The 113,515-nt window shown below is 72.5% G+C and carries 102 protein-coding genes and 1 riboswitch (1 of these 103 cut by a window edge); of the genes, 33 read left to right on the forward strand and 69 right to left on the reverse strand.

The window, feature by feature from the left end; all coding sequences use genetic code 11:
• Positions 1–308: 308 nt before the first annotated feature.
• The 4 genes from AB0C59_RS22910 to hisI form a co-directional block, all read right to left on the reverse strand.
• Positions 309–536: an HGxxPAAW family protein gene (locus AB0C59_RS22910; protein ID WP_363007389.1), complete on the reverse strand. Its 228-nt coding sequence runs from the start codon at positions 534–536 to the stop codon at positions 309–311.
• 115 nt (positions 537–651) lie between these two features.
• Complete coding sequence (locus AB0C59_RS22915) at positions 652–1,290, reverse strand: TIGR02234 family membrane protein (protein ID WP_363007391.1); 639 nt, start codon at positions 1,288–1,290, stop codon at positions 652–654.
• A gap of 52 nt (positions 1,291–1,342) precedes the next feature.
• On the reverse strand, positions 1,343–2,821 hold the full coding sequence (locus tag AB0C59_RS22920; RefSeq protein ID WP_363007393.1) for an anthranilate synthase component I: 1,479 nt from the start codon (positions 2,819–2,821) through the stop codon (positions 1,343–1,345).
• A gap of 11 nt (positions 2,822–2,832) precedes the next feature.
• Positions 2,833–3,252 (reverse strand): phosphoribosyl-AMP cyclohydrolase, encoded by a 420-nt coding sequence (gene hisI, locus AB0C59_RS22925; protein ID WP_363007395.1) that lies wholly within the window; start codon positions 3,250–3,252, stop codon positions 2,833–2,835.
• An 82-nt stretch (positions 3,253–3,334) separates the two neighbouring features.
• Here hisI and AB0C59_RS22930 point away from each other — a divergent pair, with 82 nt between their 5' ends.
• A complete protein-coding gene (locus tag AB0C59_RS22930) occupies positions 3,335–3,970 on the forward strand; it encodes a TIGR03085 family metal-binding protein (RefSeq protein WP_363007397.1) in 636 nt (211 codons plus the stop codon).
• Positions 3,971–4,021: 51 nt separating this feature from the next.
• On the opposite strand, the gene AB0C59_RS22935 is transcribed toward AB0C59_RS22930, so the two are convergent.
• The 10 genes from AB0C59_RS22935 to hisD form a co-directional block, all read right to left on the reverse strand.
• Positions 4,022–5,278 (reverse strand): MFS transporter, encoded by a 1,257-nt coding sequence (locus AB0C59_RS22935; protein ID WP_363007399.1) that lies wholly within the window; start codon positions 5,276–5,278, stop codon positions 4,022–4,024.
• A gap of 47 nt (positions 5,279–5,325) precedes the next feature.
• On the reverse strand, positions 5,326–5,913 hold the full coding sequence (locus AB0C59_RS22940) for a helix-turn-helix domain-containing protein (protein WP_363007401.1): 588 nt from the start codon (positions 5,911–5,913) through the stop codon (positions 5,326–5,328).
• A gap of 125 nt (positions 5,914–6,038) precedes the next feature.
• Entirely contained in the window at positions 6,039–6,794 is a 756-nt protein-coding gene (hisF, locus tag AB0C59_RS22945) for an imidazole glycerol phosphate synthase subunit HisF (protein ID WP_363007403.1), read from the reverse strand.
• Positions 6,791–7,195, reverse strand: coding sequence for a RidA family protein (locus AB0C59_RS22950; protein WP_363007405.1), 405 nt, complete (start codon positions 7,193–7,195; stop codon positions 6,791–6,793). Before AB0C59_RS22950 ends, hisF begins: the two co-directional genes overlap by 4 nt.
• Positions 7,192–7,917 carry a bifunctional 1-(5-phosphoribosyl)-5-((5-phosphoribosylamino)methylideneamino)imidazole-4-carboxamide isomerase/phosphoribosylanthranilate isomerase PriA gene (gene priA, locus AB0C59_RS22955; RefSeq protein ID WP_363007407.1) on the reverse strand — a complete coding sequence of 242 codons (726 nt, stop codon included), beginning with the start codon at positions 7,915–7,917 and terminating at the stop codon, positions 7,192–7,194. Before priA ends, AB0C59_RS22950 begins: the two co-directional genes overlap by 4 nt.
• A gap of 3 nt (positions 7,918–7,920) precedes the next feature.
• The gene (gene hisH, locus AB0C59_RS22960; RefSeq protein ID WP_363007614.1) at positions 7,921–8,562 is read right to left on the reverse strand and encodes an imidazole glycerol phosphate synthase subunit HisH; all 642 of its coding nucleotides are present in this window, start codon (positions 8,560–8,562) and stop codon (positions 7,921–7,923) included.
• A gap of 2 nt (positions 8,563–8,564) precedes the next feature.
• Positions 8,565–8,729, reverse strand: coding sequence for a hypothetical protein (locus AB0C59_RS22965; protein WP_363007409.1), 165 nt, complete (start codon positions 8,727–8,729; stop codon positions 8,565–8,567).
• A gap of 3 nt (positions 8,730–8,732) precedes the next feature.
• Positions 8,733–9,326 (reverse strand): imidazoleglycerol-phosphate dehydratase HisB, encoded by a 594-nt coding sequence (gene hisB, locus AB0C59_RS22970; RefSeq protein WP_363007411.1) that lies wholly within the window; start codon positions 9,324–9,326, stop codon positions 8,733–8,735.
• Positions 9,323–10,429, reverse strand: coding sequence for a histidinol-phosphate transaminase (locus AB0C59_RS22975; protein WP_363007413.1), 1,107 nt, complete (start codon positions 10,427–10,429; stop codon positions 9,323–9,325). Before AB0C59_RS22975 ends, hisB begins: the two co-directional genes overlap by 4 nt.
• Positions 10,426–11,751, reverse strand: coding sequence for a histidinol dehydrogenase (gene hisD, locus AB0C59_RS22980; RefSeq protein ID WP_363007415.1), 1,326 nt, complete (start codon positions 11,749–11,751; stop codon positions 10,426–10,428). Before hisD ends, AB0C59_RS22975 begins: the two co-directional genes overlap by 4 nt.
• A 656-nt stretch (positions 11,752–12,407) precedes the next feature.
• On the opposite strand from hisD, the gene AB0C59_RS22985 reads away from it, so the two are divergent.
• The 4 genes from AB0C59_RS22985 to ybaK all read left to right on the forward strand — a co-directional run bounded on the left by AB0C59_RS22985 (position 12,408) and on the right by ybaK (position 16,431).
• Entirely contained in the window at positions 12,408–13,988 is a 1,581-nt protein-coding gene (locus AB0C59_RS22985) for an oxidoreductase (protein ID WP_363007417.1), read from the forward strand.
• Between the two features lie 105 nt (positions 13,989–14,093).
• Positions 14,094–15,155, forward strand: a complete 1,062-nt coding sequence (locus tag AB0C59_RS22990; protein ID WP_363007419.1) for a hypothetical protein — start codon at positions 14,094–14,096, stop codon at positions 15,153–15,155.
• Between the two features lie 11 nt (positions 15,156–15,166).
• Positions 15,167–15,907, forward strand: a complete 741-nt coding sequence (locus AB0C59_RS22995; RefSeq protein ID WP_363007421.1) for an LON peptidase substrate-binding domain-containing protein — start codon at positions 15,167–15,169, stop codon at positions 15,905–15,907.
• A gap of 26 nt (positions 15,908–15,933) precedes the next feature.
• A complete protein-coding gene (gene ybaK / locus AB0C59_RS23000) occupies positions 15,934–16,431 on the forward strand; it encodes a Cys-tRNA(Pro) deacylase (RefSeq protein ID WP_363007423.1) in 498 nt (165 codons plus the stop codon).
• Positions 16,432–16,673: 242 nt separating this feature from the next.
• On the opposite strand, the gene AB0C59_RS23005 is transcribed toward ybaK, so the two are convergent.
• The 4 genes from AB0C59_RS23005 to AB0C59_RS23020 all read right to left on the reverse strand — a co-directional run bounded on the left by AB0C59_RS23005 (position 16,674) and on the right by AB0C59_RS23020 (position 20,595).
• Entirely contained in the window at positions 16,674–17,363 is a 690-nt protein-coding gene (locus AB0C59_RS23005) for an AAA family ATPase (RefSeq protein ID WP_363007425.1), read from the reverse strand.
• Positions 17,364–17,397: 34 nt separating this feature from the next.
• Complete coding sequence (locus AB0C59_RS23010; protein ID WP_363007427.1) at positions 17,398–18,219, reverse strand: ABC transporter permease; 822 nt, start codon at positions 18,217–18,219, stop codon at positions 17,398–17,400.
• 64 nt (positions 18,220–18,283) lie between these two features.
• A complete protein-coding gene (locus AB0C59_RS23015) occupies positions 18,284–19,255 on the reverse strand; it encodes an ABC transporter ATP-binding protein (RefSeq protein ID WP_363007617.1) in 972 nt (323 codons plus the stop codon).
• A 125-nt stretch (positions 19,256–19,380) separates the two neighbouring features.
• Positions 19,381–20,595 (reverse strand): NYN domain-containing protein, encoded by a 1,215-nt coding sequence (locus AB0C59_RS23020; protein ID WP_363007429.1) that lies wholly within the window; start codon positions 20,593–20,595, stop codon positions 19,381–19,383.
• A 224-nt stretch (positions 20,596–20,819) separates the two neighbouring features.
• Here AB0C59_RS23020 and AB0C59_RS23025 point away from each other — a divergent pair, with 224 nt between their 5' ends.
• A complete protein-coding gene (locus AB0C59_RS23025; RefSeq protein WP_363007431.1) occupies positions 20,820–20,999 on the forward strand; it encodes a hypothetical protein in 180 nt (59 codons plus the stop codon).
• A gap of 94 nt (positions 21,000–21,093) precedes the next feature.
• On the opposite strand, the gene dnaE is transcribed toward AB0C59_RS23025, so the two are convergent.
• Positions 21,094–24,633: a DNA polymerase III subunit alpha gene (dnaE, locus tag AB0C59_RS23030; RefSeq protein WP_363007433.1), complete on the reverse strand. Its 3,540-nt coding sequence runs from the start codon at positions 24,631–24,633 to the stop codon at positions 21,094–21,096.
• Positions 24,634–24,919: 286 nt separating this feature from the next.
• Between dnaE and AB0C59_RS23035 the strand changes: the two genes are divergently transcribed.
• From AB0C59_RS23035 to AB0C59_RS23050, 4 genes are all read left to right on the forward strand, one after another.
• Complete coding sequence (locus AB0C59_RS23035) at positions 24,920–26,245, forward strand: DUF2252 domain-containing protein (protein WP_363007435.1); 1,326 nt, start codon at positions 24,920–24,922, stop codon at positions 26,243–26,245.
• A gap of 62 nt (positions 26,246–26,307) precedes the next feature.
• Positions 26,308–27,009: a hypothetical protein gene (locus AB0C59_RS23040; RefSeq protein ID WP_363007437.1), complete on the forward strand. Its 702-nt coding sequence runs from the start codon at positions 26,308–26,310 to the stop codon at positions 27,007–27,009.
• 129 nt (positions 27,010–27,138) lie between these two features.
• Positions 27,139–27,978 (forward strand): thioredoxin domain-containing protein, encoded by an 840-nt coding sequence (locus AB0C59_RS23045; RefSeq protein WP_363007439.1) that lies wholly within the window; start codon positions 27,139–27,141, stop codon positions 27,976–27,978.
• 113 nt (positions 27,979–28,091) lie between these two features.
• Positions 28,092–29,750 (forward strand): alkaline phosphatase D family protein, encoded by a 1,659-nt coding sequence (locus tag AB0C59_RS23050; protein ID WP_363007441.1) that lies wholly within the window; start codon positions 28,092–28,094, stop codon positions 29,748–29,750.
• A 36-nt stretch (positions 29,751–29,786) separates the two neighbouring features.
• On the opposite strand, the gene AB0C59_RS23055 is transcribed toward AB0C59_RS23050, so the two are convergent.
• The gene (locus AB0C59_RS23055) at positions 29,787–30,356 is read right to left on the reverse strand and encodes a dienelactone hydrolase family protein (protein ID WP_363007443.1); all 570 of its coding nucleotides are present in this window, start codon (positions 30,354–30,356) and stop codon (positions 29,787–29,789) included.
• Between the two features lie 104 nt (positions 30,357–30,460).
• Here AB0C59_RS23055 and AB0C59_RS23060 point away from each other — a divergent pair, with 104 nt between their 5' ends.
• Positions 30,461–31,573, forward strand: coding sequence for a mechanosensitive ion channel domain-containing protein (locus AB0C59_RS23060; RefSeq protein WP_363007445.1), 1,113 nt, complete (start codon positions 30,461–30,463; stop codon positions 31,571–31,573).
• 64 nt (positions 31,574–31,637) lie between these two features.
• Here the strand turns inward: AB0C59_RS23060 and AB0C59_RS23065 are convergent, their stop codons facing one another.
• From AB0C59_RS23065 to AB0C59_RS23090, 6 genes are all read right to left on the reverse strand, one after another.
• On the reverse strand, positions 31,638–32,378 hold the full coding sequence (locus AB0C59_RS23065) for an SDR family oxidoreductase (RefSeq protein ID WP_363007447.1): 741 nt from the start codon (positions 32,376–32,378) through the stop codon (positions 31,638–31,640).
• A 40-nt stretch (positions 32,379–32,418) separates the two neighbouring features.
• Positions 32,419–34,005, reverse strand: a complete 1,587-nt coding sequence (locus tag AB0C59_RS23070) for a Na+/H+ antiporter (RefSeq protein WP_363007449.1) — start codon at positions 34,003–34,005, stop codon at positions 32,419–32,421.
• Between the two features lie 78 nt (positions 34,006–34,083).
• Positions 34,084–34,566 (reverse strand): GNAT family N-acetyltransferase, encoded by a 483-nt coding sequence (locus AB0C59_RS23075; RefSeq protein WP_363007451.1) that lies wholly within the window; start codon positions 34,564–34,566, stop codon positions 34,084–34,086.
• Complete coding sequence (locus AB0C59_RS23080) at positions 34,563–35,507, reverse strand: RluA family pseudouridine synthase (protein ID WP_363007453.1); 945 nt, start codon at positions 35,505–35,507, stop codon at positions 34,563–34,565. The genes AB0C59_RS23075 and AB0C59_RS23080 overlap by 4 nt, the downstream gene beginning before the upstream one ends.
• A 77-nt stretch (positions 35,508–35,584) precedes the next feature.
• On the reverse strand, positions 35,585–36,208 hold the full coding sequence (gene lspA / locus AB0C59_RS23085; protein WP_363007455.1) for a signal peptidase II: 624 nt from the start codon (positions 36,206–36,208) through the stop codon (positions 35,585–35,587).
• A gap of 49 nt (positions 36,209–36,257) precedes the next feature.
• On the reverse strand, positions 36,258–37,463 hold the full coding sequence (locus AB0C59_RS23090; RefSeq protein WP_363007457.1) for a TraR/DksA family transcriptional regulator: 1,206 nt from the start codon (positions 37,461–37,463) through the stop codon (positions 36,258–36,260).
• A gap of 631 nt (positions 37,464–38,094) precedes the next feature.
• Between AB0C59_RS23090 and ileS the strand changes: the two genes are divergently transcribed.
• Positions 38,095–41,226 carry an isoleucine--tRNA ligase gene (gene ileS / locus AB0C59_RS23095; RefSeq protein ID WP_363007459.1) on the forward strand — a complete coding sequence of 1,044 codons (3,132 nt, stop codon included), beginning with the start codon at positions 38,095–38,097 and terminating at the stop codon, positions 41,224–41,226.
• Positions 41,227–41,463: 237 nt separating this feature from the next.
• Here ileS and AB0C59_RS23100 read toward each other — a convergent pair whose 3' ends face one another.
• The 16 genes from AB0C59_RS23100 to rsmH all read right to left on the reverse strand — a co-directional run bounded on the left by AB0C59_RS23100 (position 41,464) and on the right by rsmH (position 59,282).
• Positions 41,464–42,669: a DivIVA domain-containing protein gene (locus AB0C59_RS23100; RefSeq protein ID WP_363007461.1), complete on the reverse strand. Its 1,206-nt coding sequence runs from the start codon at positions 42,667–42,669 to the stop codon at positions 41,464–41,466.
• 52 nt (positions 42,670–42,721) lie between these two features.
• Positions 42,722–43,012 carry a YggT family protein gene (locus AB0C59_RS23105; RefSeq protein ID WP_363007463.1) on the reverse strand — a complete coding sequence of 97 codons (291 nt, stop codon included), beginning with the start codon at positions 43,010–43,012 and terminating at the stop codon, positions 42,722–42,724.
• A gap of 49 nt (positions 43,013–43,061) precedes the next feature.
• Entirely contained in the window at positions 43,062–43,703 is a 642-nt protein-coding gene (gene sepF / locus AB0C59_RS23110) for a cell division protein SepF (protein ID WP_363007465.1), read from the reverse strand.
• 128 nt (positions 43,704–43,831) lie between these two features.
• Positions 43,832–44,551: a YggS family pyridoxal phosphate-dependent enzyme gene (locus AB0C59_RS23115; protein ID WP_363007467.1), complete on the reverse strand. Its 720-nt coding sequence runs from the start codon at positions 44,549–44,551 to the stop codon at positions 43,832–43,834.
• A 6-nt stretch (positions 44,552–44,557) separates the two neighbouring features.
• Positions 44,558–45,286, reverse strand: a complete 729-nt coding sequence (gene pgeF / locus AB0C59_RS23120) for a peptidoglycan editing factor PgeF (protein ID WP_363007469.1) — start codon at positions 45,284–45,286, stop codon at positions 44,558–44,560.
• Positions 45,283–46,500, reverse strand: coding sequence for a cell division protein FtsZ (ftsZ, locus tag AB0C59_RS23125; protein ID WP_363007471.1), 1,218 nt, complete (start codon positions 46,498–46,500; stop codon positions 45,283–45,285). Before ftsZ ends, pgeF begins: the two co-directional genes overlap by 4 nt.
• 279 nt (positions 46,501–46,779) lie before the next feature.
• Positions 46,780–47,565, reverse strand: a complete 786-nt coding sequence (locus AB0C59_RS23130) for an FtsQ-type POTRA domain-containing protein (protein WP_363007473.1) — start codon at positions 47,563–47,565, stop codon at positions 46,780–46,782.
• 22 nt (positions 47,566–47,587) lie between these two features.
• Positions 47,588–48,682 carry an undecaprenyldiphospho-muramoylpentapeptide beta-N-acetylglucosaminyltransferase gene (murG, locus tag AB0C59_RS23135; RefSeq protein WP_363007475.1) on the reverse strand — a complete coding sequence of 365 codons (1,095 nt, stop codon included), beginning with the start codon at positions 48,680–48,682 and terminating at the stop codon, positions 47,588–47,590.
• A 6-nt stretch (positions 48,683–48,688) separates the two neighbouring features.
• On the reverse strand, positions 48,689–50,035 hold the full coding sequence (gene ftsW, locus AB0C59_RS23140) for a putative lipid II flippase FtsW (RefSeq protein ID WP_363007477.1): 1,347 nt from the start codon (positions 50,033–50,035) through the stop codon (positions 48,689–48,691).
• 123 nt (positions 50,036–50,158) lie between these two features.
• Positions 50,159–51,583, reverse strand: a complete 1,425-nt coding sequence (gene murD, locus AB0C59_RS23145) for a UDP-N-acetylmuramoyl-L-alanine--D-glutamate ligase (protein WP_363007479.1) — start codon at positions 51,581–51,583, stop codon at positions 50,159–50,161.
• Entirely contained in the window at positions 51,565–52,638 is a 1,074-nt protein-coding gene (gene mraY, locus AB0C59_RS23150) for a phospho-N-acetylmuramoyl-pentapeptide-transferase (protein ID WP_363007481.1), read from the reverse strand. The genes murD and mraY overlap by 19 nt, the downstream gene beginning before the upstream one ends.
• On the reverse strand, positions 52,635–54,050 hold the full coding sequence (gene murF, locus AB0C59_RS23155) for a UDP-N-acetylmuramoyl-tripeptide--D-alanyl-D-alanine ligase (protein WP_363007483.1): 1,416 nt from the start codon (positions 54,048–54,050) through the stop codon (positions 52,635–52,637). Before murF ends, mraY begins: the two co-directional genes overlap by 4 nt.
• A 4-nt stretch (positions 54,051–54,054) precedes the next feature.
• Entirely contained in the window at positions 54,055–55,575 is a 1,521-nt protein-coding gene (locus AB0C59_RS23160; protein ID WP_363007485.1) for a UDP-N-acetylmuramoyl-L-alanyl-D-glutamate--2,6-diaminopimelate ligase, read from the reverse strand.
• 171 nt (positions 55,576–55,746) lie between these two features.
• Entirely contained in the window at positions 55,747–57,711 is a 1,965-nt protein-coding gene (locus tag AB0C59_RS23165; protein ID WP_363007487.1) for a penicillin-binding protein 2, read from the reverse strand.
• Positions 57,708–58,283 (reverse strand): septum formation initiator family protein, encoded by a 576-nt coding sequence (locus AB0C59_RS23170; RefSeq protein ID WP_363007489.1) that lies wholly within the window; start codon positions 58,281–58,283, stop codon positions 57,708–57,710. The genes AB0C59_RS23165 and AB0C59_RS23170 overlap by 4 nt, the downstream gene beginning before the upstream one ends.
• 42 nt (positions 58,284–58,325) lie before the next feature.
• Positions 58,326–59,282 (reverse strand): 16S rRNA (cytosine(1402)-N(4))-methyltransferase RsmH, encoded by a 957-nt coding sequence (rsmH, locus tag AB0C59_RS23175; RefSeq protein ID WP_363007491.1) that lies wholly within the window; start codon positions 59,280–59,282, stop codon positions 58,326–58,328.
• 445 nt (positions 59,283–59,727) lie between these two features.
• On the opposite strand from rsmH, the gene AB0C59_RS23180 reads away from it, so the two are divergent.
• From AB0C59_RS23180 to AB0C59_RS23195, 4 genes are all read left to right on the forward strand, one after another.
• A complete protein-coding gene (locus tag AB0C59_RS23180) occupies positions 59,728–60,270 on the forward strand; it encodes a carbonic anhydrase (RefSeq protein ID WP_363007493.1) in 543 nt (180 codons plus the stop codon).
• A 238-nt stretch (positions 60,271–60,508) separates the two neighbouring features.
• Positions 60,509–61,537, forward strand: coding sequence for a MoxR family ATPase (locus AB0C59_RS23185; protein ID WP_363007495.1), 1,029 nt, complete (start codon positions 60,509–60,511; stop codon positions 61,535–61,537).
• Positions 61,537–62,895, forward strand: a complete 1,359-nt coding sequence (locus AB0C59_RS23190; RefSeq protein WP_363007497.1) for a DUF58 domain-containing protein — start codon at positions 61,537–61,539, stop codon at positions 62,893–62,895. The genes AB0C59_RS23185 and AB0C59_RS23190 overlap by 1 nt, the downstream gene beginning before the upstream one ends.
• A complete protein-coding gene (locus tag AB0C59_RS23195) occupies positions 62,892–65,384 on the forward strand; it encodes a DUF3488 and transglutaminase-like domain-containing protein (RefSeq protein WP_363007499.1) in 2,493 nt (830 codons plus the stop codon). The genes AB0C59_RS23190 and AB0C59_RS23195 overlap by 4 nt, the downstream gene beginning before the upstream one ends.
• Before the next feature lie 103 nt (positions 65,385–65,487).
• On the opposite strand, the gene AB0C59_RS23200 is transcribed toward AB0C59_RS23195, so the two are convergent.
• From AB0C59_RS23200 to AB0C59_RS23210, 3 genes are all read right to left on the reverse strand, one after another.
• Positions 65,488–65,880: a DUF3040 domain-containing protein gene (locus AB0C59_RS23200; RefSeq protein WP_363007501.1), complete on the reverse strand. Its 393-nt coding sequence runs from the start codon at positions 65,878–65,880 to the stop codon at positions 65,488–65,490.
• 273 nt (positions 65,881–66,153) lie between these two features.
• On the reverse strand, positions 66,154–66,924 hold the full coding sequence (locus tag AB0C59_RS23205; RefSeq protein ID WP_363007503.1) for a methyltransferase: 771 nt from the start codon (positions 66,922–66,924) through the stop codon (positions 66,154–66,156).
• A gap of 171 nt (positions 66,925–67,095) precedes the next feature.
• On the reverse strand, positions 67,096–67,578 hold the full coding sequence (locus AB0C59_RS23210; RefSeq protein ID WP_363007505.1) for an SAV_6107 family HEPN domain-containing protein: 483 nt from the start codon (positions 67,576–67,578) through the stop codon (positions 67,096–67,098).
• Between the two features lie 205 nt (positions 67,579–67,783).
• On the opposite strand from AB0C59_RS23210, the gene AB0C59_RS23215 reads away from it, so the two are divergent.
• The 5 genes from AB0C59_RS23215 (at position 67,784) to AB0C59_RS23235 (ending at position 75,876) form a co-directional block, all read left to right on the forward strand.
• Positions 67,784–70,174: an excinuclease ABC subunit UvrA gene (locus tag AB0C59_RS23215; RefSeq protein WP_363007507.1), complete on the forward strand. Its 2,391-nt coding sequence runs from the start codon at positions 67,784–67,786 to the stop codon at positions 70,172–70,174.
• A gap of 203 nt (positions 70,175–70,377) precedes the next feature.
• Positions 70,378–71,232 carry an ATP-binding cassette domain-containing protein gene (locus AB0C59_RS23220; RefSeq protein ID WP_363007509.1) on the forward strand — a complete coding sequence of 285 codons (855 nt, stop codon included), beginning with the start codon at positions 70,378–70,380 and terminating at the stop codon, positions 71,230–71,232.
• Positions 71,204–73,288: a YhgE/Pip domain-containing protein gene (locus AB0C59_RS23225; protein WP_363007511.1), complete on the forward strand. Its 2,085-nt coding sequence runs from the start codon at positions 71,204–71,206 to the stop codon at positions 73,286–73,288. The genes AB0C59_RS23220 and AB0C59_RS23225 overlap by 29 nt, the downstream gene beginning before the upstream one ends.
• Before the next feature lie 55 nt (positions 73,289–73,343).
• A complete protein-coding gene (locus AB0C59_RS23230; RefSeq protein WP_363007513.1) occupies positions 73,344–73,976 on the forward strand; it encodes a TetR/AcrR family transcriptional regulator in 633 nt (210 codons plus the stop codon).
• A gap of 379 nt (positions 73,977–74,355) precedes the next feature.
• Positions 74,356–75,876 carry an NAD(P)/FAD-dependent oxidoreductase gene (locus tag AB0C59_RS23235; protein WP_363007515.1) on the forward strand — a complete coding sequence of 507 codons (1,521 nt, stop codon included), beginning with the start codon at positions 74,356–74,358 and terminating at the stop codon, positions 75,874–75,876.
• 28 nt (positions 75,877–75,904) lie between these two features.
• Here the strand turns inward: AB0C59_RS23235 and AB0C59_RS23240 are convergent, their stop codons facing one another.
• From AB0C59_RS23240 to AB0C59_RS23260, 5 genes are all read right to left on the reverse strand, one after another.
• Positions 75,905–76,801: a hypothetical protein gene (locus tag AB0C59_RS23240; RefSeq protein WP_363007517.1), complete on the reverse strand. Its 897-nt coding sequence runs from the start codon at positions 76,799–76,801 to the stop codon at positions 75,905–75,907.
• A 56-nt stretch (positions 76,802–76,857) separates the two neighbouring features.
• Complete coding sequence (gene metF / locus AB0C59_RS23245) at positions 76,858–77,781, reverse strand: methylenetetrahydrofolate reductase [NAD(P)H] (RefSeq protein ID WP_363007519.1); 924 nt, start codon at positions 77,779–77,781, stop codon at positions 76,858–76,860.
• A 159-nt stretch (positions 77,782–77,940) separates the two neighbouring features.
• A complete protein-coding gene (gene thiE / locus AB0C59_RS23250) occupies positions 77,941–78,609 on the reverse strand; it encodes a thiamine phosphate synthase (RefSeq protein WP_363007521.1) in 669 nt (222 codons plus the stop codon).
• A 171-nt stretch (positions 78,610–78,780) separates the two neighbouring features.
• A complete protein-coding gene (locus AB0C59_RS23255) occupies positions 78,781–79,146 on the reverse strand; it encodes an Rv2175c family DNA-binding protein (protein ID WP_363007523.1) in 366 nt (121 codons plus the stop codon).
• A 106-nt stretch (positions 79,147–79,252) separates the two neighbouring features.
• Positions 79,253–80,521, reverse strand: coding sequence for an FAD-dependent oxidoreductase (locus AB0C59_RS23260; protein ID WP_363007525.1), 1,269 nt, complete (start codon positions 80,519–80,521; stop codon positions 79,253–79,255).
• A gap of 158 nt (positions 80,522–80,679) precedes the next feature.
• Positions 80,680–80,792, forward strand: a riboswitch (TPP riboswitch).
• Between the two features lie 22 nt (positions 80,793–80,814).
• Between AB0C59_RS23260 and thiO the strand changes: the two genes are divergently transcribed.
• The 5 genes from thiO (at position 80,815) to AB0C59_RS23285 (ending at position 86,061) form a co-directional block, all read left to right on the forward strand.
• Positions 80,815–81,996, forward strand: a complete 1,182-nt coding sequence (gene thiO / locus AB0C59_RS23265) for a glycine oxidase ThiO (RefSeq protein WP_363007619.1) — start codon at positions 80,815–80,817, stop codon at positions 81,994–81,996.
• Positions 81,993–82,193 (forward strand): sulfur carrier protein ThiS, encoded by a 201-nt coding sequence (gene thiS, locus AB0C59_RS23270; RefSeq protein ID WP_363007527.1) that lies wholly within the window; start codon positions 81,993–81,995, stop codon positions 82,191–82,193. The genes thiO and thiS overlap by 4 nt, the downstream gene beginning before the upstream one ends.
• Before the next feature lie 6 nt (positions 82,194–82,199).
• Positions 82,200–82,994: a thiazole synthase gene (locus tag AB0C59_RS23275; protein ID WP_363007529.1), complete on the forward strand. Its 795-nt coding sequence runs from the start codon at positions 82,200–82,202 to the stop codon at positions 82,992–82,994.
• A 182-nt stretch (positions 82,995–83,176) separates the two neighbouring features.
• Entirely contained in the window at positions 83,177–85,111 is a 1,935-nt protein-coding gene (gene pknB, locus AB0C59_RS23280; RefSeq protein WP_363007531.1) for a Stk1 family PASTA domain-containing Ser/Thr kinase, read from the forward strand.
• 47 nt (positions 85,112–85,158) lie between these two features.
• A complete protein-coding gene (locus AB0C59_RS23285; RefSeq protein WP_363007621.1) occupies positions 85,159–86,061 on the forward strand; it encodes a deoxyribonuclease IV in 903 nt (300 codons plus the stop codon).
• Positions 86,062–86,071: 10 nt separating this feature from the next.
• On the opposite strand, the gene AB0C59_RS23290 is transcribed toward AB0C59_RS23285, so the two are convergent.
• Positions 86,072–86,710, reverse strand: coding sequence for a sulfite oxidase-like oxidoreductase (locus AB0C59_RS23290; protein ID WP_363007533.1), 639 nt, complete (start codon positions 86,708–86,710; stop codon positions 86,072–86,074).
• Between the two features lie 152 nt (positions 86,711–86,862).
• On the opposite strand from AB0C59_RS23290, the gene bfr reads away from it, so the two are divergent.
• A complete protein-coding gene (bfr, locus tag AB0C59_RS23295; RefSeq protein ID WP_363007535.1) occupies positions 86,863–87,345 on the forward strand; it encodes a bacterioferritin in 483 nt (160 codons plus the stop codon).
• Here the strand turns inward: bfr and AB0C59_RS23300 are convergent.
• Both AB0C59_RS23300 and AB0C59_RS23305 read right to left on the reverse strand, forming a co-directional pair.
• A complete protein-coding gene (locus AB0C59_RS23300; protein WP_363007537.1) occupies positions 87,342–87,593 on the reverse strand; it encodes a (2Fe-2S)-binding protein in 252 nt (83 codons plus the stop codon). The two genes, bfr and AB0C59_RS23300, sit on opposite strands and share 4 nt — an antisense overlap.
• Before the next feature lie 166 nt (positions 87,594–87,759).
• Positions 87,760–89,112 (reverse strand): class II 3-deoxy-7-phosphoheptulonate synthase, encoded by a 1,353-nt coding sequence (locus AB0C59_RS23305; RefSeq protein ID WP_363007539.1) that lies wholly within the window; start codon positions 89,110–89,112, stop codon positions 87,760–87,762.
• Between the two features lie 132 nt (positions 89,113–89,244).
• On the opposite strand from AB0C59_RS23305, the gene AB0C59_RS23310 reads away from it, so the two are divergent.
• A complete protein-coding gene (locus AB0C59_RS23310) occupies positions 89,245–89,301 on the forward strand; it encodes a trp operon leader peptide (protein ID WP_363007623.1) in 57 nt (18 codons plus the stop codon).
• Between the two features lie 101 nt (positions 89,302–89,402).
• Positions 89,403–91,286, forward strand: a complete 1,884-nt coding sequence (locus AB0C59_RS23315) for an anthranilate synthase family protein (RefSeq protein WP_363007541.1) — start codon at positions 89,403–89,405, stop codon at positions 91,284–91,286.
• A gap of 62 nt (positions 91,287–91,348) precedes the next feature.
• Here AB0C59_RS23315 and AB0C59_RS23320 read toward each other — a convergent pair whose 3' ends face one another.
• From AB0C59_RS23320 to AB0C59_RS23335, 4 genes are all read right to left on the reverse strand, one after another.
• The gene (locus tag AB0C59_RS23320; RefSeq protein WP_363007543.1) at positions 91,349–92,377 is read right to left on the reverse strand and encodes a 6-phosphofructokinase; all 1,029 of its coding nucleotides are present in this window, start codon (positions 92,375–92,377) and stop codon (positions 91,349–91,351) included.
• Between the two features lie 154 nt (positions 92,378–92,531).
• On the reverse strand, positions 92,532–93,221 hold the full coding sequence (locus AB0C59_RS23325; RefSeq protein ID WP_363007545.1) for a response regulator transcription factor: 690 nt from the start codon (positions 93,219–93,221) through the stop codon (positions 92,532–92,534).
• Positions 93,199–94,458, reverse strand: coding sequence for a DUF5931 domain-containing protein (locus tag AB0C59_RS23330; RefSeq protein WP_363007547.1), 1,260 nt, complete (start codon positions 94,456–94,458; stop codon positions 93,199–93,201). Before AB0C59_RS23330 ends, AB0C59_RS23325 begins: the two co-directional genes overlap by 23 nt.
• A gap of 85 nt (positions 94,459–94,543) precedes the next feature.
• Entirely contained in the window at positions 94,544–95,377 is an 834-nt protein-coding gene (locus AB0C59_RS23335) for a lysophospholipid acyltransferase family protein (RefSeq protein ID WP_363007625.1), read from the reverse strand.
• Positions 95,378–95,576: 199 nt separating this feature from the next.
• On the opposite strand from AB0C59_RS23335, the gene AB0C59_RS23340 reads away from it, so the two are divergent.
• Positions 95,577–96,356, forward strand: coding sequence for an alpha/beta fold hydrolase (locus AB0C59_RS23340; protein WP_363007549.1), 780 nt, complete (start codon positions 95,577–95,579; stop codon positions 96,354–96,356).
• Positions 96,349–96,906, forward strand: a complete 558-nt coding sequence (locus AB0C59_RS23345; RefSeq protein WP_363007551.1) for a hypothetical protein — start codon at positions 96,349–96,351, stop codon at positions 96,904–96,906. Before AB0C59_RS23340 ends, AB0C59_RS23345 begins: the two co-directional genes overlap by 8 nt.
• A 13-nt stretch (positions 96,907–96,919) precedes the next feature.
• Here AB0C59_RS23345 and AB0C59_RS23350 read toward each other — a convergent pair whose 3' ends face one another.
• The 6 genes from AB0C59_RS23350 to AB0C59_RS23375 all read right to left on the reverse strand — a co-directional run bounded on the left by AB0C59_RS23350 (position 96,920) and on the right by AB0C59_RS23375 (position 101,881).
• Positions 96,920–97,675, reverse strand: a complete 756-nt coding sequence (locus tag AB0C59_RS23350; RefSeq protein ID WP_363007553.1) for an endonuclease/exonuclease/phosphatase family protein — start codon at positions 97,673–97,675, stop codon at positions 96,920–96,922.
• A 60-nt stretch (positions 97,676–97,735) separates the two neighbouring features.
• The gene (locus AB0C59_RS23355) at positions 97,736–98,689 is read right to left on the reverse strand and encodes an ROK family glucokinase (protein ID WP_363007555.1); all 954 of its coding nucleotides are present in this window, start codon (positions 98,687–98,689) and stop codon (positions 97,736–97,738) included.
• Positions 98,690–98,863: 174 nt separating this feature from the next.
• Positions 98,864–99,250 carry a DUF5304 domain-containing protein gene (locus AB0C59_RS23360; RefSeq protein ID WP_363007557.1) on the reverse strand — a complete coding sequence of 129 codons (387 nt, stop codon included), beginning with the start codon at positions 99,248–99,250 and terminating at the stop codon, positions 98,864–98,866.
• Positions 99,251–99,305: 55 nt separating this feature from the next.
• Positions 99,306–100,487 carry an ArsA-related P-loop ATPase gene (locus AB0C59_RS23365; RefSeq protein WP_363007559.1) on the reverse strand — a complete coding sequence of 394 codons (1,182 nt, stop codon included), beginning with the start codon at positions 100,485–100,487 and terminating at the stop codon, positions 99,306–99,308.
• Positions 100,488–100,557: 70 nt separating this feature from the next.
• Positions 100,558–101,001 carry an SRPBCC family protein gene (locus AB0C59_RS23370; RefSeq protein WP_363007561.1) on the reverse strand — a complete coding sequence of 148 codons (444 nt, stop codon included), beginning with the start codon at positions 100,999–101,001 and terminating at the stop codon, positions 100,558–100,560.
• A 124-nt stretch (positions 101,002–101,125) separates the two neighbouring features.
• On the reverse strand, positions 101,126–101,881 hold the full coding sequence (locus tag AB0C59_RS23375) for a metallophosphoesterase (RefSeq protein WP_363007627.1): 756 nt from the start codon (positions 101,879–101,881) through the stop codon (positions 101,126–101,128).
• A 372-nt stretch (positions 101,882–102,253) separates the two neighbouring features.
• On the opposite strand from AB0C59_RS23375, the gene AB0C59_RS23380 reads away from it, so the two are divergent.
• The gene (locus AB0C59_RS23380) at positions 102,254–104,050 is read left to right on the forward strand and encodes an AMP-binding protein (RefSeq protein WP_363007563.1); all 1,797 of its coding nucleotides are present in this window, start codon (positions 102,254–102,256) and stop codon (positions 104,048–104,050) included.
• A 16-nt stretch (positions 104,051–104,066) separates the two neighbouring features.
• Here the strand turns inward: AB0C59_RS23380 and AB0C59_RS23385 are convergent, their stop codons facing one another.
• On the reverse strand, positions 104,067–105,653 hold the full coding sequence (locus AB0C59_RS23385) for a GMC oxidoreductase (RefSeq protein WP_363007565.1): 1,587 nt from the start codon (positions 105,651–105,653) through the stop codon (positions 104,067–104,069).
• Positions 105,654–106,086: 433 nt separating this feature from the next.
• Positions 106,087–107,229 carry a glycosyltransferase family 4 protein gene (locus AB0C59_RS23390; protein ID WP_363007567.1) on the reverse strand — a complete coding sequence of 381 codons (1,143 nt, stop codon included), beginning with the start codon at positions 107,227–107,229 and terminating at the stop codon, positions 106,087–106,089.
• Between the two features lie 112 nt (positions 107,230–107,341).
• On the opposite strand from AB0C59_RS23390, the gene AB0C59_RS23395 reads away from it, so the two are divergent.
• The gene (locus tag AB0C59_RS23395; protein WP_363007569.1) at positions 107,342–108,583 is read left to right on the forward strand and encodes a glycosyltransferase family 87 protein; all 1,242 of its coding nucleotides are present in this window, start codon (positions 107,342–107,344) and stop codon (positions 108,581–108,583) included.
• A gap of 129 nt (positions 108,584–108,712) precedes the next feature.
• Here the strand turns inward: AB0C59_RS23395 and AB0C59_RS23400 are convergent, their stop codons facing one another.
• From AB0C59_RS23400 to AB0C59_RS23415, 4 genes are all read right to left on the reverse strand, one after another.
• A complete protein-coding gene (locus AB0C59_RS23400) occupies positions 108,713–109,939 on the reverse strand; it encodes a hypothetical protein (RefSeq protein ID WP_363007571.1) in 1,227 nt (408 codons plus the stop codon).
• A gap of 54 nt (positions 109,940–109,993) precedes the next feature.
• Positions 109,994–111,007 (reverse strand): NlpC/P60 family protein, encoded by a 1,014-nt coding sequence (locus AB0C59_RS23405; RefSeq protein WP_363007573.1) that lies wholly within the window; start codon positions 111,005–111,007, stop codon positions 109,994–109,996.
• A 216-nt stretch (positions 111,008–111,223) separates the two neighbouring features.
• Positions 111,224–112,258 (reverse strand): NlpC/P60 family protein, encoded by a 1,035-nt coding sequence (locus AB0C59_RS23410; protein WP_363007575.1) that lies wholly within the window; start codon positions 112,256–112,258, stop codon positions 111,224–111,226.
• Between the two features lie 305 nt (positions 112,259–112,563).
• Positions 112,564–113,515, reverse strand: the 3' portion of a protein-coding gene (locus tag AB0C59_RS23415; protein WP_363007577.1) for an NYN domain-containing protein. Its footprint extends 398 nt past the window's final position; 952 of the gene's 1,350 nt are visible here — the last part of the coding sequence; its start codon lies beyond the right edge, outside the window; it ends in the stop codon at positions 112,564–112,566.

Genomic DNA, 113,515 nt, shown 5'->3' on the forward strand with positions numbered 1-113,515 from the left:
TATAACGCCCCGGCGCCGCCGGCGCCCACGGGGGGGGGGGCGGCCGCCCGGCGCCGCCCGCCCGCGACCGGCCCGGCGGCGGGAGGCGGGGTCGCACAGGAGTTCTCGGGGTTCACCCGACGCATTCTGCCCGCCCCGCGCCCGAACCGCCCGCCGCGAACCGGGCCGCGGGGCCCCGGCACGCGCGAGGGGCGGCCCCCAGGACCCCGGGATGCCCAGGGCACCGTCCGGAACGGGGGCCGCCCCTCGAAGGCGGCTGAAGCGGCCGTGGCGGCCGCGGCGGCTCGGTGAGGAGCCTCGGCGCGAGCTCAGTGCTCCGTCACGCTCAGCGGGCCGCCCGCGCCCTTCGGCTGGCCGAGGCCCATCAGGCGCATGACGCCGCCCACGACGCCGCCGAGCACGACGATCACCAGGCCCGCCCAGAAGCCGGCGGGCTGGGCCATCACGGTGAAGGCGCCCGAGACGCAGAAACCGATGAAGGCGATGATGACACCGGTCCAGGCGGCCGGGGTGTGACCGTGGCTGCTGCCCGCCATGACTTGCTCCTCGTTAGCTGTATGTGCGTGTGTGAGCCGTACGCTCGGCGTCATTGTCCCGTACCCGTGCGTATCGCGTGCGGTCGGGGTCGTCCCCGCGCCGCTGCCGCGGCCGTCAGGCTCCCGTGGGGTCCTCGCCCCGGTCCAGGGCCTTCCACAGGTCCTCGGGGCGGTCCGGGTCGACGGGCTTGGCCTTGCGCGGGCGGGGCGTGCCGTCCCGCTCGTAGCGGCCCGAGAGCGCGGGCCACGTCCGGCCGTGGCGCAGGGCGAGCAGTCCGGCCACGAGGATGAGCAGACCGCCGAACGCCGCGACGTACGGCCACGCGGTCTGGGTGAGCGCGGTGGCGGTCGCGGAGGTGTCGCCGGCCGCCTGCGCCGCCTGCTCGTCGAGTGCGGAGCTGTCGGACGCGCCGAGCAGCGCGGCGGCGGCGATGCCCGCGCCGGACAGCGCGAGGAGCCCGGCGACGAACAGCCGGCCGGCCCTGCGGACGGCGAAGACGGCGACGAGCGCGGCGAGGCCCACTATGGCGAGGGCCGCGGGCACGCCCGTGACGTCGCTGCCCTTGGCGGCGAGCGGGAAGGCGCCGCCGGCCACCTCGACGGTGCCCGACGTCCAGCCGCGACGGGTGGAGAGCAGCACCACGGCCACGCCGAGCGCCCCGAGGAGCAGGGCCAGGGCAAGGCTGCGGCGGCCGGAACGCCCGGGTGCGGCGGCCTCGGATCGGGGGTGAGGTACGGCAGTCACGTAGTCCACTATCGCCTGAACCCCGGGCGAACGGTCACCCGGGGTTCACGTGAGAAGCGTCCTATCGGCCGAGCCGGTTCGCCGTGTGCACCGCGCGCAGGACGGCGGCGGCCTTGTTGCGGCACTCGGCGTCCTCGGCGACCGGATCGGAGTCGGCGACGACACCCGCTCCGGCCTGCACGTAGGCGGTGCCCTCGCGCAGCAGGGCGGTGCGGATGGCGATGGCGGTGTCGGAGTCGCCCGCGAAGTCGAGGTAGCCGACGCAGCCGCCGTACAGCCCGCGCCGGGACGGCTCCAGTTCGTCGATGATCTGCATCGCGCGCGGCTTGGGCGCCCCGGAGAGGGTGCCGGCCGGGAAGCAGGCGGTCAGGACGTCGAAGGCGGTGCGGCCCTCGGCGACCCGGCCGGTCACGGTCGACACGATGTGCATCACGTGCGAGTACCGCTCGATGGACATGAAGTCCACGACCTCGACGGAGCCGGGCTCGCAGACCCGTCCCAGGTCGTTGCGGCCGAGGTCGACCAGCATGAGGTGCTCGGCGCGTTCCTTGGGGTCGGCGAGCAGTTCCTCGGCGAGGGCCTGGTCCTCCTGCGGGGTGGTCCCGCGATGGCGGGTGCCCGCGATGGGGTGCACCATCGCCCGGCCGTCCTCGACCTTGACCAGTGCCTCCGGGCTGGATCCGACGACGTCGAAGCCCTCGAAGCGGAACAGGTACATGTACGGGGACGGGTTGGTGGCGCGCAGCACCCGGTACACGTCCAGCGCGCTCGCCGTGCACGGTGTCTCGAACCGCTGCGAGGGGACGACCTGGAAGGCCTCGCCCGCGCGGATGCGCTCCTTGATGTCCTCCACGGCCGCCTGGTAGTCGGGTCCGCCCCACAGCGCGGTGTACTCGGGCAGCTGCGAGGGCGACAGGACGGCGGGCGGCTGGGCGACGGCGCGGGACAGGTCGGCCTGCATGGCGTCCAGGCGGGCCACGGCGTCCGCGTAGGCCTCCTCCACGCCGGTGTCGAGGTCGTTGTGGTTGATCGCGTTGGCGATCAGCAGGACCGAGCCCTCCCAGTGGTCCATGACGGCCAGGTCGCTGGTGAGCAGCATGGTCAGCTCGGGGAGCTTCAGGTCGTCCCGCTCGCCGGGGCCGATCTTCTCCAGGCGGCGCACGATGTCGTAGCCCAGATAGCCGACCATGCCGCCGGTGAAGGGCGGCATGCCCTCCTGGCGCGGGGTGTGCAGGGTCTCGACGGCCGCCCGCAGGACGGCGAGGGGGTCGCCGTCGGCCGGGACGCCGACGGGCGGGGTGCCGAGCCAGTGGGCGGTGCCGTCGCGCTCGGTCAGGGTGGCGGCGGAGCGCACTCCGACGAAGGAGTAGCGGGACCAGGACCGGCCGTTCTCCGCGGACTCCAGCAGGAAGGTGCCCGGGCGCTCGGCGGCGAGCTTGCGGTAGAGCGCCACGGGGGTGTCGCCGTCGGCGAGGAGCTTGCGGGTGACGGGGATGACGCGGCGGTCGGTGGCCAGCTTGCGGAACGTCTCCAGATCCATGGCGGCCGGCCCTACCGATCCACCGACGCGGCGGCGCCGGGAGTGCCGGAGGCGCCGGAGGCGTCCTCGAGGAGGATGTCGGCGTCGAAGCAGGTGCGGTCGCCGGTGTGGCAGGCGGCGCCCACCTGGTCGACCCTGACCAGCACGGTGTCGGCGTCGCAGTCCAGGGCGACCGACTTCACGTGCTGCACGTGGCCGGACGTGTCGCCCTTGACCCAGTACTCCTGGCGGCTGCGCGACCAGTAGGTGCAGCGGCCGGTGGTGAGCGTGCGGTGCAGTGCCTCGTCGTCCATCCAGCCCAGCATCAGCACCTCGCCGGTGTCGTACTGCTGGGCGATGGCGGGGATCAGCCCGTCGGGGCCGCGCCGCAGGCGCGCCGCGATCTCAGGGGCCAGGCCGCTGGGCCTGCTGGGGTCAGAGGTGCTGGTCATGCCGACCATTGTGCCGCGCCACGCCGCGCCGCCCGGTCACCGTCCGGTGGGCACGGCGCCCTCGCGGTCGTAGGCTGACCGCATGTCGACCCATGCCAAGCGTGAACGCCTCCTGCTGGCGGACCTGTTGGAGGCCGTCGGCCCCGACGCCCCGACCCTGTGCGAGGGCTGGAACACACGGGACCTGGCCGCGCACGTGGTGGTGCGCGAGCGCCGTCCGGACGCCGCCGGTGGCCTTCTGATCAAGCAGCTGGCGCCGCGCCTGGAGCGGGTGATGGCGGAGTTCACGGCGAAGCCGTACGAGGAGCTGATCCAGCTCGTCCGCACGGGCCCGCCGCGCTTCTCGCCGTTCTCGCTCAAGCAGATCGACGAGATGTCGAACGTGGTCGAGTTCTACGTCCACACCGAGGACGTCCGCCGCGCGCAGCCCGACTGGACGCCGCGCGAGCTCGACCCGGTCTTCCAGGACGCGCTGTGGTCGCGGCTGGAGCGCACGGCCCGGCTGAGCGGGCGCCGGGCGCCGACGGGTCTGGTGCTGCGCCGTCCGGACGGGCAGACGGCCGTCGCGCACCGGGGCACCCCGGTGGTGACGGCGACCGGCGAGCCCTCGGAGCTGCTGATGTTCACGTTCGGCCGGCAGCGGGTGGCCGAGGTGGAGCTGGCGGGCGACAAGGAGGCGGTCGAGCGGGTGCGGGACACGAGGGAACTGGGCATCTGAGCAGGCGCCCCGCTCCGGCGGGGCGGCCCGCGCACCGCGGGCCGGGTGCCCTCAGCGGGGCAGCTCGGCGCGTCGCAGGTCCCGGAAGCACAGCAGGACGACCCCGCCGAGCCCGCACACCGCGGCGCTGACGAGGAACACGGGGCCGGTGCCCCAGGCTCCGATGGCGGCGGCGGACAGCGGCATGCTCAGCGGCGCGACGCCGAGGCTGACGAGGGAGGCGACGGCGCTGACCCGGCCGAGGTAGGCGGGGTCGGACCGGGTCTGGAGCAGGGCGCCGCACAGGCCTCCGCTGAAGCCGGTGAGCAGTCCGACGAGCAGGGCGATGCCGACGGCGGCGGGGAGGCCGGGCGCGTGGGCGAGGGCGCCGATCGCCACCGAGCCCGCCAGCACGCCGGCGGCCATGACGCGCCCGGCGTGCGGGACCCCGCCCCGTACGGCCAGCACCAGCGCCGCGGCGGCCGCCCCGGATCCGAAGCCGGCGAGCACCCAGCCGACGCCCGAGGCGCCCCAGCCGCGCTCGTCGGCGAGCAGGGTCAGACCGACGTTGAGCGGGCCGACGAAGCCGAGGTCTCCGAGGGCGATGACGACCATCAGTGGGGCGAGGACGCGGTGGCCGCGGATGTAGCGCAGGCCGTCCCTCAGCTGGCGCCGGGCCGTGGCCCTCCCGGCGCCGGGCGCGTCGTCCGGGGCGGCGTCCCGTACCCGCAGGGACGCCAGCAGCGGTACGGACACGGCGATCAGCAGGCCGGCGAGCGCGAACGCCCCGGCGGCGCCGCCGAGGGCGATGCCGAGACCGCCGAGGGGCGCCCCCGCGACGTTCGCGAACCGCGTGGCCATGCCGCGCAGGCCCTGGACGCGGGCGAGTTGGGAGTGGGTGGTGATCCGGGCGGGGAGGGCGCCCACGGCGGGCATGAACACGGCGTCGACGGTGCCGAAGACGAGGGCGAGGGCACCCAGCAGCCACAGTCCGGGCCGGGCGGCGACCAGCACGGCCGCCACGGCGAGCACGGCGGCGCAGCGGACGGCGTCGCTGCCGATGACGACCCTGCGCGGCCCGAACCGGTCGGCGATCACTCCCCCGCCGAGCAGGAGCAGGGTGCGCGGGACGGCGCTCACCGCCGTGACCAGACCCGCCTCGGCGGGCGTGCCGGACTGGACGGCCGTCCAGGACAGGGACAGGAAGTAGACGTTGTCGCCCACCATCGAGGCGGTGTAGGCGCCGAGCCACCGCAGGACGTTGCCGTCGCGGTACGCGGGGCGCTCGGGGGCGTGCGGCGCGACGGAGGACGGGGTCACGGTGGTCACGGAGGTGGCCTCTCTCGGGGGCGGCACGGGGTCGGGGCGGTGAGCGGTCAGGTGCGGAACGGGAATCCGTACATGTGCAGCGCGACGTTCTCGCGCCCCTCGGTGTCGCCGGCGGCGTCGGCGGCCAGGCCGCGCTCGCGGTACTTGCGGGCGGCCGTCTGCAACTCCTCGGTCAGCGCGGCCAGTTCGGACGCGGTCAGCCGCAGCAGCCACTCGTCGTCCACGGTGGCGGCCTTCCACTGGGCGGACCAGGCGGGACGTTCGTCCAGATACCGCCGGTAGAGGTCGGAGCGCTGGCCGTGGAAGAGCCGTGAGGCCGCCAGGTGGGCCGCGGCCTTCTCCGGTTCGCCGCGGAAGTCCTCGTCATGGATGCTCACCCCGTCCGAGGCGGGCCGCCACCAGCGCTCCCGGCCGTCCCCGCTCTGCGGCTCGGCCTCCTCGATCAGCCCGTGCTCGGCGAGTTTGCGCAGGTGGTAGCTGACCAGCGAGACGGCCTCGTCCACGTTGTCGGCCAGCTGCGAGGCGGTCGCGACACGATGGACGAAGAGCAGCCGGTAGAGGTTCGCCCGCAGCGGGTGGGCGAGCGCCTTCAGCGTGCCGACGTCGGTGATCCGGCGGTTCTCCTTGCTTGCCATGACCCCGACTCTAGATACACAGGAAAAATTGCACAACGAATTTTGCGCAACAAATCCTGCGCGGATGGGCGGAGAAAAGCCCCCGGCCTCCCTGGCGGGCGACCGGGGGCGAGCGGAGAGCCGCGTCACCTCACCGGGTGACCCGCCTCCCGCAGCGTCTCCTTGACCTGGCCGATCCGCAGATCCCCGAAGTGGAAGACGGACGCCGCCAGCACCGCGTCCGCGCCCGCCGCGACGGCCGGCGGGAAGTCGGTCAGCCGGCCCGCGCCCCCCGAGGCGATCACCGGAACGCTCACGTGCCGGCGCACGGCAGTGATCATCTCCAGGTCGTAGCCGTCCTTCGTGCCGTCCGCGTCCATGGAGTTGAGCAGGATCTCGCCCGCGCCCAGCTCGGCGGCCCGGTGCGCCCACTCCACCGCGTCGATGCCGGTGCCGCGGCGGCCGCCGTGGGTCGTCACCTCGAAGCCGCCCGACGGGGCGCGGCGCGCGTCCACGGACAGGACCAGGACCTGCCGCCCGAACCGCTCGGCGATCTCACGGATCAGCTCCGGGCGCGCGATGGCGGCCGTGTTGACGCCCACCTTGTCGGCGCCCGCCCGCAGCAGCCGGTCCACGTCCTCGGCCGTGCGGACACCGCCACCGACCGTCAGCGGGATGAACACCTGCTCGGCGGTGCGGCGCACCACGTCGTAGGTCGTCTCCCGGTCGCCCGAGGAGGCGGTGATGTCCAGGAACGTCAGTTCGTCGGCGCCCTCGGCGTCGTACACCTTGGCCATCTCGACCGGGTCGCCCGCGTCCCGCAGGTTCTGGAAGTTGACGCCCTTGACGACCCGGCCGCCGTCGACGTCGAGGCAGGGGATGACCCGGACCGCGAGGGTCATGAGCCCACCGCCCCTCGGTACGCCTCCAGTTCGACCTCGACCAGGATGCGCGGGTCCACGAAGCCCGTCACGACGACCATGGTCGTGGCCGGGCGCACGGCGTCGAAGACCTCCTTGTGGGCCCGGCCCACGGCGTCGACGTCCCGCGGATGGGTCAGGTACATCCTGCTGCGCACCACCGACTCGGGTCCGAGCCCGAACGCGGCGATCGCCTCCAGGGCGTTGGCGAACGCGACCTTCGCCTGCTCGTACGGGTCGCCCTCCCCGTACAGCACCGGTCCCTTGAAGGAGGTCGTGCCGCCGACCACCACGCGGTCGCCCGCCGCCACGGCGCGCGCGAAGCCGAAGCCGTCCTCCCAGGGGCTCCCGCTCTGCACGCGCTCCACGTCCTTGGACGTCATGACGACACCGCCTCCAATGCCTCTTCCAGGGTGAACGCCTTCGCGTACAGCGCCTTTCCGACGATCGAGCCCTCGACGCCCAGGGGCACGAGGTCGGCGATGGCCCGGAGGTCGTCGAGCGAGGAGACGCCGCCGGAGGCCACCACCGGGCGGTCGGTGACCGCGCACACGTTCCTCAGCAGCTCCAGGTTGGGGCCCTGGAGCGTGCCGTCCTTGGCGATGTCGGTGACGACGTACCGGGAGCAGCCCTCCTTGTCGAGGCGGGCCAGCGTCTCGTACAGGTCGCCGCCGTCACGGGTCCAGCCGCGCCCGCGCAGGGTGGTGCCCCGCACGTCGAGACCGACCGCGATCCGGTCGCCGTGCTCGGCGATGACCCTGGCGACCCACTCGGGGCTCTCCAGGGCGGCCGTGCCGAGGTTGACGCGTGTGCAGCCGGTGGCGAGCGCGGCGGCCAGCGTGTCGTCGTCCCGGATGCCGCCGGACAGCTCCACCTTGATGTCCATCGCCGAGGTGACCTCGGCGATCAGCGCGCGGTTGTCGCCGGTGCCGAACGCGGCGTCCAGGTCGACCAGGTGCAGCCACTCGGCGCCCGACCGCTGCCAGGCGAGGGCCGCCTCGAGCGGGGAGCCGTACGAGGTCTCCGTGCCGGACTCGCCGTGCACGAGCCGGACGGCCTGGCCGTCGCGGACGTCGACGGCGGGGAGGAGTTCGAGCTTCGCCATGGTCTACAGGGTTCCGATCCAGTTGGTGAGCAGCTGCGCTCCGGCGTCGCCGGACTTCTCGGGGTGGAACTGCGTGGCCCACAGGGCGCCGTTCTCCACGGCCGCCACGAACGGCTCGCCGTGGACCGCCCAGGTCACCCTGGGCGCGTGCAGCAGCGGGTTGTGGGTCTCCAGGTGCCAGTCGTGGACGGCGTAGGAGTGCACGAAGTAGAAGCGCGCGTCCGGGTCCAGGCCGGCGAACAGCTCCGAGTCCGCCGGCGCCTCGACGGTGTTCCAGCCCATGTGGGGGACGATGTCGGCCTTCAGCGGCTCGACCGTGCCGGGCCACTCGTCCAGGCCGTCGGCCTCGACGCCGTGCTCGATGCCGCGTGCGAACAGGATCTGCATGCCCACGCAGATGCCCATCACGGGGCGCCCGCCGGACAGCCGGCGGTCGATGATCCAGTCCCCGCGGGCCTCCTTCAGCCCCCGCATGCAGGCGGCGAAGGCGCCGACGCCCGGCACCAGCAGCCCGTCGGCGTTCATCGCCGTGTCGAAGTCCCGGGTGATCTCCACGTCGGCACCCGCGCGGGCGAGGGCGCGCTCGGCGGAGCGGACGTTGCCGAAGCCGTAGTCGAAGACGACGACGCGCTTGGCGGCCGACAGGCTCAATTCCACACCTCCAGTCGCAGGACGCCGGAGACGAGGCACATCGCCGCGCCGATCGACAGCAGCACGATCAGGCTCTTCGGCATCTGCTGCTTGGCGAAGGAGATGATCCCGCCGACCAGGAAGAGGCCGACGACGATCAGCACGGTGGACAGTCCGTTCATGGTTTACAGCGCGCCCTTCGTGGACGGGAGGATGCCCGCGGCGCGCGGGTCGCGTTCGCTCGCGTAGCGCAGAGCCCGCGCGAGAGCCTTGAACTGGCACTCCACGATGTGGTGCGCGTTGCGGCCGTACGGCACGTGCACGTGGAGGGCGATCTGTGCCTGCGCCACGAAGGACTCCAGTATGTGCCGGGTCATCGTGGTGTCGTACTCGCCGATCATCGGCGCCATCTTCTCGGGCTCGGTGTGCACGAGGTAGGGGCGGCCCGACAGGTCGACGGTGACCTGGGCGAGCGACTCGTCCAGCGGCACGGTGCAGTTGCCGAAGCGGTAGATGCCCACCTTGTCGCCGAGCGCCTGCTTGAAGGCGGCGCCGAGCGCGAGGGCCGTGTCCTCGATGGTGTGGTGGGAGTCGATGTGCAGATCGCCGTCGGTCTTCACCGTCAGGTCGAACAGACCGTGCCGGCCGAGCTGGTCGAGCATGTGGTCGTAGAAGCCGACGCCGGTCGCGATGTCGGTCTTGCCGGTGCCGTCGAGATCGATCTCGACCAGGACCGAGGTCTCCTTGGTGATGCGCTCCACGCGCCCTGTGCGGCTCATACGCTCCGCTCCTTCTTCAGTTCACGTACCGCGTCGAGGAACGCGTCGTTCTCCTGCGGGGTCCCGGCGCTGACGCGCAGCCATCCCGGGACGCCGTTGTCCCGGACCAGGACGCCCCGGTCGAGGATCCTGCGCCAGGCCTCGTGGGTGTCGGGGAACCGGCCGAACTGCACGAAGTTCGCGTCGGACTCGACGACGTCGTAGCCCGCCGCACGCAGTTCGGCGACCAGGCGGTCCCGTTCGGACTTCAGCTGCTCCACGTACTTCAGCAGCGTGTCGGTGTGCTCCAAGGCGGCCAGCGCGGTCGCCTGGGTGACCGCCGAGAGGTGGTACGGCAGCCGTACGAGCTGGACGGCGTCCACGACCGCCGGGTGGGCGGCGAGATAGCCGAGGCGCAGTCCGGCCGCCCCGAACGCCTTGGACATGGTCCGCGAGACGACGAGATTCGGCCGACCTTCGAGCAGCGGAAGCAGGGAGTCGCCGTGGCTGAACTCGATGTACGCCTCGTCCACGACGACCATCGACGGCTTGGCCCGCTGCGCGGCGTCGTGGAGGGCGAGGACGGTGGCGGCGGGGACCGCGTTGCCCGTGGGGTTGTTGGGGGTCGTGACGAAGACGACGTCGGGGCGGTGCTCGGCGATGGCCTTCTCGGCGGCGGCGAGGTCGATGGTGAAGTCCTCGCCGCGCGGGCCCGAGATCCATCCGGTGCCGGTGCCGCGGGCGATCAACGCGTGCATCGAGTACGACGGTTCGAAGCCGATCGCGGTACGGCCCGGCCCGCCGAAGGTCTGGAGCAGCTGCTGGATGACCTCGTTGGAGCCGTTGGCCGCCCAGACGTTCTCGGCGCCGACCCGGTGCCCCGCGGTCCTGGTCAGGTACTCGGCGAGCCTGGTGCGCAGTTCGACCGCGTCCCGGTCCGGGTAGCGGTTGAGGCCGCGGGCCGCCTCCCGCACCCGCTCGGCGATCCGCTCGACCAGCGGTTCGGGCAGCGGGTAGGGGTTCTCGTTGGTGTTCAGCCGTACGGGCACGTCCAGTTGCGGGGCGCCATAGGGGGACTTGCCGCGCAGTTCGTCCCGTACGGGGAGATCGTCGATGCCGGTCACTTGCTCTGGGGAACCTTCCAGCCGAACCTCGCCTTGACCGCGGCGCCGTGCGCCGGCAGGTCCTCCGCCTCGGCGAGCGTCACCACGTGGTGCGCGACCTCGGCCAGCGCGTCCCTCGTGTAGTCCACGATGTGGATGCCGCGCAGGAACGACTGGACGGACAGCCCCGAGGAGTGGCAGGCGCAGCCGCCGGTCGGCAGCACGTGGTTGGAGCCGGCCGCGTAGTCGCCCAGCGAGACCGGGGCCCAGGGGCCGACGAAGACCGCGCCCGCGTTGCGCACCCGCCCGGCGACCGCGGCGGCGTCGGCCGTCTGGATCTCCAGGTGCTCGGCGCCGTACGCGTCGACCACCCTGAGTCCCTCCTCCACGCCGTCGACCAGCACGATCGCGGACTGCCTGCCCGCCAGGGCCGGGCGGATCCGGTCGTCGACGTGCTTGGTGGCCGCGACCTGCACCTGAAGCTCCTTGTCCACCGCGTCGGCGAGGTCCGTGGAGTCGGTGACCAGGACGGCGGCGGCCAGCGGGTCGTGCTCCGCCTGGCTGATCAGGTCCGAGGCCACGTGCGCCGCGTCGGCGCCCGCGTCCGCGAGGATCGCGATCTCGGTGGGGCCGGCCTCGGTGTCGATGCCGATCTTCCCGGTGAAGTAGCGCTTGGCCGCGGCGACCCAGATGTTGCCGGGGCCGGTGACCATGTTCGCGGGCGGGCAGGACTCGGTGCCGTGGGCGAACATCGCGACCGCGGTCGCGCCGCCGGCCGCGTACACCTCGTCCACGCCCAGCAGGGCGCAGGCGGCGAGGATCGTGGGGTGCGGCAGGCCGTCGAACTCCGCCTGCGGCGGTGACGCGAGGGCGATGGACTCGACGCCCGCCTCCTGCGCCGGGACCACGTTCATGATCACGGAGGAGGGGTAGACCGAGCGGCCGCCCGGCGCGTACAGCCCGACGCGCTCCACCGGTACCCACTTCTCGGTGACCGAGCCGCCGGGCACGACCTGGGTGGTGTGCGCGGTGCGGCGCTGGGCGCGGTGGACCAGGCGGGCGCGGCGGATGGACTCCTCCAGCGCGGCGCGCACCTCCGGGTCGAGCTCGCCGAGCGCCTTGTCGAGGGCCTCGGTGGGGACGCGGACGGATTTCAGCCGTACGCCGTCGAACTTCTCCGCGAAGTCGATCAGTGCCGCGTCGCCACGATGATGCACGGCCTCGCAGATCGGACGCACCTTCTCCAGGGCGGCCGAGACGTCGAAGTCGGCTCGGGGCAGCAGGTCACGCAGGGCGGGGCCCTCGGGGAGGGCGTCGCCGCGCAGATCGATTCGGGAGATCACAGGGCCAATTCTCGCAGATGGCCTCGTCGCGCTGGACAGCCGTATCAATGGCTGATACAACGCGTCTCCCCGCCGCCTGGGGGCGCACCCCGCCCCACCACCACGAGGACCGGCCTGAGCGGGGGTGCTTTCCCCGCGGGGGGCGGGCGTGTCGCGGCCCCCTGAGGCATGGGCCCGCCGTCCCCACTCGCGCAGTTCCCCGCGCCCCTGGGTCAGGCCCGTGATCGACCGCGGGTCCGTCGTGGCCGCTCGCGCAGTTCCCCGCGCCCCTGGGCTGCGACGCTCCGCGCGCAGATCAGACGCGACGGGCCGTCCGCGCGCCCTGGGGGCGTGGGGAACTGCGCGAGATCGCCCCACGGACCCGCACCCGAGCACGCACCTGATCAGGGGGCGCGGGGAACTGCGCGAAAACCCACACGCACCCGCACCCGAGCACGCACCCGATCAAGGGGCGCGGGGAACTGCGCGAGATCCCGTGGCCGCCGGCAGGCCGTGGCTGGATCGGGTGGGGCCGGTGGGGGTGGGCCCTGGCCGGAAGCCATGGCTGATATCGGCCCCGGAAGATCACCTTCACCAATAGCGTTCGGCCTGTCACCCAGCGGGCATGAACGGTCGTACGAAACCCGCGGGGAGAAACGGGGAGAAAGGAACGTGCCGTGACCCAAGGTGCCGGCCTGCGTACCGGGGACCTGCCGGACGACCTGACCGCCGCCGAGGCCGGCATGTGGCAGGCCTTCCGCAACGGCAGCGAGTACGACCTGCGCGTCGCGGACGCCGCCGTGGACGACCCGCACGGCGGCCACCCCTGGGGCCCCGAGCGCAGCGTCCGGGCACGGATCGTGGCCTGGCTGCTCCTGGACGGGCCCCCCGCCCTCGCGGGCCGGGTCGCCTCCCTGAAGCTGACCGGTGTCCAGATCACGGACACCCTCGACCTCTCCGGCGGCACGATCGAGCCGTACCTGGAGTTGAAGGGCTGCCGGTTCGAGAAGGAGATCCTGTTCCCGGAGGCCCGCTTCACGACCGTGCGCATGGTGGACTGCGCGGTCCCGCGCCTGGAGGCGGCGCGGGTGCACACCGAGGGCGACCTCCATCTGCCACGCTGCCGCTTCCACAACGGCGTACGGCTCACCGACGCCCACATCGGCACCGACCTGCTGCTCAACCAGGCGGTCGTCTACCGGGACCGGCGCGGTCTGTCGATCACCGCGGACGGGCTGCACGTGGGCCAGGACCTCCAGGCCGAGATGCTGGAGTCGCACGGCGAGCTCACCCTGCGCAGCGCCACCGTGGGCGTCTCGCTGAGCCTGCGCGGGGCCCGGCTCGCCAACCCGTACGGCAGGCTGGCGCTCAACGCCCCCCAGCTGACCGTGGAGCGCACCCTGTATCTGACCCCGGCGGGCCTGGCCAATCCCCTGCAGACCAGCGGCACCACCCCGGCGCGCGGGACGCGGGTGCAGCGCTTCGAGTGCCGGGGCGGGGTCCGGCTGGACGACGGGCGGTTCGGGGACGCGGTGGACCTGGAGGCGGCCCGCTTCGTCCTGGACGACGACCACGAGGTGTCGCTGCGCCGGGTCCAGGCGCCGGAGCTGCGCTTCCTGAGCGAGCAGCCCGAGCGCGGCACGGTGGTCCTCTCGGGCGCGCGGATCGTGACCCTGATCGACCGCTGGACGAGCTGGCCGGGCCTCGGCCGCCTGCAGATGGGCGGCTTCGCCTACGAGTACCTCGTCCCGCACGACGCGTTCCCGCTCGCCCGGCGCCTGCTGTGGGTGGCCGCGGCGACCGCCGAGTACAAGCCGGAGCCCTACGAGCGGCTCGCGGCGGTGCTGCGCAACTCCGGGGAGGACGCGGACGCCCGCGAGGTGCTGCTGGCCAAGCAGCGCCGACGCCGCGAGACGCTGCCGGTCGCGGCCAAGGTGTGGGGCTACGCACAGGACTGGACGGTCGCCTACGGCTACCGGCCCGGCCGTGCCGCGGTGTGGATGGCCGTCCTGTGGGCGGCGGCCTCCCTCGCCTTCTCCCACGCCGACCATCCACCGGTCGACAAGGGTCAGCATCCGGCCTGGAACCCCTCCTTGTTCGCCCTCGATCTGCTGCTGCCGGTCATCGACCTCGGGCAGGTGGGCCAGTGGCAGCTCAGCGGCGCCTGGCAGTGGCTGTCGACCGTGGTGATCCTGCTGGGATGGATCCTGGCGACGACGGTCGCGGCGGGGGCGACCCGGCTCCTGCGCCGGAGCTGAGGAGCCTTCCTTTGCGGAGCCTTGACCACCTCGGGCACAACCAACCACGGATTGCACCGTGCCTCTAGCGCGGCCCCGACCTGCGGCTTTTCAATGGTCAGCACCATGGCAACGCTTCGCGCGCTCGTCCTGCGGACACGGACGGCCCGTCACTCCCCCCACCTCTCCCCCGGACTGCCGGCGGACGAGGACGTACTGCTCGACGCCCCCGACGAACGCCTGGCGCCCGCGCTGGTGGCGGCGGCCCACGGCGACCACGGCCCGGCGGCCGGGCTGCTCGCCGCCACCCGGGACGCGGCCGAGTGGGAGGAGCGCGACCGATACCTGACCCGGCTCGCCGCCTTCGCCCGCTCGCGCGACGAGTGGCTGCGCACCTGGTGCGCCACCGACCCGGACGATCCGGACGCCCTGCTGCTGAGGGCGGAACTGGCGCTGACCCGCGCCTGGGGCTCGCCGGCCCGCACCGAACTGCTCGGCCGGATGACTCCCCTGATCGTGGCGGCCACCGGGGTCGATCCACGCGATCCGGTGCCGTGGCGGCTGGCGCTGGACCACGCGCGCGGCTCCGGCGCCGGCCACCGGGACTTCGAGCGGCTGTGGGGCGAGGCGGTGAGCCGCTCCCCGCACCACTACGGGTGCCATGTGGCGGCCCTGCGCTACCTCGCCTCCCGGTGGACCGGCTCGTACGGCGCGTGTCTCGACTTCGCCGAGACGGCCGCGCAGGACGCGCGGCGGGACTCCCTGGTGCAGGCGCTGCCGCTGCGCGCCGCCTTCTCGTGCCTGGAGGCGGACGGCGGGGCGTCGGTGGCCGGTGCCCGACTGCACGCGGCGGCGGACCGGGCCATCGGCCTGTCGGCGCGGTACGCGGTGGGGGACCCGTGGCCCGCGGAGGTCCGCAACCTCCTCGCCCATGTCCTGGCCGCCCTGGAGCGCTGGGAGGACGCGCTGACCCAACTGCGCATGACCGGCCCGTACGCCACCTCCTTCCCCTGGGACCGGGAGCGGGGCCGGGATCGGGAGCGCTCCGGGCGGGATCCGCTGGGGGCGTTCCTGGAGCTGAGGGCGCGCGTGGCCGCGGCGGCGCGACCGGCTCCCGCGGTCCGTGAGGCACGCTCGTTCCTTTCCTTTGGTGGGCGCACCGGACACGTCGCCCGGTTCGACCATTAGGCTTTCTGGTCGTGACCACCGTCCGGCTTCCGCTCTTCCCGCTGAACTCAGTACTGTTCCCGGGACTCGTCCTCCCGCTGAACGTATTCGAGGAGCGCTATCGCGCCATGATGCGCGAGCTCCTGAAGACCTCCGAGGACGAACCGCGCCGCTTCGCCGTCGTCGCGATCCGCGACGGCCACGAGGTGGCTCCCAGCGCGCCCGGCATGCCCGACCCGACGGCCCTGCCCGACCAGGGGCCCGCTGCGGGATTCGGCACCGACCCGGCCACGGCGTTCCACTCCGTGGGCTGCGTCGCGGACGCGGCGACGATCCGGGAGCGGGCCGACGGCACGTTCGAGGTGCTCGCGACCGGCACCACCCGGGTCCGGGTGCTGTCGGTGGACACCTCGGGGCCGTACATGACGGCGGAGCTGGAGGAGCTGCCCGAGGAGCCGGGCGACGAGGCGGGCGCGCTCGCCGAGGGCGTGCTGCGGGCGTTCCGCCAGTACCAGAAGCGTCTGGCGGGCGCGCGGGAGAGGTCCCTGTCCTCGGGCACCGAACTGCCGGACGAACCGTCGGTGGTCTCCTATCTGGTGGCCGCGGCGGCGATGCTGGACACACCGACCAAGCAGCGGCTGCTCCAGGCCCCGGACACCGCCTCACGGCTGCGCGACGAGCTGAAACTGCTGCGCGCGGAGACGGCGATCATCCGTAGTCTGCCCTCGTTGCCGGCCGCGGACCTGACCCGCAGTCCGACGAGCCTGAACTGACGCACGACCTCGGGGGAGCAGCCGGGATGGCGAAGAAGCCGAAGAAGCAGCAGGGCGGTACTCCGGCCACGGTCGCGCTGACGGCGGCGGGGGTGGCGTTCACGGTCCACGCCTACGACCACGACCCCTCCCACCCCTCCTACGGCGAGGAGGCGGCCGAGGCGATGGGCGTCCCGCCGGACCGGGTCTTCAAGACGCTGGTGGCGGACGTGGACGGCGCGCTGGTGGTCGGGGTGGTTCCGGTGGCCGGCACGCTGGACCTGAAGGCCCTGGCGACGGCGGTGGGCGGCAAGCGGGCCGCGATGGCGGACCCCGCGCAGGCGGAGCGCACCACCGGGTACGTGCTCGGCGGCATCTCGCCGGTGGGCCAGCGCAAGCGGCTGCGCACGGTTCTGGACGCCTCGGCGAAGGACCACGCAACGATCTGCGTGTCGGCGGGCCGCCGGGGCCTCGAGGTGGAACTGGCACCCGGCGATCTGGCGGACGTCACGGGCGCCGCGTTCGCGCCGATCGTCCGCCGATAAGGCGCCGGCCGCGCCGGCGCGCACCGCACCGGTCGACGTATCCGCCGTTCTGGGTTACCACGGAGGTATGTCGAAAAGGACACGCAAGCGCAAGTGGCGCATGAAGAAGGGCCACGCGAACCACGGCCACAGGCCCGCGTGACCACGTCCCTGGGCCTTTCGTCCGGGTCGGACAGGACCGCGGAGCGGGCCTTCGCCGGACGGGAGGCCCCCGCACGCCGGGCTCCGGGGCCCGGCGCCGGTCAGGCCGTCGGCGGCGGGGTCGGCTGCTGCCCGTAGGCGTTGTCGTACGGGTCGGGGTCGCGGGGGCCGAACAGGGCCGTCAGGCCCAGGTGCACCAGCAGCGCGGACACCGGCCAGGCCAGCAGCGCCCCCTTGGTGCCCAGCTTCAGCGGCGCGGGGAAGGTGACCCCCTTGCCGACCGCCTTGGCGTGCGCGATCACGTCCTTCTCGGGGCCCAGCCAGACGCCCAGGCGCCAGGCGAGCAGCGAGGCGAGCAGTCCGCCCAGGGCGAGCCCCACCACCAGCGGGACTCCGCCCTTCCTGCGCGCCAGGAACACGGCCACCGCGCTGACCACGCCGAAGCCGACCGCGAGGAGGGTGAAGGTCCCGTCCACACCGATCGCCTGCTCGCCCTCGGTGTCCTTCAGATAGACGACCCAGTTCTTGTCGACCAGCTCACCCACCAGCGGGACGTGCGGGGTCAGCCAGGCCCACAGCAGCCCGAGCAGGGCTCCGGCGACGATGCCGGCCACGGTGATCACCGCGGCGTCCCGCAGCTCGGTCTTCAGGCCGGGTCCGTCCGCGGCGTAGGCGGACGTCGCCCCGTGCGGCCCGGGTCCGGCCTCCGCGGGCGCGGAGCGCCACACGTCCTGGGCGGAATCCGGGGACTGTTCGTGCGGCGGCGGGGGCGGAGTCAACGGAGCGGTCACCTTCACATCCTGCCAGGCGAGTCTGTCAGCGGCGTCACCGGACGGCCGCACGGCGGTACGCCCAGGTGGCCAGGGCGAGCGAGGCCACGCCGACGGCTGCGCACACGCCCAGGTCCCCGAGGACCGCCGTCCAGTCCGGGTGCCCGTCGAAGGTCCGGGCGAACGCCTGGACCCCGTACGTGGACGGCAGCAGATCCCGGACGAAGCGGATGATCTCCGGCATCCGGTGCGGGGGCAGCACGCCCAACAGCAGCGCGGCTGACATGCCCAGTTGACCCAGCAGGGTGGCCAGCTCGGGCCGGGGCGCGAGCAGTCCGAGCGCGGCGCCCAGTCCCGCGAGCGCGGCCCCGGCGAGCGGGATCACCGCGGCCAGCACCCACAGATGGGCCATCGGCAGCCCGAACAGGAAGCATCCGAAGGCCGCGGTCGCCAGGGTCCCGGGCACGGTGAAGGAGGCGTACGCCCCGGCCGCCCCGAGCACCACGGCGGCGGCCGGCACCGGCAGCGTGGCGTAGTGGTCGAGTCCGCCGCTGTCGCGCAGCCGTCCGAAGTACTGGGCGAGCAGGTTGAGTCCGACGAAGGCCACCACCAGCACGGAGGACCCCGCGACCACGAACCGCGCGTCGCTCCCGCCGGCCACGACCCCCCGCATCATGATCATGATGCCGATGGACTGGAAGGTGGCCACGAACAGCAGCGGGATCCGCGCCACCCGCGCCCGGGACATCTGCGCCCGGTACACGGCGACGAGCGACGGCCACAGCCGCGCCCGGGGGCCGAGAGCGTCCTCGTCCTGGACCTGGCGGTCCGCCGCCGCCCCGGCATGGGGCAGAACCTCGGCGGGTACGGCACTCACGTCGCGCTGCTCCTCTTCGTCACTGCCCCCGTGCCGGCCCCCGCGCGGGGGCTGTGCGCGGGCCTCATGCCTTCACCAGCCCGTCGGTGCTGCCGCCGAGCGCGAGGTAGACGTCCTCCAGGCTGGGGGTGGCGAGGGTGAAGTCGTCCAGGGCGGCGAACGCGGCACCGCCGGTCACGGTGGCGACGGCCGCCCGCGCCTCCTCCGGCGCCATCCGCAGGGACCACCGCCGCCCCGACTCGACGGCCCGCTCGCGCAGCGCGGCCACCTCGGGCACCTGGAGCGGCGCCTGCTCGCGCCACACCAGCTCGACCCGGACCTCCCCCGCGACCCGGGCCTTGAGGCCTGCCGGGGTGTCGCAGGCGATGATCCGCCCCTGGTCGAGCACGGCGACCCGGTCCAGCACGGTCTCGGCCTCGATGACGTTGTGGGTGACCAGCAGCACGGTCGCGCCGTGCCGGGCCCGGCGCCGGTCCACGGCGGCCCACACGGCCCGTCGTGCGAGGGGGTCCATCGCGGTCGTGGGCTCGTCCAGCACCAGCAGCGGGCGCTCCCCCATCAGCGCGGCGGCGAAGCAGGCGAGGCGGCGCTGACCGCCGGAGAGCTTCTTGAGCGGCCGCGCGGCGAGCGGGGTGAGACCGAGCTCCTCCAGGAGGTCGTCCCGCTCCGCCCGGGCCCGCCGCGGATCGAGGCCGCGCAGTCGCCCGGTCGTCTCGGCGGCGAGCGAGACGGTCAGCTCGTCGAGGGCGGTGGACTCCTGGCCGAGGTAGGCGAGGATGCGCGCGGCCCGTTCGGGATGGCGCACGATGTCGTGGCCGAGGATCTCGACGCGGCCGCGGTCGGGCCGCATCAGCCCGGTCAGCTGCCGTACGAGGGTGGACTTCCCGGCGCCGTTCGGGCCGAGCAGGCCGAAGATCTCTCCGCGCCGGATGTCCAGGTGGACGTCGTCGGTGGCCCGCACCTCGGGTGTGCCGGGAGCACCGCGCCGGCCGCGTACCGCCGGATAGGTCTTCGTCAGCCCGCGCACGGCGCACACGACATCGCCGTCGGCGTCCTGCCGGCCTGCCAGTGCGGTGCCCGTATTCACAAGGGACGAGGGTACGGGGTGTCGTCGACCGGGGGGTGCGGGGGGCCGCCCGGGCCGGAGCGCGGGGCTCCGGCTCACTCCCCCGCGGGCGCGTGCTCGGCGGCCGTGCGCTGGTCGATCTCGCGCCAGAATCCCGCCCGGATCGCGTACCGGTCGTGTTCGTCGATCTGGTCGTCCTTGTGGGCGAGCAGCCCGAACCGCGCCGCGTAGCGCAGCAGCTCCCCGTCGATGCGGTGCGGCACCCGCGGATACATGCCCGACAGCTTCTGCACCAGGTTCTGGTCGCCGAGCCGCTCGATCCAGCGCCGCGCGAACACCTGTCCGACCTCGTAGGGGTCACCGCCGACCGTGGTGATGTCCTCCTCCCGGTCGGCCCAGCGCTGCTCCGCGGAGGTCAGTTGCGCCAGGGTGGGCAGGGAGGCGGCCTCCGGTGTCTCGGCCGCGACGGGCCGGTCCACCCAGCCTTTGTCGGAGGACCAGCGCAGGGTCGCGCCCGCCGGCTGGTGGGGATGATGGACGCCGGGTGCCCGCAGCGCCGCCAGGTCCTTCGGCGTGGGGACGCCCTTGGCGGCGGGGACGCGCTCCTGGGTGCCGTTGTGCGCGGCGCCGGCCGGGGCGTGCTCCGGTTCCGGGGCGGGCCGCTCGGCGGCGGCGGTGAGCCCGGCCTCGGGCAGCGGCGCGGACAGGATCGCCGCGATCTCCGGGCGCGGCACGGGCGGGGGCGCGCAGACCCCGCCCAGCTCCTTGGGCCGTACCGCCTTGGTGATCCAGGCCCGGTCCAGGACGCGCCGCTCGTCCGCCTCGGCGACGAGGTCCTCGGACTGGTTGTAGTCGCCGTCCGCGGCCTGCACGGCCCACAGGTGCACGGCGACCCCGTGCTCCTTCGCGGCCATCATGCCCGGCAGCAGATCCCCGTCACCGGTGACGAGCACGACGTCCGAGCAGGCGCGGTTGCGGGCCAGCTCGGTCAGCTCCGCGTGCATCGCGGCGTCGACGCCCTTCTGCGCCCAGCGGCCGTCGCTGCGGGTCAGCGCGCCCAGGCGCACGGTGACCCGGGGCATCACCCGCAGCCTGCGGTGCTCCGGCTGGGGTACGCGGTCGGGGGCGCCGTCGAACCAGTAGATGCGCAGCAGCGGGCGCTCGGTGTCCGACTCGGCGCGTTCGCGCAGTCCCTGGATGAGGGCGGCGTGGTCGACGGTGATCCGGGACCGGGAGGACTCCCCGGCGATGAGGCTGGCGGCAGCCCCGAGCAGATACCCGGCGTCCACCAGGACGATGCAGCGGTCCACACGATCCACCCTCTTTCCGGGAGGTTTGCTTCGGGCTTCCTTCGAGTCTGCCCGACGGCGAAGAGGTTAACGGCCCGAACTCGATCTTCGGCGTGGCGGAGTTCGGCACGGCGCATCGACCACCCTTATTACGCACGGTAATTGCACGACATGCGCTCTTTGTCAGCCTATGTGAATCTGGTGCCGACCCTGGCCCACTCGATCCCCTTTAGGAGGGTGTCACCATGGCCAAGAACAAGAACCGCAAGCAGGCAGGCTCGCACAGTCGCTCCCCTCAGTCGGAGCAGGCCCAGGAGCGCACGCAGCGGCCCGCCGCGGAAGCGCACCAGTCGCCCATCGCGCAGGTGCAGGGCAGCACCGCCGATGCCGCTCGTAGGCAGCAGAAGCGGTTCGGCCACAACTGAGGCCGGTGCCAGGGTTCTTGAAGCCCGTCAGGACCCTCCGGGGTCCCGGTACACACGCAGGGGCGCACCCGCTTCGGGTGCGCCCCTGGCGCGGTCAGCCGGTGAGGCAGGCGGGGCCGAGCAGGACCTTCAGGTCGCCGTAGAGCGCGGGGTCGGGTTTCACCCGGTGCCGGTCCAGGCGCAGGACGGTGGTCTTGCGGGGGCCCAGGAGCTTGATGCGGACCTCGCTGTCGCCCTTGTGATGGCTGAGGATCTCACCGAGGCGGCTGATCATGGGCGGCGTCACCTTGAGCGCGGGGATGGTGAGGACCACGGGGGCGTTGGTGCCCGCGTTGGACAGGTCCGGGACCATCAGCTCCATCGCGACCAGTCGGGGCACGTCCTCGCGCTTGTCGAGTCGACCCTTGACGAACACCACGGCGTCCTCGACGAGTTGGGTGGACACCAGCTGGTAGGTCGCCGGGAAGAACATGCACTCGATGGAGCCCGCGAGGTCCTCGACCGTGGCGATGGCCCAGGCGTTGCCCTGCTTGGTCATCTTGCGCTGGAGACCCGAGATGATGCCGCCGATGGTGACCACCGCGCCGTCCGCGTGCTCGCCCCCGGTGAGCTGGGCGATGCCCGCGTCCGCCTTGTCGGACAGCACATGCTCCAGGCCGAAGAGCGGATGATCGGAGACATACAGACCGAGCATCTCCCGCTCCTGGGCGAGAAGATAGGTCTTGTCCCACTCCTCGTCGGTGAACTGCACGTCGAGCCCGAAGCCGGGCTCGCTGCTCTCCTGCTCGCCCATCCCACCGAAGAGGTCGAACTGCCCCTCGGCCTCCTTGCGCTTGACCGCGACCACGTTGTCGATCATCGGCTCGTACTGGGCGGTCAGCCCCTTGCGGGTGTGCCCCATGGTGTCGAAGGCGCCCGCCTTGATGAGCGACTCCGTGGTGCGCTTGTTGCACGCGACCGCCTCGACCTTGTCGAGGTAGTCGGGGAAGGAGGCGTACTTGCCCTTGGCCTTGCGGCTCCTGATGATCGACTCGACCACGTTGGTGCCGACGTTGCGCACGGCCTCGAGGCCGAAGAGGATCACGTCGTCGCCCTGGGCGGCGAAGTTGTGCACCGACTCGTTGACGTCCGGCGGGAGCACCTTGATGCCCATGCGCCGGCACTCGTTCAGGTAGACGGCCGACTTGTCCTTGTCGTCCTTGACCGAGGTGAGCAGTCCGGCCATGTACTCGGCGGGGTAGTTCGCCTTCAGGTAGGCCGTCCAGTAGGAGACCAGGCCGTACGCCGCGGAGTGGGCCTTGTTGAACGCGTAGCCGGCGAAGGGGACCAGCACGTCCCACAGGGCCTGGATGGCCTCGTCGCTGAAGCCCTTCTTCCGGGCGCCCTCCTGGAACAGGACGAAGTTCTTCGCCAGCTCCTCGGGCTTCTTCTTGCCCATCACCCGGCGCAGGATGTCGGCCTCGCCGAGCGAGTAGCCCGCGATGATCTGGGCCGCCTTCTGCACCTGCTCCTGGTAGACGATCAGGCCGTAGGTGACCGAGAGGACCTCTTCGAGGGGCTCCTCCAGCTCCTTGTGGATCGGGGTGATCTGCTGGAGGCCGTTCTTGCGCAGCGCGTAGTTCGTGTGCGAGTCCATGCCCATGGGGCCCGGACGGTAGAGCGCCGAGACGGCTGAGATGTCCTCGAAGTTGTCCGGCTTCATCAGGCGCAGCAGGGAGCGCATGGGGCCGCCGTCGAACTGGAAGACGCCGAGGGTCTCGCCGCGCTGGAGGAGCTCGAAGGTCTTGACGTCGTCGAGCGGGAGGCTCAGGAGATCGATGTCGATCCCCTTGTTGGACTGCACCATCTTGACGGCGTCGTCCATGATCGTCAGGTTGCGCAGGCCGAGGAAGTCCATCTTCAGCAGGCCGAGCGACTCGCAGCTCGGGTAGTCCCACTGCGTGATGGTCACACCGTCGGTGTGCCGGACCCAGACGGGGACGTGCTCGGTGATGGTCTCGCTGGACATGATCACGCCGGCGGCGTGCACACCCATCTGCCGCACCAGGCCCTCCACGCCTTTGGCGGTGTCGATCACCTTCTTCACGTCCGGCTCGTTCTCGTACATCCCCCGGATCTCGGCCGCCTCGCCGTACCGCGGGTGCGAGGGGTCGGTGATGCCGTTGAGATCGATGCCCTTGCCGAGGACGTCGGCGGGCATCGCCTTGGTGAGGCGGTCGCCCATCGCGTACGGGTAGCCCAACACGCGCGCGGAGTCCTTGATCGCGTTCTTGGCCTTGATCTTGCCGTAGGTGCCGATCATGGCGACCTTGTCGGCGCCGTACTTCTCCGTCACGTACCGGATGACCTCGACGCGCCTGCGCTCGTCGAAGTCGATGTCGACGTCGGGCATCGAGATGCGCTCGGGGTTGAGGAACCGCTCGAAGATCAGGCCGTGCGGGATCGGGTCGAGGTCGGTGATGCCCAGGGCGTAGGCGACGATCGAACCGGCCGCGGAGCCTCGGCCGGGGCCCACCGCGATGCCGTTGTTCTTGGCCCACATGATGAAGTCGGCGACCACGAGGAAGTAGCCCGGGAAGCCCATCGAGATGATGACGTCCATCTCGTAGTCGGCCTGCTTCTGGCGGTCATCGGGGACACCGGTCGGGAAGCGGCGGTCCATGCCGCGCCGGACCTCCTCCTTGAACCAGGTGACCTCGGTGTAGCCCTCGGGGATGTCGAACTTGGGCATGAGGTCCCGCTTCTCGAACATGCCCGTGGTGTCGACCTGCTCGGCGACCAGGAGCGTGTTGCGGCAGCCCTCCTGCCAGGCGTCCGAGGAGTCGATGGCGTACATCTCGTCCGTGGACTTCAGGTAGTAGCCGGTGCCGTCGAACTTGAAGCGGTCGGGGTCGGAGAGGTTCTTGCCGGTCTGGATGCACAGCAGGGCGTCATGGGCGCCCGCCTCGTGCGCGTACGTGTAGTGCGAGTCGTTGGTGACCAGCGGCGGGATGCCGAGCTTCCTGCCGATCTCCAGCAGTCCGTCGCGGACCCGGCGCTCGATCTCGATGCCGTGGTCCATCAGCTCCAGGAAGTAGCGGCCCTTGCCGAAGATGTCCTGGTAGTCGGCGGCGGCCTTCAGCGCCTCGTCGAAGTGGCCCAGGCGCAGCCGGGTCTGCACCTCGCCGGAGGGGCAGCCGGTCGACGCGATCAGCCCCTCGGACCACTGGGAGATGGTCTCCTTGTCCATGCGGGGCCACTTCTGCAGCCAGCCCTCGGCGTACGCGTCGGAGGACAGCCGGAAGACGTTGTGCAGCCCCGTCGCGTTCGCCGCCCAGATCGTCTTGTGGGTGTAGCCGCCCGAACCGGACACGTCGTCCCGCTTCTGGTGCGGCTGGCCCCACTGGATCTTGCGCTTGTTGCGCCGGGACTCCGGGGCCACATAGGCCTCGATGCCGATGATCGGGGTGACTCCGGCATTCTTCGCTGAGTGGAAGAAGTCGTACGCGCCGTGCAGGTTGCCGTGGTCGGACATCGCGATATGGGTCATGCCCATCTCGTTGCACGCGTTGAACATGTCCTTCAGCCGCGCGGCACCGTCCAGCAGGGAGTACTGGGTGTGGACGTGCAGGTGCGTGAACGGCGTCTTCGACACGGCTTCGGCCTCCAGGGGTGGGCTGCGGGCGGTCCGGCGGACAGCGTCGAATTCTATGCCGGACCACTGACACCCCGGGGCCCGCGTCCCGTACCTTCATCCGGGCGTGCGACCCGTGTCCGCGTACGAGTGCCCTGGGCACTCCCGCGTACCGTCGTGCGTTGGAGTCTCCTGGAACCCTCCGGACGGGTTCCGCCGGATTCCGCCCGATCCCCCTGAAAGAGGTCGGGGCACCCCGTCCCGCACCCGCACATCACGCACCACCTGCACCTGGAGGCACCCAGCGATGTCGGTCCCGCAGCTCAGCGCCGAGAGGCGCGGCGAGGAGATCCTCGCCGTCTTCGACACCGCCTTCGGCGAACTGCTCGCCGCCGACCCGGCCGCGTTCCGCGTGAAGTTCCGCAAGATGGCGGCCTCCGCCTTCGCGTTCTACCGGGGCACGGCGTGCCTCTTCTACCACGACCTGGACTCCGAGAAGCGCGGCGGACCCTACCTGGACGACCGCACCTCGCGCGTGTGGATCCACGGCGACCTGCACGCGGAGAACTTCGGCACGTACATGGACTCCACGGGCCGCCTGATCTTCAACGTCAACGACTTCGACGAGGCGTACGTCGGCCCCTTCACCTGGGACCTGAAGCGCTTCGCCGCGTCCGTGGCGCTGATCGGCTACGCGAAGGCCCTGAGCGACGCGCAGATCACCGAGCTGGTCACGGTCTACGCGGAGTCCTACCGCGAGCGCGTCCACGCCCTGGCGACCGGCGCCAAGAGCGACGAGGTGCCGCCCTTCACCCTGGACACCGCCCAGGGCCCGCTGCTCGACGCGCTGCGCGACGCCCGCTCCCTCACCCGCTTCGAGCTGCTGGACTCGATGACCGAGATCCGCGACTTCGAGCGCCGCTTCGCGCCGGGCGGCGGCTCCATCGAGCTGGACGCGGCCACCCGCTACAAGGTGCTCGCGGCGTTCGACGGCTATCTGGAGACCCTCCCGGAGTCGTCCCTGGACCGCCCGGACTCCTACCGGGTCAAGGACGTCGTCGGCCGCCGGGGCATCGGCATCGGCTCGGCCGGCCTCCCGTCGTACAACATCCTCCTGGAGGGCAACAGCGACGCCCTGGAGAACGACGTGGTGATCTACATCAAGCAGGCCCAGACCCCGGCCGTCTCCCGGCACATCACCGACCCGGCGATCAGCGGCTACTTCCAGCACGAGGGCCACCGCACGGTGATCTCCCAGCGCGCCCTGCAGGCGCACGCCGACCCGTGGCTCGGCTGGACCGAGCTCGACGGGGCGGGCCAGCTCGTCGCCGAGGTGTCGCCGTACGCGGTGGACCTGGACTGGAGCGACATCGACGACGCGGAGGAGATCGCGGCGGTGGTCGCCGACCTCGGCCGCGCCACGGCCGCGATGCACGCGGCGGCGGACGACCAGTCCGGGGAGTCCCTGGTGCCCTTCTCCACGGAGCGGGCCATCGACGCGGCGATCGCCGCCGACGAGGCGGGCTTCGCGGGAGTGCTGGTGGACTTCGCGCACGCGTACGGCGCGCGTGCCCGCGCCGACCACCAGATCTTCGTGGACCTGTTCCGCAACGGCCGGATCCCGGGCCTGTAGAAGGCTCGTAAGGCCCCCTCTTAGGGGGGCCTTACGGGAACGCATGCGACACTTTCCCCGCTATGGACATATCCGGGACCCCGCTCAGAGCCGTACGCGCGGCGCTGTTCACGGCAGTGGTCGTGACGCTCAGCGCCGCGTCGCACGTGCTGCTGTCCGAGGTCCCGCTGCCGCTGGGGACGGTGGCCGCGATCGCCGCCGCCGTCTTCGCCGCCGCCTACGCGCTGGCCGGCCGTGAGCGCGGCTTCGCGAGGATCGCCGCCGCGCTGATCCCGCTGGAGCTGGCCGCCGACACGGTGTTCACCACCGGCCAGCACACCTGCTACGGCAGCGCGGGCGGTCCCGTGACAGGGCCGCTGCGCTCGGTCGGCTGGGACCTGCTGTGCAGCGGCGACGCCGTGGGCACCTCGCTGCCCGGCGTGGCCGGCAGCGGAGGCGACCGGCTCGCCGCCCTCCTGGCCGCGCACGCCGATCCGGCCACCGCGTGGCTGCTGCTCGCCGCGCATGTGAGCGTGGGGCTCCTCGCCGCCGCCTGGCTGCGGCGCGGCGAGCGGGCCCTGGCCCAGTCGCTGCGCGCGATGGCCGCGGCCACGTTCCGGCCGCTGCTGTTCGCGGTGGGCGTCCTGGGCGCGGTGGCCACCCGTCTGACCCCGGTGCGCCGCGGCCCGCGCCGGACCCGGCGCGTCGCCTCCATGCGCGCGCGTCTTCTCACGCACTCCCTGGGGCGGCGGGGCCCCCCGCGGCCGCTCGCCCTCGTCGCCTAGGCCGACCCGGCCGCGGGCGTTCGAGGCGCGGCCGTCCGTCCACGGGCGCCCGCGAGCACTCCGAGCACCGCAAGCCCCCCGTACGTATCCCGCGTACACCGTGTACGCGCGCCCCAGGGAGAACACCACATGAGCCAGCGGAACAGCCAGGCCGCGAAGACCGCCGCCCGTGAGCGGCTGCGTCAGGAACGCGAGCGGCAGGCCAAGCGCGACAAGGCGAAGCGGCAGGTCGTCGTCGCCGTCTCGGTCGTCGGCGTCCTCGCCGTGGTCGGCGGCATCAGCTACGCCGTCATCCAGAACAACAAGCCCAGCGGCTGGGCCGCCGAGAAGAGCGCGAAGGTCGTCGCGCCGGCGAACACGACCGGCGCGAACGGCACCACGGTCGTCATAGGCAAGGCGAGCGCCAAGAAGACCCTCAAGGTCTACGAGGACCCCCGCTGCCCCGCGTGCGCCGCGTTCGAGCAGACCGTGGGCTCGACCGTGCGCAAGGACGTCGACAGCGGAAAGTACAAGCTCCAGTACATCGGCGGCACGTTCCTCGACGGCGACCAGATGCAGAACGGCACGATCGGCAGCAACGGAGTGGGCTCCAAGAACGCGTTGAGCGCCATGGGCGCCGCGCTCGACGTCAGCCCGCAGGCCTTCCTGGACTACAAGTCGGCGCTGTACTCGACGAAGTGGCACCCGGACGAGACGGTCGACACGTTCAAGGACGACAGCTACCTCATCAAGGTCGCCGACACCGTCCCCGCCCTGAAGAACAACGCCAAGTTCGACGCCGCCGTGAAGAAGGGCACGTACGACGCGTGGGCCGTGGCCATGTCCAAGACCTGGGCCACCAACAAGGACGGCATCACGGGCACCCCGGGCTTCGTCATGGACGGCAAGAAGCTCACCACCGACGGCAAGCAGCCGCCCATGTCGGTGGCGGACTTCGACCGGGTCGTGGGCGCGGCGCTCAAGGCGTGACCCTCGGCCGGCGGCGCCCGGAGCGGCCGGGCGCCGTAGCCGAGTCGTGAAGAGCGGGCGAACATTCGGTGTTCGCCCGCTCTTTCGAGTACCGATCAGTAACCTGATCGTCCGTGACCAGTCGAAACCGATCCTCCGAGAGCGCGGGCGGCCTCTCCCCGCGCCGCCGCACGGTCGTCAAGGCCGCTGCGGCCACCGCCGTCCTCGGCGTGCCCCTCGCGGCCGCTCTTCCGGCCCGTGCCGCCGAGGCCCCCGCCTTCCTGCACGGCGTCGCCTCCGGCGACCCCCTGCCCGACGGCATCCTGCTGTGGACCCGGGTGACGCCCACCGCCGCGGCGACACCCGGCTCCGGGCTCGGCCCGGCGACCGAGGTGAGCTGGGTCCTCGCCCGGGACAAGGGGCTCACCGATGTCGTCTCCCGTGGCACCGTGACCGCGACCGCGGCCTCGGACCACACCGTCAAGGCGGACGTCCGGGGCCTGCAGCCGGCCACGGACTACTGGTTCCGCTTCTCCGCCGGCGGCACCGACTCCCCCGTCGCCCGCACCCGCACGGCCCCGGCCGCCGACGCCTCCGTGTCCGGACTGCGCTTCGGCGTCGTCACCTGCGCCAACTGGGAGGCGGGCTACTTCTCCGCCTACCGCCACCTGGCCGCCCGCGGCGACCTGGACGCCTGGCTGCACCTGGGCGACTACATCTACGAGTACAAGAGCGGCGAGTACGGGACGCGCGGCAAGGTCGTCCGCCCGCACGCCCCGGCGAACGAGATCATCACCCTCACCGACTACCGCGTCCGGCACGGCCGCTACAAGACGGACGCGGACCTGCAGGCCCTGCACCACAAGGCCCCGGTCATCGCGATCTGGGACGACCACGAGTTCGCCGACAACGCCTGGTCGGGCGGCGCCGTCAACCACACGGAGGGCGCCGAGGGAACCTGGACGGCCCGCCAGGCCGCCGCGAAGCAGGCGTACTTCGAGTGGATGCCGGTCCGCCCGGCGATCGAGGGCACCACCTACCGCCGGCTGCGCTTCGGCAAGCTGGCCGACCTCTCGCTCCTGGACCTGCGGTCCTTCCGCTCCCAGCAGGTCTCCGGCACCAGCGGTTCGGTCGACGACCCCAACCGCACGATCACGGGCCGCGCGCAGCTCGACTGGCTGAAGGCCAACCTGAAGGCGTCCGACACCACCTGGCGCCTCGTCGGCAACTCGGTGATGATCGCACCCTTCGTCGTCGGCTCGCTCACCGCCGACCTGTTCAAGCCGCTGGCCAAGCTGCTGGGTCTGCCGCAGGACGGCCTCGCGGTCAACACCGACCAGTGGGACGGCTACACGGACGACCGCCGTGAGCTCCTCTCCCATCTGCGGGACAACGCGATCCGCAACACGGTCTTCCTCACCGGCGACATCCACATGTCCTGGGCCAACGACGTGCCCTACGACGCCGGCACCTACCCGGTGTCCGCCTCGGCGGCCACCGAGTTCGTGATCACCTCGATGACCTCGGACAACCTCGACGACATCGTCAAGGTGCCCGAGGGCATGGTCTCCGTGGTGGCCTCGCCGCTGATACAGGCGGCCAACCGGCACGTCCACTGGGTGGACACCGACCGGCACGGCTACGGCGTGCTCGACATCACCGCCGAGCGGGCGCAGATGGACTACTACGTCCTGTCCGACCGCACCAGGGTGGACGCCACCTCGTCCTGGGAGCGTTCCTACCGCACGCGCAGCGGCACCCAGAAGGTCGAGCGGACCTACGACCCCGTGTAGGCCCGCTCCACGGGGCTCGCGCCGGCGGCGCGAGCCCTACAGGCTGTCGAGGAAGCCGAGTGCCACCCGCCAGGTGGCCTCGGCCGCCTCCTCGTCGTAGTCCGGCAGCTCCGGGTCGGTGTACAGGTGGCCTGCCCCCGTGTAGCGGTAGACCTCCACGTCCGCGCCCGCCTGCCGCATCCGCAGATACCAGGCGCTCAGCCAGTCGTCCGTCTCGAACGGGTCCGGCTCGGCGACATGCAGCTGGACGGGCAGCTCGTCCGCCGACGCGCTCGGCGCGATGTCGGAGGTGCCGTGCAGCAGCAGGAGCCCGCGGGCCTTGCTGTCGCCCAGGGCCAGCGTCTGCGCGGTGGCGGCACCCAGGGAGAACCCCGCGTACACGAGCCCTCGCTCCGAGTACGGCGCGGCGGCCAGGACCGCCCGCTTCAGCAGCTCCTCCTTGCCGATCTCCTCCTTGAAGGCCATGCCCTCCTCGGCCGTGTCGAAGGTGCGGCCGTCGTACAGGTCGGGGGTCCACACCTCGTGTCCGGCGCCGCGGAGCCGGTCGGCGGCCGCGTGGACGGCGGGCCGCAGCCCGTACGTCGAGTGGAAGAGCATGATGTTCATGAGGCCATGGTGCCAGCCGGCGCCGGCAACGCCGTGATCAGCGTCTTCGCGAGGTGGAGATAGGTCACAGGTTCATGATGGCTCTGGCCGGTTACGTTCGAAGGATGGAGAACGTACTGCGCCCGGTCATCGTCGTCGGCGGCTCGGTCGTGCTCACGCTGCTCGTCGGGTGGGCCACGGACGTGCTGCTGCGCAAGGCGAACGGCCGGCACCCCGAGACGCCGCTGTGGGACCTTCTGCGCCGCGGCCGAGTCCCCTACCAGCTGGTGATCTGCGCGGCCCTGCTCAGAGGCTCCTACGCCGAGGCGCAGCTCCTGGAGGCCCACAGGACCGGTGTGGGGCGCACCCTGACGCTGGTCCTGATCGGTGCCGCCGCCTGGCTGGTGATCCGTATCGCCTCGGCGATCGTCGAGACGTCCTACAGCCGCTACGCCCGCGTCCACCACGACGCGGCCCGGGTGCGCCGGGTACGCACCCAGGTGACGCTGATCATGCGGGTGGTGGCGGCGGTCGTCGGGGTGGTGGCGTCGGCCTCCATGCTGCTGACGTTCCCGGAGATGCGGGCGGCCGGCGCCTCCCTGCTGGCCTCGGCCGGCATCCTCGGCATAGTCGCCGGTGTCGCCGCGCAGTCCACGCTCGCCAACCTGTTCGCGGGGCTCCAGATCGCCTTCGGCGACATGGTGCGCATCGGCGACACGGTCGTGGTGGACGGGGAGTGGGGCACCGTCGACGAGATCACGCTGACGTTCCTGACGGTACGGACCTGGGACGAGCGCCGGATCACCATGCCGGTGTCGTACTTCACCTCGAAGCCGTTCGAGAACTGGTCGCGCGGCGGCGCCCAGATGACCGGCATCGTCTTCTTCCACCTCGACCACTCGGCCCCGGTGGAGGCGATGCGCACCAAGCTGCGCGACCTGCTGCGCGAGTGCCCTGCCTGGGACGGCCGGGACTACGCGCTCGCGGTCACCGACTCCACGCCCAACACCATGCAGGTGAGGGCGCTGGTGACGGCGAAGGACTCCAACGACATCTGGACGGTGCGGGTCACGGTCCGCGAGCGGATGATCCGCTGGCTGAGCGAGGAGCACCCCTACGCGCTGCCGCGGGTCAACACGGCGGAGGCGGTGCTGTCCCCGGGAAGCAGGAGCAACGGGCACGGCAACGGCACCCCGCTCCGCAAGGCGTTCGAGCAGCCGCGGACGGGCCGGGGCTGACCGCCTCGGCCGGGCGGGTCCGCGGACCCGCCCGGCCGAGTGGCGTCGTGCCACCGTCCCGCCCTCAGTGGCCGCGCTCGGCCCCGCCGTTGACCTGGATCACCTGCGCGGTGACATGGCCGGCTCCGGGCGACGCCAGCCAGTGCAGGGTCTGGGCGACGTCACCCGGGGTCCCGGCCCGCCCGGTCGACGTCTCCGCGATGCGCAGCTCGCGCCGCGCCTGCTCCATGGGGCCGCCGAAGAACTCGGTGTCCTCGATGTAGCCGGGCGCGACCACGTTCACCGTGACACCGCGCGGGCCCAGCTCCCGGGCCAGATCGAAGGCGTAGGGATGCAGGGCGGCCTTGGCCCCGGCGTACGCGCCGCTGCCGGAGCCCCGGTAGGCGGCGATCGAGCTGAGGAACAGCACCCGGCCGCCGGGGCAGGCGAGCCGCTCCCGCAGCGCCTCCGTCAGCAGGACCGCCGTCAGGGTGTTGAGCCGGACGTTGACGGTCCAGGTGTGCGCGACGGCCTCCAGCGGGTCCTCGGGGGCCGTGGCGGGCTCCAGAGCACCGTTTCCGCCGGCGTTGTTGACCAGCACGTCCACGGTGCCGAGTTCGGCCGCCACGAACTCCGCGACCCCGCGCACCGCGCCCGGATCGGCGAGGTCGGCCGCGTGGGTGAGGGCGCCCGGCACCGCCGCCCTCTCCAGCACGTCCGCTCGGCGTCCCAGGAGCAGCACTCGGTCCCCCTCCGCGGCGAAGGCCCGCGCGGCCGCGAGCCCGATCCCCGTACCACCGCCACTGATCACCACGTTGCGCGTCATGATCCCCACCGTACAAAGAGCCGGCGCGGGTGAGCGGACGTCAGCGCAGACTGCGCACGTCGAGGTGGCGCAGCACCCGGTCGACGACCTCCGGATCGGTGCCCGGCTCACTGCGTGCCGCCAGCACCTCGTGCCGTGCCGCACTGAGCATCTCGCCCTGGATCCGGCGCAGCCGCTTCAGCCGCTCGGCGCGCCGCTCGAACGCCTCGCGCCGTTCCTCGTCGCCGAGGTCGGGACTGATCCGCACCCCGATGTCCGAGGCGCCGCGCGCCAGCTGCTCGGCCAGTTCCTCCGGCAGCTCCTCGACCTCCTCGATCTCCTTCAGCCGCCGCTTCGCCGCCTTGGCGGCGCGGATCCCCAGCTCCCGCTCGAACGCCCTGCCGATCTCCGCGTCGGCCCGCACCCCCAGCCGCTTCACCAGCCAGGGCAGGGTGAGTCCCTGGAGCACGAGCGTCGCCATGATCACTCCGAAGGCGATGAAGACGATCTCGTCCCGGTCGGGGAACGGCGACCCGTCGTCCGTCTTCAGCGGGATGGCGAGGACCAGGGCCACCGAGGCCACGCCGCGCATGCCGGACCACCACATCACGACGGTCTCCCGCCATGACGTCGGGATCTCCTCGTCGTAGTCCCGCAGGGCGTGCAGCCGCTTGGTGAGCCAGGTCGCGGGCAGGAGGTACACCAGGCGCACGAGCACGACGACGGCCACGATCGCGGCGGCCCAGCCGAGCATCTCGCGCCAGCGGCCCGCCGCCGTGCCGATCGCCTGGTGCAGCTCCAGACCGATCAGGCCGAAGGCGACACCGGTGACCAGGGTGTCGACCACGTCCCAGAACGTGTGCCCGGCCAGCCGCACCAGCACGTCGTCGGGGTCCTTGGCGTACTCCGCCAGGTACAGCGCGGTGACGAGCACGGCGAGCACGCCCGAGCCGTGGGCCTCCTCCGCGAGGACGTACGACACGTACGGCACCAGCAGGGTGAGGCCCACCTGGAGGGTCGCGTCGCCGAGCAGGCTCAGCAGCCGGTTGGAGATCCAGCCCAGACCGAGCCCGACGACCAGGGCGACGACCGCGGACAGCGCCAGTTCCAGCAGGGCCCGCGGCGCCGAGAACGTGCCGCCGACCACGGCGGCGATGGCGACGTGGTAGAGCACGATGGCCGTGACGTCGTTGAACAGGCCCTCGCCCTCCAGGATGGACACCAGCCGGCGGGGCAGTCCGAGCTGTCCCGCGACGGCGGTCGCCGCGACCGGGTCGGGCGGGGCCACCAGGGCGCCGAGCGCGACCGCCGCCGCGACCGGCAGGCCGGGCACCACCGCGTGGGCCACGGCGGCCACGCACACGGTGGTGATGAACACCAGCGCGACCGCGAGCAGGAAGATCGGCCGCTTGTTGGCGGTGAACTGCCGCCAGGAGGTACGGCGCACCGCCGCGTACAGCAGGGGTGGCAGCAGTCCGGGCAGGATCAGCCCGGGCGGGATGTCGACGTTCGGCACGAAGTCGAGCAGGGCCAGACCGATGCCGCCCAGGGTCATCAGCACCGGCGCCGGAAGCCCCAGCCGATCCCCGACGGGGACGCTCACCACGGCCCCGAGCAGCAGGAGGAGCAACAGGGCCAACTGATCCACGGCAGCGCTCCGAGAAGATCGACGTGCTTCGAGCAGACCCCCAGCCTGCCATGCCCCCGGCGGCGCGGGCCCGGCGCCTTACGGGCGCAGGGTGCGCCGCATCGCCCGGTGGGGTATTCCGGCGTCCGGGAACAGGGGCCCGTACACCTCGTATCCGAGACGTTCGTAGAACCCCAGCGCGTGGGTCTGGGCGTGCAGGTCGACCGCCGTCAGCCCGCGGGCGCGCGCGGCGTCCTCGATCGCCCGCACCAGGGCCGCGCCGACCCCGAGGCCCCGTGCCTCCCGCGTCACCGCGAGCCGGCCCAGGGAGCCGACGAGCGGGTCGCCGCCGGTCCTCTCGGCCGCCTGCTCGCCCATGAGCAGGCGCCCGGTGCCGAGCGGCACACCGTCCGACCGGACCGCCAGCACGTGCACGGCCGTGGCGTCCCAGGCGTCGTACTCGATGTCCTCGGGGACGCCCTGCTCGCGGACGAAGACCTCCTTGCGCACCGCGAAGCACGCCTCGAGGTCGGCCGGGTCCTCGGCGATCCGCACCGTGGGTCCGGCGGGGCCGGCGCTCACGCCCAGCTCTCCTCGCGCACCGTGTCCAGGGCCTTCTGGAGGTCGGCGGGGTAGTCGCTGGCGAACTCCGCCCACCGCCCGTCCCCGGGGTGCTCGAAGCCGAGGCGGACGGCGTGCAGCCACTGGCGGGTGAGGCCGAGGCGCTTGGCGATGGTCGGGTCCGCGCCGTACGTCAGGTCACCGACGCAGGGGTGGCGGTGGGCCGCCATGTGGACGCGGATCTGGTGGGTGCGCCCGGTCTCCAGCTTGACGTCGAGCAGGGAGGCCGAACGGAACGCCTCGATCAGGTCGTAGTGCGTCACGGAGGGCTTGCCCTCGGCGGTGACGGCCCACTTGTAGTCGTGGTTCGGGTGGCGGCCGATGGGCGCGTCGATGGTGCCGCTGGTCGGGTCGGGGTGGCCCTGGACCAGGGTGTGGTAGCGCTTGTCGACCGTGCGCTCCTTGAACTGGCGCTTGAGCGAGGTGTACGCGTGCTCCGACTTGGCCACCACCATCAGCCCGGAGGTGCCCACGTCGAGCCGGTGCACGATGCCCTGCCGCTCGGAGGCGCCGGAGGTCGAGATGCGGTACCCGGCGGCGGCGAGACCGCCGATCACGGTCGGGCCGCTCCAGCCGGGCGACGGATGCGCGGCGACGCCGACGGGCTTGACGATCACCACCACGTCGTCGTCGTCATGGACGATCTCCATGCCCTCGACCGGCTCCGCGACCACCTGCACCGGGGCCGGAGCCTGCGGCATCTCGACCTCCAGCCAGGCACCGCCGCGCACCCGCTCGGACTTGCCGACCACCGTGCCGTCCACCTGCACCTTGCCCGCCGCGGCCAGCTCTGCCGCCTTCGTGCGGGAGAAGCCGAACATGCGGGAGATGGCGGCGTCGACGCGCTCGCCCTCCAGACCGTCGGGCACGGGCAGGGTACGGATCTCGGGAAGGGTGCTCACCCGTCGAGTATGCCGGACGGGTGGGACGACGCCGCACGTGAGCCCCGTGAGCGCCTTGCGGGACCTCGCCGCGCGGCTCAGTCCTTGTGGACGGTGCCGTCCGGGTCCAGGCCCCGGAAGGACAGCAGGACGATCAGGATCCCGCCGCAGACGATCGCCGAGTCGGCGAGGTTGAAGACGGCGAAGCCCTTGGGCGCCACGAAGTCGACGACCGCGCCCTCGAAGACGCCCGGGGAGCGGAAGATCCGGTCGGTGAGGTTGCCCAGGGCGCCGCCGAGCAGCAGACCGAGCGCGATGGCCCAGGGCAGGCTGTAGAGCTTGCGGGCGAGCCGGGCGATCACCACGATCACGACGGCCGCGATCACCGTGAAGATCACGGTGAAGGCCTCGCCGAAGCCGAAGGCCGCACCGGGGTTGCGGATCGCCTCCAGCTTCAGCCAGTCCCCGATGAGCTCCACCGGCGCGTGGTGCTCCAGCTTGGCCACCACGATCAGCTTGCTGACCAGGTCCAGGGCGTACGCGAGGGCGGCGACCGTGAACAGCACCGCGATCCGGCGCCTGCCCCGGGAGGCCTCGGTGGTGCCGGACTCCGCCGGCGCGCGGGTGCCCTCGCCCGGGGACCGGCCCTCGGACTGCTCAGGCCCGGTCCCCGACGCGTCTGGGATGTCCGGCGTACCGATGATGCGCTCCGCCTCTGCCACGTGAGTCCCTCAACCTAGATGCCTGACTGAGGACGAGAGTACGACACCCTCAGTGGCGCTCCTGCTTCTGCTTGCACTCCACGCACAGGGTGGCACGGGGGAACGCCTGCATACGGGCCTTTCCGATGGGCTTGCCGCAGCTCTCGCACAGTCCGTAGGTGCTGGTGTCCAGGCGGTCCAGGGCGCGTTGGGTCTGGTCGAGCATCTCCTGGGCGTTGGCGGCGAGCGCCAGCTCGTGCTCGCGCGTGATGTTCTTGGTGCCGGTGTCGGCCTGGTCGTCGCCGGCGCCGTCGCCCGAGTCGCGCATCAGGCCGACCAGCGCCTGCTCGGAGGCGTCGATCTCACCGCGCAGGCGCAGCGCCTCGGACTCCAGCTCCGCGCGCGCCTGTGTCACCTCCTCGGGGGTCCACGGGTCCTCGCCGGGGCGCACCGCCAGTTCGCCGGGCTGGGACCCGACGGTCCTCGTCGGGTCCTTCGTCGCCGTGGCCGTGCCAGGGGTCTTCTTCGCAACCACCGTCGTGGCTCCCGTCTGCTTCGCGGCCCTTCTCGCGCCCGCCTTCTTGGCCGTGCTCTTCTTGGCCGCACCGTGTGTGGGGGTGCTTCTCGTGGTCCCGCCCCGGGGGGCGTGGTCCTCGGGGGCGGTGACCTCGGCCGCCGCCTTCTCGACTGCCGCCTTCCTCTCGGCCGGCGCCTTCCTGGCCGACGTCCTCCTCGCCGGCGCCTTCTTGGCCGCCACCTCCTTGAACGCCGCCTTCTTGGCCGCGGTCCTCTTGGCTTCCGCCTTCTTACCCAGCGCCGCCTCCGCCGCCACCTTCTGAGCCGCCGACTTTCCGCCGGCCACCGCCTTCGCGGCCGCCCTGGCGCCCACGGCCTCCTCCCCGGCCACCACCTTCCGGGCTCCCGCCGCCCTGTCAGCCGCGACCTCCTCCACGGCCGAAGCCTTCCGTGCCGCCGCCTTGCCGGCCGCAGCCTCCTCCGTGGCCGCCGTCTTCCGGGCTGCCGTCTTCCGGGCTGCCGCCCTGCCGGCCGTGGCCTCCTCCATGGACGTCTTCTCGGGTGGCGCCGTCCCGGGCGGCGTGCTGTTGTCGGGCGCCTGTTCGGGCGCCGCCCTCGTGCCGGTCCCGGCGGGCGTCCTCTCGCTCGCCGTCCCGCGGGCACGCGGCTTCCGGGGCTTCTCGGCGGCGGCAGCCTCGGGGACGACGGCGGCCTTCCTGCCGGACGCCGACTGCTGTACGGCGGTCTTCTTCGCCACCATGGCCGCGGCCCCTTCACACCTTGTGATCCCTGCGCGTGAATCGGTGCTGGGACGATAAATCGACTTCCGGCCCGCGGCAACGGGGCACGCCCGCGATGCGCACGCCACGCGCGTGCCCTGCCGCGAGCCCCCCTGCGTTGTGCCCAGCTCTCCGCCTAGTGAACCCGCCCCGTCCGAGGCACCGGAATCCGCACGCCCGCGTCACGCCGTTCGAGCCACTCCCGGCCGCCGGACCCCGCCCCGGACCCGGCCCCCTTCCGACGCGGGACCCGGGCGGGGAAATACGGTCGGCCGCTGTCCGTGGGGCGCCGTACACTGGGCGGAGCGAACAGCGTGGATGGGGACGAGTAGCGCCGTACGCAGCCGAGAGCGACCTGGGGACGGTGGAAGCCCAGGGGCGAGCGCGACGCGAAGATCACCCCTGAGCCGCCGGAAGAACGCTTCGGACCCCGGAGCCAGTAGAACCGGCATCGCGACCCCAATGAGGGGGTTCACCGGCGCCACACCGTGCCGGGGGGCCAAGGAGGGTGGTACCGCGGGAGCGCGCCGCACACGGCGTGCGGGGACACGAAGGCAGTCCCCGGTTCTCGTCCCTCCGACGGAAGGCAGCACATCCGCCGGAGGAAGACCGATGACGCAGTATCGCCAGGTGCCCGCCCAGGTCGACCTGCCCGCGCTGGAGCACGCGGTGCTCGACTTCTGGCGCGAGCAGAAGATCTTCGCCAAGACCCTGGAGCAGTCCGAGGGCCGCCCCGAGTGGGTGTTCTACGAAGGCCCGCCCACCGCCAACGGCATGCCGGGCGCCCACCACATCGAAGCCCGGGTCTTCAAGGACGTCTTCCCGCGCTTTCGCACCATGCGCGGCTACCACGTGGGCCGCAAGGCCGGTTGGGACTGCCACGGCCTGCCCGTGGAGCTGGCGGTCGAGAAGGAGCTCGGCTTCAACGGCAAGAAGGACATCGAGGCGTACGGCATCGCCGCCTTCAACGCCAGGTGCCGCGACTCCGTGCTGCGCCACACCGACGCCTTCTCCGAGCTGACCACCCGCATGGGCTACTGGGTCGACCTCGACGACGCGTACGTCACGATGGCCCCCGAGTACATCGAGTCGGTGTGGTGGTCCCTCAAGGAGATCTTCGCCAAGGGGCTGCTGGTCCAGGACCACCGCGTCGCCCCCTGGTGCCCCCGCTGCGGCACGGGCCTGTCGGACCACGAGCTGGCGCAGGGCTACGAGACGGTCGTCGACCCCTCGGTCTACGTCCGCTTCCCGCTCACCTCCGGCCCGCTGGCGGGCGAGGCCGCGCTGCTGGTGTGGACGACCACCCCGTGGACCCTGGTCTCCAACACCGCCGTCGCCGCCCACCCCGAGGTCGCCTACGTCGTCGCGACGAACGGCGAGGAGAAGGTCGTCGTCGCCGAGCCGCTGGTCGGCAAGGCGCTCGGCGAGGGCTGGGAGACCACCGGGCAGACGTTCACCGGCGCCGAGATGGAACGCTGGACCTACCAGCGCCCCTTCGAGCTCGTCGAGTTCCCGGCCGAGGCCCACTACGTGGTGAACGCGGAGTACGTCACCACCGAGGACGGCACGGGTCTGGTCCACCAGTCCCCCGCCTTCGGCGAGGACGACCTCAAGGTGTGCCGCGCCTACGGCCTGCCCGTGGTCAACCCGGTGCGCCCCGACGGCACCTTCGAGGAGGACGTCCCCCTGGTCGGCGGCGTCTTCTTCAAGAAGGCGGACGAGCGGCTCACCGAGGACCTCCAGCAGCGCGGCCTGCTCTTCAAGCACATCCCGTACGAGCACAGCTACCCGCACTGCTGGCGCTGCCACACCGCGCTGCTCTACTACGCGCAGCCGTCCTGGTACATCCGTACGACGGCGGTCAAGGACCGGCTGATCCAGGAGAACGAGCAGACCAACTGGTTCCCCGACACGGTCAAGCACGGCCGGTTCGGCGACTGGCTGAACAACAACATCGACTGGGCGCTCTCCCGCAACCGCTACTGGGGCACCCCGCTGCCGATCTGGCGCTGCGAGGACGACCACCTCACCGTCGTCGGCTCGCGCGCCGAGCTGAGCGAGCTGACCGGCACCGACCAGTCGCAGCTGGACCCGCACCGCCCGTTCATCGACGAGGTCACCTTCGGCTGCCCCGAGTGCGGCAGGACGGCCACGCGCGTGCCGGAGGTCATCGACGCCTGGTACGACTCGGGATCGATGCCGTTCGCGCAGTGGGGCTACCCGTACAAGAACAAGGAACTGTTCGAGTCCCGCTACCCGGCGCAGTTCATCTCCGAGGCCATCGACCAGACCCGCGGCTGGTTCTACACGCTGATGGCGGTCGGCACCCTGGTGTTCGACAAGTCGTCGTACGAGAACGTCGTGTGCCTCGGCCACATCCTGGCCGAGGACGGCCGCAAGATGTCCAAGCACCTGGGCAACATCCTGCAGCCGATCCCGCTCATGGACCAGCACGGCGCGGACGCGGTCCGCTGGTTCATGGCCGCGGGCGGCTCCCCGTGGGCGGCCCGCCGCGTCGGCCACGGCACCATCCAGGAGGTCGTCCGCAAGACGCTCCTGACGTACTGGAACACGGTCGCCTTCCAGGCCCTGTACGCCCGCACGTCGAACTGGGCGCCCAGCGAGGCGGACCCGGCCCCCGCCGACCGCCCGGTCCTGGACCGCTGGCTGCTGTCCGAGCTGCACGCGCTCACCGACCAGGTGACGCAGGCGCTGGAGGCGTACGACACCCAGCGCGCGGGCAAGCTGCTGTCGGCCTTCGTGGACGACCTGTCGAACTGGTACGTGCGCCGCTCGCGCCGCCGCTTCTGGGCGGCCGACAAGGCGGCCCTGCGCACCCTGCACGAGGTGCTGGAGACGGTCACGAAGCTGATGGCCCCGATCACCCCGTTCATCACCGAGCGGGTCTGGCAGGACCTGATCGTGCCGGTCACCCCGGGCGCGCCCGAGTCGGTGCACCTGGCGGGCTGGCCCGAGGCGGACCTGTCCGCGATCGACCCGGAGCTGTCGCGGCAGATGGTGCTGGTGCGCCGGCTCGTGGAGCTGGGCCGTGCCACGCGCGCCGAGTCGGGCGTCAAGACGCGCCAGCCGCTGTCGCGCGCCCTGGTCGCGGCGTCCGGCTTCGAGACACTGGATCGGGAGCTGCACGCGCAGATCACCGAGGAACTGAACGTCGAGGCCATCGCCTCCCTGTCCGAGGTGGGCGGCTCGCTGGTCGACACGACGGCCAAGGCCAACTTCCGCGCGCTCGGCAAGCGTTTCGGCAAGCGCGTCCAGGACGTGGCGAAGGCGGTCGCGAACGCCGACGCGGCGGCCCTGTCCCTCGCGCTGCGCGAGGGCACGGCCGCGGTGGAGGTCGACGGTGAGACGATCTCCCTCGCCCCCGACGAGGTGATCATCACCGAGACCCCGCGCGAGGGCTGGTCGGTCGCCTCCGACTCGGGTGCGACGGTCGCCCTCGACCTGGAGATCACCGAGGAGCTGCGGCAGGCGGGTCTCGCCCGTGACGCGATCCGGCTGATCCAGGAGGCCCGCAAGAACAGCGGCCTGGACGTCTCCGACCGCATCGCGCTGCGCTGGACCGCGACGGAGCCCGCGGTGGTCGCGGCCCTGGCGGAGCACTCCGGCCTGATCGCCGAGGAGGTCCTCGCCACGGACTTCGCCCAGGGCGAGCCGGACGGCGGCTACGGGGAGCCGTTCACCGACGAGGCACTCACCCTCACCTTCCGACTGCGCAAGGCGTAAGGGCCCACGCCCCGTCGCGGCACAGCCCGTGGCGGCGGCACCCGTCGAAGGCCCGGAGCCACCGGAAAAAATCCGGTGGGTCCGGGCCTTCGGCATGGCGTCCGTACGCACAGCCGCTCCCCGTACCGAACAGGTACAGCAGCGCAGGCGAACGCGCGTAGCAAAAGGGCGGGGCCCCGGACCGAAGTCCGGGGCCCCGCCCTGGTGGTGCTGTCGACTACGGCGCGACGACCGCCGTCAGTTGTCGTCCTCGTCGATGAGGAAACCGCGCATCGGCGACGGCGCCTGGCCCATCTGCGAGGGGCCCTGCGGACGCACCGGCGCCATCGGCTGGGTCATCGCCGGGGACATCTGCTGCTGACCGCCGTAGGACGGGGCCGACGGGGCGGGACCGCCACCCATCGTCTGGTTGCCGCCGTACGACGGGGCGCTCGCACCCGCGGGAGCCATCGACGGCGCCGACGGCGACGGCAGGGAAGCCGCGGCCGGGGTACGCGGCGGAGCCAGCGAGTCGTCGGCCTGGGTCTCCAGCTGGCGCAGCTGCGACTCCAGGTACGACTTCAGGCGGGTGCGGTACTCGCGCTCGAAGCCGCGCAGGTCCTCGACCTTGCGCTCCAGCGTGGCGCGGGCGGACTCCAGGGAGCCCATCGCGACGCGGTGCTTCTCCTGCGCGTCCCGCTCCAGGGCGTCGGCCTTGGCTCGGGCGTCACGCTCCAGACCCTCGGCGCGGCTGCGGGCCTCGCCGACGATCTTGTTGGCCTCGGAGCGGGCCTCGGCGATCGCCTGGTCGGCGGTCTGCTGGGCCAGCGAGAGGACGCGCGCGGCGCTGTCGCCACCGGGGCCGCCCTGTCCGGGCATGCCCGGACCGCCCATGGGGCCACCCATGGGACCGCCCATCGGGCCGCCCATCTGCTGCTGCTGCATCGGACCGGGACCCTGTCCCATGGGGCCCTGGCCCATCGGACCCTGCCCCATCGGACCCTGACCCATGGGGCCCTGGCCCATCGGGCCCTGACCCATCGAGCCCTGGCCCATCGGTCCCTGCCCCATCGGGCCGGGACCCTGCGGACCGCCCTGCCCGGCACTGGGACCGGCCGGCAGCTGCGGTGCACCGCTCGGCAGCTGGGGCGGACCACCCATGGGGCCACCCATCTGCTGCTGCGGCGGGCCCGATATGCCGGCGGGCACAGGAGCGCCGGGACCTCGCATGCCCTGCGGGGGCTCCTGCTGCTCCGGGGGCTTGCGCATGTTCTGCTGGTTCTGCGCGGCGGCACGAGTGGCGGCGGCCAGCTTGGCGCGCAGGTCCTCGTTCTCCCGCAGAAGACGGGTCAGTTCGGCTTCGACCTCGTCGAGGAAGGCATCGACCTCGTCCTCGTCATAGCCTTCTCGGAGGCGGACGGTCGTGAACTGCTTGTTCCGCACGTCCTCGGGGGTCAACGGCATCTCTTCACCTCAACGTAGTCATCGGCAGTCGGCAAGACCGTATCGTCCACATTCACCTCGCGAGGTTTCCCACGAGGTTGAGCAGGATGTAGACGATGATCATCAGGACGAAGAAGGACAGGTCGAGCGCCACGCCCCCGAGACGCAGCGGCGGGATGAACCGCCGCAGAAGCTTCAACGGTGGATCGGTGACAGTGTAGGTGGCCTCCAGAACGACCACCATCGCCTTGCCGGGTTGCCATGAGCGGGCGAACTGGAACACGTAGTCCATGACCAAACGGAAAAGCAGCACGACGAGGAAGCACATCAGCACGATGTAGACAACCTCCAGGAACACACCCATGATCCGTGCTTCCCTCTCCCCTGTTCCGCGCTCTCTCCGGTGGTGCTTCTCAGCTCTGGTTGAAGAACCCGCCCTCTGCGATGCGGGCCTTGTCCTCCGCCGTGACATCGACGTTAGCAGGCGACAACAGGAACACCTTCTGCGTCACCCGCTCGATGCTGCCGTGAAGACCAAACACCAAACCGGCCGCAAAGTCGACAAGTCGCTTCGCATCTGTGTCATCCATCTCAGTGAGGTTCATGATCACAGGTGTGCCCTCGCGGAAGTGTTCCCCGATGGTACGGGCCTCGTTGTACGTCCGGGGGTGAAGCGTGGTGATCCTGTACGGCTCTCGTTCGGACACGACCTTGGGCATGATCACCGGCGCGTTCTTCTCCAGGCTCTGGCGTTCTTGTGTGATGGATGACACGGGGGCGATACGCGCCGGCCGCCCGGATTCCGCGGGGAGCGAAGCGGGTTGGACCGCCGGGTCGCGCTGCGCCGGCGGCTGCACCATGCGTACCGATTCGTCCCTTTGAGGCTGAAGCGCTCCATGAGCCGCGTGGGACGGCTCGTGTCGTCTGTGGTCGCGCTCCGGCTCCGGGTCGAGTTCGGGCTCGAAGTCGTCGTCGGGGTCGAATCCCCTGCCGTCGTACCCATCGTCCTCCACGAGGCCGAGGTAGACCGCCATCTTGCGCATCGCGCCGGCCATGCTCTGAGTCCTCCGCTCTGTGGTGGATCGGGTGACGACTGCCAAGTGCCCGCGATCCACGTGGTCGTTATGCCGCCGATCGGCGGTAATGACCATATTTTCTGCTGTGGTCCGACTTCCTGGCGACGTTACCCGAGCCTGGGGCGGACTCCGAGTACCGCCGTACCGACGCGCACATGTGTCGCTCCGGCCGCCACGGCCTGTTCGAGGTCCGCGCTCATCCCTGCCGAAACCATGGTCGCAGCCGGATGGGCTCGGCGCAGGTCGGTCGACAAATCCATCAACCGCTCGAACGCCGCTTGTTGACGACCCTCGTACGCGCCGGCGAGCGGCGCGACGGTCATCAGGCCGTCCAGCCGCAGTCCCGGTGAGCCCGCGACCAGGTCGCCCAACTCTTCGACTCCTTCGGGTGCCACGCCCCCGCGCTCCCCCCGGCCGCCCGCGCCCGCGTCGAGCGCGACCTGGAGCAGGCACCCCACCTCGCGTCCGGCCCGCTCGGCTTCCCTCGAAAGGGCGGTCACGAGCCTGGAGCGGTCGACGGACTGCACGACATCGGCATAACCGACCACGGATCGCACCTTGTTGGTCTGCAACTGACCGACGAAATGCCACGCGAGGGGCAGATCCGAGCAGGCGGCCGCCTTGGGTGCCGCGTCCTGGTCACGGTTCTCGGCGACCGCCCGGACGCCGAGGCCCGACAGGATCCGGACGTCGTCGGCGGGGTAGGTCTTGGTGACCACGATGAGGGTCACCTCCTGACGCGCACGCCCGGCCGCCGCGCACGCGTCCGCGATCCGCTTCTCCACCACCGCGAGATTCGCGGCGATTTCATCCCTACGGTCCGTCATGCCCCATCAGTCCAGCCATACATAGCCGGCGAGCCGACCGGTGGTGCGGTCCCGGCGGTAGGAGAAGTGGTCGTCCGACTCCCGCGTGCACACCGGCGACCCGACCCGGTCGCGCACCCCGAGCCGGTCGAGCTGCGCGTGCACCCCGGCGGTCACGTCGACGGCGGGAGTGCCCCAGCTCGTCTCGGCGTGCGCCGCCGGCTCGACGGCGGCCACCTCGGCGCGCATCGCGTCGGGCACCTCGTAGCACCGGCCGCAGACCGCGGGCCCCGTGCGGGCCACGATCCGGGAGGGCTCGGCACCGAGGTCGACCATCGCGCGCACGGCGGCGGGAACGATCCCGGCCGCCATGCCGGGCCGGCCCGCGTGCGCCGCGGCGACGACACCGGCGACCGGGTCGGCCAGCAGGACGGGGGTGCAGTCGGCGGTGAGCACGGCGAGCGCGAGACCGCGCCGTGTCGTGACGACGGCGTCAACGTGCGGCACCGGGTTTTCACCCCAGGGGGCGTCGACGACCGCCACGTCCGCGCCGTGCACCTGGTTCATCCAGACGACCCGGGCGGCGTCGAGGCCCAGCGACTTCGCCGCCGCGTCCCGGTTGGCACGCACGGCGCCGGGGTCGTCGCCGACCGCGCCGCCGAGGTTGAGTTCCTCGTACGGAGCGGCGCTCACCCCGCCCCACCGGTCGGTGAAGGCGAAGTGCGCGCCGCTCACGGTGTCGCGCTGTCCTATCACTTCAGGAAGTCCGGGACGTCCAGTTCCTCGGCCGCGCTGTCCGAGTAGGTGCGCGACGGCGGGATCGGCGGGGCGACCGGGAGTTCGCCCACCGGCTCCGGGGCGGGCTCGGGCGTCTCCTTGGGGGTGACGCTGCCGAGCGAGCCGAAGGAGGGGCGGTTCTCGGGGGCGGGGCGGGCGGGCGTGGGCTCCTCCCGCCGCGCGGAGGTGGAGGAGGACGACGAGGCGGAGGACGAGCCGAGCACGTTCTCCCGCTTGGCCGGGGGCTGCCCGCCGTCGAACCCGGCGGCGATCACGGTGACCCGCACCTCGTCGCCGAGGGCGTCGTCGATGACGGCGCCGAAGATGATGTTCGCCTCGGGGTGCGCGGCCTCGCTCACCAGCTGGGCGGCCTCGTTGATCTCGAAGAGGCCGAGGTCGGAGCCTCCGGAGATGGACAGCAGCACCCCGCGGGCGCCGTCGATGGACGCCTCCAGGAGCGGGGAGGAGATCGCCATCTCGGCTGCGGCCACCGCGCGGTCGTCGCCGCGCGCCGAGCCGATGCCCATGAGGGCCGAACCGGCCTCGGACATCACGGACTTGACGTCGGCGAAGTCCAGGTTGATGAGACCGGGGGTGGTGATCAGGTCGGTGATGCCCTGGACACCGGAGAGCAGGACCTGGTCCGCCGACTTGAAGGCGTCGAGGACGGAGACCTGGCGGTCCGAGATGGACAGCAGCCGGTCGTTGGGGATGACGATGAGGGTGTCGACCTCTTCACGGAGCTCGGCGATGCCGTCCTCCGCCTGGTTGGCGCGACGGCGTCCCTCGAAGGTGAACGGGCGGGTGACCACGCCGATGGTGAGGGCGCCGAGCGAGCGCGCGATGTTGGCGACGACGGGCGCGCCGCCGGTGCCGGTGCCGCCGCCTTCTCCGGCGGTCACGAAGACCATGTCGGCCCCCTTGAGGACCTCCTCGATCTCCTCGCGGTGGTCCTCGGCCGCCTTGCGGCCGACGGCCGGGTTGGCGCCGGCACCGAGTCCGCGGGTCAGTTCCCGGCCGACGTCCAGTTTGACGTCGGCGTCGCTCATCAACAGAGCCTGCGCGTCGGTGTTGATGGCGATGAACTCGACACCCTTGAGACCGACCTCGATCATCCGGTTGATGGCATTGACACCACCGCCGCCGACACCGATGACCTTGATGACTGCGAGGTAGTTCTGCGGTGCTGCCACGTCGAAGGCCTCTCGCCTCGATTTACGTTGCCGTCGTTGGGCGGGTGCCCCGCGCCACGAAGACAGATGCCGATTGGGACGGTCCGAACGCCGACCCGAACCCTAACCCTGAAGTTTAGGGTTACCAGTGTGACTGTTCCTTGGACTCTTCCGAACAGGACACTAAGTCGACAAGTGGCGCACGTTCAACGAACACGCCGAACCTCCCGTTTTTCTTTTCACCCTATGTGATCAGCCGTAGCGCCGCTAAATCAGGGTGCTGGCCTGCGCGAACGAGCGTCAACTCCCCGCTGACGCGGGGGCGCTGGGGACACTCACGTCGAAGTGGCGGGCGTCAGGGGCCGCTTTCATCAGGGCGGTGAGCGTGACCGCCTTCGCCCGGCCCTTCTCCTCGCTCCCCCACAGCACGGTCCGCCCGCGGCCCAACTCCAGCGAGACGGAGTCGTAGGAGCCGGCCTTGACGGTCCTGAGGTCGCGGGTCACGGCGGCGGGCAGGTCCTGGGTGATCCTGGCCGCGGCGCGCAGCAGCCGCTCGGCGGTGAACCGCCGGCCCGCCTCGGACCGGCCCTGTGTCAGCTCCACCCGGGGAACGCCCTGGAGAGGCCTCGCGAGCGTCGCGAACCGCACGCCCTCCCGGTCCACTTCGTCGAACTTTCCGCCGTGCCCCAGGAGCAGAACCGGCCTGCGCTCGGTCACTCTCAGCTCGATTCCGTGCGGCCACGAGCGGTCGGCGGACACGGAGTCGACGCGGGGAAGCCGGTGGCGCACCCGCGCCTCGATCTCCCCCGTGTCGAGGGAGACCAGCGGCGTACCGGGCGCGACACCGGCCGCCTCGCGCACCTGTGCCGCCGTCAGCACCCGCGTCCCGGAGACGGAGATGTGCCGTTCCCTGAGCCACGGGGAGCCGTACAGCAGCCAGATGACGCCGCCGGCCACCAACGTCACCGCGGCGGAAGAGATGATGAGCCTACGAGAGCGGGGCAGCCGCCGAGGACGGGGCGGCCGGGGCGGACCGGACACCGGCTTCTGCCGTCTGCCGCGCTCGGCGGTGGTGGGTCCGGCCACGCTCCCTGCCTTCCCTCATGCGTCACTGGTGATGGCGTGAGGCGATCGCCTCGTACACCATGCCGACGAGCAGGTCGTCGGCGTCCCGGCGGCCGAACTCGCTCGCGGCGCGGGACATCTCGTACAACCGGTGCGGATCGGCGAGCACCGGGACGACGTTGTGCTGGACCCACTCGGGCGTGAGCTCGGCGTCGTCCACCAGCAGGCCACCGCCGGCCTTGACCACCGGCTGCGCGTTCAGCCGCTGTTCACCGTTGCCGATGGGCAGCGGGACGTAGGCGGCGGGAAGCCCGACGGCGGAGAGCTCGGCGACGGTCATCGCGCCCGCGCGGCAGAGCATCAGGTCGGCCGCGGCGTACGCGAGGTCCATCCGGTCCACGTACGGTACCGGGATGTAGGGCGGCATTCCCGGCATGTGCTGCACGCGCGGCAGTTCGTTCTTGGGGCCCACCGCGTGCAGGATCTGGATGCCGCACTGCTGGAGGTAGGGGGCCACCTGCTGGACGACCTCGTTGAGCCTGCGGGCGCCCTGCGAGCCGCCGGAGACCAGCAGCGTCGGCAGGTTCGGGTCGAGCCCGAACGCGGCGCGCGCTCCCGGGCGTACGGCGGCGCGGTCCAGGGTGGCGATGGAGCGGCGCAGCGGGATGCCGATGTAGCGGGCGCCGCGCAGCTTGCTGTCCGGGGTGGAGACGGCGACCTGGGCCGCGTAGCGCGAGCCGATCTTGTTGGCCAGCCCGGGGCGCGCGTTGGCCTCATGGATGACGATGGGCACACCGAGGCGCTTGGCGGCGAGGTAGGCGGGCAGCGCGACATAGCCGCCGAAGCCGACGACGGCGTCCGCCTTGGTGCGCTCCAGGATCTGCTCGGCCGCCTTGATCGTGCCGCGCAGCCGCCCGGGGACCGTGATCAGCTCCGGCGTGGGCTTGCGCGGCAGGGGGACCGCCGGGATCAGCGCGAGGTCGTAGCCCCGCTCGGGTACGAGCCGGGTCTCCAGGCCGCGCTCCGTGCCCAGGGCCGTGATCCCCACGGTCGGGTCCTGCCTGCGCAGGGCGTCCGCGAGGGCGAGCGCGGGCTCGATGTGGCCGGCGGTCCCCCCACCGGCGAGTACGACATGCACCGAAATTCACCGCTCTCCGGACGAACGCGCCGCCGAGGCACGCCGTCTCATCGTGTTCCATCTCCGAGGCCCCCGAGGGCCTCCCGCCCGCTTTCTACCAAAGCGAGGTTGCCGCATCGCAAGCGCCGCCCGCGCACCGGGCTCGTCGCGCGCGAAGGCGATCAGCAGCCCGATGGCGAACATGGCCGGCAACAGGGCGGATCCCCCGTAGGAGAACAGCGGGAGCGGGACGCCGGCGATCGGCAGCAGGCCGAGCACCGCCCCGATGTTGATCACCGCCTGGGCGATGATCCAGGTCGTCACGCCTCCCGCGGCGTACCTCACGAAGGGGTCCTCCGTGCGTCCGGCCACGCGGATACCCGCATAGCCTAGAGCCGCGAAGAGGGCGAGCACCGACAGCGTCCCCACCAGACCCAGTTCCTCGCCGGTGACGGCGAAGATGAAGTCGGTGTGCGCTTCGGGGAGTTGGCCCCATTTTTCCACACTCGCACCGAGGCCGGAACCGAAGATACCGCCGGAGGCCAGGGCGTAGATGCCGTGCACGGCCTGCCAGCACTGGTCGCCCTGGCCCGGGTCGGTGGCACCGATGCAGTTGAGCCGGGCCAGCCGGTGCGGGCTGGTCTTGATGGCGATGGCGCCGAGCACCACGGCGATGCTCAGCACGCCGGTGAACAGCCGGGTGGGGGCGCCGGCCAGCCAGAGCAGCCCGAAGAGGATGGCGGTCAGGATGATGGTGGTGCCCATGTCGCCGCCGAGCATGATCAGCCCGAGCAGCAGGAACGCCATCGGGACCAGCGGGACCAGCATGTGCTTCCACTGGGTCAGCAGGCGCTTCTCCTGCTTGCGCGCGAGCAGGTCGGCGCCCCACAGCACGAGCGCCAGCTTGCCGAACTCGCTGGGCTGGATCTGGAAGGAGCCGCCGAGCGAGATCCAGTTCTGGTTGCCGTTGACGGCCACCCCTATCCCGGGCACCTGGACCAGGGCCATCAGGACGACCGCCGAGGCCAGGATCGGGTAGGCGAGCGCCCGGTGCAGCCTGACCGGCATCCGCGAGGCCGCGAACAGCAGGACGGCGCCGATGCAGGCCGCGAGGAACTGCTTGCGGAAGAAGTACGACCCGGGGAGCGACATCTGCAGCGCGGTGATCTGGGAGGCCGAGTAGACCATCACCAGGCCGAGCACGGTGATCAGCAGACTGCCACCGAAGATCAGATAGTAGGCGGTCAGCGGGCGGTCCCAGGCCCGGCGCGCCCGGGTGACGATCCTGGTGAGGGAGTTGTCACGACGCGGACGGGAGCCCGAGGGACGGCGTTTGGGGGCGCGCTGGAGGGCGCCGCTACCGGAGGCCACCACTCACCCCGCCCCACCGTGGAAGAACGGCGCCCGTTCGGGCACCCGCCGGCGACACCCCGGCCACATCCGAGTCACGCGTCCCTCCAAGGGTCCCGGAGCACCCGCCGTGGCCGCAATCCGCCGTCAGGCGCCCGCGCCGAGTTCGCGAACCGCCTCGGCGAACGCGTCCCCGCGCTTGTTGTAGTTCGCGAACATGTCCATGGACGCGCAGGCGGGCGCCAGCAGCACCGTGTCACCGGGCCGCGCGAGCTCCTGTGCCGCCCGCACGGCCGCACGCATCGCCCCAGTGTCGGTCCGGTCGAGGTCGACCACGGGGACCTGAGGGGCGTGTCGCACCAGGGCTTCGCGGATGAGCGCGCGATCGGCGCCGATCAGGACGACGCCCCGCAGCCGCTTCGCCGCACCGGCGACCAGCTCCTCGAAGTCGGCGCCCTTGGCGAGGCCGCCCGCGATCCACACGATCGACTCGTACGCCGCCAACGAGGCACCGGCCGCGTGGGTGTTGGTCGCCTTGGAGTCGTCCACCCAGGCGACCTGGTCCACGTCGGCCACGTGCGCGATGCGGTGCGCGTCCGGGGTGAAGGCGCGCAGGCCGTCCCGTACGGCGCTCGCGGGCACCCCGTAGGCGCGGGCCAGGGCCGCCGCGGCAAGGGCGTTGGCGATGTTGTGCGGGGCCGGCGGACGGACGTCCGAGACCTCGGCCAGCTCCTGGGCGTTCTTCTGCCGGTTCTCCACGAAGGCGCGGTCGACCAGGATGCCGTCCACGACACCGAGTTGGGAGGGCCCCGGGGTGCCCAGCGTGAAGCCGACGGCCCGGCAGCCCTCCTCGACGTCCGCGGCGCGCACCAGGTCCTCGGTGGCCTTGTCGGCGACGTTGTACACGCACGCCACCCGGTTGCCCTCGTAGATGCGGCCCTTGTCGGCGGCGTACGCCTCCATCGAGCCGTGCCAGTCGAGGTGGTCGGGGGCCAGGTTGAGCACGACGGCGGAGTGCGCGCGCAGCGAGGGCGCCCAGTGGAGCTGGTAGCTCGACAGCTCGACCGCGAGGACGTCGTAGCGCTCCTCGCCGAGGACCGCGTCCAGCAGCGAGACGCCGATGTTCCCGACGGCCGCCGTGCGCAGGCCCGCCGCCTCCAGGATGGCGGCGAGCATCTGCACGGTGGTGGTCTTGCCGTTGGTGCCGGTGACCGCGAGCCAGGGGGCCGCGTCGGGGCCCCTGAGCCGCCAGGCCAGCTCCACGTCGCCCCAGACCGGGACGCCCGCCTGCGCGGCGGCCGCGAACAGGGGCTTGTCGGGCTGCCAGCCGGGGGCGGTGACGATCAGGTCGGTGCCCTCGGGCAGGGAGGCGCCGTCACCGAGGCGGACGGTGATCCCGAGCGCCCGCAGCTCCTCGGCCTGCGCCCGGGACCGCTCGTCGTCCCCGTCGTTGACGACGGTCACGAGCGCGCCGAGCCCGTGCAGCACCTTGGCCGCCGGGATGCCGGAGACGCCGAGTCCCGCGACGGTGACGTGCTTTCCCTGCCAGTCGGTCACTTCTCTGCTGCCCATCCCGCGTAGAAGATGCCAAGACCCACGATGACGCAGATGCCCTGAATGATCCAGAAGCGGACCACGACGAGGACTTCCGACCAGCCCTTGAGTTCGAAGTGGTGCTGGAGCGGGGCCATCCTGAAGACGCGGCGGCCGGTGAGGCGGAACGAGCCGACCTGGATGACCACCGACATGGTGATGAGGACGAAGAGGCCGCCGAGCAGGGCGAGCAGCAGCTCGGTGCGGGAGCAGATCGCGAGGCCGGCGAGCGCGCCGCCCAGGGCCAGCGAGCCGGTGTCGCCCATGAAGATCTTGGCGGGCGAGGTGTTCCACCACAGGAAGCCGAGGCAGGCGCCCATCAGCGCGGAGGAGACCACCGCGAGGTCGAGCGGATCGCGTACCTCGTAGCAGGCGGCCGGGTTGGTCAGGGTCTGCGCGTTGGCGCAGGACTCCTGGAACTGCCAGACGCCGATGAACGTGTAGGCGCCGAAGACCAGCACGGAGGCACCGGTGGCGAGGCCGTCCAGACCGTCGGTCAGGTTCACGCCGTTCGACATGGCGAGGATCATGAAGATCGCCCAGACCACGAAGAGCACCGGGCCGATGGTCCAGCCGAAGTCCTGCACGAAGGAGAGCTTGGTGGAGGCCGGGGTGTTGCCGCGCGCGTCGGCGAACTGGAGGGCCAGCACCGCGAAGGCCACACCGACGGTCAGCTGTCCGGCCATCTTCGCCTTGGCCCGCAGACCGAGCGAACGCCGCTTGACGATCTTGATGTAGTCGTCCAGGAAGCCGACCAGGCCCATGCCGCCCATCAGGCCGAGCACCAGCAGCCCGGAGAACGTCGGCGGCTTGCCCGTGATGACCTTCGACAGGAAGTACGCGGCGATGGTCGCCAGGATGAAGGCGATACCACCCATGGTCGGCGTACCGCGCTTGGCGTGGTGCTCGCGCGGGCCGTCGTCACGGATGTACTGGCCGTAGCCCTTGCGGGCCAGCAGCTTGATCAGCAGCGGGGTGCCGATCAGGGTGAGGAAGAGGCCAATGACTCCTGCGAACAGGATCTGCTTCATCATCGGGCGGCAACCTCACCCTCGGTACCGCTCTCCAGCAGCGCCTGCGCGACGCTTTCGAGCCCGACCGACCGGGACGCCTTCACGAGCACGACGTCTCCCGGGCGCAGCTCGCTGCGCAACAGGTCGACCGCCGCCTGTGCGTCGGACACGTGCACCGACTCCTCACCCCACGAACCCTCGTTATATGCGCCCAGTTGAAGCCAGGACGCTTCCCTGCCCCCGACCGCGACGAGCTTGCTGACGTTGAGCCGGACGGCAAGCCGCCCGATCGCGTCGTGCTCGGCGAGCGCCTCGTCCCCGAGCTCGGCCATCTGGCCGAGCACCGCCCACGTCCGGCGTCCCCTGCCCATTGCCACGAGTGCGCGCAGTGCGGCCCTCATGGACTCGGGGTTCGCGTTGTAGGCGTCGTTGACGACCGTCACGCCGTCCGGCCGCTCGGTGACCTCCATACGCCAGCGGGAGAGGGAGCCCGCCTCGGAGAGCGCGAGGGCGATCTCTTCCGCGGACATGCCCAGCTCATGGGCGACGGCGGCCGCGGCGAGCGCGTTCGACACGTGGTGCTCACCGTACAGGCGCATGGTCACATCGCTGCACCCGGAGGGTGTGCGGAGGCTGAAGGCAGGCTGTCCGGCGTCTGTGAGCCGCACGTTCTCGGCCCGTACGTCCGCTTCGCCGGATTCCCCGAACAGCAGCACCTTGGCCTTCGTGCGGGACGCCATGGCCCGTACGTAGGGGTCGTCGGCGTTGAGGATCGCGACGCCGCCGTCGGCCTCGGCGGGCAGGCTCTCGACCAGCTCGCCCTTGGCCTGGGCGATCTGCTCCCGGCCGCCGAACTCGCCGATGTGGGCGCTGCCGACGTTGAGCACGAGCCCGATCCTCGGCGGCGTCAGACCGGTGAGGTAGCGGATGTGGCCGATGCCGCGGGCGCCCATCTCCAGCACCAGGAAACGGGTTTCCTCGGTGGCGCTGAGCGCGGTGAGCGGCAGCCCGATCTCGTTGTTGAAGGAGCCGGGCGTCCACACCGTCGGCGCCTGGCGCTGGAGCACCTGGGCGATGAGGTCCTTGGTGCTGGTCTTGCCCGCGGAGCCGGTGAGGGCCACCACCGTCGCCCCGAGCCGCCGGACGACATGGCGTGCCAGGGCGCCGAGCGCGCTCTGCACGTCGTCCACGACGATCGCGGGCACGCCGACGGGGCGGGACGCCAGGACGGCGGCGGCACCCGCCTGGACGACCGCGGGGGCGAAGTCGTGCCCGTCCACCCGCTCGCCGGTGAAGGCGGCGAAGAGGCTGCCGGGCACCACCTCGCGGGAGTCCCGTACGACGGGCCCGGTGACGAGGACGGACGGGTCCGGTATGTCATGCATCTGCCCGCCGACTGCTGCTGCGATCTCGGCGAGGGAGAGGGCGATCACAAGTTCATCCCTGGGTGTTCTGGATTGCTTCGCGAAGCACCTGGCGGTCGTCGAAGGGACGGACCACTCCGGCGATGTCCTGGCCCTGCTCATGGCCCTTGCCCGCGACCAGCACGGTGTCCCCGGGTCGCGCGCGGGCGACGGCGGCGGCGATGGCTGCGGCACGGTCCTCGAAGACCTGCACCTCGCCGCGTTCGTGCGCGGGCACGGACGCCGCGCCCTGGAGCATGGTGGCGAGGATCGCGAGGGGGTCCTCGGAGCGCGGGTTGTCGGAGGTCAGTACGGCCGTGTCGGCGAGCCGGGCCGCCGCGGCGCCCATCGGCTCCCGCTTGGTGGTGTCGCGGTCGCCGCCGCAGCCGAGCACGATGTGCACCTTGCCCTCGGTGACCTTGCGCAGCGCCCGCAGCACGGATTCGACGGCGTCGGTCTTGTGGGCGTAGTCCACGACCGCGAGATAGGGCTGTCCGGCGTCCACGCGCTCCAGGCGGCCGGGGACGCCCGGCACGGCCGCGACGCCGTCGGCGGCGGTCTGCGGGTCGACGCCGGCCGCGGCGAGGGCGACGATCGCGGCGAGGGTGTTGGCCACGTTGAAGGGGCCGGGGAGCGGGGACCTCGCGGAGATCCGCTCGCCCTTCGGGCCGAGCACGGTGAACGTGGAGTCCATCGGCCCGACCTGGACGTCCTCGGCGCGCCAGTCGGCGTCGGGGTGGCCCTCGGCCGAGTAGGTGACGACGGGGACGGAGGCGTCCTTGACGAGCCTGCGGCCGTACTCGTCGTCGTGGTTGACGACGCCGGCCCGGCTGCGCCGGTCCGTGAACAGCTGCGCCTTGGCCTGGTAGTAGTCCTCCATGCCGGAGTGGAACTCCATGTGCTCCGGGCTGAGGTTGGTGAAGACGGCGATGTCGAAGACGCAGCCGTCGACCCGGCCGAGGACCAGCGCGTGGCTGGAGACCTCCATGGCGACCGCCTCGGCCCCGCGCTCACGCATGAGGCCGAACAGCGCCTGGAGGTCGGTGGCCTCGGGCGTGGTGCGCTCGGACTTGACCCGCTCGTCGCCGATCCGCATCTCCACGGTGCCGATGAGCCCGGTGCTGCGGGTGGTCTTCAGACCGCCCTCGACGAGGTAGGCCGTCGTCGTCTTGCCGGAGGTACCGGTGATGCCGATCTGGAGGAGGTCGCGGCCGGGGTGGCCGTAGATGGTGGCCGCCAGCTCGCCCATCACCGCGCGCGGATCCCTCACCACCAGGACCGGAAGCCCCGTGGCGGCGGCGCGCTCCTGGCCCGCCGGGTCCGTCAGCACGGCGACGGCGCCGAGACCGGCCGCCTGGGTGACGAAGTCGGCGCCGTGCGCGCGGGCACCGGCGAGGGCGGCGTACAGGTCACCGGGGCGGACGGCGCGCGAGTCGTGGGTGATGCCCGTGACCTCGGCGGTGTCGGCCGGTGCGGTGACACCCAGCTGATCCGCGAGGTCCGCGAGGGGGGTGGCGGGAGCGTGGACCGGTCGTGGCGGTCCCGGGTATGTCACGGAAGCGCCCTTCTGGGTGGTGGGGGACTGATCAGCGTGTGGCACGGCGGTGAGCGTACCGGGCGTGGCGGGGGTGGGGCGAAAGGAGGGCCGGGGCGAGGCGTGGTTCCCGGGGCCCGGGGTGATCGTTGTCACGAGTTGTTTCCTGGTCGGTCGTTCCCGTGGTGCCGGTCATGGCGTGAACGTGACGGGCAGCTTGGCGGGGTCGGCGCCGGTGGGCGGGACCTGGAGGGTCTTCAGGGCGAACTCCATGACCTGTTTGAAGATGGGGCCGCAGATCTCGCCGCCGTAGTAGCTGCCCTTGGTGGCGTTCTGGATGGCGCAGTAGACGGTGACGCGGGGCTTGTCGGCGGGGGCGAACCCGGCGAAGGAGGACGTGTAGCCCCGGTACTTGCCGGTGGCCGGATCCACACGGTTGGCCGTACCCGTCTTCCCCGCCACCCGGTAGCCGGGGATGCGCGCCTTGGCGCCGGTGCCCTGCCCGTCGTCCACGACGGACTCCAGCATCTGCGCGAGGGTCTTCGCCGTCCGGTCGCTGACGACCCGGGTCTCCTCGGGCTTCGGCGTCGGCGTGAACCGCCCGTCCGGGCCCTTGGTGCCGCGCACCAGGGTGGGGGCGACGCGGACGCCGCCGTTGGCGATGGTCGAGTAGACCGAGGCGGCCTGCAGGGCGTTGATGGAGAAGCCCTGGCCGAAGGGGATCGTGAACGCCTGCGAGGTCGACCACTTCGCGGGCGGCGCGAGGATGCCCGGCGTCTCGCCCGGGAAGCCCAGTCCGCTGGGACTGCCGATGCCGAACCGGCGCAGGTACGAGTACAGGACCCGGTTGGCCTCGTCCTGCGTCCTGCCCAGCTGCCCGGTGGCCAGGATGGTGCCGATGTTGCTCGACTTGGCGAGGACGCCGTTGAGCGTCAGGTACCAGGTCGCGTGGTCGACGTCGTCCTGGAAGAGGCGGTCGCCGCGGTGCAGCCGGTTGGGCACGGTGACATGGGTCAGCGGCGTGGCGACGTTCTCCTGGAGCACGGCGGCCATCGACATCAGCTTGGCGGTGGAGCCGGGCTCGTAGGCGTCCTGGAGCGCCGCGTTGCCGAGCGCCGAGGAGCTGGCCCTGGACAGGTCGTTCGGGTCGAAGCCGGGCGAGTTCGCCATGGCCAGGATCTGCCCGGTCCGGGTGTCCTGCACGACCACGTAGCCGCGGTCCGCCTTGGACGCGCGCACCTGCTCGCTGATGGCGTTCTGCGCGGCCCACTGGATGTCGCGGTCGATGGTCAGCTCGACGTCGGAGCCGGCCACGGCCGGTGTCTCGGCGGAGCCCGCGGTGGGCACGAGACGGCCGCCGGACTGGGCGTAGCGGATCTTGCCGTCCCTGCCGGCCAGTTCCTCGTTCAGCAGCTGCTCGATGCCGCCACCGCCCTTGCCGTCGGCGTTGACCCAGCCCAGTATCCCGGCGGCGAGCTCGCTGTTGGGGTAGACGCGCTTGGTGGTGGGCTCGGCGAGGACCCCGGCCAGGACGTTGACGGTCGTCCGGTCCGTCCTGGCCTTGGCGGCCAGCGTGCTCCTGAGGTCCTTGATCTGGTTCCAGGCCTGCGGGGTCTGGCGGTGCGCCAGCAGGACGTAGCGGGTGCGCGGGGTCCTGAGCCTCTTGGCGAGGGTGGCGGTGTCCTGGCCGATCATCGGGGCGAGGAACGCGGCGGCCTGCTCGGGCGCGTCGGGGATCCCGGTGGCCTTCTGGGTGAACAGGGTGGGGTCGGCCGTGATGTCGTACGCGTCCACGCTGGTGGCCAGTTCGACGCCGTCGCGGTCGGTGATCTCGCCGCGTTCGGCGGCCAGGGTGCGGCCCACGTACCGGTTCAGGTCGGCCTTGGCGGTGTAGGTGCTCGCGTCGACGGCCTGCACCTGGAGCAGCCGTACGACGAAGGCGACCAGGGTCAGGGTCAGGGCGAGGCTGATCATGCGCAGCCGGGGGCGGGGGCTGCCGAGCCGGATGGTGCGCGCGGCGGCGCCGGCGCGGGCCGGGACCGGGCGGGGCGCGGGACGGGCGCCGGGGCCCGTGCGGCGCCGGGGGTCGGGACGCGCCGGGCGCGCGGGGCCGGGCACTCGGCGGCGTGGGGGTTCCCGGTCGGACACTTCCGTCACCTGCCAGGGGTCGTGGAGGGGGGTGCGGAGGGGGTGGGGCGGGAGGGCGCGGGTGCGGACGGTGCGGTGCGGGACGGCGCCGGCGAGGGGGCCGGCGGCGTCAGCGGGCCGGTGACCGCGTTCGTGCCCGGGGAGGGAGCGAGCACCAGCAGCGGGGTGAGGACCTCGGGCGCGGCCGTGGCGGTGGTCCGCGCGGCGGGCTGTCCGGGGGCGGGTGAGGGAACGCCCTTGACGGTGCCGTCGGGGTTCAGGAAGGCGGGGTCGCCGCCGGGGACCATGCCGAGGTCCTGGGCGCGGCGCTGGAGCGCGTCGGGGGCCGCGTAGCCGTCCACGTCCCGCTGGAGGGCCTGCTCCTCGTCGGTGAGGCTCTTGTTCTGCCGTTGCAGGTCGTCGAGCCGGAAGGCCCCTTCGCTGAGCGCCGAGTTCAGCACGAGGAGCCCGATCAGTCCGCCGCCGAGCAGCAGCACCACGAGCAGGACGAAGGGGGCGCGGGCGGCGCCGCCGCGGGCGCCGCCGGGAATCAGCCGGGCGAGTCGCGCGGCCCGCCCCTTGAGCTCGGGTTTCGTGCTCACTCGCCCTCCCCTTTCGTCCGGCTCACTGGGCGTCCTTCCGGCTCACTCGGCGTCCTCACGGATCCTCTCGGCGCCGCGCAGGCGCGCCGGGGCGGCCCGGCGGTTGTCGGCGACCTCCTCCTCGGAGGGAAGTTCGGCACCGCGGGTGAGGAGCTTGAGCCGAGGCTGGTAGCGCTCGGGGACGACCGGGAGTCCGGGCGGTGCGGTGTTCGCCGCCCCGGCCGCGAACACCTGCTTGACCAGGCGGTCTTCGAGGGAGTGGTAGGAGAGCACGGCGATCCGGCCGCCGACGGCGAGCGCCTTGACCGCGGCCGGGATCGCCTCCTCCAGGACGGCGAGTTCACCGTTGACCTCGATGCGCAGCGCCTGGAAGGTGCGCTTGGCCGGGTTGCCGCCGGTCCGCTTGGCCGCCTGCGGCAGCGCGTCGCGGATCAGCTCCACCAGGCGCGCGCTGTTCGTGAACGGCTCCTTCTCGCGCTCGCGCACGATCGCGGACACGATCCGCTTGGCCTGCTTCTCCTCGCCGTAGGCGCGCAGGATCCGTACGAGTTCGCCCGGCGGGTAGGAGTTGAGGACCTCGGCGGCGCTCATGCCGGTCGTCTGGTCCATGCGCATGTCGAGCGGGGCGTCCTGCGCGTAGGCGAACCCGCGGTCCGCCTCGTCCAGTTGCATGGAGGACACGCCGAGGTCGAAGAGGACTCCCTGGACCCGGGGCAGGCCCAGCCGGTCCAGGACGGCCGGGAGTTCGTCGTAGACGGCGTGCACCAGCGTCGCCCGCTCCCCGAAGGGGGCGAGCCGCTCCCCGGACAGGCGCAGCGCCTCCTTGTCGCGGTCCAGCGCGACGAGACGGGCCTCGGGGAAGCGGGTGAGCAGGGCCTCGCTGTGGCCGCCGAGCCCGAGGGTGCAGTCGACCACGACGGACCCCGGCTCGGCGAGAGCCGGGGCCAGCATGTCCAGGCACTGCCGGAGCATGACGGGCACGTGTCGGCTCTGACTCAAGGGGGCCTCTCAGATCCGGCGCGGCCGCCTCGTACGGCCGAAGCGGCCTTCCTGGACGCCCCGCGAAGGGGAGGCCCGCCGGCGCCGGAAGGGTCAGCCGGCCGGGAAGGAGGGGACCGGGCCGTACGTACGCGCCGCGCACGCGGGGAGAAACCGGCGTACCGCTGGTCTCTTCGGGTGAACAGTGAGCGGGTGAAGCGTCTCGTCTCCCGCTTCGCGTCACTTTAGTCCACCCCCTCGCGCGGTCAATCAACCGGCCCGCGACCGGGCGGCGCGTCGCGCGACCGGCATCGCGCCACCCGGACGAGGGGGGCGATGCGGGCGGATTCGTCCGTCCGGCGGACACCGACCACTCCTGTGGGGTACGTCACACCAAGCACCTGTCGTGTTCTTTGTCCACTCTCACAGCGGGCCGGGATCGCCTGTGACCAGTAACGTCATGGGTATGACGACTTCCGCATCCGTTCCCGCCGGCCCCGAAGGCGCCATACACGGCTCCGTCACCGAGCGGCTCGTAGAGGCCAACCAACGTTATGCCGCCGCGTTCTCCGACCCCGGGATGGACGCCCGTCCCGTGCTGCACGTGGCGGTCGTGGCGTGCATGGACGCCCGTCTCGACCTGCACCGCGCCCTCGGGCTCGAACTGGGCGACTGCCACACCATCCGCAACGCGGGCGGCGTCGTCACCGACGACGTCATCCGCTCCCTCACCATCAGCCAGCGGGCGCTGGGCACCCGCAGCGTCGTGCTGATCCACCACACCGGCTGCGGTCTGGAGTCCCTGACCGAGGAGTTCCGGCACGACCTGGAGATGGAGGTCGGCCAGCGTCCGGCCTGGGCGGTCGAGGCCTTCCGGGACGTCGAGCAGGACGTGCGCCAGTCGATGCAGCGGGTGCGGACCTCCCCCTTCCTGCTGCACACCGATGACGTGCGCGGCTTCGTCTTCGACGTGAAGACGGGCCTGCTGACGGAGATAGACCCCGCCTAGCGCGGTACGGCCCGCTCCCCCGGGACCGCGACAGCGGATCCGGGGGCTCCGGGACGGCCCCGGATCCGACATGTCGGGGCCAGTTATCCACAGGCGAGTGACACGAACCGGTAACGCCCACAAGAATGCGGGGGTGGCGTCACGCGGAACCATCTCCGCGTGGTGTCCGTAATCCGGGGTGGGCCGGTCCGCGTCACAGAGCGACGGCCCAGAGCAATATCGGGCCGAGGAGGGCCGGGTGACGACCTATGACGATCGAGCGAGCCTCAGTGATCTGACCGCCACCGTGGAGCGTGTGCGCAGCTCGGTGGAGGGAGTGATCGAGGGCAAGCCCGAGGTCGTGCGGCTCTCGCTGACCGTACTGCTGGCCGAGGGCCATCTTCTGATCGAGGACGTCCCCGGCGTGGGCAAGACCATGCTCGCCAAGGCGCTGGCGCGCTCCATCGACTGCTCGGTGCGGCGGATCCAGTTCACGCCCGACCTGCTGCCCTCGGACATCACCGGTGTCTCCATCTGGGACCAGCAGCGCCGCGACTTCGAGTTCAAGCCGGGCGCGATCTTCGCCCAGATCGTGATCGGCGACGAGATCAACCGCGCCTCCCCCAAGACCCAGTCCGCGCTGCTGGAGTCGATGGAGGAGCGCCAGGTCACCATGGACGGGCAGACCTACGAACTGCCCAGCCCGTTCATGGTGGTCGCCACCCAGAACCCGGTGGAGATGGAGGGCACCTACCCGCTGCCCGAGGCGCAGCGGGACCGCTTCATGGCCCGCGTCTCCATCGGCTACCCGAGCGCGGACGCCGAGCTGCAGATGCTCGACGTCCACGGCGGGGTGAACCCGCTGGACGACCTCCAACCGGTGGCGCACGCCCACGACATCGTGAAACTGGTGGAAGCCGTCCGCGGCGTCCATGTCGCCGAGTCGGTCCGGCGCTACGCGGTGGACCTGGTCGCCACCACGCGCACCCACCCCGACCTCAGACTCGGCGCCTCGCCGCGCGCCACGCTGCACCTGCTGCGCGCCGCGAAGGCGAACGCCGCGCTCAGTGGCCGGGAGTACGCGCTGCCCGACGACGTCCAGGCCCTCGCCGTGGCGGTGCTGGCCCACCGGCTGCTGCCCACCGCGCAGGCCCAGCTCAACCGGCGCACGGCGGAGCAGGTCGTGGAGGAGATCCTCCAGCACACCCCGGTACCCGCCTCTCCCCAGCAGTCCGGACTCACCGTGGGCCACCGCGGCTTCGGCCAGCAGCCGCCCCGGAGGCTGTGATGGCGCTCGGGGGGAGGGCGCCCGCGGCCGAGGAGGACGAGGGCGGGCTGCGCGCGGCGCTCGCCGGACTCACCACGCGGGGGCGGTCCTTCCTCGCGGCCGGTGTCGCGGCGGCGATCTGCGCCTACGTGCTCGGGCAGAGCGATCTGCTCCGGGTCGGTCTGCTGCTCGCCGTGCTGCCCCTGGTGTGCGTGACGGTCCTGTACCGCACGCGCTACCGGGTGGCGGGCAGCCGCCGCCTCTCCCCCTCCCGGGTGCCCGCGGGTTCCGAGGCCCGCGTCCATCTGCGGATGGACAACGTCTCCCGGCTGCCCACCGGGCTGCTGATGCTCCAGGACCGGGTGCCCTACGTGCTCGGGCCGCGCCCCCGCTTCGTCCTGGACCGGATGGAGGCGGGCGGCCGCCGCGAGGTGTCCTACCGCGTCCGCTCGGACCTGCGCGGCCGCTACCCGCTGGGACCGCTCCAGCTGCGCCTGACCGACCCCTTCGGGATGTGCGAGCTGAGCCGCTCCTTCTCGTCCTACGACACCCTGACGGTCATCCCCCGCGTGGAGCCGCTCCCGGCGGTACGTCTGGCGGGCGAGGCGAAGGGGTACGGCGACGGGCGGCAGCGCTCGCTTGCCCTCGCGGGTGAGGACGACGTCATCCCGCGCGGCTACCGGCACGGCGACGACCTGCGCCGGGTGCACTGGCGCTCCACCGCGCGCTACGGGGAGCTGATGGTGCGCCGCGAGGAGCAGCCGCAGCGGGCGCGGTGCACCGTGCTGCTCGACACCCGGGCCATCGCCTACCGGGGGGCCGGCCCCGACTCCCCCTTCGAATGGGCGGTGGCGGGCGCGGCGTCCACGCTGGTGCACATGCTGGAACGGGGCTTCTCGGTGCGCCTGTTGACCGACACGGGCACCTCCGTGCCGGGCGAGGGGGCGGACGGCTTCGCGGGGTCGAGCCAGGAGTCCGTCGACGCGGCCGGGCTCATGATGGACACGCTCGCCGTGGTCGACCACTCCGAGGGCGGGAGCCTGTCCCGCGCCTACGACGTGCTGCGCGGCGGGAACGAGGGCCTGCTGGTGGCCTTCTTCGGCGACCTCGACGAGGAACAGGCCGCGGTCGCCGCCAAGATGAGCCGGCGCAGCGGCGGCGCGCTCGCCTTCGTGCTCGACAGCGGCACCTGGACCCGCGAGCACGCCGACGCGCCGGGCGCCTCGCACCGGACCGAGGACCGGTTGCGCATGCTGCGCGAGGCCGGCTGGACCGCGCTGGCGGTGCCCCGGGGCGTCCCGCTCGCCGAGCTGTGGCGCCAGGCGGACCGGCAGCACACGACGGCGGGCGCCATGAGCGGTTCGAAGGGGCGGTCATGAGCGGGCGGGCCCGGCTTGCACTGTGCGCGGCGGCGGCGACCCTGATGACGTCGTGCGCGCTGCTGCCGCTGGTCTCCCCGGCCACCTGGATCTTCCAGGTGGTGCTGATCGTCGCGGTGCAGACCGCCGTGGGCACGCTGACCCGGCGGGTGCCGCTCGCGCGCCCGCTGACCATCGCCTGCCAGGCGGCGGTCTCCCTGCTGCTGCTCACGTTGTTCTTCGCCCACGACCAGGCCGTCGCCGGGTTCCTGCCCGGCCCCGACGCCTTCGGCCGGTTCGCCGAGGTGCTGCGGTCGGGCGGGGAGGACGTCGGACGCTACGCGATCCCGGCGCCGCTGTCCCCGGGCATCCGGCTGCTGGTCGTCGGCGGTGTCGTGCTGATCGGACTGCTCGTGGACGCGGTCGCGGTCACGTTCCGCTCGGCGGCCCCCGCCGGGCTGCCACTGCTCGCGCTGTACTCGGTCGCCGCGGGCCTCTCCGCCGGTTCGAACGACTGGCTGTGGTTCGTCGTCGCCACCTGCGGCTACCTGACGCTGCTGCTGGCCGAGGGCCGGGAGCGGCTCTCCCAGTGGGGCCGGGTGTTCAGCGGCGTGGCCCGGGCGCCGGGCGGGGAGCCCTCGGGTGCGGTCGCTCCGGTCCGCACCGGGCGGCGCATCGGCGCGGTCGCGCTGGGCATCGCCCTCGTGGTGCCGCTCGCGCTGCCCACGCTGAACGGCGGGCTGCTGGCCGACGCCGGGGCGGGTGTCGGCGACGGGCTCGGCAACGGCAAGACGATCTCCGCGGTCAACCCCCTGGTGTCGCTGCGCGACAGCCTGAACATCGACCAGGACCGCCAGGTCTTGGTGTACCGCACCAACTCCTCCGACACCCAGGACATGTATCTGCGGATCGTCGCCCTGGACGACTTCGACGGGACCACCTGGAAGCCCGCTCAGCGCCACATCACGGACGTGCCGGACACCCTCCCCGATCCGCCGGGGCTCGCGAGGTCGGTCCGGCGGACCGAGATCGACACCCGGGTCTCGGCGGCCGGCTGGTACGCGCAGGACTGGCTGCCCATGCCGTACCCGGCGACCAGCGTGAAGGTGAGGGGAAACTGGCGGTACGAGCCGGTGGGCCGGACCCTGGTGGGCGACCACGGGCAGACCACACGCGGCCTGCAGTACGAGGTCAGGAGCCTGATCGCGCAGCCGACCGCGGAGCAACTGGCCTCCGCGCACGAGCCGTCCGCCGCCTTCGAGCGCGAGTTCACCAAGGTGCCCGGCTCCCTGCCGGCGGTGGTGGCCGCGACGGCGCGCCAGATCACGGCCGGGGCCACGAACCACTACCAGGAGGCGGTCAAGCTCCAGGAGTGGTTCGCGCTCGACGGCGGCTTCGTCTACGACACGAACGTGCAGGTGGGCACCGGACCCGACGCCATCGCCCGGTTCCTGAAGGACAAGCAGGGCTTCTGCGTGCACTTCTCGTTCGCGATGGCCGCGATGGCGCGGACCCTGGGAATCCCGGCCCGGGTCGCGGTGGGCTTCACCCCGGGGTCCCCGCAGGCGGACGGCTCCATGTCCGTGGGGCTGCGGGACGCGCACGCCTGGCCGGAGCTGTACTTCGAGGGGGTGGGCTGGACCCGCTTCGAGCCGACCCCCAGTCGCGGATCACCCCCCTCGTACACGCAGTCGAACACGCCGACCGGGGAGAACCCCGAGGCACCGCGGCCCTCCACGTCGTCCTCGGTACAGCCGTCCACGGCGCCGTCCGCGAACGCGCAGTGCTCGCTGGCGGAGCGCAAGGAAGGAGCGTGCGCGGGGGTGTCGCCGAGTGCCACGGCGCCGCCGGGCGACGGCGGCCCGCCGTGGTACGACCTCCTCGCGTGGGTGCTGCTCGGCCTGGCCGTGCTCGCGGTGCCGCTGGCGCCGATGCTGTGGCGGCTGCGCAGCCGCTCGGTACGGCTGGGCTCGGAGCACCGGGTCCGGGACACCGGGACGGGCGCGCGGGGGCAGGCGGGCGACGTCGAACCGGCCGCGCCGCCGGGCCGGGAGCCCCCGCCGGTCCGGGACGGCGAGCCGGCCGTGGGACACACCCTGGCGGTGTGGCGCGAGCTCATCGACACGGCGTGGGACCACGGCATCGTGCCGGACGACGCGCTGACCCCGCGCAAAGCCGCCGAGCGGATCGTGCGGCTCGGCCGGCTGGACGAGAGCGCGGCCCAGGCCGTGCACCGGGTCGCCGGGGCCGTGGAACAGGCGCTGTTCTCGGCGCGACCGCGCCCCCCGGCGGGACTGGTGGAGGACGTGCGCGCGGTGCGGTCGGCGCTGCGGTCCACCGCCGACCGGCGGACCCGGGTCCGCGCGGTGGTGGCCCCGCGCTCGGCCATGCGGGCGATATGGGCCGGCGCCGACCGCTGGGCGGCTCTGAAGGCCCGCGGCGCGGCGCGGTGGACGGCCCTGCTGGGCCGCCGCTCCTCCCCGTCCCCGTCCGGCGAGCGGGCCGGCTGAGGGCGTCGTCCGGGAAGTCCCCGCGGGCGCCGGGAACGGTGTGAGGGGGCGGCCACCAGGTGGCCGCCCCCTCACACGTAGCTCTTGTCCTGTCGCCCGAGGGCTACTGACCCTGTTCGTCGCGGCGTCGCTGCCAGCGCTGTTCGATGCGGTTCATCATGGAGCGTCGCTGCCGGATCTGCCGCTGGGACCCCGGGGCGCCGGGGACGCCCTGCTCGCCCGGCTTCGGGACCTTGCGCCAACCGGTCACGACGAGCACCGCGCAGCCCAGCATGACGAGGAAGCCCACCACGCTGATCCAGATCTGCTTGGCGACCACACCGGTCATGAGGAGCGCGATACCCACCAGGAAACCGGCCGCCGCCTGGTAGACCCGTCGCCGGGTGTACGTGCGCAGCCCGCTTCCCTCAAGCGCCGTCGCGAACTTGGGATCTTCGGCGTACAGCGCTCGCTCCATCTGCTCGAGCATTCGCTGCTCGTGCTCCGAGAGCGGCACGGAGTCCTCCTCATCGTGCAGTCGCCGGGGCGACTGGGGGTCCCCTTCAGGATAGGCAGGGAATCGCCCCCTTGAAACCCGCCCCTCACGCCAATTGACCAACCGGAACCGCCACGACGGCCCGGCCCGCTGAGGCTTCCATTCCCCGGCGGCCGACCCGTCATGCCGGGTGGTCTGCTTCGATCATACGGCGCTGACCGCCCGATCGGAGGGCCTGTGGCGTACTCCATCCGCCGCCGAGCCCCTGATCAGCGGGGCGTACCGGCCGTGGGCTCAGGCCCCGGCCGCCGCCCGGGTCTCGCCGAGGACATGGAGCTGGGTGGCCACGGAGTGGAACGCCGGGGACTCCGCCGCGGCGGCCTCCAGCTTGAGCAGCGCCTCCAGGGCGCCGGGCTCGGTGTCCACCAGGACCCCGGGCACCAGGTCCGCGAAGACCCGCACCCCGTGGACGGCGCCGACCCGCAGGCCCGCCTCCTCCACGAGCGCGGTCAGCTGCTCGCCGGTGAAGCGGTGCGGCACGGGGTCGCTCGCGCCCCAGCGGCCGTCCGGGTCCTCCAGCGCCTGCTTGGCCTCCTTGAAGTGCCCGGCCAGCGCCCGGGCGAGCACGGCACCGCCGAGCCCGGCGGCGAGAAGGCTGAGGACGCCCTCGGCCCGCAGGGCGGCGACCACGTTGCGGACGCCCTCGGCGGGGTCGTCCACGTACTCCAGGACGCCGTGGCACAGCACCGCGTCGTACCCGCCGCGCTCGACGACGTCGAAGAGGCCGTGGGCATCGCCCTGGACACCCTTGACACGGTCGGCGACACCGGCCTCCGCGGCCCGGCGCTCCAGCGCGAACAGCGCGTTCGGGCTGGGGTCCACGACCGTGACGCGGTGCCCGAGGCGCGCGACGGGCACCGCGAAGTTGCCGCTTCCGCCTCCGGTGTCCAGGACGTCCAGCACGTCCCGCCCCGTGGCCTTGACGCGGCGGTCGAGGGCGTCCTTGAGGACCTCCCAGACCACGGCGGTACGGAGAGAAGCGCGGGGGCGCATCGGGTCCGACACGGCAGTTGACTCCTCGGCGCGGCACCGCCCGGTGTACGGCGGAGCGATCGGATCGGTCCTGCGGCCCTCGGAACAGGGCGAAGGACTTCAGACGCTCCCACCCTATTGCCTCCGGCACCCTGCCCGACGGCCCGTCCACGACCCGAACGCCACGCCGCGCCCGCGCACCGCTCAGCCCGCGTCCGGCATGTTTCGGGTGCCGTCCGGGTGGGGCCGCGGGAGGACCGGCTGGAGCACCAGCATCCGTTCGACCAGGCGGAGGAACATCGCCGCGTCGCGGAGCAGGTCGTCGGCGTCCCGGGTGCCCGCCGCGTCCCGTATGCCCGCCTCGGCGCGGGCGCGGCGGGCGGCGCCGGAGGCGAACAACGCGCACCACTCGGTGAGTTCGGGAGCTATCTCGGGGACCACGTCCCAGGCGCTGCGGATCCGGGCGCGGCGCCTGCCCGGGGGCTCCGGCCGGCCGCGCGCGGCGAGCACGGCCGCCGCCGTGCGCAGGGCCGCGAGGTGGGCGGTCGCGTAGCGTTCGTGGGGCGCCCCGAGGAGTGCCGCCTCCTGGAGTCCGGCACGCGCCTGGGCGAGCAGGTCCAGGGCGGCGGGCGGGGCCGTGGCCCGGCGCAGCACGGGGTGCACGGCTGCTGTGTGACGGCCGGCCATGACGAACCTCCTGTCGTCTGCGTGACGGCACCGCGGCCGTCTGTGCACATCGTGGGGCACGGCACTGACAATGCGCCGCGACCTGCGCCGATGCCGTCCGGCGCGATCGGTCAGGAACGAAGAAGCGGTGCGCGGCGGGCCTCGTCTAGCCTGACCGCAGGCTCGGCACCGCTCGGCCCGGAGCGGTCACACGGACGGAGACACGATGACCAAGGCCCCGAGGGCCCACGCGCAGTCGCCCGCGTCGCATCCCGCCGACAGTCACGACCTGATCCGTGTGCACGGCGCGCGCGAGAACAACCTCAAGGACGTCAGCGTCGAGATCCCCAAGCGCCGGCTGACGGTGTTCACGGGGGTCTCGGGATCGGGCAAGAGCTCACTGGTGTTCGACACGATCGCCGCGGAGTCGCAGCGGCTGATCAACGAGACGTACAGCGCCTTCGTCCAGGGGTTCATGCCGACCCTCGCGCGGCCCGACGTCGACGTCCTCGACGGGCTGACGACCGCCATCATCGTGGACCAGCAGCGGATGGGGGGCGATCCCCGCTCCACGGTCGGCACCGCCACCGACGCCAACGCGATGCTGCGCATCCTCTTCAGCCGGCTGGGGACTCCGCACCTCGGTTCGCCCCAGGCGTTCTCCTTCAACGTCGCCTCGGTCAGCGGAGCGGGCGCGGTGACCATGGAGCGCGGCGGGCAGACCGTGAAGGAGCGCCGCAGCTTCAGCGTCACCGGCGGCATGTGCCCGCGCTGCGAGGGCCGGGGCTCGGTCACCGACCTGGACCTCACCCAGCTCTACGACGGTTCCAGGTCGCTGTCCGAGGGCGCGCTGACCATTCCCGGCTACAAGCCGGGCGGCTGGAACTACCGCCTCTACAGCGAGTCGGGCCTCGTCGACCCGGACAAGCCGATCAGCCGGTACACCAAGAAGGAGCTGCACGCCTTCCTGCACCACGAGCCGACGCGGATGAAGATCGCGGGCATCAACATGACCTACGAGGGTCTGATCCCGCGGATCCAGAAGTCGATGCTCTCCAAGGACCGGGAGTCGATGCAGCCGCACATCGGCGAGTTCGTGGACCGGGCGGTCACCTTCACCTCGTGCCCGGAGTGCGGGGGCACCCGGCTGAGCGAGGGGGCGCGGTCGTCGAGGATCGAGGGGATCAGCATCGCGGACGCGTGCGCGATGCAGATCAACGATCTGGCGCGGTGGGTGCGCGAGCTCGACGCGCCCTCCGTGGCGCCCCTGCTCGCCGGCCTGCGGGGAACCCTGGACTCGTTCGTGTCGATCGGGCTCGGCTATCTCTCGCTGGACCGGCCCTCGGGCACGCTGTCGGGCGGTGAGGCGCAGCGCGTCAAGATGGTCCGGCATCTGGGCTCCTCGCTGACGGACACCACGTACGTCTTCGACGAGCCCACCACGGGCCTGCACCCGCACGACATCCAGCGGATGAACGAGCTGCTGCTCCGGCTGCGGGACAAGGGCAACACGGTGCTCGTCGTGGAGCACAAGCCGGAGGTGATCGCGATCGCGGACCATGTGGTGGACCTCGGGCCGGGTGCGGGCACGGCGGGCGGCACCGTCTGCTTCGAGGGCACCGTGGCGGGTCTGCGGTCGGGAGGGACGGTCACGGGCCGTCACTTCGGCGACCGGGCCTCGCTGAAGAAGTCGGTGCGCACGCCCACCGGGGCGCTGGAGGTCCGGGGCGCGTCGACGCACAATCTGCGCGGTGTGGACGTGGACATCCCGCTCGGGGTGCTCACCGTGGTCACGGGTGTCGCCGGGTCGGGCAAGAGTTCGCTGGTGCACGGCTCGATCCCCGCGGGGGCGGGTGTGGTGTCGGTCGATCAGGGCGCGATCCGCGGTTCGCGGCGGAGCAACCCGGCGACGTACACGGGGCTGCTCGATCCGATCCGCAAGGCGTTCGCCAAGGCCAATGACGTCAAGCCCGCGTTGTTCAGCGCCAACTCCGAGGGCGCCTGCCCCACGTGCAACGGCGCCGGGGTCGTCTACACCGACCTGGCGATGATGGCCGGTGTCGCCACGACCTGCGAGGAGTGCGAGGGCAGGCGGTTCCAGGCGTCGGTGCTCGACTACCACCTCGGTGGCCGGGACATCAGCGAGGTGCTGGCGATGCCGGTGGCCGAGGCCGAGGAGTTCTTCGCCTCCGGTCCCGCGCACACCCCCGCCGCGCACCGCGTCCTGAGCCGGCTCGCCGACGTCGGTCTGGGGTACCTGACCCTCGGCCAGCCGCTCACCACGCTGTCCGGGGGCGAGCGTCAGCGCCTCAAGCTGGCCACGCACATGGCCGACAAGGGCGGGATCTACGTCCTCGACGAGCCGACCGCGGGCCTGCACCCGGCCGATGTCGAGCAGTTGCTCGGCCTGCTCGACCGCCTGGTGGACGCGGGCAAGTCGGTCATCGTGGTCGAGCACCACCAGGCGGTCATGGCGCACGCCGACTGGATCATCGACCTCGGGCCAGGCGCGGGGCACGACGGGGGCCGGATCGTCTTCGAGGGAACGCCCGCCGAGCTGGTCGCCGCGGGCTCCACCCTGACCGGCGAGCATCTCTCGGACTACGTCGGCGGCTGACCGGGGGCCGGAGGGCGGACCGGACGCGGCGCCAGGGGGCTCACCCGGCGGCGCCGCGTGCCGTGTCGGCGCGTCGAGCCCGGGTACGGGTGCACCCGACCCGTTTTGCTTCGCCCGGGAGTTCGGAGTATTTTTTGAACTGACCAGTCAGTTCAAAGGGCCGCCCGCGCCGGGCGGCCCTGGCACAACAACAAAGGGGGGACATGGACCCGCAGGAGCATGAGGCCCCCGCCGGGGCCGCCGTCAGCGCCGTGGACTTCGGGGTGAAGGGTCCGCGCGGCTGGGCCTTTCGCGGCGTCGGCCTCGACGCGGAACCCGGGTCGCTGATCGCGGTCAGGGGCCCCTCGGGCTCCGGCCGGACCTGTCTGCTGCTCGCCCTCACCGGCCGTATGAAGCCGACCGAGGGGCGCGCCGACATCGGCACCCACCGGCTGCCCAAGGAGATGGCCGCGGTGCGGCGCATCAGCGCGCTCGCACATGTGCCGGGTGTCACCGACCTCGACCCGGCCCTCACCGTCGGCGAGCATCTGCGCGAACGGGCCCTGCTGGAGGCCCGGTTCGGGGACTCCGTGCGGGCGCTGCTGCGGCCGCGGACCGAGCGGACGGCGACGGCCGAGCAGCGCATCGCCACCGCCCTGGCCGCGGCCGGACTCGACGTGGAGACGCTGCCCAAGGGTCCCCGCACCGCGGTGCGCGACCTGGAGCGCCTGGAGGCCCTGCGGCTGTCCGTGGCGCTGGCCCTGATCGGGCGCCCGAGGCTGCTGGGTGTCGACGACACCGACCTCAAGCTCTCGGCCGCCGAACGAGACGCGGTGTGGGACCTGCTGAGGTCCCTCACCGAGAGCGGGACGACGGTCGTCGCGGTGTGCGCGGAGGCGCCCGAGGGCGCGGTCGTGGTGTCGACAGCCCCGGTCGCGGCGTCCGCCACCACGTCCGGCGCCACGCCCCCCGCCGGCCCCGCCGAGCACGCCACCCCCGACGAGCCGTCCGAGGACAAGGACGGCACGGACCACGACAAGGAGACGGCGGATGCGCTCGCCGAAACTGGCCGCGCTTGAGCTCAGGCGCTTCGGCAGGGGGAAACTGCCGCGCGCGGCGCTGGTCGCGCTGCTTCTGCTGCCCCTGCTGTACGGCGCCCTGTACCTGTGGTCGTTCTGGGACCCGTACGGGCGTCTGGACCGCATACCCGTGGCGCTGGTGAACAGCGACAGCGGGTCCACGGTCGCGGGACAGAAGGTCGCCGTGGGCGACGACATCGTCAAGGGGCTGCGCGAGAGCGACACCTTCGAGTGGCACGAGGTGAGTGCCGCCAAGGCCCGGAAGGGTGTCGAGGACGGCACCTACTACCTGTCGCTGACCATGCCGTCGGACTTCAGCAAGCGCATCTCCTCCAGCTCCGGCGACTCGCCCGAGACGGGCGCCCTCCAGGTGCGCACCAACGACGCGAACAACTACATCGTCGGCCAGATCTCCAAGACGGTCTTCGGTGAGGTGCGTTCGGCGGCCTCCGCCAAGGCGTCCCGGTCGTTCCTGGACAAGATCTTCATCTCGTTCTCGGACATCCACGGCAAGACCGCGCAGGCCGCCCAGGGCGCCGACACGCTCACCGACGGGATCGGGAAGGCGGAGAAGGGTTCCCAGGACCTCGCCGAGGGGCTGCGGAAGGCCAAGAAGGGCAGCGGCGACCTGTCGGGCGGCCTGACCAAGCTGCACGACGGCGCGGGCACCCTCCAGGGCGTGGCCCAGCAGGTCGCGGACGGCACCGCGCAACTGGCCGCGCAGGTCAACGGAACGGCCGACGGGGTACGCCCGTACCTGAAGGACAACGGCCAGAAGATCGCGGACACCGCGACCCTGGTGGCCGACTCGGCCGGGGTGATGGACGACCACCTCGACGCGATCGTCACCGCCGCGCCGATCGTCCAGAGCGGCACCAGCGCGGCGTCCGACGCCCTGAACACGATCTACGACAGGCGCTGCGCGAAGGCCCTGCTGCCCGACCCGGCCTGCGACGACCTGAAGAAGGCCAGGGACTCCGCGGCGGACGCGGCGCGCCTGGCCAAGGACGTCAACACCGTGGTGACGGACTACCACGACGACACGACCGCCATGAAGAAGGACATCACGGCGCTCCAGCAGCAGGCCCGTGCGCTCGCCAAGGCGGCGCCGCACCTGTCCGGCGACCTGGACGCCGCGGTCGCCAGGATCAACCTGCTGAACAAGGGCGCCACCGCGGTCGCCCAGGGCGTCCAGAAGATCAACACCGGTCTCGGCAGCGCCTACTCGGGAGCGGCCGCCCTGGACAGCGGCGTCGACCGGCTGCACACGGGGGCGATCGACCTCAACGGCGGCATGTACAAGCTCGGCGACGGCTCCGGCAAGCTCGCCGACGGACTGCACAGCGGCGCCAAGAAGATCCCCGACTACGACAAGGCCCAGCGCGACCTGCGCACCGACGTCATGTCGGACCCCGTGCAGCTCGCCTCCAGGGACCTGCACAAGGCGCCCAACTACGGCACCGGGTTCGCCCCGTACTTCATACCGCTGTCCCTGTGGGTGGGCGCGATGGTGGCCTACATGCTGATCCCGCCGCTGAACAGGCGCGCGCTGGCCGCCGGGGCATCGCCCCTGCGGGCGGCTCTGGCCGGCTGGCTGCCGGTGGCCGCGGTGGGTGTGCTGCAGACGTCCGCCCTGATGGCGGTGCTGCACTGGGCGATCGGACTGCGGATGGAGCACGCGGCGGGGACGATCGGGTTCCTGTTCCTCGTGGCGGCGTGCTTCGGGGCCATCGTGCAGTGGCTCAACGCGCGCTTCGGGGCCGCGGGCCGGATCCTCGTGCTCGCCCTGCTGATGCTCCAGCTGACGTCCGCGGGCGGCACCTACCCCGTGCAGACCAGTCCGGGCTTCTTCAACGCCATCCACCCCTACCTGCCGATGAGCTACGTCATCGAGGCCCTGCGCAGGCTCATCACCGGGGGCGGCCTGGGCCCGGTGTGGCAGGCGTGCGCCGTGCTGGTGGCGTTCACCGCGGGCGCCCTCGCGCTGACCACCCTGTCGGCTCGCGCCAGGCAGGTGTGGACGCTGGACCGGCTGCATCCGGAGCTGAGCCTGTGAGCGCCGTACAAGCCCTGCGCCCCCGGGCGAGGAGGATCCTGTGAGAATCAACGCCATGGAACGCAGCAGCGCCGCTCCGAGCGGCGGCTCCAGCCGCCGCGAGGCGACCCGGCAGAAGCTCTACGAGGCGGCCGTCACCCTGATCGCGGAGCAGGGCTTCTCCGCCACCACCGTCGACGAGATCGCCGAGCGGGCCGGGGTCGCCAAGGGCACGGTCTACTACAACTTCGCCAGCAAGTCCGTCCTGTTCGAGGAGCTGCTGCGGCACGGCGTGGGCCTGCTCACCGCCTCCCTCAAGGACGCCGCCGAGGACATCGACCGGGCAGGCGGCACCAAGGTGGACGCCCTGGACGCGATGATCCGGGCCGGTCTCGGCTTCATCGCGCGCTACCCCGCCTTCACCCAGCTGTACGTGGCCGAGCTGTGGCGCACCAACCGCGCCTGGCAGTCCACGCTGATGGTGATGCGGCAGCAGGTCGTCGCGGCCATCGAGGACGTCCTGCGGGACGGGGTGGCGAACGGCGAGTTCAGCGACGAGATCGACGTCCAGCTGACGGCCGCCGCGCTGGTCGGCATGGTCCTGGTGGCGGCACTCGACTGGCAGTCCTTCCAGCCGGAGCGCTCCCTGGACGACGTCCACTCGGCGCTGTCGCGCCTGCTCCAGGGACGGGTGAGCGGCAGCCGCTGACACACCGGGCACCTCGGCACCCGCCGACGGCCCGGACGAGAGCGCCGGACCGGCGACCGCGTCACCGCGGTCCGCCCGGTCCGGCGCTTCGCCGTACTCCCCCGAGTCGCCCCCGTGCTCCCCGGTGTCGCCCCCCGGCGAGGGGGCCGGCACCGTTCCGCCGCCCCGTGTCGGCGGTCCGGGGCCGTGCCCTTTCCGTGCCCCCCCCACTCTCCCGCTCTCCCCGAGAGGGACCCATCCGCGCGGATACTCATCTCATCGGCTGAGTACGGGTACTCAGTCCCGCGCCACCGTCCGGCGCGCGCCCCGACCGCCGGGGAAACGAGCTGGTCAGGGCCCCGTGGACGGATTGTCGGTGACGGCCGATAAGGTCACTGGCATGGCACGGATTGCGGTGATCGGCGCCGGGATGGGCGCGATGGCGGCCGCCGCCCGGCTGGCCGTCGCGGGCCACCGGGTGGTGGTGTTCGAACGGGCGGAGACCTACGGCGGCTCGGTGCGCCGTTTCACGCGCGACGGCTTCTCCTTCGACACGGGGCCCGCGCTGCTGACCCTGCCCGCGGTCTACCGCGACCTGTTCGTCAAGACCGGCAAGGAGCCGCTGGAGGCGTGCGTCGAGCTGGTCCAGGTCGACCCCTCGACACGGCACGTGTTCGCGGACGGCACCGAGGTGTCGCTGCCCAACGCGTCCCGGGCAGGCGTGGTCTCCGCTCTGGACGCGGCGCTCGGCGCGGGCATGGGCGAGCGCTGGGGCGACTTCCTGGTGCGGGCCCGTGAGGCCTGGGACCGCACGCGCAGACCGCTGCTGGAGGAGCCGCTGTGGGCCGACTGGCAGGTGCTCGCCGAGCGCGAGCCGTATCCGGCGGTGCCGCACAAGAGGCTGCTGCGCACCCGGCGCGCCGGCACCCTCGCCGAGATCGGCGCCTGGGAGCTGCGTGAGCCCCGGCTCGCGGCCCTGCTGGAGAGCCACGCCCTGGCGTACGGCCTCGACCCGCGGACCGTGCCCGCGAGCGCGGCCGTGCTGCCGTACATGGAGCACGCCTTCGGGACCTGGTACGTGCGCGGCGGCGTGCGGGAGCTGGCGCGCGCCGTGTACGAGCGGTGCCTGGCCCGGAAGGTGGAGTTCGTCTTCGGCGCGGAGGTCACCGGGATCGTCGAGCGGGACGGCCGGGCCGCCGGGGTCGAGGTGAGCTGGGGCGATGCCGGAGCGGCCCGGGTGGTTCAGGCCGACCATGTCGTGGCCGGGGTCGCGCCCGGTGTGCTGGACCGGCTGCTGCCGCCGGGTCGGGAGGCGCGCGCGGACGGTGAGGTCCCGGCGCGGCCCGGGCCGACCGGCCGGCTGACGGTGCTGCTGGCCCTGCGCGGCGGACGGCCGGCGGACGCCGCGCACCGCACGGTGGTCCACACGACGGACCGGCAGGGCGAACTGGACCGCGTCTTCGGCGCCCACGGCGCGTCCGCCGGGGCCCAGGCGGCGCCGACGGTGACCGTGACCCGGCCCGGCGATCCCTCGCTGGTGCCCGACGCCGAGCACGAGGCCCTCACGCTGACGGTCACGGTGCCCGCGGGGTCCGACGGCCCGCGGCCGGAGGTGGGCCGGCTGCTCGCCGCGGCGGAGCAGGCGGTGCCGGGGCTGGGTTCACGGGTGCTGTGGCACGAGGTGCGGGGGCCGGGCGAGATCGCCGCGGACACCGGGGCCGAGGGCGGCGCGGTGCCCGCGCCGGCGCTGGCGGCGGGCGGGGGGCGGTGGCTTCAGCCCTCCAACAGCACGGGGATGCCCGGGGTGTTCACGGTGGGCGGCTGGTCCCATCCCGGGGGCGGGCTCGCCCACGCCGGGATGTCGGGCGCGCTGGTCGCGGGACTGATCGTGGAGGGGCCCGGCTTCCGGGGGTCCCAGTAGCCCCCGGGCGCCCCCGGCGCGTGTCCGCTCAGAAGCGGTACTGCTCGTCGAACCCGTGGCCCTGCTGCCGCGGGGTGTCGCCCTGGTAGGGGTACTGCTGCTCGGGCGGGAGTTCGCCGGTCAGGGCGTCCTCGGTGCCGCGCTGCTGGGGGACCCAGACGCCGGCCGCCGGGGTCTCGCCGTAGGTGCCGGTGGGGTACTGGTCCTGGCCGTAGCCCTGCTGGGCGTACTGCTGCTGGCCGCCGTAGGAGGGGTCGTAGGTGCCGGTGCCGTAGTGGTACTGGTCGGAGTAACCCGCGTAGCTCTGCTGCTGGCCGGTGTCGTAGCCGTACTGCTGCTGGTCGTATCCGGTGTAGCCGTCGTACGCGTACGCCTGGTCGGCCTGCTGCTGCTGGCCGGACTGATCGGCATGGCCGGCCTGGCCGGTGTAGACGCCGTAGGAACCCGTGTCCTCGGGCAGGGGCTGGGGCTCGTACACGGCCGTCGTCTCGGCGGCGGTCCGGTCGGACTGGTCCTGGTGCTGCTGCGGGGTGAAGACGTCGTCCGCCTCGTCGTCGTACACGTCGTCCTGGCGGTAGGCCGCCTCCGGCACCGGCTCGGGGGCGGTCTTCTCCGCCTTCTCGCGCGCCGGCTCGCCCCGCCGGCGCTTGCTGCCGCCGCCTTGCTCGCGGCGGTTGCCGACCGCCCAGCCGGCCGCGAAGCCGCGCCGGAACGACAGCGTGACGAAGGTCTGCCCGACCGTGAACGCGGCGGCGCCCAGCGCGATGACCAGCACCGAGTGGAGCAGCACACCGAGCACGACGCCGAGGAACCCGGCGAAGGCGACCAGCCGCCAGCGCAGACGCGCCTTGTACTGCAGCAGCACCTCGCCGAGCAGCCAGAGCGCGACGATGCCGAACGCGATGTAGAGGACCGTCAAGCCCATGTACGCCCCTCTCCCAGTGGCCGCTACGCAGTGTGTCGTATGCCGGTGCGGCCGGTCTAGGCCCGCTGCGGGTGGTGCAGGCCCAGGTTCTCGTAGATTTCCAGCGTCGCCGTGGAGTTGTTGAGTGTAATGAAGTGCAGTCCGGGAACACCCTCGGCCAGCAGCCTCGCGCAGAACTCGGTGGCGAACTCGATCCCGGTCGAGCGTACAGCCGCCGGATCCCCTCCGACGGCGAGGAGCCGGTCCCGCAGTCGTCCGGGCAGCACCGCGTTGCTCAGCTGCGGAAGCCGCTCCAGCATGCGCACGCTGGTGACGGGCATGACCTCCGGGATGATGGGCGTCGAACAGCCCGCGGCGACGGCCTTGTCCCGCAGCCGCAGATACGACTCGGGCTGGAAGAACATCTGGGTGATCGCGTAGTCGGCGCCGGCCCGGCACTTGTCGACGAAGTGGGCGACGTCGGTGTCCCAGCTCTCGGAGCGCGGATGCATCTCGGGGAACGCGGCGACGCCCACGCAGAAGTCCCCGGCCTCCTTGATGAGGCGCACGAGTTCGGCCGCGTAGGTCAGTCCGCGGGGGTGGGCGACCCAGTCGCCCATCGGGTCGCCGGGCGGGTCGCCGCGCACGGCGAGCATGTTGCGGATCCCCGCGTCGGCGTACTGGCCGATGATGTTGCGCAGTTCGGCGATGGAGTGGTTGACCGCGGTGAGGTGGGCGACGGGGGTGAGCGTGGTGTCGGCGACGATCTGCTCGGTCTCCTTGACCGTGCCCGCGCGGGTCGAGCCGCCCGCTCCGTAGGTGACGGACACGAAGTCCGGGGCGACCGCCTCGACCCTCCTGAGCGCGCTCCACAGGTTCCGTTCCCCCTTGGGGGTCTTCGGTGCCGAGAACTCGAACGAGTACGTCGTCTTGCCTGTGGCCAGGATGTCGCGCACGGTGCGTGCGCGGTCCGACCTGGTGGATGCGGTTCCGAGGGCCATAGTCGCAGGTTAGCCAGGGGGCGGCGGTCGCCCAACCGGATGCGGGAAAATTGCCCGGATTGTCGACTTGTTGTCCACCTGTCGGACACCTGGCGGTCCCGGAGGCCGCCGACCGCTCCCGGGGCCTGGCGACCTCTCGGCCTCTCGGCCTCTCGCCGATCAGCGCGGGCCGGAGCCCGCGGCGGCGCGCAGCCGCTTCGCGAACTCGGCCGCCGCGGCCCCGGGGTCGTCCGCCTCCGTGATCGCCCGCACGACGACCACCCGCCGCGCTCCGGCGTCGAGGACCTCGTCCAGGTTGGCGAGGTCGATGCCGCCGATCGCGAACCAGGGGCGCTCGCCGGCGAGGGCGGCGGTGTGGCGGACCAGGTCGAGGCCGGGGGCCGGGCGGCCGGGCTTGGTGGGGGTGGGCCAGCAGGGGCCGGTGCAGAAGTAGTCCACGCCGTCCTGGACGGCCGCGGCCTCGGCCTCGGCCGCGGAGTGGGTGGAGCGGCCTATGAGGACGTCGTCGCCGAGGACGGCGCGCGCCGCGGGCACGGGGAGGTCGCCCTGGCCGAGGTGGAGGACGTCGGAGCCGGCGGCGTGGGCGACGTCCGCGCGGTCGTTGACCGCGAGCAGCTTGCCGTGGTGGGCGCAGGCGTCGGCGAGGACCTGGAGGTGCGCCAGCTCCTCGGCCGCCTCCAGGCCCTTGTCGCGCAGCTGCACGATGTCGACTCCGCCGGCGAGGACCGCGTCGAGGAAGTCGGCGAGGTCGCCCTGCCGGGTGCGGGCGTCCGTGCACAGATAGACGCGGGCGTCGGCGAGCCGGGCGGTGCGGGCGGTGTCGGGCACGGTGGGTTCCCTCGGGGGGTCGGTGGCGTACGGGCCGCGGGGTGCGGCCGTGGCGGCCGTGTGCGACCACGGCGGCGGCCCGTACGCCGGACTGTCGTTCTCTCGCTCTGTCGCTCTGTCGAGCGGACCCGGCCCGGTCGGGCCGGGTCGGATCACCTCGGGTCGGATCGGTCAGACGGCGAGCGCCTGCGCGCGGCGCTTCACCTCCGTGCCGCGATTCTCAGCGAGAGCCTGCGCGGGGGTGCCGGGCAGGCTCGGGTCGGGGGTGAAGAGCCACTCGATCATCTCTTCGTCCGTGAAGCCGTCGTCCCGCAGGAGCGTCAGGGTGCCGGACAGGCCCTTGACGACCTTGTCCCCGTCGACGAAGGCGGCGGGGACGTGCAGCGCGCGGTTCTCACCTCGGCGTACGGCGATGAGCTGGCCGTCCTTGACCAGCTGCCGCACACGCGTCACCTCGACGCCGAACGCTTCGGCGATGTCGGGGAGGGTGAGCCAGGCGGGGACGAGAGCATCGATCTTTACGTCAATCTCGGTCACAGGATCAAGCCTGCCATCTGGGACCGACAGTCGGAAGCGGGGCACCTGCTCAGGGGGCCCGGTTGCCCCCGCCGGGGGACGCCGTGTCACCCGTCCTCACCCAGGGTCACGAAGGGGAGGTCGCCACGGCGGACTTCAGCGGGCGTGAGGCGTCCGCCAGCAGCTCCCGGTCCATGGGGGTGCCCGCCTCGATCAGCCGGCGGCCCTGGGCCAGGTCGCGGGGGCGCCCCACCGCGAGCAGGGCCACCAGGCGGCCCGCCCGCAGCCAGCACACCGACCAGGCCGCGCTGTCCGGGTCCCCGCGCCACACCGTCGCGTCGGCGGCGGCGTGGTGCCCCACGTACTGGACGAACCGGCCGAACTGCTCCGACCAGAAGTACGGCACCGGGTCGTACGCCACCAGGGCCTCGCCGGCGATGTTCGCGGCCACCGTGCGCGGGCCCTGCAGGGCGTTGTCCCAGTGGTGGACGAGCAGCCGCGCCTCGTAGCGTCCCGACGGGAAGGACGCGCAGTCACCGACCGCGTACACGTCGGGGGCGCTGGTGCGCAGGTGCTCGTCGGCCAGCACCTCGCCGTGGTCGCCGAGCTCGATGCCCGAACCGGCCAGCCAGGCGGTGGCGGGGCGGGCCCCGATGCCCACGACGATCGCGCCCGCCGGGACCCGGGTGCCGTCGTCGAGCACCACCGCGCCGGGCTCGACACGCTCCACGCGCGCGTTCACCCGCAGCTCGGCGCCGCTCTCGGCGTACCAGCCGGTCATGGGCGCGGCCACCTCCTCGGGCAGCGCGCCCGCCAGCGGCCGGTCCGCGGCCTCCACGACGGTCACCGCGCAGCCCGCCTCGCGCGCGGCGGTGGCGAACTCGGCGCCGATCCAACCGGCGCCCACGACGACGATGTCGTGCTGCTCGGCGAGGATCGGCCGCAGCCGCTCCGCGTCGTCCAGGGTGCGCAGCAGGTGCACACCGGGCACGCCCTCGGTGTCCGGGAGCCGGATCGGCTCGGCGCCCGTCGCCAGGACCAGGGCGTCGTAGGGCACGGGCCCGTTCTCGGTGTCCAGCTCGTGGTCGGCCAGGCGCACCCCGAGGACCTCGCAGCCGAGCCTCAGTTCGATGTCGAGGGACTCGAAGTCGACGTCGAAGGCGGATCCCTCGGCCTTGCCGAGCAGCACGGCCTTGGACAGGGGCGGCCTGTCGTAGGGCTGGTGCGGCTCCGCGCCGATCAGCGTCACCCCGCCTCTGAAGCCCTGCTCCCGCAGGGCGACGGCGGTCTGCACCCCCGCCATGCCCGCGCCCGCGATGACGACCCGCCGCGCCCTGTCGCCGCCCGCCGCACCGTCCTGTGCCGCCTCGCCCCGGTCCCGCGTCTGCTCGCTCACCTGATCACCATAGACAACTGACGAAGAGTCAGTCAGGGGGCGTGCTGCGTGACCTGTTGCACAACGCCCCGCCCGCCGCGCGTCCGCGGCCCGCGGACGGCGTGACGCCGGTGGAGGCTCCCTTACCGGCGTCAGGGGCACGGATTAGGGTGGGGACCTAGAGCACTCGCGGGAGCCCGGGGCGTACCGGGCTGAGAGGGAGGCTGGCGGCCTCCGACCGTACGAACCTGATCCGGGTCATGCCGGCGAAGGGAGGGGGCTGGACGCCCATGTCAGCCATGTCAGCCGCACAGATGTCCGCAACCCGTACCCCGGACGTCCTCGTCGTCGGGGGCGGGATCATCGGGCTCGTCACCGCCTGGCGGGCGGCCCTGCGCGGGCTCGCCACCATCGTGGTGGACCCGGAGCCGGGCGGCGGGGCGGCCCGGGTGGCCGCCGGGATGCTCGCCGCCGTCACCGAACTGCACTACGGCGAGCAGACCCTGCTCGGCCTCAACCTGGAGTCCGCGCGCCGCTACCCGGACTTCGCCGCCGAGCTGACCGAGGCCACCGGCCAGGACCTCGGCTACCGCCGGTGCGGCACGCTGGCCGTCGCCCTGGACACCGACGACCGCGCCCATCTGCGGGAGCTGCACGCGCTCCAGCAGCGCTCGGGCCTGGAGTCCCAGTGGCTGACCGGGCGGGAGTGCCGCCGTCTGGAGCCGATGCTCGCGCCGGGTGTACGCGGCGGGCTGCGGGTCGACGGCGACCACCAGATCGATCCGCGCCGGCTGGCCTCGGCCCTGGTCACGGCGTGCGAGCGGGCCGGCGTCGTCCTCCACCGCGCCTGGGCCGAGCGGCTCGAGGTGCGCGGTGGCCGGGCCACCGGGGTGCGCACCGCCGACGGCACCGTCCTCGCGGCCGGTCAGGTCGTGCTGGCGGGAGGCAGCCACAGCGGGCGGCTCGCGGGCGTCCCCGACGAGATCGTGCCGCCCGTGCGCCCGGTGAAGGGGCAGGTGCTGCGGCTGACGGTGCCACGGGCGTACGCGCCGTTCCTGAGCCGCACGGTGCGCGCCGTCGTCCGGGGCAGCCAGGTCTATCTGGTGCCGCGCGAGAACGGTGAGCTGGTCGTCGGGGCCACCACCGAGGAGATGGGCTGGGACACGACGGTCACCGCGGGCGGCGTCTACGAGCTGCTGCGGGACGCGCACGAGCTGGTCCCGGGCCTCACCGAGCTGCCGCTGACCGAGACCCGCGCCGGGCTGCGCCCCGGCTCCCCCGACAACGCCCCGCTGCTCGGCCCCACCGGCCTGGACGGCCTGCTGGTGGCCACCGGGCACCACCGCAACGGCGTACTGCTCACCCCGGTCACCGGCGACGTCATGGCGCACGTCCTGACCACCGGGGAACTTCCCGGGCACGCGCTCCCCTTCACCCCGCGGCGGTTCTGTGCCGCCGCGCCACCGCACACCACGCTCACGGAGCAGCCCGCATGAACATCTCGGTCAACGGCGAGCCCCGCCAGGTGGCTCCCGGCATCGCGCTCGGCACCGTCGTCGCGACCCTCACCGCGGCCCACTCCGGTGTGGCCGCCGCCCTCAACGAGACCGTCGTCCCCCGCGGGCAGTGGCCCTCGACCGCCCTCCGCGAGGGCGACCGGGTCGAGGTCCTCACCGCCGTCCAGGGAGGCTGAGCCACCATGGCCGACGACCCCCTCGTCCTCGCCGGCACGACCTTCTCGTCCCGGCTGATCATGGGCACCGGCGGCGCCCCCAGCCTCGACGTGCTGGAGCGGGCCCTGGTGGCGTCCGGCACCGAGCTGACCACGGTCGCGATGCGGCGCGTGGACGCCACGGTGCACGGCTCGGTCCTGTCCGTGCTGGACAGGCTGGGCATCAGGGTGCTGCCCAACACGGCGGGCTGCTTCACCGCCGGCGAGGCCGTGCTCACCGCCCGCCTCGCGCGCGAGGCGCTCGGCACGGACCTCGTCAAGCTGGAGGTCATCGCGGACGAGCGGACCCTGCTGCCCGACCCGATCGAGGTGCTGGAGGCGGCCGAGACACTGGTGGACGACGGGTTCACCGTGCTGCCGTACACCAACGACGACCCGGTCCTCGCCCGGAAGCTGGAGGACGTCGGCTGCGCGGCGATCATGCCGCTCGGTTCCCCGATCGGCTCCGGGCTCGGCATCCGCAATCCGCACAACTTCCAGTTGATCGTGGAGCACGCGCGCGTGCCGGTCATCCTGGACGCGGGCGCGGGCACGGCGTCGGACGCGGCCCTGGCGATGGAGCTGGGCTGCGCCGGTGTGATGCTCGCCTCGGCGGTGACCCGGGCGCAGGAGCCGGTGCTCATGGCGGAGGCGATGCGGCACGCGGTGGAGGCGGGACGGCTCGCCCGGCGGGCCGGGCGCATCCCGCGCCGGCACTTCGCCGAGGCCTCGTCGCCGACCGAGGGCATCGCCCGGCTGGACCCGGAACGGCCCGCCTTCTGAGGCCGCCGGACCCGGGCGCTGCCGCCGGCGCCGGAGCGGCGGCGCTCCGCGGGCCTCGTCTACCCCGCCCCGCGGCTCATGAACACCTGTGCGGACGCGGTGTGCGTCACAGGACAGCTTCAGTCCGCTCCGCTGGAGCAGTATCGGACGGGCCTGTCGGCGTCCCCTCGTAGACTCGCAGGGTGGACACGACCCTCAAGGACCCTCTCGTCGGGCAAGTGCTCGACGGCCGCTACCGCGTCGATGCGCGTATCGCCGTCGGTGGGATGGCCACGGTCTACCAGGCCGTGGACACCCGCCTCGACCGCGTCCTGGCGCTCAAGGTGATGCACCCGGCGCTGGCCGCCGACGGCACGTTCGTCAACCGCTTCATACGCGAGGCCAAGTCGGTCGCCCGCCTGGCCCACCCCAACGTGGTGCAGGTCTTCGACCAGGGCACCGACGGGTCGTACGTGTATCTCGCCATGGAGTACGTCGCCGGGTGCACCCTGCGCGACGTGCTGCGCGAGCGCGGGGCGCTCCAGCCGCGCGCCGCCCTGGACATCCTGGAACCGGTACTGGCCGCCCTCGGGGCCGCCCACCGCGCCGGGTTCGTGCACCGCGACATGAAGCCGGAGAACGTCCTCATAGGCGACGACGGCCGGGTCAAGGTCGCCGACTTCGGTCTCGTCCGGGCCGTGAACACCGTGACGAGCACCACGGGTGACGTGCTCGGCACCGTCTCCTACCTCGCGCCGGAGCAGATCGAGAACGGCACGGCCGACCCCCGGGTCGACGTGTACGCGTGCGGCGTGGTCCTCCACGAGATGCTCACCGGCGCCAAGCCGCACCGGGGGGACTCCCCCGCCCAGGTGCTCTACCGGCACCTGAACGAGGACGTGCCGCCCCCGTCGGCCGCGGTGCCGGGGCTGGCCGTGGAGCTGGACGAGCTGGTGGCGTCGGCCGCCGCGCGCTCCCCCCGGCTGCGCCCGGACGACGCGGTGGCCCTGCTCGGCCAGGTGCTCCAGGTCCGCAACGCGCTCACCGCGGAGGAGTTGGACGCCGTGCCGCCGGCCGCGATCGAGACGGACGGCGGCGGCGAGGACCGCACCACGGTGATCCCGCGCACCTCCTCCGCGGTCGGCGCGGAGGCGGAGCGTGAGGCGGAGCTGCATCGGACGACCCGGCTGGAGATGCCCGCGCCCGGGCCCGCCGAGCCCACCGGGCGCCTCCGCGCGCGCCGGCGCAACGCGCCCCGGCGGAACCTGCTGGCGCTGGTCGTCGCCGTCCTGCTGGTGCTCGGGGTGGGCGCCGGTGTCTGGTACATCAACTCGGGCCAGTTCACCAAGGTGCCGCCGCTCCTGGCCAAGACCGAGGCCGAGGCCAGGACCCGGCTGAAGCAGGCCGGGCTCCAGGTCAAGACGGTCCGGCACAGCTACAGCGACACGGTCGCGCGGGGCACCGTCATCAGCACGGACCCGGTGACGGGGGCGCGGATCCGCTCCAACGACGCGGTGACGCTGACCCTCTCCGACGGTCCCCGCACGGTCGCGGTGCCCGATCTGAAGGGCTTCCCGCTGGACAAGGCGCAGGACGAGCTGAAGAAGCGCGGCCTGGCCGCGGGCATGGTGACCCAGGCCTTCAGCGCGGACGTGCCCAAGGGCTCCGTGATCGGGACGCAACCGGGCGCGGGCATCAAGCGCCACGGCGGCTCCGCGATCGCGCTCGTCGTCAGCAAGGGCGCCCCGGTGGACGTACCCGACGTCACGGGCGACTCGGTGGACGACGCCACGGCGGAACTCCAGGACGCGGGCCTGAAGGTGCGGATCTCCCCCACCCGGGTCAACGCGGACGTCGAGGCGGGGCAGGTCGCCCAGCAGTCGCCGCAGGACGGCAGGCAGGCCGCCGAGGGCGACACGATCACGCTGACGCTCTCCAAGGGTCCCGAGATGATCCCGGTGCCGGACGTGGTCGGCGACAGCGTCGACGACGCCACGAAGGCCCTCCAGGACGCGGGCTTCCAGGTCGACGAGGACCGTGGGCTGCTGGGGCTGTTCGGCGACACGGTCAAGGACCAGTCGGTGAAGGGCGGCGACAAGGCGCCGAAGGGGTCCACGGTCACGATCAAGATCCGGTGACCGCCCGACGGGGCGCTTCGGGGGCATGCCACCCTGGTGAGGTGAGCATTCCGTACGCCCCGTCCTCCCCCGCCTCCCCGCCGGCGGGCCCCGGCCCGGCCCGCAATCCCGTGGGCGGCCATGTCCCGGTCGCCGGTGGGCTGCACTCCGTGGGGCTGGCCTACGCGCGCGATCTGTCGGCCGAGGCCGTCCAGGTCTTCGTCGCCAATCCACGCGGCTGGGCGACGCCCACGGGCAGCGCCCGCCAGGACGAGGAGTTCCGGGCCGCGTGTGCCGCGGCGTCGATCCCGGCGTATGTGCACGCGCCGTACCTGATCAACTTCGGTTCGCACACCGAGGCGACCGTGGAGCGGTCCGTCGAGTCCCTGCGGCACTCGCTGCGCCGCGGCCGCGAGATCGGCGCGCGGGGAGTCGTGGTGCACACGGGCAGCGCCACCGGCGGCCGCGAGCGGTCCGTCGCGCTGCGGCAGGTGCGCGAGCGGCTGCTGCCCCTGCTGGACGAGCTGACGCACGACGACCCGTTCCTGCTGTTGGAGTCGACCGCGGGCCAGGGCTCCTCCCTGTGCTCACGCACCTGGGACTACGGGCCCTACTTCGAGGCCCTCGACGCGCATCCCCGGCTCGGTGTCTGCCTCGACACCTGCCATGTCTTCGCCGCCGGGCACGACCTGACCGGGCCGCACGGCATGCACCAGACCCTGGACCTGCTGGTGGGCACCGTCGGCGAGGGCCGGCTGAAGCTGATCCACGCGAACGACTCGCAGGACGTGGCCGGAGCGCACAAGGACCGCCACGCCAACATCGGCTCCGGTCATATAGGCGAGGACCCGTTCCGCGCGCTGATGACCCACCCGGCCACCGAGGGCGTACCCCTGATCATCGAGACGCCCGGCGGCAGGGAGGGGCACGCGGCGGACGTGGAGCGGTTGAAGAAGCTGCGGGACGGGTGAGGGGCGGCCGTCAGAGTTCGGGGCCGTCCCCGGGCTCCTCCTGGTAGGAGTAGCGCTGTTCCTTCCAGGGGTCGCCGAGGTTGTGGTAGCCGCGCTCCTCCCAGAAGCCCCGGCGGTCGGCGGTCATGTACTCGACGCCGCGCACCCATTTGGGGCCCTTCCAGGCGTACAGGTGCGGGACGACCAGGCGCAGCGGGAAGCCGTGTTCGGCGGTGAGCAGCTCACCGTCCTTGTGGGTGGCGAAGATGGTGCGGTCGGAGGCGAAGTCGTCCAGGCGCAGATTGGAGCTGAAGCCGTACTCCGCCCAGACCATGACATGGGTGACGGTGGGCGCGGGCGGGGCTATCTCGAGGATCGTGCGGGCCGGGATGCCGCCCCATTCGGCCCCGACCATGCTGAACTTCGTGACGCAGTGCAGATCGGCCACGACGCTCGCGTAGGGCAGGGCCGTGAAGTCCTCGTGGTTCCAGCAGTGCTTCCCGCCGTCCGCGGTGACGCCGAACACCCTGAACTCCCAGCGCTCGGGACGGAACTTGGGTACGGGGCCGTAGTGCGTGACGGGCCAGCCCCGCTGCAGTCGCTGTCCCGGCGGAAGCTCGGACCGTCCCGCTTCTCCTTGTCCAGACGCGCGCTCCACCGGGTGACCCATGACTCCATCCTGACAGACCAGGCCGAGTGCACCCGACCAGCCCGGACCCGAACCAGACATATCCCATTAAGCGTGAACTTACTGGACGCTACCCGGTGCCGGTGCAATCATGCGGCGCATCCCGCCAGTCACGCTTGGAAGGAGCCCGCGCGATGCAGGGCGACCCGGAGGTCATCGAATTCCTCAACGAGCAGCTCACCGGTGAGCTGACCGCGATCAACCAGTACTTCCTGCACGCGAAGATGCAGGAGAACCTCGGGTGGTACAAGCTCGCCACGTACACCCGGCGGGAGTCGTTCGACGAGATGAAGCACGCCGAGGTGCTGACCGACCGCATCCTCTTCCTGGACGGGCTGCCGAACTACCAGCGGCTCTTCCACGTGCGGGTGGGGCAGACGGTCAAGGAGATGTTCGAGGCCGACCGCGAGATCGAGGTCGAGGCGATCGACCGGCTCAAGCGGGGCGTCAGGGTGATGCGGGAGAAGGGCGACATCACGTCGGCGAACATCTTCGAGTCGATCCTGGAGGACGAGGAGCACCACATCGACTACCTGGACACTCAGCTCGACCTGGTGGACAAGCTCGGCGAGGCGCTCTACATCGCGCAGCTCATCGAGCAGCCGGAAGAGGGCTAGGCCGCGTCTCCCAGGCCCTCGGCACCGGCCACGGAGGACAGGACGGGCCTGCCCCGGTCGGCGAGCTCCCGGCGCGGGCAGGCGCCCCGGCCCAGCAGCGCCTGGATGCGCCGCACGCACGAGCCGCAGTCGGTGCCCGCCTTGCAGGCGGACGCGATCTGCCGGGGAGTGCAGGCGCCGTCGTCCACGTGCTTCTTGACCTGCTGCTCGGTGACGCCGAAGCAACTGCAGACGTACACGTGGTTCACCTCCCGGCGGGTTCTGCGGGTCGTGCCCTCCCGGCTCCCTGGTCGGTGAGGCAAACCTAACCTTACCCGTCGTGCCGTACCGGTGAAAGTGGGGTGGGGCGCGGATCCTCTGTGATCCGCGCCCCACCCCACTGCGCCGTTCCGGGCCCGGTCGGCCCGGGGTCCGCTACTGGTCCCGGTACATCTCCGCGACGAGGAACGCCAGGTCGAGGGACTGGCTGCGGTTCAGACGCGGGTCGCACGCCGTCTCGTAGCGCTGGTGCAGGTCGTCGACGAAGATCTCGTCGCCGCCGCCCACGCACTCGGTGACGTCGTCGCCGGTCAGCTCCACGTGGATACCGCCCGGGTGGGTGCCGAGCGCCTTGTGGACCTCGAAGAAGCCCTTCACCTCGTCCAGCACGTCGTCGAAGCGCCGGGTCTTGTGGCCGGAGGCCGCCTCGAAGGTGTTGCCGTGCATCGGGTCGGTCACCCAGGCCACCGCCGCGCCGGACGCCGTGACCTTCTCCACCAGCTCGGGCAGCCGGTCACGGACCTTGTCGGCGCCCATGCGCACGACGAAGGTGAGCCGGCCCGGCTCGCGGTCCGGGTCCAGACGCTCGATGTACTGCAGCGCCTCCTCGGCCGTCGTCGTCGGACCGAGCTTGATGCCGATCGGGTTGCGGATCTTCGAGGCGAACTCGATGTGCGCGCCGTCCAGCTGCCGCGTGCGCTCACCGATCCACACCATGTGCGCGGAGACGTCGTACAGCCGGCCGGTGCGCGAGTCGACGCGGGTCAGCGCGGACTCGTAGTCGAGCAGCAGCGCCTCGTGCGAGGAGAAGAACTCGACGGTCTTGAACTCCTCCGGGTCCGTGCCGCAGGCGCGCATGAAGTTCAGCGCGTTGTCGATCTCCCGCGCCAGCTGCTCGTAGCGCTGCCCGGACGGCGAGGACTTCACGAAGTCCTGGTTCCAGGCGTGCACCTGGCGCAGGTCCGCGTAGCCGCCGGTGGTGAAGGCGCGCACCAGGTTCAGCGTGGAGGCGGACGCGTGGTACATGCGGCGCAGCCGCTCCGGGTCCGGGATCCGGGACTTCTCGGTGAACTCGAAGCCGTTGACCGAGTCGCCCCGGTACACGGGCAGGGTCACGCCGTCACGGGTCTCCATGGGCTTGGAGCGCGGCTTGGAGTACTGGCCGGCGATACGGCCGACCTTCACCACCGGCACCGAGGCCGCGTAGGTGAGCACGGCACCCATCTGGAGCAGGGTCTTGAGCTTGGCGCGGATGTGGTCGGCACCCACGGCGTCGAAGGACTCGGCGCAGTCGCCGCCCTGGAGCAGGAACGCCTCGCCCCTGGCGACGGCTCCCATCCGGGCGCGCAGCTGGTCGCACTCGCCCGCGAAGACGAGCGGCGGATACGACTCGAGGTCCGCGATCACTGCGCGCAGAGCCTCGGTGTCGGGGTACTCGGGCTGCTGCGCCGCGGGCAGGTCTCGCCAGGTGTTGCCAGCATGTGCGCTGGTCTTAGCGTTCACGGTCACGAGCCCCAGACTACGGGGTCGATTCCGGCCGCCGGTCCAAAGCCCAGCAAGTGAGACGCCCGGAACAGTCCGTGGACACAGGGGCGCGGTGAAGGGGCGGTCCCGCGGCGCGCGTGGGGTACAGTGCGGCACATGTTCGCGCACACGACCCGGAACTGGTGGTGGACCGCTCCTTCGGCGGCCCACTGACGCGCGTACCCACGACTTCGCGAAGGCCGCCCCGAGGGGCGGCCTTCCGTGTTTCCGGGCACCGGGGCCGTTCCCTCTCCGAGAAGAGAAGGAACCCCACGATGCCTCTGTCCGACCTGCTGGACGATCACCGTCCGTTCGCCCTGCTGCGCCGCCGCACCCCGGGGCGCGACCACGACACGGTGGAGGTGCTGATCGGCGACGTCACCCCCTGTGAGCGGCTCGCCGACCTCCCCGAGGAGTGCCTGGCCCTCGTCCCCTTCCGGCAGATCCGCGAGCGCGGCTTCGACGTCCGCGACGACGGGACCCCGCTGCTGGCCCTGCGGCCCGAGGAGTCGTACGAGATCCCCCTGGACGAGGCCCTGAGCGAGCTTCCCGACCATGACGTCCGCGTGCGGGACGGCGGCTTCGACGTGTCCGACGAGGAGTACGCCCGGATCGTCGACCGGGTGCTGCGGGAGGAGATCGGGCGCGGGGAGGGCGCCAACTTCGTCGTCCGGCGCACGTTCCGGGGCACCGTCGCCGGCTTCGGGCGCGGCGACGCCCTCGCACTGTTCCGCCGGCTGCTGGTCGGCGAGCGGGGCGCCTACTGGACCTTCGTCGTCCACACCGGCCGGCGCACGCTGGTGGGCGCGAGCCCCGAGGTGCATGTGCGGATGTCCGGCGGGACGGTCGTGATGAACCCGATCAGCGGGACCTACCGCTACCCCGAGGGCGGTCCCCGCCCCGAGCACCTGCTCCGGTTCCTGGCCGACGGCAAGGAGATCGAGGAGCTGTCGATGGTCGTCGACGAGGAACTCAAGATGATGTGCACGGTCGGCGACCGGGGCGGTGTCGTCGTCGGCCCGCGCCTGAAGGAGATGGCCCACCTCGCGCACACGGAGTACGAGCTGCGCGGCAGGTCGACCCTGGACCCGCGCGAGGTGCTGCGGGAGACCATGTTCGCGGCGACCGTCACCGGGTCGCCCGTGCAGAACGCGTGCCGGGTGATCGAGCGGCACGAGAGGACCGGCCGCGGCTACTACGCGGGCGCGCTGGCGCTGCTGGGCCGGGACGGCGGGGGCGCGCCGACACTCGACTCGCCCATCCTGATCCGCACCGCGGACATCGACGGGGAGGGACGGCTGGGGGTGGCCGTCGGCGCGACCCTGGTGCGCGGCTCGGATCCGGCGGGCGAGGTGGCGGAGACGCACGCCAAGGCGGCGGGGGTGCTGGCGGCGCTGGGGGCACGCCCGGCGCGTGCGCACGCGGAGAGGACGGGGCCGCTGCTGGCGGACGACCCCCGGGTGCGGGCCGCGCTCGACGGGCGGCGCGCGATGCTCGCGCCGTTCTGGCTGCGGATGCGGGAGGAGGCGCCGGAGTCGGAGTCGGCCGGGCACGCCTTCGTGGTGGATGCCGAGGACACGTTCACCGCGATGCTGGCGCATGTGCTGCGGTCGACGGGGCTGCGGGTGACGGTACGGCGGTACGACGCGCCGGGGCTGCGGGAGGCGGTGCTCGCGCACGAGGGGGTCGTGGTGCTGGGCCCCGGGCCCGGCGACCCGGCGGATCTCACCGATCCGAAGATGCGGTTCCTGCGGGAGCTCACCGCCGAGGTGCTCCGCGGGCACCGGTACGGCGTCCTCGGCGTCTGCCTGGGGCAGGAGCTGATCGCGGCCGAGCTGGGGCTGGAGATCGCGCGCAAGGAGGTGCCGTACCAGGGTGCGCAGACCCGGATCGACCTGTTCGGGCGGGCGGAGACCGTCGGGTTCTACAACAGCTTCACCGCCCGGTGCGACGACGAGACGGCCGGTGAGCTGGCCGCGCACGGGATCGCCGTCAGCCGGGACGTCGGCGGGGAGGTGCACGCCCTGCGGGGGCCCGGGTTCGGTGGGGTGCAGTTCCATCCGGAGTCCGTGCTGACGTCGAACGGCGTCGCGATCGTCCGGGAACTGGTCGCGCACGTGTCCCGGGGCTGCCGCCCCCAGGCGGCCGCCTCGACCTGAACGGCCCCGCCCCCGCGCGCCGGACGGCCGCGCCCGTGCCGTCCGGCGCGCGAGGGGCCTCGTCAGCCGAAGAACACCCCGACCTCGGCGTACAGCTTCGGGTCGACCGTCTTCAGCTTGGCCGTGGCCTCCGCGATCGGGACGCGGACGATGTCCGTTCCGCGCAGGGCGACCATCTTTCCGAAGTCCCCGTCGCGGACCGCCTCGATCGCGTGCAGTCCGAAGCGGGTGGCGAGCCAGCGGTCGAAGGCGCTGGGTGTGCCGCCGCGCTGGACGTGTCCGAGGACGGTCGTCCGGGCCTCCTTCCCGGTGCGCCGCTCGATCTCGTGGGCCAGCCATTCGCCGACGCCCGAGAGGCGGACGTGTCCGAAGGAGTCCACCGACTGGTCCTTGAGCACCATGTCGCCGTCCTTCGGCACGGCGCCCTCCGCCACCACCACGATCGGCGCGTACGACGCCTTGAAGCGGGAGGTCACCCAGGCGCACACCTGGTCGACGTCGAAGCGCTGCTCGGGGATGAGGATGGCGTTGGCTCCGCCGGCGAGCCCCGAGTGGACGGCGATCCAGCCCGCGTGGCGGCCCATCACCTCGACCACCAGGACCCGCATGTGGGACTCGGCCGTCGTGTGCAGGCGGTCGATCGCCTCGGTCGCGATGTTGACGGCGGTGTCGAAGCCGAAGGTGTAGTCCGTGGCGGACAGGTCGTTGTCGATGGTCTTGGGCACGCCGACGACCTGGACGCCGTACTCGTCGGCCAGGCGCGCGGCGACCCCCAGGGTGTCCTCGCCGCCGATCGCCACGAGCGCGTCGACCTCCTCCTTGGCGAGGGTGTCCTTGATCCGGCGGATGCCGTTCTCCTGCTTCAGGGGGTTGGTCCGGGAGGAGCCGAGGATCGTGCCGCCGCGGGGCAGGATGCCGCGCACCGCGGGGATGTCGAGCCGGACGGTGTCGCCTTCGAGGGGGCCGCGCCAGCCGTCCCTGAAGCCGACGAAGTCGTAGCCGTACTCCTGCACGCCCTTGCGCACGATGCCCCGGATGACGGCGTTGAGCCCGGGGCAGTCGCCGCCTCCGGTCAGTACTCCGACCCGCATGGAATTGTCCCTTCACCGCGGTTGCCTGAGCGATTGGCTGATACGGGCCACGCTAGTGGTGACCCATGTCACTCCGGCAGGACGCGAGCGGCCGACTCCGGTGAAACGTCGGGGAGTTGATCACCCCGAATTCACTCGAAAGAGGGTACTGCGGCTACGCGCCGTCGAGACCCCGCTCTATCGCGTACCGCACCAGCTCCACCCGGTTGTGCAACTGGAGTTTGCCCAGGGTGTTCTGGACGTGGTTCTGCACGGTGCGGTGCGAGATCACCAGGCGTTCGGCGATCTGCTTGTAGCTCAGGCCCTTGGCGACCAGCCGCAGCACCTCGGTCTCCCGGTCGGTCAGCCGCGGCGCGCCGGGCTCGTCGGTGTCCGGCGCGGGGGCGGGCTCACTGGCCAGTCGCCGGTACTCGCCGAGGACCAGCCCCGCGAGGCCCGGCGTGAACACCGGGTCGCCGTCCGCGGTGCGGCGCACCGCGTCGATCAGCTCCTGGGTCGAGGCGGACTTCAGCAGGTAGCCGGTCGCGCCCGACTTCACCGCCTCCAGCACGTCCGCGTGCTCCCCGCTCGCCGACAGCACCAGGACGCGCGGCGAGGGCTCGGCGCCCACGAGTTCCCTGCAGACCTGGACGCCCGGTTTCACGGGCAGGTTCAGGTCCAGGACGAGGACGTCGGGCGTGACGGCCCGGGCCCGCCGTACGGCCTGCTCGCCGTCGCCCGCGGTGGCGACCACCTCGAACCCGGCCTCGGCGAGGTCGCGGGCGACCGCGTCGCGCCACATGGGGTGGTCGTCCACCACCATGACCCTGACCGGGGAGCGCTCACCGGTGGTGTCCGCCGTCATCCTCGTCCCGCCTTCCCTGTGGGGCACGCACGCCCGTCGGGCGCTTCGGTGTCCTCAGTTCCACTTCGGTGCCCTGGCCGGGCACCGAGATCAGCTCGGCCGTGCCGCCGATGTCGCGCAGCCGCCCGCGGATCGACTGGGCGACCCCGAGCCGCCCCTCCGACTCGGCCTCGGCGAGCCGTCCCTCCGGGATGCCGGGGCCGTCGTCCCGCACGGTCACCACGACCGTGTCCGGCTCGTCCTCGACCAGGATCCAGGCGTGAGCGCCGTCCCCGGCGTGCCGGTCGACGTTGTCGAGGGCGGCGCCGACCGCGGCGGCGAGTTCCCGCGCGGCCCCGGGGGCGAGCGGCACCGGGGTGCCCGGTTGGGAGAGGGTCACCCGGGCGCCGACGTAGGGGTTCAGCAGCGGGCGCAGGTCGAGGGGGCCGTCCCCGGTGTCCGGTCGGCCGGACGAAGCGCCCGCCGGATCCGGTGCCGTGCCGGGCGCGGTGGCGTGCCGGGGCGTCAGGCCTCCGGCGACCAGGGTGCGCAGCGCGATCTCCTGTTCGCCCGCCAGCCGGCCGAGTTCCGCGGCCTCGCCGCCCAGGGCGGAGCCGCGCCGCTGCACCATGGCGAGCACCTGGAGCACGCCGTCGTGGATGTCCCGGGCGAGCCGCTCCCGCTCCCGGGTCGCGGCCTGGATCTCCAGGGCGCGGGCGAGGGTGCGCTCCGAGGCGCGGGCGACCTCGACGACGTACCCGATGCCGGTGGCGGCGACCCAGACGAGCACCACGTTGTGGAGGGTGTCGCGGGCCGGGGTGCCGCGTTCGATCAGGTCGGCGACGGCGACCGCGGTGGAGGCGCAGGCGCCCCAGCGCCAGCCGCCCTTGATCGCGAACGCCAGGACGGCCCCGGCGGTCCAGATCGAGGGCAGGGTGGGTCCGCCGTCGGCGATCCGCTCGGGGCTGGCCGCGAGCGGGGTGATGAGGATGCCGGTGAGCGCGATGGTGAGGTCGACGGCCAGGAAGGGCCGGGTGCAGTTCGCGGCGTTGGCGACCCTGGGGAGCGTGGACAGCGTCCACAGGCCGAGGACGACGTAGTAGGCGATGGCCACGCGCGGGTGGGCGAACTGCCCGTACGCGCTGGCGAAGAACCCGATCGCGTACAGCATCGTCAGCACGCGGTAGGCCGTGAGCGCGCGCCACAGCGGCTGCTCCACCGACATCATGACGACGCGCTCGCGCTTGGCCCTGGCCATGTCCCCCACCCCGAGTCGACCGACGGCGTGCCTGGCGGTCCGCGGGAGCCGGCCGGACCCGCGGGGACCCGCTGGTGCCGCGGCTCTAGGAACCCGCCGGTTCCTTTCCTGCCTGCTCCGCCACGGCCGTCCCGTCCCGCTCCGCGTGGGCCCCCGGGTCCTCCCCGGTTCCCTGGGCCTCGGCGGCTTCCTTCTGGGCCTGCTTCTCGGCCTGGTGCGCCTGCTTCTCCGCCTGCTTCTCGGCCTTCGCCGCCTCCGCGATCTGCCGCTTGGCGGCCGTCGCGTAGATGTCGACGTACTCCTGGCCGGAGAGCTTCATGATCTCGTACATGACCTCGTCGGTCACCGCGCGCAGCACGAAGCGGTCGCCGTCCATGCCGTGGTAGCGGCTGAAGTCGAGCGGCTTGCCGATGCGGATGCCCGGACGCATCAGCTTGGGCATGACCTTGCCGGGGGGCTGGATCTTCTCGGTGTCGATCATGGCGACCGGGATCACGGGCGCCCCGGTGGCCAGCGCGACCCGGGCGAGACCGCCGGGCTTGCCGCGGTACAGGCGCCCGTCGGGCGACCGGGTGCCCTCCGGGTAGATCCCGAACAGCTCACCGCGCTCCAGGACCTCGATGCCGCTCCTGATGGCGGCCTCGCCCGCGCCGCGCGCGCCCGAGCGGTCCACCGGGAGCTGGCCGACGCCCTTGAAGAAGGCCGCGGTCATCCGCCCCTTCACTCCCGGGGTCGTGAAGTACTCGGCCTTCGCGATGAAGGTGACCTTGCGGTTGAGCATCGTGGGCAGGAAGAACGAGTCCGAGAAGGAGAGGTGGTTGCTCGCCAGGATCGCGGGCCCCTCGGCGGGGATGTTCTCCAGACCTTCCACCCAGGGCCTGAAAGTGAGCTTCAGCGGCCCCCCGATGGCCACCTTCATCGCGCCGTACAACAACCGAGTTCCTCCTGTGTCTGTGACACAGACCTTAACCCGCTCCGCCGCAAAGAGCGCCGACGGCCCTGGTCGGTGTCAGTGCGGTCGCGTACGGTGAAGTACCTGCACCCGAGATGTGTCCGTTCCGCGTCTTTCGATCCGCTTCCGCTGCCTGAACATCCGATTCTCTGAACAGGAGACCGACGTGCCGGTCCTTCCTGGAGCCGAGCCGTTCCGCCATGACGGCGGGGAGGTCGGCGTCCTCCTCTGCCATGGTTTCACCGGTTCCCCGCAGTCGCTGCGCCCCTGGGGGGAGTATCTGGCCGGGCGCGGCCTGACCGTGTCGCTGCCGCTGCTGCCCGGGCACGGCACGCGCTGGCAGGACATGCAGCTCACCGGCTGGCAGGACTGGTACGCGGAGGTGGACCGCGCGCTGCGGGTCCTGCGCGAGCGGTGCGCCCAGGTGTTCGTGGCGGGCCTGTCCATGGGCGGTGCCCTGGCCCTGCGGCTGGCCGCCCGGCACGGTGCGGGGGTCGCCGGGGTCATCGTGGTGAACCCGGCGAACAAGGTGCACGGCCGATCCGCGTACGCCCTTCCGGTGGCCCGCCATCTGGTGCCTTCCACGAAGGGGATCGCCAGCGACATCGCCAAGGGCGGTGGCACCGAGCTGGGCTACGACCGGGTGCCCCTGCACGCGGCGCACTCCCTGCGGAACTTCCTGCGGATGCTGGACGGCGAGCTGCCGCGGGTCACCCAGCCGGTGCTGCTGCTGCGCAGCCCCCAGGACCACGTCGTCCCGCCGGCCGACTCGGCGCGGATCCTCGGGCGGATCTCCTCGGCGGATGTGCGGGAGGTCCTGCTGGAACAGAGTTACCACGTGGCGACGTTGGACCACGACGCGGACCGGATCTTCGAGGAGAGCCATACGTTCATCGGCCGGATCGCGCCCAGTGTCGGCAAAGAAGGGACGGCCGCAGGTGGCTGAGCACGACTCCGACCGCGAGGACCGCGAGCCGGACGAGAAGGGCGTGCCCTTCGACGAGGAGGCCGCCTGGGCGGCGATCGTCGCCGGGTACGGGGAGGAGCCGTCGGACCCGCCGGGCGCGAGGCCCTTCCGGTCGGTCGAGGATCTGGCGCTGCCCGCCTGGGAGCCGGAGGACGCCACGGGCGAGGGCGCGCAGGACGAGCCGGCCGCCCCGCTCGGCGGCTCGGTCACGTTCGCGCCCGGCGTGGGTCCGCGCGACCACAGCCCGCCGGAGCCGTCCGAGGACGACTTCGGGCCGGACGACGAGGGCCACTTCGTGCCGCCGGAGCCGCCGCCGCTGCCCGAGGCCGACACGACGGCGAAGTTCGCGTGGCTCGGGCTGGTCGGCGGACCCGTGCTGCTCCTGCTGGCGATACTCCTGGGCTGGGAGATGACCTGGTGGCTCACCACGCTCGGCATCGGAGGCTTCCTGGGCGGCTGCGCCACGCTGGTGGCGCGCATGCGCACGGGCGAGGACGACGACGACCCGGGGCGGGGCGCGGTGGTCTGACCCGCCGCGGGCCCTACGACGCGGGGATCCTGAGGGCGGCCAGGACCGGAAGGTGGTCCGAGGCCGCCCTCAGGTCGTCCCGGGACACTCCCGGGTGACCGAGCGGGACACCGCAGCCGAGGACCTCGACGCCGCTCGTGGCGAAGATCGCGTCGATGCGGCGGTGCGGGTCCAGCGGCGTCCAGGTGTGCTCCCCGCCCCAGGGCGCGACGGTCCGGGCGTCCCGCAGGTCCCTCGCCAGCCGCTCGAAGGCGGGGCCGCCGGGGGCTTCGTTCAGGTCGCCGCCGGCGAGGGCGCAGGCCGGGCCCGTCGCGGCGATCCGGTCGATCCGGTCCAGGAGCAGGCCCGCCTGGGCGTACCGCTCCCGCTTCTCCAGGCTCAGGTGAAAGCTGACGACACCGAGCCGGGCGCCCGCGAAGCGTACGACCGCCGTCGCGAGGCCCCTGCGGTGCAGGCCGGGGGTGAGCGGCAGCAGCACGTCCTCGGTGTGCTCGACGGTGGCGCGCAGCGAGCACAGGATCGCGGGTCCCGCCGCGGTGGCTCCGCCGGTCAGGAGCACGAGGCCCGAGGCGGCGGCGAGCCGGGCCAGTTTCTTGCGCCAGCGGAAGAAGCGCGGGGCTTCCTGGATCAGGACCAGGTCGGGGGCGCAGGCCGTGATGATCCTGGCCAGGGCCTGGGTGTCGTCGCGCATCGAGCGGATGTTGTAGCTCAGCACGCGGAGGACGGCGCCGCCGTCGGGCTCGGTGCGGGAGTCGGGCAGCAGCGCCATGCGGATCAATGTACGCCCGGCCCCGCGCCCTGGGGAGGGCACGAGGCCGGGGGGGGTGCCTCACATGATCGGGTCGGGCTCCCGGGCCAGGTCCGCGGCGCCGACGAGGCCCGCCTCGTTGCCCAGCTGGGCCGCGATGACGTCGGCCACCGGGCGCCAGTTGCCGCCCACCAGCCAGCGCTTGTACGACTTACGGATCGGGTCGAGGACCAGTTCGCCCTCGTCCGAGAGACCGCCGCCGACGATGAAGGCGGAGGGGTCGAAGAGCGAGGCCAGGTCCGCCAGGCCCGCGCCCGCCCAGCGGGCCAGCTCCCGGTAGGAGTCGACGGCCACCGGGTCGCCCTGGCGGGCGGCCATGGAGATGTGCTTGCCCTCGATGCCCTCCGGGGTGCCGTCGCCGAGCGAGAGCAGCAGTTCGGCGTGCTCGGGGGTGGCGTTGGCCCGCTGCTTCGCGTACCGGACGAGCGCGCGGCCGGAGGCGTACTGCTCCCAGCAGCCCTGGGAGCCGCAGCCGCAGAGCAGCCCGTCCGGGACCATCCGGATGTGGCCGAACTCGGCGGCCACGCCGAAGTGGCCGCGGCGGAGCTTGTTGCCGATGATGATCCCGCCGCCGAGGCCGGTGCCGAGCGTGATGCAGATGACGTTGCGGTGGCCCTTGCCCGCGCCGAACTTGTACTCGCCCCAGGCGGCGGCGTTCGCGTCGTTCTCCACGACCACCGGGAGGCCGGTGCGGGCCTCGACCTTCTCCTTGAGCGGCTCCTGGCGCCAGTCGATGTTGGGGGCGAAGTAGACCGTGGACCGCTGGCGGTTGACGTAGCCGGCGGCACCGATGCCGACGCCGACGATCTCGTGTCCCACGCGGGCGCCGTCGACGGCTGCGGCGATGGCGTCCACGATGGCGTCCGGCGTGGCCGGGGTCGGCACCTTGTGGGTCGAGAGGATGTTTCCTTCCTCGTCGACCACGCCGGCCGCGATCTTGGTGCCGCCGATGTCGACGCCGATGGTGAGTCCCATGAATCCCTCAGTTCCGGTCGAGCCCCGCTACGGCCCACCGTACCCGAGGGGTCTGAGCGGCGACGGATCCCCGCTCAGGGCCACGGGCCCCTCAAAGGGGGCCCGGGGAACTGCGCGGCACGCCACGACACACCCGCACGGGACGACGCACCGCGCGGGGCTCGCCCGGCGGGGTCAGTCCAGGTCGATCCGTTCGGTGGGGCCCTGGTTCTCCTCCGGAGGAGACGTCCACCGGCGCTCATGCCCCTCCACCGCGGAGCGGTACGCCGCCAGCAGCTCCGACCCCGCCGCGGCGAGGTGGTCGAAGACCTCCGGGTTGCGCTCGATCACCGGCTCCACCGCCGCCCTGACCTGCTGCACCATCCCGGACGCCGCCGCCCCGAACAGGGGTGACTGCATCCCGGACAGCTTGTCCGCGACCACGTCGACCAGCTTGCGCAGCTCGTCGGCCGCCGAGGTGGGCGGTTGGCCGGACTCGGCACGTCTGCGGGCCTTCTCCGCGGCGAGATCCTCGGCGCACGCCTTCGCCCATGCGTCGGACGCGGGGCCCTCTTCGCTCATGGCGGACTCCTGACTGCGGTTCGTACTCTCGACGTTACCCGAACGGGGGTACGTCTCACATGCCGCGCGGCCACAGCTCCGGATCGGGTGTGAAACGAATCCGCAGCTCACCGTCGCGCAGGGCCGCGCCCGCCACGGTGCAGCGGCGCAGTGCCGAGGGGAGCGTGAGGATCCGGCGGAAGGGACCGGCGCTGACCACGAGTTCGTCGCCGCGCCGTACGAGGTCCAGCTCCTCGCGTATCGCGCCGGGCAGCGGGATGTGCCACACCAGGACCCCGTCCTCGGCGAGCCGGTCGGCGACGGGCCACTCGACCGGGGCGGGCGAGGCCGCGGCCACGGCGGGGCCGGCGAGCGCGGCCAGGTCGTCGGTGCCGCGCGGTTCGTGCCCCAGGTGCGCCACGGCGTGCACGCCGTCCACCCCGGGCGTGTCCTGCCACTCGTCCAGGGTCTTGCGCTGCTGCGCGGCGAGCCCCGCGAACCAGGGGTCCCGCGCGCTGTCGGGAAGGACGCGGTTCGCGACCAGGAGTTCGGGGCGCAGGGCGCGCAGCGCCAGGCCGAGGACGGCGGTGTGCGCGGCGTCGGCGCCGGCCGGTCCGGGCTCGGCGACCAGCCACACCCCGGTGGCGCGGTCGGTGAGCACGGCCTCGACGGCGGCCAGCTCGACGTCCCAGCGGGCGGCGGTCTCGTAGAGCCACTCGGCGGGCATCGGGACCCCGGCGAGCCGGCCGAGGACGGGCCGCAGGGCGCGGGCCGCCTGCCGCTCGGGCGGGAGCAGCCGGCGCAGATAGCGGCGCAGTTCCTCGGGGAGGGCGAGCAGGGCGAGGGCCTGGGGCGCGGGGGGCAGGTCGACCACGAGGAGGTCGTACGCCTCGCTGAGCGCGGCGTCGCGCAGGGCGCGCAGCAGGGCGAGCTCCTCGGCACCGGGCAGCGGGGTGACCTCCTCGGCGGCCAGGCGGGCGGCGCCGAGCAGGTCGAGGGCCGTGGCCGCGCGCTCCTGGAAGGCGACGAGGTCGTCCCGGAAGTGGGCCGCGGCGTCGGGGCGCCACAGCGTGAGGCCCGGGGCGGCCTCGACGGGCGCGGCACCGGTGGGGACACCGAGGACCGCGCCGAGCGAGTCGGTCCGGTCGGCGCTGAGCACCAGGGTGCGGCTGCCCTCGCGGGCGGCCCGTAGCGCGGTGGCCGCGGCGACGGTGGTCCGGCCGGCGCCGCCGGGGCCGGTGATCAGGAGGGTGCGCATGGGGGTGAACGCTACCCGGGACCGGCCGGTGCGCCGCGCAGGGCACCGGGCGAGCCCGGAGGCGGGCCCGTCAGTGCTCGCCCGACTCCACGCGCTTCTTCAGTCCGGCCAGGGCCCGGTCGATGATGACCTTCTCGGCCTTGCGCTTGATCATGCCCAGCATCGGGATCTTGACGTCCACGGTCAGCCGGTAGGTGACCTCCGTGCCGCCCTGGCCCGCCGGCTTCAGCAGGTAGGAGCCGTCCAGGGTGCGGAGCATCTGGGACTTGACCATGGTCCAGGCGACCTCGCTGTCACCGATCCAGGTGTAGGCGAGCGTCTGGTCGTCCTTGATCGCTCCGGCGTCCATCACCAGGCGCACCTGCTCGGCGCGGCCCTGGGCGTCCGTGGAGAGGACCTCGGCCTCCTTCACCTCGCCCGTCCAGTCCGGGTAGCGCGCGAAGTCGGCGATCACCCGCATGACGTCGGCCTGGGCCGCCTCGATCGTGATGCTCGAACTGGTGTGTTCCGCCATCGCCGTGGCTCCTCCAGATGCGGTCCGGTCAGGGAGGGTCGTGCGCGCGTGCGCACGTCTGTGCAGCGTGAAGGCTACCGCGCGCGGGTGACGGCCCCGTCACCGCGTCCGGACCACCGGGCGCTCACCACTCCAGCACCCAGGGCCTGCCGGTGGACGCGAAGTGCCCCACGTTGACGCATTCGGTCGCCCCGACCCGCATCCGGGGGGCCAGCGGCTGGTGGACGTGGCCGAAGAGGGAGTAGCGCGGGCGGGTGCGGCGGATGGCGTCCAGCAGGGCGCGGCTGCCGCGTTCGAAGCGGCGCGCGACGGTGTCGTAGACCAGTTCGGGGACCTCGGGCGGGATGTGGGTGCACAGGACGTCCACCTCGCCCACGGCCTCGATCTTCGCCGCGTACTCCTCGTCGCTGATCTCGTAGGGGGTCCGCATCGGGGTGCGCAGCCCCCCGCCGACGAAGCCGAAGACGCGGCCGCCGATCTCCACCCGCTCGCCGTCCAGCACGGTCGTGCCCGGAGCGGCGAATTCCGGCCACAGGGAGGGAATGTCGACATTTCCGTAGGTCGCGTAGGTGGGCGCGGGGAACGCGGCGAACAGCTCCGCGTACTGCTTGCGCACCGCCTTCTCGATCGTCGCGTAGCGGTCCCCGTCGACCCCGGCCCACAGCGAGGCGCCCAGCGCCCTGGCCTCCTCGAAGCGGCGGGCGGTGCGCAGTTCGACCAGCCGGTCCGCGTTCTCCCTGCCGAACAGGTCGGGGAAGATGCCGCGGGAGTGGTCGGCGTAGTCGAGGAACAGCACCAGGTCTCCCAGGCAGACGAGCGCGTCCGCGCCGTCACCGGCCACGGCCAGGTCGCGCGCGTTGCCGTGCACGTCGCTGACCACATGGACGCGCGTTCGGGGGGTGCCGGGAAGTGCAGGTGCCATGCCGATCAAGCGTAGGGGTGTGCGGCATCGGTGAACAGTGGTGAACACTGGCGGTCGGACCTGCGATTACTGGCCAGTCCGGAAATCGGTGGACTACTGTGCGGCGAAGGATCGTCGGCTCGTGTGACGCACGGAACATCTCGCCGGGACCCCCTGTCGTAGAGGCCATACCGACGGGTAACGTCCGGGCAGTCCAGTTGTGCACAAAATTTCAGCCAACGGCTCCTGGGACGGGAACGTGGCAGGAATCGTGCGCATCCGCCCCAGCCTTGGACCGCACCGTCGATCACACAAAGTCGTGGCGTCGGCGCCCTATGAGGAGCAGCAGTCTTGCGCGAGTTCAGCCTTCCGGCTTTGTACGAGGTCCCTGCCGACGGCAACCTGGCCGACATCGTCCGCAGAAACGCCGCGCAGCATCCCGACGTCGCCGTCATCGCCCGCAAGGTGGCCGGTGTCTGGCAGGACGTCACCGCGACCACCTTCCTGGCCGAGGTGCAGGCCGCGGCGAAGGGGCTCATCGCCTCCGGTGTGCAGCCGGGCGACCGGGTGGGACTGATGTCCAGGACCCGCTACGAGTGGACGCTGCTCGACTTCGCGATCTGGAGCGCCGGCGCGGTCACCGTGCCGGTGTACGAGACCAGCTCGCCGGAGCAGGTCGAGTGGATCCTCAGCGACTCGGGCGCGACCGCCTGCGTCGTGGAGCTGGACGTGCACGCCGCGGCGGTCGAGTCGGTCCGCGAACGGCTGCCCGCCCTCAAGCACGTCTGGCAGATCGAGGCCGGCGGCGTGGAGGAGCTGGGGCGCCTCGGCCAGGACGTCGGCGACGCGACCCTTCAGGAGCGCAGCTCGCTCGCCAAGGCCGACGACCCGGCCACCATCGTCTACACCTCCGGCACCACCGGGCGCCCCAAGGGCTGCGTGCTCACCCACCGCAGCTTCTTCGCCGAGTGCGGCAACATCGTGGAGCGGCTGCGCCCCCTGTTCCGCACCGGCGAGTGCTCCGTGCTGCTGTTCCTGCCGCTGGCGCACGTCTTCGGGCGTCTGGTGCAGGTCGCGCCGATGATCGCGCCGATCAAGCTGGGCTGCGTCCCCGACATCAAGAACCTCACCGACGAACTGGCCTCGTTCCGGCCGACGCTGATCCTCGGTGTGCCGCGCGTCTTCGAGAAGGTCTACAACTCGGCCCGCGCCAAGGCGCAGGCGGACGGCAAGGGCAGGATCTTCGACAAGGCGGCGGACGCGGCCATCGCCTACAGCCGCGCCCTGGACACCCCGTCCGGTCCGTCCTTCGGCCTGAAGATCAAGCACAAGGCGTTCGACAAGCTCGTCTACAGCAAGCTGCGCGCCGTGCTGGGCGGTCGCGGCGAGTACGCCATCTCCGGCGGCGCTCCGCTGGGCGAGCGCCTCGGCCACTTCTTCCGCGGCATCGGCTTCACGGTCCTGGAGGGCTACGGCCTGACCGAGTCCTGCGCGGCGACCGCGTTCAACCCCTGGGACCGGCAGAAGATCGGCACGGTGGGCCAGCCGCTGCCGGGTTCCGTGGTGCGGATCGCCGACGACGGCGAGGTGCTGCTGCACGGCGAGCACCTGTTCAAGGGGTACTGGAACAACGAGGCGGCGACCGCCGAGGCGCTCGCCGACGGCTGGTTCCACACCGGTGACATCGGCACCCTGGACGAGGACGGCTACCTCAGGATCACCGGCCGCAAGAAGGAGATCATCGTCACGGCGGGCGGCAAGAACGTGGCCCCGGCCGTGATCGAGGACCGCATCCGGGCGCACGCGCTGGTCGCGGAGTGCATGGTGGTGGGTGACGGGCGGCCGTTCGTGGGCGCACTGGTCACCGTCGACGAGGAGTTCCTGGGCCGCTGGGCCGCCGAGCACGGCAAGCCGGCGGGTGCCACCGCGGCGTCGCTGCGCGAGGACCCGGATCTGATCGCTGCGATCCAGGACGCGGTCGACGACGGCAACGCCGCGGTGTCGAAGGCGGAATCGGTGCGGAAGTTCCGCATTCTGCCCTCCCAGTTCACCGAGGAGTCGGGCCACCTGACGCCGTCCCTGAAGCTCAAGCGCACGGTGGTGGCGCGGGATTACGCGGGCGAGGTCGAGGCCCTCTACCAGAAGTAGTCCTCGGCCCCCCACTTCATGACGCGGTGTCCTCGGCGAGGACCCGCGTCATGGTGCGTTCGGCGAGCGCGGTGATGGTGAGGAACGGGTTGACGCCGATGTTGCCGGGGACGAGGGAGCCGTCGGTGACGTACAGCTTCGGATAGCCCTTGACCCGGCCGTAGTCGTCGGTCGCCCGGCCGAGGACGCAGCCGCCGAGCGGGTGGTAGCAGAAGTCGTCGGCGAACACCTTGCTGGACGAACCGAACAGGTCGTACCGGTAGATGGTGAGGTTGGCCAGGTTGATCCGGTCGAACAGCTTCTTGGCCATGTTCACGGAGACGGCGCTCTGGCCCGCGGTCCAGCCCAGTTTCGCGGAGTCCGTGGCCGCGTCGTAGGTGAACGAGCCCCGCTGCGGGTTCTTGGTGATCGCCAGGTAGAGGCTGATCCAGTGCTCGAACCCCATGGGCAGCGGGGCGATCTCGGCGAAGACGGGGTTGTCGGCGTTGGCCCAGTCGTCGATGCCGAGGACGGGGATGGTGGCCTCGTTGGCCCCCACCGTGTCCCAGACGTGGTTGGCGCGGCCCACCATCACATTGCCGTTGGGGCCCCAGCCGGTGCCGACGCTGGCGTCCAGGGCGGGCAGCGCGCCGGTCTCCCGGGCGCGCAGCAGCAGTTCGGTGGTGCCGAGGCTGCCCGCGCCGAGGAAGAGGTACGTGCAGGAGTACTGCTTGGTCTCCACGACCTTGCCGGTGGTGTCGATGCGGTCGGCGGTCAGGACGTAGGACCCGTCGGGCGCGCGGTGCATCTCCCTGACCCGCTCCAGGGTGTTGATGGTGACGTTGCCGGTGCCGAGCGCGGCCGCCAGGTAGGTCTTGTCGAGGCTGCGCTTGCCCTGGTTGTTGCCGTAGATGACCTCCCCGGCGAGCGCGGACCTGGTGGCGGTGCCGGCGGCCTCGCGCTGCATGTAGGCGAAGTCGTAGACGTTCGGCACGAAGGTGGTCTTCAGGCCGGCGTTGGCCGCGGCCTTGCGGGAGGTACGGGCGAACCGGTACCAGTCCGTCGTCTCGAACCAGTTCGGGTCGACGGTGTTGACGCCGAGCATCGAGCTGGCGCGAGGGAAGTAGGTGGCGTACATCTCGGTGGCGTCGACCGTGGGGAACTGCTCGTGGAAGTAGGACTGGAGGGGGGTGACGGCCATGCCGCCGTTGACGAGGGAGCCGCCGCCGACGCCGCGGCCCACGTAGACGGACATGTTGTCGTAGTGCACGCGGTCCAGGACGCCGGGGTAGGAGGAGATGTTCCTGTTGACGAGGTCCAGCCACAGGAAGGTGGCCAGGGGCGCCTCGGTGCGGGTGCGGAACCACATGGACCGCTGGTCGGGGGCGTTGGTGGAGCAGAACACCTTGCCGTCGGGGCCGGGGGTGTTCCACAGGCGGCCCATCTCCAGGACGAGGGTGCGGATTCCGGCCTGACCGAGCCGGAGGGCGGCCACGGCGCCGCCGTAGCCGGAGCCGATGACGATGGCGGGGGCGGACTCCGTGGCGGCGGGCTCGGCGGCGTGGGCGGACTGGAGTCCTACGCGGGTGAAGCCGAGGGTGGCGGCGGTCTGGAGGGCGGCCATGCCGAGTATGTGACGTCTACTCAGGTGACGATGTGTCAGTTTTTCTGTCATGCGCGCAGCATCGGCGGAGGTTGTCGTTCCGGCTAGGGGGTTCACCGGATTTTTGCGCCAACCTGGCCGTTGTTGCCAACTGGGAGGGGGCGTGGCTGCTAGGGTGCGCGCCCCTTCCGGGGGCGGGCGGGGCGTTGTCGGGTGCGGGTGCGTGGTGGGATTTGCGCAGTTCCCCGCGCCCCTGGGGTGGGTGCGACGGACCGTTGTCAGGTGCCGGTACATCGTGGGATTTGCGCAGTTCCCCGCGCCCCTGGGGTGGGTGCAGCGGAGCGTTGTCAGGTGGCCGGTGCGTCGTGGGGTTTTGCGCGGTTCCCCGCGCCCCTGCCGGGGGTGCGGCGGAGCGTTGTCGGGTTTGCGTGGTTTCCCGCGCCCCTGCGGGGGGTCAGAGGAGGTTTTGGAGGGATTGGGACAGGAGGTCCCAGCGCCACTTCTGCTGGACCCATGCTCGGCCCCGCTCCCCCATGCGGCGGCGCAGTTCGGGGTCGCCCAAAAGGGTGACGACGCGGTCGGCGCACTCCCCGGCGTCGCCGCCGCGGACCACCCAGCCCGTCTCGCCGTCCAGCACCGCGTCCGGCGCCCCGCCCGAGTCCCCGGCGACCACCGGGAGGCCCGTCGCGGACGCCTCCAGGTACACGATGCCGAGGCCCTCGACATCCAGCCCGCCCCGCCGGGTACGGCACGGCATCGCGAACACGTCGCCCGCGCCGTAGTGCGCCGGAAGCTCCGCCCAGGGGACCGCGCCGGTGAAGCGGACCGCGTCCGCGACGCCCTTCTGCCGCGCCAGCCGCCGCAGGTCGCTCTCGTAGGGGCCGCCTCCGACGATCAGCAGCACCGCCTCGGGCTCTTTGGCCAGGACGGCGGGCATCGCCTCGATGAGGGTGTCCTGCCCCTTGCGCGGCACCAGCCGGGAGACGCACACCACCACCGGGCGGTCCGTGAGACCCAGCCGGGCCCGTACCGTCTCGCCGCCGGACCCCGGGTGGAAGGTCCCCTCGTCGACGCCCGGCGGCAGTCGCACCATCCGCCCCGCGGCCTCGGGCGTCAGCGCGGAGGCGATGCGCGAGCGGGTGTACTCGCCCAGATAGGTGATCGTGTCGGTACCCTCCCCGATCCGGCGCAGCAGCCGCCGGGCCCCGGGCAGCTGGGCCCAGCCCGCCTCGTGGCCGTGCGTGGTGGCCACGATCCGCCGTGCCCCGGCCCGCCGCAGCGCGGGCGCCATCAGGCCGAGCGGTGCCGCCGCCCCGAACCACACCGACGTGCAGCCGTGCTCCCGCAGCAGCCCCACCGCCCGCCGGGTGACGTCCGGCGTCGGCAGCAGCATCGTGGTGCGGTCCCGTACGACGGGGAACGGCTGCTCCGCGTCGAAGGCGGCCGTCGCCCGGGCGCCCTCGTGGCCGCGCTTCCAGGTGGAGGCGTAGACGACGACCTGCTCGGGGTCCAGGCGCAGCGCCATGTTGTGCAGGAACGCCTGGATGCCGCCTGGGCGGGGAGGGAAGTCGTTGGTCACGATCAGCGTCTTGTGCATCGCCGACGACACTACCGAACCGGCCGCGCTTCGTGGCCCTCTCCCCGCCCGGCGGCCATCATGGCCCCGGGGGACGGCCGGTACGGAAAGACGCGAGGGCAGGACATTGAGAGTGGACACGACGGGCGCGCGGCGCTTCCCGTTCCTGCTGCTCGCCGTCTGGGGCGTCACCAGGCTGTTCCTGCTGCTCTACGTCCTCAAGGTCCTGGTATTCCCCGGGCCCGACGTCACCACCGACGTCTCCGCGATCTACCAGGGCTGGTACGGCACCCTGCGCACCGGGGCGTTCCCACGGGGCGACGTGGCCTGGCAGTACCCGCCCGCCGCCGCGCTCGTCATGCTCTCCCCCGCGCTGCTGCCGTTCCTCGACTACACGCGGGCGTTCTTCGTGCTCGCCTGCCTCGCCGACCTGGCGGTCCTGTGCCTGCTCCTGTACGCCGCCCGGCGGCCCGGCCGCACGACGCGCGGCGCCTGGCTGTGGACGCTCGGGGTGGCGCTGCTCGGCCCCACCGTGTACGCCCGCTACGACCTGATGGTGACGGCGGTGGCGGTCGCCGCGCTGCTGGCGGGGGTGCGCCGGCCCGGGGCGATGGGGGCGCTGACCGGCGTCGGGACGCTGCTCAAGGTGTGGCCCGCGCTGCTGCTGGTGGGTGTCACCGCACGCCGGGCCTGGGTCTCGGCCCTCGCGACGGCGGGCGGTCTGGCGCTGCTGTTCTGGGTGGCGATGCCCGGCGCGTTCTCCTTCCTGAGCGCGCAGCGCGAGCGGGGCACCGAGGTCGAGTCGCTGGGCGCCCTGGTCTTCCATGTGGCCCGGCACTTCGGCTGGAAGGGCCGGGTGCTGCTGAACTACGGCTCCGTGGAGTTCCTCGGCCCCCGTGTCGACCTGGTCAGCTCGGCGGCTCTGGCCCTGACCGCGGGCGCCTTCGGCTGGCTGCTGCTGTGGCGGGTGCGGGTGCGCGGGGTGCCGCTGCCGGCGCGGGTGGCCGCGGAGGCGGCGTTCGTGGCGGTCGCGATGTTCACGGTCACCAGCAGGGTGATCAGCCCGCAGTACCTGGTGTGGCTGGTCGGTCTGGCGGCCGTCTGCCTGTGCTTCGGGGGCAGCCGGATGGGGCTGCCCGCCGGGCTCGTCCTGGCCGCCTGCCCGGTCACGGTCCTGGAGTTCCCGATCCACTTCGACGACGTCGTCGCCAGCGACCGCCAGGGTGTCCTGCTCCTCCTGGTGCGCGACGGCCTGCTGCTGCTCGCCGCGCTGACCGCCGCCCGGCGGCTGTGGCGCGGCACGGTGCCGCGTCCGCTCCCCGACGTCGTGCCGTCGCGGACGACTCCCGGCCGGGAACCCCTCGGGCGCCCCTGACGCGGCGCGGCTCCGCAGACGACCGGCGGCCGCGGAAGCCACGGTGTGCGGACGGCGGGGGGCGGCACCCGGGACCGGCCCCGGACCAGGGCGGATCGCCGTGCCACGGCACGCCGTTCGCCGTGTCCTTCAGCCCAGTCGGGTCCGCAGATAGGCCTGCCACTGCCGCGTGAAGCTCTCCGGGGTCGTCCCCAGCACCGTCCTCAGCGCCTCCTCCACCGCGCCCGCGCGTTTCGGCTGGGCGCCGACGGCGCGGTAGAAGTCGGCGAGACGGGCCGTGCCCCAGTGGTCGGCGATCAGCCGGCAGGCCATCCACCCGCCCTCGTAGGCCTGCGCGAGGGTGCTCGCGTCGCCCGAGAAGGAGAAGTCCGCGTCCTTCGGCAGCGCCGCCGGCATCCGGCCCTCGGCCAGGGAGCGGGCGAGTTCGGGGGCCACCTGGGAGGGCGTACGGCCGGTGTCCCGGTAGCCGACCCAGTCCGCGTAGCCCTCGGAGAGCCACAGGGGCGTGGCCGCCGAGGTGTGGGCGCGCGTGGCCACATGGGTGGTCTCGTGGGTCAGGACGACCTGTCTGCCCACGTCGCTCAGGACGCCGTACGCGTCCGGGTTGAGGGTGATCCGGTCCGCGGGCGCCGCGCCCGCGGCACCCGTCTCACCGGTGGTGACGGCCGCGATCCCCCGGTACCGGGAGGCGGGCGAGCCGAGCAGCCCCGCCATCCCGTCGAGGGAGCGCGGGACGAGCACCACGACACGCTCCGGCCAGTCGGAGCCCCAGGCCCCGGTGACGGCGGGCACCGCCCGGTCGGCCAGGCGCGCGTACGCCCGCAGCAGGTCGACCGGTCGGCCGGTGCCGAGCACGAGGCTGTGCGCCCCGCGGACCACCTCGACGGTGCCCTGCTCCCACAGCTGCTGGTCGGCGTCCTTCGCGGGCTTGTCGGACGCCACGTACCAGCGCCCCTGGGCGCGGACCAGCCGCAGCGCGCGGCCGGTGGTGATCGGCGCCCGGTCGTAGCCGCTGATCCGATAGCTCAGTTCGGCCTCCGCGGTGGCGTGGTCGCCGGCACGGTGCAGGGCGGTGAGGCGATAGGACCAGGAGGCGAGCGGCACATCGCGGAGCCGGTCGAACTCGGCCGAGGCGTCGGCGGTTCGGCCGGTGGCTCCGGGGGCCGGTGCCTCGGTCGCCAGGAAGGCGGGGCGGTCCCGGTCGAGAAGCGCCGTCGCCCGGCGGTCCAGGGTGCCGCGCACGGCGGCCGAGGCCGAGGAGTCGGCGGCGGAGGGCCGGTCCGCGCAGCCGGCGGATCCCGTCAGCAGCAGCGCACAACCCGCCAGTGCCCCCACCACACGCCGACGACCAGCCATCTTTCGATGGTACGCGGCGGCCCGGCCCGCGTCCGCGCCGAGGGCGGGGCCCCGTCAGGGCCGGACGATCGCGGCGATCGGCAGCATCCCCACCGGGTCGTAGCGCACCGCGGCCCCGGGGTGGGGCGCGTGGATGACCCGGCCGCCGCCGACGTACATGGCGACATGGCTCGCGTCCGCGCGGTAGACGACGATGTCCCCGGGCCGGGCCTGGGAGAGCGGCACCCGGTGGCCGGCGAACCGCTGCTCCTGGGAGGTGCGCGGCAGTCCGACGCCCGCGTGCGCGTACGACCACTGCATCAGGCCCGAGCAGTCGAAGCCGCCGGGGCCGGTGGCACCCCACACGTACGGGCGGCCCAGCGCGGAGCGGGCGGCGGCCAGGGCGGCCGCGGCACGGGAGTCGGGCGGGACGAGTCCGGTGAGGTCGGGCAGGTCCGTGCCGGAGCGGGAGGCCCGGTCGTAGGCGGCGCGCTCGCCGGGCGGCAGGGAGTTGAGCAGCCGCTGCGCGGAGGCGAGCTTGTGCTCCACCTCCCGCTTGTGCCGTACGACGGCCGTGCGGGTCCGCTCCAGTTCGGCGACCTCCCCGGCCGCCACCGCCCGTTCCTGGACCAGCTCCCGCAACGCGCCCTGGAGTTCCCTGAGCCGACCGGCCTGGCGGGCGCCGATCCGGTCCAGCGTCGCCGCCCGGTCCAGGTACTCGGCCGGGTCGTCCGACAGCAGCAGGGCGAGGGTCGAGGCGATGCCCCCGGAGCGGTACTGGGCCCCGGCGAGCGTTCCGAGCGTGTCCCGCAGGGCGTTGACACGGCTCTGCTGCCGGGCGATGCGGTCCTGCGCCAGGCCGATCCGCCGGCGCAGCGAACCGGCGCGCTCCCCGGCCTGGTTGTACGCCTCGGTGGCCTGCTCGGCCTCCTGGTACAGCCGGTCCACCGAGGCCCGAGGGCTGCGGGGCGCGGCGTGCGCGGGTGCGGTGCCGAAGGCCGCGGCCGCCGCCGCGGCGGACAGGACGGCGGCTGTGGCGCCGCGGCTCCGGCCGAGGCCGGACGATGCCGGGCGGCGATGGGACCCCACGACCGGTCGCACTCCCTTCCGCTGACGGACCCCCGCCGTCGGCGGGGGAAACGCGCCAGACAGTAATCGGACGTCCACGCCGGGTCCAAAGCGCGCAGGGGACTCGAACACGGCGGCACCCCGCCGCTGACGCAGGTCATCGACGGGGTGCGGGGCCGGCGCCGGTCGCCGGAATTCGCTCTTTCGGGCGGAAGCCCGCTCTGGCCGACAGAGGGCTCAGACGCGGACGCCGAACTCGAACACCATGTTGTCCAGGGACTCGTAGCGCACGTTGGCGCCGGTGTGCGGGGCGTGCAGCACCTGGCCGTTGCCCGCGTACAGGCCGATGTGGCTGAGGTCGCTGTTGAAGAGCACCAGGTCGCCGACCTGGAGGTCGCTCTTGTTGTAGATGCGGGTGCCGGCGTTCGCCTGCGCCTGAGAGGTGCGCGGGATGCTGACACCAGCCTGACCGTAGGCCCAGGAGGTCAGACCGGAGCAGTCGAAGCTGGAGGGACCGGTGCTGCCCCACTGGTACGGGTCGCCGATCTTGGTCTGCGCGGCGGCGAAGGCCGCCCCGGCCCGGCCGCTGCCGGTCCCCGGGTTGCCGCTCAGGGCGGTGCGCTCGCTCGCGCGGCTGGCGCGGTTCTGGTCGGCCTGGAGGGCCGCGCGCTCGGCCGCGCTGAGGCTGTTGAGGAGCTTCTGGGCGGCGGCGAGCTTGCCCTGGACCTCCTCCTTGTTCTTGCCCAGCTGGGTGCGGGCGGTGGCGAGGTCCTTGAGCTTGTCGGTGGCTTCCTGCCGCTCCTGGGACAGCTCGCGCTGCTTCTCCTGGATCTTCCTCAGCGCCTCGACCTGCTGACCGCTCAGCTGGTCGAGCGTGGAGGCCTTGTCCAGGTAGCTGTCCGGGTCCGAGGAGAGGAACAGCTGGAGGGAGGGGTCGATGCTGCCGTTGCGGTACTGGGCACTGGCCATCGTGCCTATGCCGTCGCGCAGTTTGTTCAGCTCGCCCTGGCCGCGGGCCACCTTGTCCTGGAGGGCGGATATCTCCTTCTCCAGCTTGGCCTGCTTCTCCTTGGCGCCGTCGTAGGCCTCGGTGGCCTTCTCCGCCTCCTCGTAGAGCTTGTCCACCTTGGACTTGACCTCGTCCTTGGTGGGCTTGGCGCTGGGGGCGGCGTTGGCGGCCTGCGCGCTGATGGCCACGACAGCGGCGGCGGCGGTGGTGAGCACGGTCACACGGGTGCGGCTCGGCTGCTTGGGTCGACGGTGGGACGCCACGAAGGCGAGCTCCTTCTTCCTTCAGCCGCCTACCGACACGCCGGCGGGCGGTGCCCTCCACCGTCACTCCTCATGAGTGATCACCCGAGCGGAGGTTCGAACCCAGACCCTAGTGACCCCCTTGTGATCAGTTCAAATCCTGGCGCCGAAAAATCCCGTCACCGTGCGCATTCTTTGCCCGGAACTCACGTGCGGTGATATTCCCTTGACGCTACGTTGCGCGAAGGTTTCGCCAATTCGGGCAACTCTGACGGATGTTGCGCTCGGGGGCGTACGGCCTTCTTGGGGCGTAGGGGGCGACGGGGTCAGCCGCGGGTGAGACGGCGGAGCAGCATCACCGAGGCGACGGGGCGCGCGCCGGCGCGGGCGACGCCGTCGGCCACCTCGCGGTCGGTGGAGGCGACGATGACCGGCCGCCCCGGCGGCTCCGCGCGCACCAGCTGGCGGATCAACTCGTCCGCGGTGACGCCGGGCTTGGAGAACAGCACCCGCACCCCGCGCGGCGGCGCGAGCAGCACGGGGGCCGCCAGCTCGGCCCCGTCGAAGACGCAGGTGACCTCGGCGCCGGTCTGGGCGGCGAGCTGGGAGAGCTGTCCGAGCAGCCGGAGGCGCTGCTGCTCCAGCGGCATCTGCGGATAGCCGGTCTTGGTGACGTTGTAGCCGTCGACGACCAGATGCGCCTGCGGGAGGGCCAGCAGTTGGTCGAGGATCGCCGGGTCGTTCTCGGACAGCGCCCGGGCCGCGATGTCCTTCGCGGTCAGCCGCCCCGGTTCGACCGCGTCCACGGTCTCGGCGGGCCGTACGGAGACGGGCGGCAGCGCCAGTTCCCGGCGCAGCCCCTGGGCCGCGTCCAGCACGGTGTCCAGGAGCAGCCGCACCCGCATGTCCTCCACGCTGCGGCCCTCGCGCGCCGCCTTGCGGGTGGCCTCCAGGGTGGCCTCCACCTCGCTCAGGCGCGCCTTGAGCCGTCTGCTCTCGCTCTCGGCGGCGGACACCTGCGTCTGGCCCTCCGCGCGGACCGCGTCGATCTCGCCCCGCGTCTTGCGCAGGGCCGCCTCGCCGCGCTTGACGTCGCTGAGGGCGGCCCGCAGCTTGCGGTGCAGCGACTCGGTCTCCTTGCGGGCCGACTCCAGCTCCGTGCGCAGCCGTTCGGTCTCGACGCGGGTCTGGTCGCGGGCCGCCGCGAGGTCCGCGCGCAACCGGTCCAGCTCCGCCCGGCTCTCGTCGTCGGCGCGTTCGGCGTCCGCGCGCTGGGCC

The organism is Streptomyces sp. NPDC048664 (assembly GCF_040650555.1).
Taxonomy (GTDB): Bacteria; Actinomycetota; Actinomycetes; order Streptomycetales; family Streptomycetaceae; genus Streptomyces.

Excerpts from the sequence above, each read along its gene's own strand:
- AB0C59_RS22910 (WP_363007389.1), bottom strand. The coding sequence starts at position 536 with ATGGCGGGCAGCAGCCACGGTCACACCCCGGCCGCCTGGACCGGTGTC.
- AB0C59_RS22920 (WP_363007393.1), bottom strand. The coding sequence starts at position 2,821 with ATGGATCTGGAGACGTTCCGCAAGCTGGCCACCGACCGCCGCGTCATC.
- hisI (WP_363007395.1), bottom strand. The coding sequence starts at position 3,252 with ATGACCAGCACCTCTGACCCCAGCAGGCCCAGCGGCCTGGCCCCTGAG.
- AB0C59_RS22930 (WP_363007397.1), top strand. The coding sequence starts at position 3,335 with ATGTCGACCCATGCCAAGCGTGAACGCCTCCTGCTGGCGGACCTGTTG.
- AB0C59_RS22940 (WP_363007401.1), bottom strand. The coding sequence starts at position 5,913 with ATGGCAAGCAAGGAGAACCGCCGGATCACCGACGTCGGCACGCTGAAG.
- hisF (WP_363007403.1), bottom strand. The coding sequence starts at position 6,794 with ATGACCCTCGCGGTCCGGGTCATCCCCTGCCTCGACGTCGACGGCGGC.
- AB0C59_RS22950 (WP_363007405.1), bottom strand. The coding sequence starts at position 7,195 with ATGACGTCCAAGGACGTGGAGCGCGTGCAGAGCGGGAGCCCCTGGGAG.
- priA (WP_363007407.1), bottom strand. The coding sequence starts at position 7,917 with ATGGCGAAGCTCGAACTCCTCCCCGCCGTCGACGTCCGCGACGGCCAG.
- AB0C59_RS22965 (WP_363007409.1), bottom strand. The coding sequence starts at position 8,729 with ATGAACGGACTGTCCACCGTGCTGATCGTCGTCGGCCTCTTCCTGGTC.
- hisB (WP_363007411.1), bottom strand. The coding sequence starts at position 9,326 with ATGAGCCGCACAGGGCGCGTGGAGCGCATCACCAAGGAGACCTCGGTC.
- AB0C59_RS22990 (WP_363007419.1), top strand. The coding sequence starts at position 14,094 with ATGGCAACGCTTCGCGCGCTCGTCCTGCGGACACGGACGGCCCGTCAC.
- ybaK (WP_363007423.1), top strand. The coding sequence starts at position 15,934 with ATGGCGAAGAAGCCGAAGAAGCAGCAGGGCGGTACTCCGGCCACGGTC.
- AB0C59_RS23025 (WP_363007431.1), top strand. The coding sequence starts at position 20,820 with ATGGCCAAGAACAAGAACCGCAAGCAGGCAGGCTCGCACAGTCGCTCC.
- AB0C59_RS23035 (WP_363007435.1), top strand. The coding sequence starts at position 24,920 with ATGTCGGTCCCGCAGCTCAGCGCCGAGAGGCGCGGCGAGGAGATCCTC.
- AB0C59_RS23040 (WP_363007437.1), top strand. The coding sequence starts at position 26,308 with ATGGACATATCCGGGACCCCGCTCAGAGCCGTACGCGCGGCGCTGTTC.
- AB0C59_RS23045 (WP_363007439.1), top strand. The coding sequence starts at position 27,139 with ATGAGCCAGCGGAACAGCCAGGCCGCGAAGACCGCCGCCCGTGAGCGG.
- AB0C59_RS23055 (WP_363007443.1), bottom strand. The coding sequence starts at position 30,356 with ATGAACATCATGCTCTTCCACTCGACGTACGGGCTGCGGCCCGCCGTC.
- AB0C59_RS23060 (WP_363007445.1), top strand. The coding sequence starts at position 30,461 with ATGGAGAACGTACTGCGCCCGGTCATCGTCGTCGGCGGCTCGGTCGTG.
- AB0C59_RS23065 (WP_363007447.1), bottom strand. The coding sequence starts at position 32,378 with ATGACGCGCAACGTGGTGATCAGTGGCGGTGGTACGGGGATCGGGCTC.
- AB0C59_RS23090 (WP_363007457.1), bottom strand. The coding sequence starts at position 37,463 with ATGGTGGCGAAGAAGACCGCCGTACAGCAGTCGGCGTCCGGCAGGAAG.
- ileS (WP_363007459.1), top strand. The coding sequence starts at position 38,095 with ATGACGCAGTATCGCCAGGTGCCCGCCCAGGTCGACCTGCCCGCGCTG.
- AB0C59_RS23100 (WP_363007461.1), bottom strand. The coding sequence starts at position 42,669 with ATGCCGTTGACCCCCGAGGACGTGCGGAACAAGCAGTTCACGACCGTC.
- AB0C59_RS23105 (WP_363007463.1), bottom strand. The coding sequence starts at position 43,012 with ATGGGTGTGTTCCTGGAGGTTGTCTACATCGTGCTGATGTGCTTCCTC.
- sepF (WP_363007465.1), bottom strand. The coding sequence starts at position 43,703 with ATGGCCGGCGCGATGCGCAAGATGGCGGTCTACCTCGGCCTCGTGGAG.
- AB0C59_RS23115 (WP_363007467.1), bottom strand. The coding sequence starts at position 44,551 with ATGACGGACCGTAGGGATGAAATCGCCGCGAATCTCGCGGTGGTGGAG.
- murD (WP_363007479.1), bottom strand. The coding sequence starts at position 51,583 with ATGGGCAGCAGAGAAGTGACCGACTGGCAGGGAAAGCACGTCACCGTC.
- mraY (WP_363007481.1), bottom strand. The coding sequence starts at position 52,638 with ATGATGAAGCAGATCCTGTTCGCAGGAGTCATTGGCCTCTTCCTCACC.
- AB0C59_RS23180 (WP_363007493.1), top strand. The coding sequence starts at position 59,728 with ATGACGACTTCCGCATCCGTTCCCGCCGGCCCCGAAGGCGCCATACAC.
- AB0C59_RS23190 (WP_363007497.1), top strand. The coding sequence starts at position 61,537 with ATGGCGCTCGGGGGGAGGGCGCCCGCGGCCGAGGAGGACGAGGGCGGG.
- AB0C59_RS23195 (WP_363007499.1), top strand. The coding sequence starts at position 62,892 with ATGAGCGGGCGGGCCCGGCTTGCACTGTGCGCGGCGGCGGCGACCCTG.
- AB0C59_RS23210 (WP_363007505.1), bottom strand. The coding sequence starts at position 67,578 with ATGGCCGGCCGTCACACAGCAGCCGTGCACCCCGTGCTGCGCCGGGCC.
- AB0C59_RS23215 (WP_363007507.1), top strand. The coding sequence starts at position 67,784 with ATGACCAAGGCCCCGAGGGCCCACGCGCAGTCGCCCGCGTCGCATCCC.
- AB0C59_RS23220 (WP_363007509.1), top strand. The coding sequence starts at position 70,378 with ATGGACCCGCAGGAGCATGAGGCCCCCGCCGGGGCCGCCGTCAGCGCC.
- AB0C59_RS23225 (WP_363007511.1), top strand. The coding sequence starts at position 71,204 with ATGCGCTCGCCGAAACTGGCCGCGCTTGAGCTCAGGCGCTTCGGCAGG.
- AB0C59_RS23230 (WP_363007513.1), top strand. The coding sequence starts at position 73,344 with ATGGAACGCAGCAGCGCCGCTCCGAGCGGCGGCTCCAGCCGCCGCGAG.
- AB0C59_RS23235 (WP_363007515.1), top strand. The coding sequence starts at position 74,356 with ATGGCACGGATTGCGGTGATCGGCGCCGGGATGGGCGCGATGGCGGCC.
- AB0C59_RS23240 (WP_363007517.1), bottom strand. The coding sequence starts at position 76,801 with ATGGGCTTGACGGTCCTCTACATCGCGTTCGGCATCGTCGCGCTCTGG.
- metF (WP_363007519.1), bottom strand. The coding sequence starts at position 77,781 with ATGGCCCTCGGAACCGCATCCACCAGGTCGGACCGCGCACGCACCGTG.
- thiO (WP_363007619.1), top strand. The coding sequence starts at position 80,815 with ATGTCCGCAACCCGTACCCCGGACGTCCTCGTCGTCGGGGGCGGGATC.
- thiS (WP_363007527.1), top strand. The coding sequence starts at position 81,993 with ATGAACATCTCGGTCAACGGCGAGCCCCGCCAGGTGGCTCCCGGCATC.
- AB0C59_RS23275 (WP_363007529.1), top strand. The coding sequence starts at position 82,200 with ATGGCCGACGACCCCCTCGTCCTCGCCGGCACGACCTTCTCGTCCCGG.
- AB0C59_RS23290 (WP_363007533.1), bottom strand. The coding sequence starts at position 86,710 with ATGGGTCACCCGGTGGAGCGCGCGTCTGGACAAGGAGAAGCGGGACGG.
- bfr (WP_363007535.1), top strand. The coding sequence starts at position 86,863 with ATGCAGGGCGACCCGGAGGTCATCGAATTCCTCAACGAGCAGCTCACC.
- AB0C59_RS23315 (WP_363007541.1), top strand. The coding sequence starts at position 89,403 with ATGCCTCTGTCCGACCTGCTGGACGATCACCGTCCGTTCGCCCTGCTG.
- AB0C59_RS23320 (WP_363007543.1), bottom strand. The coding sequence starts at position 92,377 with ATGCGGGTCGGAGTACTGACCGGAGGCGGCGACTGCCCCGGGCTCAAC.
- AB0C59_RS23325 (WP_363007545.1), bottom strand. The coding sequence starts at position 93,221 with ATGACGGCGGACACCACCGGTGAGCGCTCCCCGGTCAGGGTCATGGTG.
- AB0C59_RS23330 (WP_363007547.1), bottom strand. The coding sequence starts at position 94,458 with ATGGCCAGGGCCAAGCGCGAGCGCGTCGTCATGATGTCGGTGGAGCAG.
- AB0C59_RS23335 (WP_363007625.1), bottom strand. The coding sequence starts at position 95,377 with ATGAAGGTGGCCATCGGGGGGCCGCTGAAGCTCACTTTCAGGCCCTGG.
- AB0C59_RS23350 (WP_363007553.1), bottom strand. The coding sequence starts at position 97,675 with ATGGCGCTGCTGCCCGACTCCCGCACCGAGCCCGACGGCGGCGCCGTC.
- AB0C59_RS23355 (WP_363007555.1), bottom strand. The coding sequence starts at position 98,689 with ATGGGACTCACCATCGGCGTCGACATCGGCGGCACCAAGATCGCGGCC.
- AB0C59_RS23360 (WP_363007557.1), bottom strand. The coding sequence starts at position 99,250 with ATGAGCGAAGAGGGCCCCGCGTCCGACGCATGGGCGAAGGCGTGCGCC.
- AB0C59_RS23365 (WP_363007559.1), bottom strand. The coding sequence starts at position 100,487 with ATGCGCACCCTCCTGATCACCGGCCCCGGCGGCGCCGGCCGGACCACC.
- AB0C59_RS23370 (WP_363007561.1), bottom strand. The coding sequence starts at position 101,001 with ATGGCGGAACACACCAGTTCGAGCATCACGATCGAGGCGGCCCAGGCC.
- AB0C59_RS23385 (WP_363007565.1), bottom strand. The coding sequence starts at position 105,653 with ATGGCCGCCCTCCAGACCGCCGCCACCCTCGGCTTCACCCGCGTAGGA.
- AB0C59_RS23390 (WP_363007567.1), bottom strand. The coding sequence starts at position 107,229 with ATGCACAAGACGCTGATCGTGACCAACGACTTCCCTCCCCGCCCAGGC.
- AB0C59_RS23400 (WP_363007571.1), bottom strand. The coding sequence starts at position 109,939 with ATGGCTGGTCGTCGGCGTGTGGTGGGGGCACTGGCGGGTTGTGCGCTG.